This window comes from Mesorhizobium sp. P3_A2 (assembly GCF_056403115.1).
The window spans coordinates 333,378-441,800 of record NZ_JBFUGC010000002.1 but is presented as its reverse complement, the minus strand read 5'-3'; the positions used below and the strand labels follow the sequence as shown (position 1 = coordinate 441,800).

Annotated in this window: 117 protein-coding genes and 1 tRNA gene (2 of these 118 running past the window's edge); 55 read left to right on the top strand and 63 right to left on the bottom strand. The window is 63.8% G+C overall.

What is annotated here, in order from left to right; genetic code table 11:
- Together AC1DXM_RS06730 and tauA are read right to left on the bottom strand one after the other, a co-directional pair.
- Positions 1 to 393: the 5' portion of a taurine ABC transporter ATP-binding protein gene (locus AC1DXM_RS06730; RefSeq protein WP_477232340.1), read on the bottom strand. The gene continues 375 nt to the left of window position 1, outside the view; the window shows 393 of its 768 coding nt (coding positions 1-393); it begins with the start codon at positions 391 to 393; its stop codon lies beyond the left edge, outside the window.
- Between the two features lie 165 nt (positions 394 to 558).
- Entirely contained in the window at positions 559 to 1,572 is a 1,014-nt protein-coding gene (gene tauA, locus AC1DXM_RS06725) for a taurine ABC transporter substrate-binding protein (RefSeq protein ID WP_477232339.1), read from the bottom strand.
- A 217-nt stretch (positions 1,573 to 1,789) separates the two neighbouring features.
- On the opposite strand from tauA, the gene AC1DXM_RS06720 reads away from it, so the two are divergent.
- The 7 genes from AC1DXM_RS06720 to AC1DXM_RS06690 all read left to right on the top strand — a co-directional run bounded on the left by AC1DXM_RS06720 (position 1,790) and on the right by AC1DXM_RS06690 (position 8,291).
- Positions 1,790 to 2,398 (top strand): histidine phosphatase family protein, encoded by a 609-nt coding sequence (locus AC1DXM_RS06720; protein ID WP_477232338.1) that lies wholly within the window; start codon positions 1,790 to 1,792, stop codon positions 2,396 to 2,398.
- Positions 2,399 to 2,836: 438 nt separating this feature from the next.
- Positions 2,837 to 3,313: an RrF2 family transcriptional regulator gene (locus AC1DXM_RS06715; protein WP_477232337.1), complete on the top strand. Its 477-nt coding sequence runs from the start codon at positions 2,837 to 2,839 to the stop codon at positions 3,311 to 3,313.
- Positions 3,314 to 3,329: 16 nt separating this feature from the next.
- On the top strand, positions 3,330 to 4,682 hold the full coding sequence (locus tag AC1DXM_RS06710; RefSeq protein WP_477232336.1) for an FAD/NAD(P)-binding protein: 1,353 nt from the start codon (positions 3,330 to 3,332) through the stop codon (positions 4,680 to 4,682).
- Positions 4,683 to 4,848: 166 nt separating this feature from the next.
- Positions 4,849 to 5,229 carry a hypothetical protein gene (locus AC1DXM_RS06705; protein WP_477232335.1) on the top strand — a complete coding sequence of 127 codons (381 nt, stop codon included), beginning with the start codon at positions 4,849 to 4,851 and terminating at the stop codon, positions 5,227 to 5,229.
- A 94-nt stretch (positions 5,230 to 5,323) separates the two neighbouring features.
- On the top strand, positions 5,324 to 6,757 hold the full coding sequence (locus AC1DXM_RS06700; RefSeq protein WP_477232334.1) for a pyridoxal-phosphate dependent enzyme: 1,434 nt from the start codon (positions 5,324 to 5,326) through the stop codon (positions 6,755 to 6,757).
- A complete protein-coding gene (locus tag AC1DXM_RS06695; RefSeq protein ID WP_477232333.1) occupies positions 6,754 to 7,932 on the top strand; it encodes a trans-sulfuration enzyme family protein in 1,179 nt (392 codons plus the stop codon). Before AC1DXM_RS06700 ends, AC1DXM_RS06695 begins: the two co-directional genes overlap by 4 nt.
- 176 nt (positions 7,933 to 8,108) lie before the next feature.
- Positions 8,109 to 8,291, top strand: a complete 183-nt coding sequence (locus AC1DXM_RS06690; protein WP_477232478.1) for a hypothetical protein — start codon at positions 8,109 to 8,111, stop codon at positions 8,289 to 8,291.
- A 34-nt stretch (positions 8,292 to 8,325) separates the two neighbouring features.
- Here AC1DXM_RS06690 and AC1DXM_RS06685 read toward each other — a convergent pair whose 3' ends face one another.
- From AC1DXM_RS06685 to AC1DXM_RS06675, 3 genes are all read right to left on the bottom strand, one after another.
- Positions 8,326 to 8,634, bottom strand: coding sequence for a UBP-type zinc finger domain-containing protein (locus tag AC1DXM_RS06685; RefSeq protein WP_162711954.1), 309 nt, complete (start codon positions 8,632 to 8,634; stop codon positions 8,326 to 8,328).
- On the bottom strand, positions 8,631 to 10,304 hold the full coding sequence (locus AC1DXM_RS06680) for an FAD-dependent oxidoreductase (RefSeq protein WP_477232332.1): 1,674 nt from the start codon (positions 10,302 to 10,304) through the stop codon (positions 8,631 to 8,633). The genes AC1DXM_RS06685 and AC1DXM_RS06680 overlap by 4 nt, the downstream gene beginning before the upstream one ends.
- A gap of 134 nt (positions 10,305 to 10,438) precedes the next feature.
- On the bottom strand, positions 10,439 to 10,663 hold the full coding sequence (locus AC1DXM_RS06675; protein ID WP_477232331.1) for a hypothetical protein: 225 nt from the start codon (positions 10,661 to 10,663) through the stop codon (positions 10,439 to 10,441).
- A 471-nt stretch (positions 10,664 to 11,134) separates the two neighbouring features.
- Here AC1DXM_RS06675 and AC1DXM_RS06670 point away from each other — a divergent pair, with 471 nt between their 5' ends.
- Complete coding sequence (locus AC1DXM_RS06670) at positions 11,135 to 11,416, top strand: hypothetical protein (protein ID WP_477232330.1); 282 nt, start codon at positions 11,135 to 11,137, stop codon at positions 11,414 to 11,416.
- Between the two features lie 208 nt (positions 11,417 to 11,624).
- On the opposite strand, the gene AC1DXM_RS06665 is transcribed toward AC1DXM_RS06670, so the two are convergent.
- The gene (locus tag AC1DXM_RS06665) at positions 11,625 to 12,764 is read right to left on the bottom strand and encodes an MFS transporter (protein ID WP_477232472.1); all 1,140 of its coding nucleotides are present in this window, start codon (positions 12,762 to 12,764) and stop codon (positions 11,625 to 11,627) included.
- Positions 12,765 to 12,926: 162 nt separating this feature from the next.
- On the opposite strand from AC1DXM_RS06665, the gene AC1DXM_RS06660 reads away from it, so the two are divergent.
- Positions 12,927 to 13,445 (top strand): N-acetyltransferase family protein, encoded by a 519-nt coding sequence (locus AC1DXM_RS06660; RefSeq protein WP_477232329.1) that lies wholly within the window; start codon positions 12,927 to 12,929, stop codon positions 13,443 to 13,445.
- A gap of 35 nt (positions 13,446 to 13,480) precedes the next feature.
- Here the strand turns inward: AC1DXM_RS06660 and AC1DXM_RS06655 are convergent, their stop codons facing one another.
- From AC1DXM_RS06655 to AC1DXM_RS06585, 15 genes are all read right to left on the bottom strand, one after another.
- Positions 13,481 to 14,869 carry an NAD(P)-binding protein gene (locus AC1DXM_RS06655; protein WP_477232328.1) on the bottom strand — a complete coding sequence of 463 codons (1,389 nt, stop codon included), beginning with the start codon at positions 14,867 to 14,869 and terminating at the stop codon, positions 13,481 to 13,483.
- A gap of 48 nt (positions 14,870 to 14,917) precedes the next feature.
- Complete coding sequence (locus tag AC1DXM_RS06650; RefSeq protein WP_477232327.1) at positions 14,918 to 15,238, bottom strand: ArsR/SmtB family transcription factor; 321 nt, start codon at positions 15,236 to 15,238, stop codon at positions 14,918 to 14,920.
- 69 nt (positions 15,239 to 15,307) lie between these two features.
- On the bottom strand, positions 15,308 to 15,730 hold the full coding sequence (arsC, locus tag AC1DXM_RS06645) for an arsenate reductase (glutaredoxin) (RefSeq protein ID WP_477232326.1): 423 nt from the start codon (positions 15,728 to 15,730) through the stop codon (positions 15,308 to 15,310).
- Between the two features lie 10 nt (positions 15,731 to 15,740).
- Positions 15,741 to 16,415 (bottom strand): aquaporin, encoded by a 675-nt coding sequence (locus AC1DXM_RS06640; protein ID WP_477232325.1) that lies wholly within the window; start codon positions 16,413 to 16,415, stop codon positions 15,741 to 15,743.
- A 4-nt stretch (positions 16,416 to 16,419) separates the two neighbouring features.
- Positions 16,420 to 16,929 carry an arsenate reductase ArsC gene (locus AC1DXM_RS06635; protein ID WP_477232324.1) on the bottom strand — a complete coding sequence of 170 codons (510 nt, stop codon included), beginning with the start codon at positions 16,927 to 16,929 and terminating at the stop codon, positions 16,420 to 16,422.
- Between the two features lie 26 nt (positions 16,930 to 16,955).
- Positions 16,956 to 17,288: an ArsR/SmtB family transcription factor gene (locus AC1DXM_RS06630; protein WP_477232323.1), complete on the bottom strand. Its 333-nt coding sequence runs from the start codon at positions 17,286 to 17,288 to the stop codon at positions 16,956 to 16,958.
- Positions 17,289 to 17,517: 229 nt separating this feature from the next.
- Positions 17,518 to 17,602, bottom strand: a tRNA-Leu gene (locus AC1DXM_RS06625).
- A 76-nt stretch (positions 17,603 to 17,678) separates the two neighbouring features.
- Positions 17,679 to 18,299: a 2,3-bisphosphoglycerate-dependent phosphoglycerate mutase gene (locus tag AC1DXM_RS06620; protein WP_352583075.1), complete on the bottom strand. Its 621-nt coding sequence runs from the start codon at positions 18,297 to 18,299 to the stop codon at positions 17,679 to 17,681.
- Between the two features lie 94 nt (positions 18,300 to 18,393).
- Positions 18,394 to 19,215, bottom strand: coding sequence for a 4-hydroxy-tetrahydrodipicolinate reductase (dapB, locus tag AC1DXM_RS06615; RefSeq protein WP_477232322.1), 822 nt, complete (start codon positions 19,213 to 19,215; stop codon positions 18,394 to 18,396).
- A complete protein-coding gene (locus AC1DXM_RS06610; RefSeq protein WP_477232321.1) occupies positions 19,212 to 21,071 on the bottom strand; it encodes an ABC transporter ATP-binding protein in 1,860 nt (619 codons plus the stop codon). Before AC1DXM_RS06610 ends, dapB begins: the two co-directional genes overlap by 4 nt.
- A 143-nt stretch (positions 21,072 to 21,214) precedes the next feature.
- Positions 21,215 to 22,243 carry a glucokinase gene (locus AC1DXM_RS06605; protein ID WP_477232471.1) on the bottom strand — a complete coding sequence of 343 codons (1,029 nt, stop codon included), beginning with the start codon at positions 22,241 to 22,243 and terminating at the stop codon, positions 21,215 to 21,217.
- Between the two features lie 82 nt (positions 22,244 to 22,325).
- Complete coding sequence (gene mepA, locus AC1DXM_RS06600; RefSeq protein WP_477232320.1) at positions 22,326 to 23,423, bottom strand: penicillin-insensitive murein endopeptidase; 1,098 nt, start codon at positions 23,421 to 23,423, stop codon at positions 22,326 to 22,328.
- A gap of 64 nt (positions 23,424 to 23,487) precedes the next feature.
- Positions 23,488 to 24,393 (bottom strand): SDR family oxidoreductase, encoded by a 906-nt coding sequence (locus tag AC1DXM_RS06595; protein WP_477232319.1) that lies wholly within the window; start codon positions 24,391 to 24,393, stop codon positions 23,488 to 23,490.
- A complete protein-coding gene (gene queG, locus AC1DXM_RS06590; protein ID WP_477232318.1) occupies positions 24,390 to 25,544 on the bottom strand; it encodes a tRNA epoxyqueuosine(34) reductase QueG in 1,155 nt (384 codons plus the stop codon). The genes AC1DXM_RS06595 and queG overlap by 4 nt, the downstream gene beginning before the upstream one ends.
- A complete protein-coding gene (locus tag AC1DXM_RS06585) occupies positions 25,525 to 26,217 on the bottom strand; it encodes a glutathione S-transferase family protein (RefSeq protein ID WP_192258695.1) in 693 nt (230 codons plus the stop codon). Before AC1DXM_RS06585 ends, queG begins: the two co-directional genes overlap by 20 nt.
- Positions 26,218 to 26,385: 168 nt before the next feature.
- On the opposite strand from AC1DXM_RS06585, the gene AC1DXM_RS06580 reads away from it, so the two are divergent.
- Positions 26,386 to 27,192 carry an undecaprenyl-diphosphate phosphatase gene (locus AC1DXM_RS06580; RefSeq protein ID WP_477232317.1) on the top strand — a complete coding sequence of 269 codons (807 nt, stop codon included), beginning with the start codon at positions 26,386 to 26,388 and terminating at the stop codon, positions 27,190 to 27,192.
- Positions 27,193 to 27,335: 143 nt separating this feature from the next.
- On the opposite strand, the gene AC1DXM_RS06575 is transcribed toward AC1DXM_RS06580, so the two are convergent.
- On the bottom strand, positions 27,336 to 27,713 hold the full coding sequence (locus tag AC1DXM_RS06575; protein WP_477232316.1) for a YraN family protein: 378 nt from the start codon (positions 27,711 to 27,713) through the stop codon (positions 27,336 to 27,338).
- Positions 27,706 to 28,611 (bottom strand): 16S rRNA (cytidine(1402)-2'-O)-methyltransferase, encoded by a 906-nt coding sequence (rsmI, locus tag AC1DXM_RS06570; RefSeq protein WP_477232315.1) that lies wholly within the window; start codon positions 28,609 to 28,611, stop codon positions 27,706 to 27,708. Before rsmI ends, AC1DXM_RS06575 begins: the two co-directional genes overlap by 8 nt.
- Before the next feature lie 185 nt (positions 28,612 to 28,796).
- Between rsmI and AC1DXM_RS06565 the strand changes: the two genes are divergently transcribed.
- On the top strand, positions 28,797 to 28,994 hold the full coding sequence (locus tag AC1DXM_RS06565) for a hypothetical protein (protein ID WP_477232314.1): 198 nt from the start codon (positions 28,797 to 28,799) through the stop codon (positions 28,992 to 28,994).
- A 7-nt stretch (positions 28,995 to 29,001) separates the two neighbouring features.
- A complete protein-coding gene (locus AC1DXM_RS06560) occupies positions 29,002 to 29,190 on the top strand; it encodes a hypothetical protein (protein WP_192258691.1) in 189 nt (62 codons plus the stop codon).
- Positions 29,191 to 29,388: 198 nt separating this feature from the next.
- Here AC1DXM_RS06560 and AC1DXM_RS06555 read toward each other — a convergent pair whose 3' ends face one another.
- From AC1DXM_RS06555 to rph, 6 genes are all read right to left on the bottom strand, one after another.
- Positions 29,389 to 29,712: a low molecular weight protein tyrosine phosphatase family protein gene (locus AC1DXM_RS06555; RefSeq protein WP_477232313.1), complete on the bottom strand. Its 324-nt coding sequence runs from the start codon at positions 29,710 to 29,712 to the stop codon at positions 29,389 to 29,391.
- A gap of 68 nt (positions 29,713 to 29,780) precedes the next feature.
- A complete protein-coding gene (locus tag AC1DXM_RS06550; protein WP_477232312.1) occupies positions 29,781 to 30,104 on the bottom strand; it encodes a hypothetical protein in 324 nt (107 codons plus the stop codon).
- A gap of 114 nt (positions 30,105 to 30,218) precedes the next feature.
- A complete protein-coding gene (hemW, locus tag AC1DXM_RS06545; RefSeq protein WP_477232311.1) occupies positions 30,219 to 31,376 on the bottom strand; it encodes a radical SAM family heme chaperone HemW in 1,158 nt (385 codons plus the stop codon).
- Positions 31,376 to 32,023: an RdgB/HAM1 family non-canonical purine NTP pyrophosphatase gene (gene rdgB, locus AC1DXM_RS06540; protein ID WP_477232310.1), complete on the bottom strand. Its 648-nt coding sequence runs from the start codon at positions 32,021 to 32,023 to the stop codon at positions 31,376 to 31,378. Before rdgB ends, hemW begins: the two co-directional genes overlap by 1 nt.
- Complete coding sequence (locus tag AC1DXM_RS06535; RefSeq protein ID WP_477232309.1) at positions 32,023 to 32,433, bottom strand: VOC family protein; 411 nt, start codon at positions 32,431 to 32,433, stop codon at positions 32,023 to 32,025. The genes rdgB and AC1DXM_RS06535 overlap by 1 nt, the downstream gene beginning before the upstream one ends.
- Positions 32,434 to 32,618: 185 nt before the next feature.
- Entirely contained in the window at positions 32,619 to 33,335 is a 717-nt protein-coding gene (rph, locus tag AC1DXM_RS06530; protein ID WP_477232308.1) for a ribonuclease PH, read from the bottom strand.
- A gap of 232 nt (positions 33,336 to 33,567) precedes the next feature.
- On the opposite strand from rph, the gene hrcA reads away from it, so the two are divergent.
- The 3 genes from hrcA (at position 33,568) to AC1DXM_RS06515 (ending at position 36,346) form a co-directional block, all read left to right on the top strand.
- On the top strand, positions 33,568 to 34,653 hold the full coding sequence (gene hrcA / locus AC1DXM_RS06525) for a heat-inducible transcriptional repressor HrcA (protein WP_112559112.1): 1,086 nt from the start codon (positions 33,568 to 33,570) through the stop codon (positions 34,651 to 34,653).
- 36 nt (positions 34,654 to 34,689) lie between these two features.
- Positions 34,690 to 34,893 (top strand): hypothetical protein, encoded by a 204-nt coding sequence (locus AC1DXM_RS06520; RefSeq protein ID WP_192258685.1) that lies wholly within the window; start codon positions 34,690 to 34,692, stop codon positions 34,891 to 34,893.
- 103 nt (positions 34,894 to 34,996) lie between these two features.
- Positions 34,997 to 36,346 carry a PQQ-dependent sugar dehydrogenase gene (locus AC1DXM_RS06515; RefSeq protein WP_477232307.1) on the top strand — a complete coding sequence of 450 codons (1,350 nt, stop codon included), beginning with the start codon at positions 34,997 to 34,999 and terminating at the stop codon, positions 36,344 to 36,346.
- Here the strand turns inward: AC1DXM_RS06515 and AC1DXM_RS06510 are convergent.
- Positions 36,325 to 37,257, bottom strand: a complete 933-nt coding sequence (locus AC1DXM_RS06510) for a hypothetical protein (protein WP_477232306.1) — start codon at positions 37,255 to 37,257, stop codon at positions 36,325 to 36,327. The genes AC1DXM_RS06515 and AC1DXM_RS06510 overlap by 22 nt on opposite strands.
- 215 nt (positions 37,258 to 37,472) lie before the next feature.
- Here AC1DXM_RS06510 and AC1DXM_RS06505 point away from each other — a divergent pair, with 215 nt between their 5' ends.
- The 3 genes from AC1DXM_RS06505 to AC1DXM_RS06495 all read left to right on the top strand — a co-directional run bounded on the left by AC1DXM_RS06505 (position 37,473) and on the right by AC1DXM_RS06495 (position 40,004).
- Positions 37,473 to 38,090, top strand: coding sequence for a LysE family translocator (locus AC1DXM_RS06505; RefSeq protein WP_477232305.1), 618 nt, complete (start codon positions 37,473 to 37,475; stop codon positions 38,088 to 38,090).
- Positions 38,091 to 38,276: 186 nt separating this feature from the next.
- Positions 38,277 to 39,257, top strand: a complete 981-nt coding sequence (cysK, locus tag AC1DXM_RS06500) for a cysteine synthase A (RefSeq protein ID WP_477232304.1) — start codon at positions 38,277 to 38,279, stop codon at positions 39,255 to 39,257.
- A gap of 120 nt (positions 39,258 to 39,377) precedes the next feature.
- A complete protein-coding gene (locus AC1DXM_RS06495; protein ID WP_477232303.1) occupies positions 39,378 to 40,004 on the top strand; it encodes a glutathione S-transferase family protein in 627 nt (208 codons plus the stop codon).
- A 7-nt stretch (positions 40,005 to 40,011) separates the two neighbouring features.
- Here the strand turns inward: AC1DXM_RS06495 and AC1DXM_RS06490 are convergent, their stop codons facing one another.
- Positions 40,012 to 41,256 carry an RNA polymerase sigma factor gene (locus tag AC1DXM_RS06490; RefSeq protein WP_477232302.1) on the bottom strand — a complete coding sequence of 415 codons (1,245 nt, stop codon included), beginning with the start codon at positions 41,254 to 41,256 and terminating at the stop codon, positions 40,012 to 40,014.
- A 7-nt stretch (positions 41,257 to 41,263) separates the two neighbouring features.
- On the bottom strand, positions 41,264 to 41,632 hold the full coding sequence (locus tag AC1DXM_RS06485) for a YciI family protein (protein WP_112559104.1): 369 nt from the start codon (positions 41,630 to 41,632) through the stop codon (positions 41,264 to 41,266).
- Positions 41,633 to 41,858: 226 nt separating this feature from the next.
- On the opposite strand from AC1DXM_RS06485, the gene AC1DXM_RS06480 reads away from it, so the two are divergent.
- Complete coding sequence (locus AC1DXM_RS06480; RefSeq protein ID WP_477232301.1) at positions 41,859 to 42,320, top strand: RidA family protein; 462 nt, start codon at positions 41,859 to 41,861, stop codon at positions 42,318 to 42,320.
- Between the two features lie 91 nt (positions 42,321 to 42,411).
- Here the strand turns inward: AC1DXM_RS06480 and AC1DXM_RS06475 are convergent, their stop codons facing one another.
- Both AC1DXM_RS06475 and AC1DXM_RS06470 read right to left on the bottom strand, forming a co-directional pair.
- Positions 42,412 to 42,837, bottom strand: a complete 426-nt coding sequence (locus AC1DXM_RS06475) for a thiol-disulfide oxidoreductase DCC family protein (RefSeq protein WP_477232300.1) — start codon at positions 42,835 to 42,837, stop codon at positions 42,412 to 42,414.
- 179 nt (positions 42,838 to 43,016) lie between these two features.
- The gene (locus AC1DXM_RS06470) at positions 43,017 to 43,157 is read right to left on the bottom strand and encodes a hypothetical protein (RefSeq protein ID WP_023672040.1); all 141 of its coding nucleotides are present in this window, start codon (positions 43,155 to 43,157) and stop codon (positions 43,017 to 43,019) included.
- 353 nt (positions 43,158 to 43,510) lie between these two features.
- On the opposite strand from AC1DXM_RS06470, the gene ku reads away from it, so the two are divergent.
- Together ku and ligD are read left to right on the top strand one after the other, a co-directional pair.
- Complete coding sequence (ku, locus tag AC1DXM_RS06465) at positions 43,511 to 44,377, top strand: non-homologous end joining protein Ku (protein ID WP_477232299.1); 867 nt, start codon at positions 43,511 to 43,513, stop codon at positions 44,375 to 44,377.
- Between the two features lie 11 nt (positions 44,378 to 44,388).
- Entirely contained in the window at positions 44,389 to 46,896 is a 2,508-nt protein-coding gene (gene ligD / locus AC1DXM_RS06460; RefSeq protein ID WP_477232298.1) for a DNA ligase D, read from the top strand.
- A 228-nt stretch (positions 46,897 to 47,124) separates the two neighbouring features.
- On the opposite strand, the gene AC1DXM_RS06455 is transcribed toward ligD, so the two are convergent.
- Positions 47,125 to 47,799, bottom strand: coding sequence for an ArsR/SmtB family transcription factor (locus AC1DXM_RS06455; protein ID WP_203277409.1), 675 nt, complete (start codon positions 47,797 to 47,799; stop codon positions 47,125 to 47,127).
- 69 nt (positions 47,800 to 47,868) lie between these two features.
- Here AC1DXM_RS06455 and AC1DXM_RS06450 point away from each other — a divergent pair, with 69 nt between their 5' ends.
- From AC1DXM_RS06450 to AC1DXM_RS06440, 3 genes are all read left to right on the top strand, one after another.
- On the top strand, positions 47,869 to 48,072 hold the full coding sequence (locus AC1DXM_RS06450; RefSeq protein ID WP_477232297.1) for a DUF1127 domain-containing protein: 204 nt from the start codon (positions 47,869 to 47,871) through the stop codon (positions 48,070 to 48,072).
- Between the two features lie 84 nt (positions 48,073 to 48,156).
- Positions 48,157 to 48,513: an NIPSNAP family protein gene (locus AC1DXM_RS06445; RefSeq protein WP_477232296.1), complete on the top strand. Its 357-nt coding sequence runs from the start codon at positions 48,157 to 48,159 to the stop codon at positions 48,511 to 48,513.
- On the top strand, positions 48,510 to 48,854 hold the full coding sequence (locus tag AC1DXM_RS06440; protein WP_112559097.1) for an antibiotic biosynthesis monooxygenase family protein: 345 nt from the start codon (positions 48,510 to 48,512) through the stop codon (positions 48,852 to 48,854). Before AC1DXM_RS06445 ends, AC1DXM_RS06440 begins: the two co-directional genes overlap by 4 nt.
- Positions 48,855 to 49,210: 356 nt before the next feature.
- On the opposite strand, the gene mbfA is transcribed toward AC1DXM_RS06440, so the two are convergent.
- On the bottom strand, positions 49,211 to 50,194 hold the full coding sequence (mbfA, locus tag AC1DXM_RS06435; RefSeq protein ID WP_477232295.1) for an iron exporter MbfA: 984 nt from the start codon (positions 50,192 to 50,194) through the stop codon (positions 49,211 to 49,213).
- Positions 50,195 to 50,360: 166 nt separating this feature from the next.
- Between mbfA and AC1DXM_RS06430 the strand changes: the two genes are divergently transcribed.
- The gene (locus tag AC1DXM_RS06430; protein ID WP_477232294.1) at positions 50,361 to 50,681 is read left to right on the top strand and encodes a hypothetical protein; all 321 of its coding nucleotides are present in this window, start codon (positions 50,361 to 50,363) and stop codon (positions 50,679 to 50,681) included.
- A gap of 245 nt (positions 50,682 to 50,926) precedes the next feature.
- Here the strand turns inward: AC1DXM_RS06430 and AC1DXM_RS06425 are convergent, their stop codons facing one another.
- The 5 genes from AC1DXM_RS06425 to AC1DXM_RS06405 all read right to left on the bottom strand — a co-directional run bounded on the left by AC1DXM_RS06425 (position 50,927) and on the right by AC1DXM_RS06405 (position 54,223).
- The gene (locus AC1DXM_RS06425) at positions 50,927 to 51,298 is read right to left on the bottom strand and encodes a hypothetical protein (protein ID WP_477232293.1); all 372 of its coding nucleotides are present in this window, start codon (positions 51,296 to 51,298) and stop codon (positions 50,927 to 50,929) included.
- A gap of 286 nt (positions 51,299 to 51,584) precedes the next feature.
- The gene (locus AC1DXM_RS06420) at positions 51,585 to 52,214 is read right to left on the bottom strand and encodes a CDGSH iron-sulfur domain-containing protein (protein ID WP_477232292.1); all 630 of its coding nucleotides are present in this window, start codon (positions 52,212 to 52,214) and stop codon (positions 51,585 to 51,587) included.
- A gap of 364 nt (positions 52,215 to 52,578) precedes the next feature.
- Entirely contained in the window at positions 52,579 to 52,926 is a 348-nt protein-coding gene (locus AC1DXM_RS06415) for a hypothetical protein (RefSeq protein ID WP_352583014.1), read from the bottom strand.
- A 270-nt stretch (positions 52,927 to 53,196) separates the two neighbouring features.
- On the bottom strand, positions 53,197 to 53,706 hold the full coding sequence (locus AC1DXM_RS06410; RefSeq protein ID WP_477232291.1) for a hypothetical protein: 510 nt from the start codon (positions 53,704 to 53,706) through the stop codon (positions 53,197 to 53,199).
- A 10-nt stretch (positions 53,707 to 53,716) separates the two neighbouring features.
- A complete protein-coding gene (locus AC1DXM_RS06405; RefSeq protein ID WP_477232290.1) occupies positions 53,717 to 54,223 on the bottom strand; it encodes a hypothetical protein in 507 nt (168 codons plus the stop codon).
- A 502-nt stretch (positions 54,224 to 54,725) separates the two neighbouring features.
- On the opposite strand from AC1DXM_RS06405, the gene AC1DXM_RS06400 reads away from it, so the two are divergent.
- Positions 54,726 to 54,935 carry a YegP family protein gene (locus AC1DXM_RS06400; protein WP_352520685.1) on the top strand — a complete coding sequence of 70 codons (210 nt, stop codon included), beginning with the start codon at positions 54,726 to 54,728 and terminating at the stop codon, positions 54,933 to 54,935.
- A gap of 267 nt (positions 54,936 to 55,202) precedes the next feature.
- On the top strand, positions 55,203 to 56,396 hold the full coding sequence (locus AC1DXM_RS06395) for a hypothetical protein (RefSeq protein ID WP_477232289.1): 1,194 nt from the start codon (positions 55,203 to 55,205) through the stop codon (positions 56,394 to 56,396).
- Positions 56,397 to 56,526: 130 nt separating this feature from the next.
- Here AC1DXM_RS06395 and lepA read toward each other — a convergent pair whose 3' ends face one another.
- Entirely contained in the window at positions 56,527 to 58,332 is a 1,806-nt protein-coding gene (lepA, locus tag AC1DXM_RS06390; RefSeq protein ID WP_477232288.1) for a translation elongation factor 4, read from the bottom strand.
- 403 nt (positions 58,333 to 58,735) lie between these two features.
- On the opposite strand from lepA, the gene AC1DXM_RS06385 reads away from it, so the two are divergent.
- The 3 genes from AC1DXM_RS06385 (at position 58,736) to msrA (ending at position 60,631) form a co-directional block, all read left to right on the top strand.
- Positions 58,736 to 59,428, top strand: a complete 693-nt coding sequence (locus AC1DXM_RS06385; protein WP_477232287.1) for a DUF1223 domain-containing protein — start codon at positions 58,736 to 58,738, stop codon at positions 59,426 to 59,428.
- Positions 59,429 to 59,507: 79 nt separating this feature from the next.
- Positions 59,508 to 59,795, top strand: a complete 288-nt coding sequence (locus tag AC1DXM_RS06380; RefSeq protein ID WP_477232286.1) for a hypothetical protein — start codon at positions 59,508 to 59,510, stop codon at positions 59,793 to 59,795.
- Between the two features lie 110 nt (positions 59,796 to 59,905).
- Complete coding sequence (gene msrA, locus AC1DXM_RS06375; RefSeq protein WP_477232285.1) at positions 59,906 to 60,631, top strand: peptide-methionine (S)-S-oxide reductase MsrA; 726 nt, start codon at positions 59,906 to 59,908, stop codon at positions 60,629 to 60,631.
- A 187-nt stretch (positions 60,632 to 60,818) separates the two neighbouring features.
- Here the strand turns inward: msrA and AC1DXM_RS06370 are convergent, their stop codons facing one another.
- Both AC1DXM_RS06370 and AC1DXM_RS06365 read right to left on the bottom strand, forming a co-directional pair.
- Positions 60,819 to 61,823, bottom strand: coding sequence for a cytochrome d ubiquinol oxidase subunit II (locus AC1DXM_RS06370; RefSeq protein WP_477232284.1), 1,005 nt, complete (start codon positions 61,821 to 61,823; stop codon positions 60,819 to 60,821).
- 241 nt (positions 61,824 to 62,064) lie between these two features.
- Positions 62,065 to 63,426 (bottom strand): cytochrome ubiquinol oxidase subunit I, encoded by a 1,362-nt coding sequence (locus AC1DXM_RS06365; protein WP_477232283.1) that lies wholly within the window; start codon positions 63,424 to 63,426, stop codon positions 62,065 to 62,067.
- Positions 63,427 to 63,880: 454 nt separating this feature from the next.
- On the opposite strand from AC1DXM_RS06365, the gene AC1DXM_RS06360 reads away from it, so the two are divergent.
- Entirely contained in the window at positions 63,881 to 64,822 is a 942-nt protein-coding gene (locus AC1DXM_RS06360; RefSeq protein WP_477232282.1) for an ABC transporter ATP-binding protein, read from the top strand.
- A complete protein-coding gene (locus AC1DXM_RS06355; RefSeq protein ID WP_477232281.1) occupies positions 64,819 to 65,580 on the top strand; it encodes an ABC transporter permease in 762 nt (253 codons plus the stop codon). The genes AC1DXM_RS06360 and AC1DXM_RS06355 overlap by 4 nt, the downstream gene beginning before the upstream one ends.
- 23 nt (positions 65,581 to 65,603) lie before the next feature.
- Here AC1DXM_RS06355 and AC1DXM_RS06350 read toward each other — a convergent pair whose 3' ends face one another.
- Positions 65,604 to 66,635, bottom strand: a complete 1,032-nt coding sequence (locus AC1DXM_RS06350) for a phosphatidylglycerol lysyltransferase domain-containing protein (RefSeq protein ID WP_477232280.1) — start codon at positions 66,633 to 66,635, stop codon at positions 65,604 to 65,606.
- A 187-nt stretch (positions 66,636 to 66,822) separates the two neighbouring features.
- Between AC1DXM_RS06350 and AC1DXM_RS06345 the strand changes: the two genes are divergently transcribed.
- The 3 genes from AC1DXM_RS06345 (at position 66,823) to AC1DXM_RS06335 (ending at position 69,231) form a co-directional block, all read left to right on the top strand.
- Positions 66,823 to 67,968, top strand: a complete 1,146-nt coding sequence (locus tag AC1DXM_RS06345) for a flavin-containing monooxygenase (protein WP_477232279.1) — start codon at positions 66,823 to 66,825, stop codon at positions 67,966 to 67,968.
- Positions 67,969 to 68,068: 100 nt separating this feature from the next.
- Positions 68,069 to 68,554 (top strand): MarR family winged helix-turn-helix transcriptional regulator, encoded by a 486-nt coding sequence (locus AC1DXM_RS06340; RefSeq protein ID WP_477232278.1) that lies wholly within the window; start codon positions 68,069 to 68,071, stop codon positions 68,552 to 68,554.
- Positions 68,551 to 69,231 carry a GNAT family N-acetyltransferase gene (locus AC1DXM_RS06335; protein WP_477232277.1) on the top strand — a complete coding sequence of 227 codons (681 nt, stop codon included), beginning with the start codon at positions 68,551 to 68,553 and terminating at the stop codon, positions 69,229 to 69,231. Before AC1DXM_RS06340 ends, AC1DXM_RS06335 begins: the two co-directional genes overlap by 4 nt.
- Positions 69,232 to 69,253: 22 nt before the next feature.
- Here AC1DXM_RS06335 and AC1DXM_RS06330 read toward each other — a convergent pair whose 3' ends face one another.
- Positions 69,254 to 69,478, bottom strand: coding sequence for a hypothetical protein (locus AC1DXM_RS06330; protein WP_142867420.1), 225 nt, complete (start codon positions 69,476 to 69,478; stop codon positions 69,254 to 69,256).
- A 242-nt stretch (positions 69,479 to 69,720) separates the two neighbouring features.
- On the opposite strand from AC1DXM_RS06330, the gene AC1DXM_RS06325 reads away from it, so the two are divergent.
- Positions 69,721 to 70,062, top strand: a complete 342-nt coding sequence (locus AC1DXM_RS06325; protein ID WP_192257146.1) for a hypothetical protein — start codon at positions 69,721 to 69,723, stop codon at positions 70,060 to 70,062.
- 4 nt (positions 70,063 to 70,066) lie between these two features.
- Entirely contained in the window at positions 70,067 to 70,786 is a 720-nt protein-coding gene (locus tag AC1DXM_RS06320) for a phosphatase PAP2 family protein (RefSeq protein ID WP_477232276.1), read from the top strand.
- Between the two features lie 217 nt (positions 70,787 to 71,003).
- On the opposite strand, the gene AC1DXM_RS06315 is transcribed toward AC1DXM_RS06320, so the two are convergent.
- Positions 71,004 to 71,822 (bottom strand): SMP-30/gluconolactonase/LRE family protein, encoded by an 819-nt coding sequence (locus tag AC1DXM_RS06315; RefSeq protein ID WP_477232275.1) that lies wholly within the window; start codon positions 71,820 to 71,822, stop codon positions 71,004 to 71,006.
- Between the two features lie 113 nt (positions 71,823 to 71,935).
- On the opposite strand from AC1DXM_RS06315, the gene AC1DXM_RS06310 reads away from it, so the two are divergent.
- Complete coding sequence (locus AC1DXM_RS06310) at positions 71,936 to 72,736, top strand: helix-turn-helix domain-containing protein (protein ID WP_352557824.1); 801 nt, start codon at positions 71,936 to 71,938, stop codon at positions 72,734 to 72,736.
- A gap of 189 nt (positions 72,737 to 72,925) precedes the next feature.
- Positions 72,926 to 74,302 (top strand): adenylate/guanylate cyclase domain-containing protein, encoded by a 1,377-nt coding sequence (locus AC1DXM_RS06305; protein WP_477232274.1) that lies wholly within the window; start codon positions 72,926 to 72,928, stop codon positions 74,300 to 74,302.
- A gap of 19 nt (positions 74,303 to 74,321) precedes the next feature.
- On the opposite strand, the gene AC1DXM_RS06300 is transcribed toward AC1DXM_RS06305, so the two are convergent.
- The 3 genes from AC1DXM_RS06300 to AC1DXM_RS06290 are packed head-to-tail and all read right to left on the bottom strand — an operon-like array spanning position 74,322 to position 76,611.
- Positions 74,322 to 75,149, bottom strand: coding sequence for a C40 family peptidase (locus AC1DXM_RS06300; protein WP_477232273.1), 828 nt, complete (start codon positions 75,147 to 75,149; stop codon positions 74,322 to 74,324).
- 47 nt (positions 75,150 to 75,196) lie between these two features.
- Entirely contained in the window at positions 75,197 to 76,141 is a 945-nt protein-coding gene (locus tag AC1DXM_RS06295) for a CHAD domain-containing protein (protein ID WP_477232272.1), read from the bottom strand.
- Entirely contained in the window at positions 76,138 to 76,611 is a 474-nt protein-coding gene (locus AC1DXM_RS06290) for a CYTH domain-containing protein (protein WP_477232271.1), read from the bottom strand. The genes AC1DXM_RS06295 and AC1DXM_RS06290 overlap by 4 nt, the downstream gene beginning before the upstream one ends.
- 91 nt (positions 76,612 to 76,702) lie before the next feature.
- Between AC1DXM_RS06290 and AC1DXM_RS06285 the strand changes: the two genes are divergently transcribed.
- Genes AC1DXM_RS06285 through AC1DXM_RS06270 form a run of 4 tightly spaced genes read left to right on the top strand, consistent with a single transcriptional unit; the run spans position 76,703 to position 80,401 of the window.
- Positions 76,703 to 77,401: a CerR family C-terminal domain-containing protein gene (locus tag AC1DXM_RS06285; protein WP_477232270.1), complete on the top strand. Its 699-nt coding sequence runs from the start codon at positions 76,703 to 76,705 to the stop codon at positions 77,399 to 77,401.
- Positions 77,398 to 78,351 (top strand): HlyD family secretion protein, encoded by a 954-nt coding sequence (locus AC1DXM_RS06280; RefSeq protein ID WP_477232269.1) that lies wholly within the window; start codon positions 77,398 to 77,400, stop codon positions 78,349 to 78,351. Before AC1DXM_RS06285 ends, AC1DXM_RS06280 begins: the two co-directional genes overlap by 4 nt.
- Positions 78,348 to 79,268 (top strand): ABC transporter ATP-binding protein, encoded by a 921-nt coding sequence (locus AC1DXM_RS06275; protein ID WP_477232268.1) that lies wholly within the window; start codon positions 78,348 to 78,350, stop codon positions 79,266 to 79,268. Before AC1DXM_RS06280 ends, AC1DXM_RS06275 begins: the two co-directional genes overlap by 4 nt.
- Positions 79,265 to 80,401 (top strand): ABC transporter permease, encoded by a 1,137-nt coding sequence (locus AC1DXM_RS06270; RefSeq protein WP_477232267.1) that lies wholly within the window; start codon positions 79,265 to 79,267, stop codon positions 80,399 to 80,401. The genes AC1DXM_RS06275 and AC1DXM_RS06270 overlap by 4 nt, the downstream gene beginning before the upstream one ends.
- A 4-nt stretch (positions 80,402 to 80,405) precedes the next feature.
- Here AC1DXM_RS06270 and AC1DXM_RS06265 read toward each other — a convergent pair whose 3' ends face one another.
- From AC1DXM_RS06265 to AC1DXM_RS06255, 3 genes are all read right to left on the bottom strand, one after another.
- Positions 80,406 to 81,005, bottom strand: coding sequence for a DNA-3-methyladenine glycosylase (locus tag AC1DXM_RS06265; protein ID WP_477232266.1), 600 nt, complete (start codon positions 81,003 to 81,005; stop codon positions 80,406 to 80,408).
- Positions 81,006 to 81,023: 18 nt separating this feature from the next.
- Positions 81,024 to 81,404, bottom strand: a complete 381-nt coding sequence (locus tag AC1DXM_RS06260; RefSeq protein ID WP_477232265.1) for a nuclear transport factor 2 family protein — start codon at positions 81,402 to 81,404, stop codon at positions 81,024 to 81,026.
- A gap of 383 nt (positions 81,405 to 81,787) precedes the next feature.
- The gene (locus AC1DXM_RS06255) at positions 81,788 to 82,765 is read right to left on the bottom strand and encodes a threonine/serine dehydratase (RefSeq protein WP_477232264.1); all 978 of its coding nucleotides are present in this window, start codon (positions 82,763 to 82,765) and stop codon (positions 81,788 to 81,790) included.
- Between the two features lie 199 nt (positions 82,766 to 82,964).
- Between AC1DXM_RS06255 and AC1DXM_RS06250 the strand changes: the two genes are divergently transcribed.
- Both AC1DXM_RS06250 and AC1DXM_RS06245 read left to right on the top strand, forming a co-directional pair.
- Positions 82,965 to 84,986 (top strand): hydantoinase/oxoprolinase N-terminal domain-containing protein, encoded by a 2,022-nt coding sequence (locus AC1DXM_RS06250; protein WP_477232263.1) that lies wholly within the window; start codon positions 82,965 to 82,967, stop codon positions 84,984 to 84,986.
- A gap of 256 nt (positions 84,987 to 85,242) precedes the next feature.
- Positions 85,243 to 87,408 (top strand): malate synthase G, encoded by a 2,166-nt coding sequence (locus AC1DXM_RS06245; protein ID WP_477232262.1) that lies wholly within the window; start codon positions 85,243 to 85,245, stop codon positions 87,406 to 87,408.
- 34 nt (positions 87,409 to 87,442) lie between these two features.
- Here AC1DXM_RS06245 and AC1DXM_RS06240 read toward each other — a convergent pair whose 3' ends face one another.
- The gene (locus AC1DXM_RS06240) at positions 87,443 to 88,975 is read right to left on the bottom strand and encodes a YifB family Mg chelatase-like AAA ATPase (protein ID WP_477232261.1); all 1,533 of its coding nucleotides are present in this window, start codon (positions 88,973 to 88,975) and stop codon (positions 87,443 to 87,445) included.
- Positions 88,976 to 89,265: 290 nt separating this feature from the next.
- Between AC1DXM_RS06240 and AC1DXM_RS06235 the strand changes: the two genes are divergently transcribed.
- Positions 89,266 to 90,771, top strand: a complete 1,506-nt coding sequence (locus tag AC1DXM_RS06235; protein WP_477232260.1) for an Ig-like domain-containing protein — start codon at positions 89,266 to 89,268, stop codon at positions 90,769 to 90,771.
- Positions 90,772 to 90,877: 106 nt separating this feature from the next.
- Here the strand turns inward: AC1DXM_RS06235 and gshB are convergent, their stop codons facing one another.
- Entirely contained in the window at positions 90,878 to 91,819 is a 942-nt protein-coding gene (gshB, locus tag AC1DXM_RS06230) for a glutathione synthase (RefSeq protein ID WP_477232259.1), read from the bottom strand.
- 284 nt (positions 91,820 to 92,103) lie between these two features.
- Here gshB and AC1DXM_RS06225 point away from each other — a divergent pair, with 284 nt between their 5' ends.
- Positions 92,104 to 92,694, top strand: coding sequence for an NAD(P)H-dependent oxidoreductase (locus AC1DXM_RS06225; protein WP_477232258.1), 591 nt, complete (start codon positions 92,104 to 92,106; stop codon positions 92,692 to 92,694).
- Between the two features lie 30 nt (positions 92,695 to 92,724).
- Positions 92,725 to 93,489: a GNAT family N-acetyltransferase gene (locus tag AC1DXM_RS06220; RefSeq protein ID WP_477232257.1), complete on the top strand. Its 765-nt coding sequence runs from the start codon at positions 92,725 to 92,727 to the stop codon at positions 93,487 to 93,489.
- Positions 93,490 to 93,550: 61 nt separating this feature from the next.
- Here AC1DXM_RS06220 and AC1DXM_RS06215 read toward each other — a convergent pair whose 3' ends face one another.
- Complete coding sequence (locus tag AC1DXM_RS06215) at positions 93,551 to 93,925, bottom strand: GtrA family protein (RefSeq protein WP_477232256.1); 375 nt, start codon at positions 93,923 to 93,925, stop codon at positions 93,551 to 93,553.
- Between the two features lie 4 nt (positions 93,926 to 93,929).
- Entirely contained in the window at positions 93,930 to 94,934 is a 1,005-nt protein-coding gene (locus tag AC1DXM_RS06210) for a glycosyltransferase (protein ID WP_477232255.1), read from the bottom strand.
- Between the two features lie 130 nt (positions 94,935 to 95,064).
- Here AC1DXM_RS06210 and AC1DXM_RS06205 point away from each other — a divergent pair, with 130 nt between their 5' ends.
- From AC1DXM_RS06205 to AC1DXM_RS06175, 7 genes are all read left to right on the top strand, one after another.
- The gene (locus AC1DXM_RS06205) at positions 95,065 to 96,852 is read left to right on the top strand and encodes a GtrA family protein (protein ID WP_477232254.1); all 1,788 of its coding nucleotides are present in this window, start codon (positions 95,065 to 95,067) and stop codon (positions 96,850 to 96,852) included.
- Between the two features lie 100 nt (positions 96,853 to 96,952).
- A complete protein-coding gene (locus AC1DXM_RS06200; RefSeq protein WP_181059875.1) occupies positions 96,953 to 98,302 on the top strand; it encodes a putative bifunctional diguanylate cyclase/phosphodiesterase in 1,350 nt (449 codons plus the stop codon).
- A 146-nt stretch (positions 98,303 to 98,448) separates the two neighbouring features.
- Positions 98,449 to 99,216, top strand: coding sequence for an SDR family NAD(P)-dependent oxidoreductase (locus tag AC1DXM_RS06195; RefSeq protein ID WP_477232253.1), 768 nt, complete (start codon positions 98,449 to 98,451; stop codon positions 99,214 to 99,216).
- Positions 99,213 to 100,181: a 2-dehydro-3-deoxygalactonokinase gene (locus AC1DXM_RS06190; RefSeq protein ID WP_477232252.1), complete on the top strand. Its 969-nt coding sequence runs from the start codon at positions 99,213 to 99,215 to the stop codon at positions 100,179 to 100,181. The genes AC1DXM_RS06195 and AC1DXM_RS06190 overlap by 4 nt, the downstream gene beginning before the upstream one ends.
- Positions 100,178 to 100,819, top strand: coding sequence for a 2-dehydro-3-deoxy-6-phosphogalactonate aldolase (locus tag AC1DXM_RS06185; RefSeq protein ID WP_477232251.1), 642 nt, complete (start codon positions 100,178 to 100,180; stop codon positions 100,817 to 100,819). The genes AC1DXM_RS06190 and AC1DXM_RS06185 overlap by 4 nt, the downstream gene beginning before the upstream one ends.
- The gene (locus AC1DXM_RS06180) at positions 100,819 to 101,694 is read left to right on the top strand and encodes an SMP-30/gluconolactonase/LRE family protein (protein ID WP_477232250.1); all 876 of its coding nucleotides are present in this window, start codon (positions 100,819 to 100,821) and stop codon (positions 101,692 to 101,694) included. Before AC1DXM_RS06185 ends, AC1DXM_RS06180 begins: the two co-directional genes overlap by 1 nt.
- Before the next feature lie 120 nt (positions 101,695 to 101,814).
- Positions 101,815 to 102,873, top strand: a complete 1,059-nt coding sequence (locus AC1DXM_RS06175) for a D-alanine--D-alanine ligase family protein (protein ID WP_477232249.1) — start codon at positions 101,815 to 101,817, stop codon at positions 102,871 to 102,873.
- On the opposite strand, the gene AC1DXM_RS06170 is transcribed toward AC1DXM_RS06175, so the two are convergent.
- The 6 genes from AC1DXM_RS06170 to dnaK form a co-directional block, all read right to left on the bottom strand.
- Positions 102,870 to 103,157, bottom strand: coding sequence for a DUF1330 domain-containing protein (locus AC1DXM_RS06170; RefSeq protein ID WP_477232248.1), 288 nt, complete (start codon positions 103,155 to 103,157; stop codon positions 102,870 to 102,872). The two genes, AC1DXM_RS06175 and AC1DXM_RS06170, sit on opposite strands and share 4 nt — an antisense overlap.
- A 25-nt stretch (positions 103,158 to 103,182) precedes the next feature.
- Entirely contained in the window at positions 103,183 to 103,899 is a 717-nt protein-coding gene (gene pyrF, locus AC1DXM_RS06165; RefSeq protein WP_477232247.1) for an orotidine-5'-phosphate decarboxylase, read from the bottom strand.
- The gene (locus tag AC1DXM_RS06160) at positions 103,896 to 104,486 is read right to left on the bottom strand and encodes an NADPH-dependent FMN reductase (RefSeq protein ID WP_477232246.1); all 591 of its coding nucleotides are present in this window, start codon (positions 104,484 to 104,486) and stop codon (positions 103,896 to 103,898) included. Before AC1DXM_RS06160 ends, pyrF begins: the two co-directional genes overlap by 4 nt.
- A 45-nt stretch (positions 104,487 to 104,531) precedes the next feature.
- A complete protein-coding gene (gene pmtA / locus AC1DXM_RS06155) occupies positions 104,532 to 105,137 on the bottom strand; it encodes a phospholipid N-methyltransferase PmtA (RefSeq protein WP_477232245.1) in 606 nt (201 codons plus the stop codon).
- Between the two features lie 138 nt (positions 105,138 to 105,275).
- Entirely contained in the window at positions 105,276 to 106,406 is a 1,131-nt protein-coding gene (gene dnaJ / locus AC1DXM_RS06150) for a molecular chaperone DnaJ (RefSeq protein WP_477232244.1), read from the bottom strand.
- A gap of 222 nt (positions 106,407 to 106,628) precedes the next feature.
- Positions 106,629 to 108,423, bottom strand: partial view of a molecular chaperone DnaK gene (gene dnaK / locus AC1DXM_RS06145; RefSeq protein ID WP_477232243.1) — the 3' portion only. 122 nt of this gene lie beyond the right edge of the window; the window shows 1,795 of its 1,917 coding nt (coding positions 123-1,917); its start codon lies beyond the right edge, outside the window — the gene reads right to left on this strand; the stop codon is at positions 106,629 to 106,631.

The following is a 108,423-nucleotide window of genomic DNA, read 5'->3' as shown; positions in this document are numbered from 1 at the left end:
CAATTCCCAGATGTGCTTGTCGCCGACGCCCTCGAGTTTCACCAGTCTGAGCAGCTCATCGGCGCGCCGTGCCCGTTCAGCCAGCGGCACGCCGCGCAGTCGGAGCGCAAAGGCGACGTTTTCGCGTGCCGTCAGCCAGGGAAACAAGGCATCATTCTGGAACACCACGGCGCGGTCCGGGCCTGGGCCGGTGATCGGTGAGCCGCCGATGGTGGCTACACCACGCGCGGGCTCGACCAGGCCGGCGGCGACATTGAGCAGCGAGGTCTTGCCGCAACCGGAGCGGCCGACCAGCACGACGAAATCGCCCTTGGCGACATCAATCGACACCCGCTCGACGGCCGGCTGGCCGTCATAGTGAACCGAGACCTTGTCTAGGACGAGATGGGACATGGAACAGGCTCCGAAAGAGATCAGCCTGCCCCGAAACCGCTCCTCGTTTAGCGGCTCCGGGACAGGCAACACGCGGCGTCAGGGAAGAAGAAACCGCGCGTGTTCAGAGCAATTCCAGGAAAAGTGTGAAGCGGTTTTCCGTCCGGAATTGCGTGAAAACGAAAATCAGTTCGAAGCCAAGGCTTCGGTGACGTATTTCGACGACACGTATTTCGAATAGTCCGGCAGCACGGCATCAATCTTGCCCTGCTCCTTGAGGAAGGCCGACGCCGCCTCGATCGCCTTCACGGTGCCGCCGCCGAGGAATTTGTCGGAGGCCTGCTCTTCCAGCGTCGGGAAGACGTAGCCCTTGAGCAGTTGCGGTACTTCTTCCAGCTTGGCCCCGGTGATCTTGGCGATCTTCGCCGCTTCCGGCGACGACACCGACCAGGCGTCCGGCTTGGCCAGGAACGCGGCATAGGATTCGCCGGTCACCTTGACGAAGTCGCGCACGGCTTCCGGGTTCTTGTCGGCGAAGTCGGTGCGCACGATCCAGGCGTCGAAGGTCGGCGCGCCCCAGGCGGCAACCTGCGAGGAATCCAGCACCACCTTGCCGGAGGTCTTGATCTGGCCGAGCGCCGGATCCCAGACATAGGCCGCGTCGATGTCGCCGCGGGCGAAGGCGGCGGCGATTTCCGGCGGCCTGAGGTTGAGGATCTCGACCGATTTCGGATCGACATTCTCGTGCTTCAGCGCCGCAAGCAGGCTGTAATGCGTGGTCGACACGAACGGCACCGCCACCTTCTTGCCGGCGAGGTCGGCGATCTTCTCGATGCCGGACCCGTTGCGGGCAACCAGCGCCTCGGATTCGCCGATCAGGCCGACGACGAAGATGGTTTGGATCGGCAGTTCCCGGCTGGCGGCTGCCGCCAGCGGGCTTGAGCCGACATAGCCGATATCGACCGAACCGGAGGCAACGGCGGCGATGACCTCGGCGCCGGAATCGAATTTGCGCCAGTCGATCGTGGCCTTGGTCGCCTTTTCATAGGCGCCGTCGGCCTGCGCCACTTTCGAAGGTTCGACCACCGTCTGGTAGCCGATGGTGATCTTGAGGTCCTGCGCCTGGGCCGGGCCGAGAAAGGCCGCACCCGCCAAGGCTGCCGACGACAGGAGGACAATGCGTCGCGAAATGCTGGACATGAAAAGGCTCCATGAAAGAGAGAAAAACCGGATACCTGTTCATAGTCAGCTAATTCTATCGTCCTTGTAGAGTTAAATCCTTCCAAGCAAAGCGGGCTTGTTAGAAAAAAGCCCCCGGCCGATACCCGTCAACGAACCGCGATCCTCTACGCGCGATCGTGTAGAGCTGGCGCAAACGCACACCCGGTCGTCTCGGCCGACCCAAAGAGAGCCTGTCATGCTGGTACGCCTGACCATGATCCGCAGCGGCGCAACGCCCGCCACGCGCAATGGGTCGTTCCCTCTCGATGAGGCGCTGGAGCCGCGATCTTTGGCGCTGGCGGCAACGATGACCCTGCGCCGTGCCGACCGGGTCTGGACCAGCCCGGCGCTGCGCGCCCGCCAGACCGCCGAGGCGATGGGGCTCAAACCGTCGGTCGAGCCGCTGCTGGCCGAGCAGGATTTTGGCCGCTGGGCCGGCAAGGGTTTCGCGGAGGTGCAGGCGCTTGATGCCAACGGCGTCGCCGCCTGGCTCGGCGATGCCGAGGCCGCTCCGCATGGCGGCGAGTCGCTGGCCGATGTGGCGCGTCGCACCGCGAGCTTCATGGACGGCCTGATTCGGACGAGCGGCCACACCATCGCCGTGACGCATGCCAGCGTCATCCGTGCGGCGATCGTCCATGTCCTCGGCGCGCCGCTTGCGGCCTGCCGCAGGATCGATGTCGAGCCGCTCAGCCTCACTGATTTGCGCAGCGACGGTCACCGCTGGATGCTGCGCTCGAGCGGCATACCGGTGGCCAAACCCGCCAAGTCTGACCAGTTGCAAGGCGACGGCGCCCAGTCCTGAGCGGAGGATTGGGCATTCGTCCTCGCCCATACCGATCTTGGTCCCCGACAGCGAACGAGATTGCGCGCAGCACGTTGGCCGAGCAAATCCATGCTGCAAACAGCCGCTGATTTGAAAACACGTTCCGCCGGTTCGAGGGTAAGTATAGTAATCTTATCGACATTGAGGAATGGAGGAGACGACGCGCGGCCACTCTGCCACCATGATCGCTCGCGGCATCCGACTGCCTTTGCGGCCCAGCCTGTGACCTTAACGGCACAAAGCCCTGCTAAAGTGGCCTCCGCGGCGTGAAAACACAGCAAAATCAAGGTTTCTCTGCTTGTATATCATGTCACTAGAATTTATCTGTCGAAGCAGCTTGCACGCGGCGGGGAGGCACGTCAGGCGTTTCGCAACCGATGGTTTCGAGCCATCGCCTGACAGGGAAGCGTTCGGTTTATGCTCACCAAAAAAGGCAAGTACGGCCTCAAGGCGCTGGTCCATCTGGCGCAACTGCCGGCCGGTCAGCTCGCCTTCGTCGGCGACATCGCCAGCGGCAACAACATCCCGAAGAAATTCCTCGACGCCATTCTCGGCGAATTGCGCAATGCCGGCTTCGTCCAGAGCCGCAAGGGCAAGGAAGGCGGCTATCGCCTGGCGCGCCCGGCTGACGAGATCAAGGTCGGCCATGTCGTGCGCGTGCTCGACGGACCGCTGGCACCCATCCCGTGCGCCAGCCGCACCCAGTATCAGCGCTGTGAAGACTGCAATGAGGCGACATGCCAAGTCCGACATCTGATGCTCGAGGTCCGGCAGGCCATCGCCGAGGTGCTCGACCAGCGCACGCTGGCCGAGATGCGCGACATCGTCCTCGACGACCTTACGGTCGCGAGCGACATCAACGGCCTGCCGTTGACGCAGAAGGTCCTCGCCTGATCCTGAGCGTGCGCACATGAGTGTCGGGCGCACCAATTCGATCATTGTTGTCGGCGGCGGCGCCAGCGGCGTCGTGCTTGCCGCGCATCTCCTCAAATCGCCCCACCCCGATCTGCGCGTGACGCTGATCGAAAAGCGTCCGCATTTCGGCCAGGGCATCGCCTATTCGACCCTCTTGTCGGCACATGTGCTCAATGTCAGCGCGGCAGGCATGAGCGCCTATGCCGACGATCCCGGCAATTTCTGGCGCTGGCTGCAGGCGCGCGGCCTGGTGAGCCAGGAGCAGACGCCGCAGACACCCTTCTACGCGCCGCGCAGCGTCTATGCCCGCTATCTCAAGGAACTTTTGGACGAACTCGAAGAGCGGGAAAAGGAAACCGGCCGTCTCAGGCTGATCCGCGAGGAGAGCCTGTCGATCTCGCCGACCTCTTCCGGGGTCGAGGTGACGCTCGCCAACGGCACCAGCGTGGTCGCGCATCTGGCGGTGCTTGCCACCGGCCATGACGAACAGCCCGGCGCCGGCCAGGGCCACGCCATCCGCATGGGCACCGAGGCCGACACCGCGCTCGATCCTGATGCCCGCGTGCTGGTGCTGGGCACGGGGCTCAGCATGGTCGACGCGTTTCTTTCGCTCGAGCAGCGTGGCCACAAGGGCGAGATCGTCGCCGTGTCGCGGCGCGGCCTGCTGCCGTCACCGCACCGCAAGGGCAACCCGATCAAGCTCGACGTCGCCGACATTCCGCTCGGCACGCAGCTGTCCTATTTCGTCAGCTGGTTCCGCGACCTGATCCGAGAAAACCAGAAAGCCGGCATCGACTGGCGCGACGTCGTCGATGGTCTGCGGCCCTTCAACCAGAAGATCTGGCAGAACTGGCCATCCTCGGCCAAGCGCCGCTTCGTCGAGCACACCAAGGCCTGGTGGGATATCCACCGCCACCGCCTGGCGCCCGAGGTGCATGCCCGCGTCACCGAAGCGGTGCGCACCGGCCGCATCCGCCCGGTCGCCGGCCGTGTCGTCGGCATCGAGGCGGGCGATGGCTTCGCCGTCGACATCCAGTCGCGCCACACCCAGGCGCTCGAGACGCTCCAGGTCGCCCGCATCTATGACTGCACGGGCATCGCCAGGGACATCTCGACGACGTCGAACAGCGTCGTGCGTTCGCTTGTCGATCGCGGCCTGGCGCGGCCCGACCCGCTGCGGCTCGGCCTCGATGTCTCAGCCAAATGCGAAATCATCGCCGGCGACGGTACGGCCTCCGCCAAGATACTAGCCGTCGGCCCGCTGACCCGCGGCACCTTCTTCGAGATCGACGCCATCCCGGATATTCGCGTGCAATGCGCGCGGCTGAGCAAGCAATTGCTGGGCTGAAGCAATTCCCGGAAAGACTATGAATCTGACAGATCCCGTATTCGGCTCGACTCGAGAGTGCTTTCCGCCATCGCCCTATGGGCTACCCGGCGGCAGGCAAAAGAATGGCCGGTGTGGAGGATGCTTGGGTTGAAAGCGTGCCGCACCGGCCATCGCGGGATTAGGCTTGGATTTTGGGATCGTCGCCCCGCACTGGCAAAGCTACATATATATTAGCTTCATCTCAATTAAGACTGAAGTCCCTGCCGTAATGGGACATCTGGACACCATTTCTGGGAAAAGTGTGAGCGCTTTCCCCGGCCAAAGCGCGTTAGCGCTTACCCAGGGAAGTGCGTCAAAAATCAAAGAGGGAGCGCGCGTTCAGCCGCCCAATGCCTCGCACACCAGGCGTGCCCTGACTGTTTCCCGGTTCTCGCAAGTCGACCGCGACGCCGGGCAACCGCTCGTGGAATTCCATTCCCCCTCTGGCCAGTTGATTGGCACGATCTACCTTCTTTCCGCCTGCAAACGGCTGGAAAAGAAGCTACGCTGCCGCTCTGCCGGCTGAATCAAAGAAGTAGAGCATGATGTCGTCCGAAAACCGCTCCGCACTTTTCGGCATCATGCTCTTGGCGGTCGCTTGATCAAGGGAGCACATCGATATGAGCGAGCACAGAAAAGCTGCGCCAGGCAGTTCGGACGGCGCGTTGTCGCGCCTGCGTCCGCCCTATGCCTCGGTCCTCGACCTCATCGGCCAGACGCCGGTGGTCGAGCTGACCAAATTCGACACCGGAAAATGCCGGCTGTTCATCAAGCTTGAAAGCCAGAATCCCGGCGGCTCGATCAAGGACCGCATCGCGCTGTCGATGATCGCCGCGGCCGAGAAACAGGGCAAGCTGAAGCGCGGTGGCACCATCGTCGAGGCGACCGCGGGGAATACCGGCCTCGGCCTCGCCCAGGTCGGCATCCCCAAGGGCTACCGCATCATCCTCGTCGTGCCCGACAAGATGTCGCGCGAAAAGATCCAGCATCTGCGCGCGCTCGGCGCCGAAGTGCGCATGACGCGCTCCGATGTCGGCAAGGGCCATCCCGAATATTATCAGGACATGGCCGAGAAGATCGCGGCGGAAACGCCTGGCGCCTTCTACGCCAACCAGTTCGCCAACCCGGCCAACCCTCTTGCGCATGAGACCACCACCGGCCCGGAAATCTTTGCCCAGCTCGACGGCAATCTCGATGCCGTGGTCGTCGGCGTCGGCTCCGGCGGCACGCTGACCGGGCTTGGCCGCTACTTCGCGAAAGTCTCGCCGAAGACCGAGATGGTGCTGGCCGACCCGGTCGGATCGGTGCTGGCGCCGCTGATCAAGACCGGCAAGATGGAAGAGGCCGGCAGCTGGACCGTTGAAGGCATAGGCGAGGATTTCGTGCCGCCCAACGCCGACCTGTCGCTGGTCAAAAAAGCCTATTCCATCCCGGACAAGCAGAGCATGCTCGCCGTGCGCGATCTCTTGTCCAAGGAAGGCATTCTGGCCGGCTCGTCCTCCGGCACGCTTTTGTCGGCGGCGCTCCGCTATTGCCGCGAGCAGACTGTTGCAAAACGTGTCGTCACCTTCGTCTGCGACAGCGGCAACAAATATCTGTCGAAGGTCTTCGACGATTTCTGGCTGGCCGAGCAGGGTCTCGCCGAACAGGAGCAGCATGGCGATCTGCGCGACCTCGTCATGCGCTCGCACCGCACCGGTGACACTGTGTTCGTCGGCCCCGACGAGAGCCTGCTCAACGCCTATGGCCGCATGCGCCGCTCCGATGTCTCGCAGCTGCCAGTGCTGGACAATGGCAAGCTGGTCGGCATCGTCGACGAGAGCGACATCCTGGCCAAGGTCGACGGCCCCTATGACGGCCGTTGGGACCGCTTCAACGCTCCCGTCCGCACCGCCATGACCTCCAATCTGCACACGCTGCAGGCCAGCCAGACGCTGGATGCGCTTTTGCCGGTGTTCGACCGCAACGAGGTCGCCATCATCTTCGATGGCGACGAGTTCGTCGGCCTGATAACCCGTATCGACCTGATCAACCATTTGAGGCGCGCGCGATGACCGCACACACCCCGACGGGCAAGAACCGCCTGGCCTTTTCGACCCGCACCATCCATGGCGGCCAGAGCCACGACCCGCTGACCGGCGCGGTGATGGTGCCGATCTATGCGACCTCGACCTATGGCCAGCAGTCGCCCGGCGTGCACAAGGGTTTTGAATATGCCCGCAGCCAGAACCCGACGCGCTTTGCCTTCGAGCGCGGGGTCGCCGATCTCGAAAGCGGCTCGGCCGCCTTTGCCTTCGCCTCCGGCCTGGCGGCGATCTCGACCGTGCTCGAACTGCTCGACAGCGGCGCCCATATCGTCGCCACCGACGACATCTATGGCGGCTCGTTCCGGCTGATGGAGCGGGTGCGCAAGCGCTCGGCCAATCTGCAGGTGAGCTTCGTCGACTTCACCGACCTGGCCGCCGTCGAAGCCGCCATCCGTCCGGAGACGAAACTGCTCTGGGTCGAGACGCCGACCAACCCGCTGTTGCGCATCGTCGACCTCGAAGGCGTTGCAGCACTCGCCAAGCGCAAGGGCGTTTTGACGGTCGCCGACAACACCTTCTGCAGCCCCTATATCCAGCGGCCGCTGGAACTCGGCATCGACATCGTCGTCCATTCGACGACCAAATATCTCAACGGCCATTCCGACATGGTTGGCGGCGTTGCGGTCGTCGGCGACAACAAGGATCTCGCCGCCCAGTTGAAATTCCTGCAGAACGCCATCGGCGCCATCTCGGGCCCGTTCGACAGTTTTCTGGCGCTGCGCGGCATCAAGACGCTGGCGCTCAGGATGGAGCGGCACTCGGCCAACGGCCTTAAGATCGCCAAGTGGCTGGAAGCCCGCAAGGACGTCCGCCGCGTCGTCTACCCCGGCCTGCCCAGCCATCCTCAGCACGCCATTGCCAAAAAGCAGATGCACGCCTTCGGTGGCATGATCTCGGTCGACCTCGACCGCGACCTCGCCGGCACCAAACGCTTCCTCGAACGCACGCAGCTGTTCACCCTGGCCGAAAGCCTCGGCGGCGTCGAAAGCCTGATCGAGCACCCGGCGCTGATGACGCATGGCTCGATTCCCGCGGAAAAGCGGGCCGCGATCGGCATCTCCGATTCGCTGGTGCGGTTGTCCGCCGGCATCGAGGATGGCGATGATCTGATCGCGGATCTGGATCAGGCTTTGCGGGGATAAACGAGCAGGATGCGCACCGATGTCTGACGTCGGAGGCGCTAGCCGGCGAGATTGATTTTGCCGATATGCTGGTTTCAGCGCGACGCGCCTAAAACCCAGACTCGCCCCCGTTAACACAATCGGAAGCCTTTGCTTAACCCTTCGCCGCTATGTCCCCTCCGGGGAGGCGTGACAGAGTGAGTGTGATGGACAACAGCCCCGAAAAGCGCAGCGAATGGCGCGCCATTTTTTATGTGCAGGCCCGCGTGGCCATCCTGTTCGTCCCGGTCGTCGCCAGCCTTCTGGTCATCGCCGCGCTTGCCGGCAACCAGCGCAATCCCGACGCCATCGACCGCACCGTCACCGGCTCGGTGAAATAACGGGGCAGTCGTTAGCTGACAGCGCAGCCCCGCCTCAGAAAAACTTCGGGATCGGGCCGTTCTGCGGCGTCACGTCGCCGTCGAGGTCGATGAACACCTCGTCGACAAAGCACCAGGCCCAACCCTCAGGCGGGTCGTAGCCTTCGATGACCGGATGCTTGGTGGCGTGGAAATGCTTGGTGGCGTGGCGGTTGGGCGAGTCGTCGCAGCAGCCGACATGGCCGCAGGTGCGGCAGAGCCTGAGATGCACCCACATCGAGCCGCTCTTCAGGCATTCTTCGCAGCCGAGCGCGCTCGGCGTCACTGTCTTGATGCCTGTCGTGTGTCTGCATTCATCCATCATGCTCTCCTGGCCAGTTCGGGCGCTGCTGCGCTGGTTCGCGCGAGATAGGCATGCAAGGCCGCCACCACCTGAGCGCCTTCGCCAACGGCGGCCGCCACCCGCTTGACCGAGCCGGAGCGCACGTCGCCGATGGCGAACACGCCGCTGCGGCTTGTCTCCATCAACCCCGCCGCGACGTCCGCGCCGGTGCGCACGAAACCCTTGGCGTCCAACGCCACATTGCAGTCGGCCAGCCAGTCGGTGTTCGGGTCGGCGCCGATGAACAGGAACAGATGCTGGATCGGGCGCGTCGTCTCGATGCCGGTCACCTGGTTGCGCCAGCTGAGCGCGGTGAGATTGCCGCCTTCGCCTTCCAGCGCCACGATCTCGGTCTCGCCCAGCACCTCGATGTTGGGCTGCGCCTCGATGCGCTCGACCAGGTAGCGCGACATGGTTTCCCTGAGGCCGCCACGGCGCGCCAGCATCGTTACCTTGCGCACCTGGCTGGCGAGATAGACCGCCGCCTGGCCCGCCGAATTGCCGGCGCCGACCAGCGCCACTTCCTGCCCGGCGCACAGCCGCGCCTCAATCGGCGAGGCCCAGTAATGCACCGACGTGCCCTCGAACTCGGCCAGATTGGCGATGTCGAGGCGGCGGTAGCGCGCGCCGCTGGCGATCACCACGGTGCGCGCGCGCAGGTTCTCGCCGTCGCCGACGGCGAGCGTGTAGCCCTCGCTCGCTGCGCCGAGCAGCTTCGCCTCGTCGGGGATGACCATTTCGACGCCGAATTTCTGCGCCTGGTTGTAGGCGCGCGCCATCAGCGCCATGCCGGTAATGCCTGTGGGGAAGCCGAGATAGTTTTCGATGCGCGCGGAGGCGCCGGCCTGGCCGCCGAAGGCGCGGCAATCGAGCACGATGGTCGACAGCCCTTCCGAGGCCGCATAGACCGCCGCCGCCAGCCCCGCCGGCCCGGCGCCGACAATGGCCACGTCATAGACGATGTCTGAGTCGATGGGCCGCAGCAGGCCAATGCAACGGGCAAGTTCGGTTTCCCCGGGATTGTGCATCAGCTTGCCGTTGGGACAGAGCACGATCGGCAGATGGTGCGGGTCGACATGAAAATGCTCGATCAGTGTTTTGGCGCACGGATCGCTGTCGGAATCGAGCGCGCGGTGCGGCTGGCCGCTGCGGCGCAGAAAGCCTTGCAGCCGCAGCGTGTCGCCATTGCCGGCCGGGCCGATGACGATCGGCCCGCTGCTGCCGCTTTCCAGCAGCCCGACGCGGCGCAGGATCAGCGCCCGCATGATCCGTTCGCCGAGGCTGGCCTCCTGCACCATCAGGTCGCGCAGCCGCTGCGAGGGAATGACGAAAGCCTCGACCGGCTCTTTGGCCTCGGCATTGACCAGCGACGGCCGGCTCGAAAGCTGCGCCAGTTCGCCGATGAAGTTACCGGGACCATGGGTGACGATGGTCTCGCGCCGGCCAGGCCCGACATCCTGGGTGATGTCGACCGCGCCCGACAGGATGACGATCAGCCCCGGCGCCACACTGCCGGCGGTGACGATATGCTCGCCCGCTTCATAGGAACTCGCCTCGCCGAACCGGCGCATGCGTTCGATATCGGCCTCGGCCAGGATGGGAAACATCTGGTCGCGGCGGGTGACGGTGATGGGCTGAGCGGGTGGGGCCATGGGTGAGAGCGTAGCGTCATGGGCGCCGGGTTTGAAGCGGTTTATTGGCAGCCTGACCGGAAGGGCAGGTTTGGCCGCGCGACTTCGTCTGCATCAGGAGAAACGCTCCTTCTAAGGCCAACTAGACCGGCCACCTAGGCAGCGTTGGCAGCTGAAGCGTCTACGGCAAGCTCGTCGACTTTCTGGGCGTGCTCGGCAGCTATGTTGACCAAAGCGGCAGCTGTTTCCTGGGGTGTCCACCCTTGAGCCAATGCCGCCGCCACCAGCTCTCCAAATGCGGCCTCCAATGCGACTTCACAATTGATCTCCCGATCTTGGCTGGTCTCGGACAGGATCGGCGCTTGAACGGATTGCGTCATAACTTTGCACCTCAAGTACCGGTCTTACCGGAGTCCAAAAAAGCTCAATATGGCGATGACGATAACAACAGCCCCAACGGCCCATATGATCCTGTTCACGACGGCTCTCCCTGTTCGCACCAAAACCTAAATCGCAGGCAAGCTCCGGCTTCGAACCGCGATCTCAAACAACAGTCAGACGTGCTCCGTGTTCCCAAAAAGCCCTGCCCATAGGACCATTGCTCGTTTTATCGGACTTACGTCCTATGCGGACGAAACACGCTCTGGGCTGCCGAACAGGACTCGGAACGTCTGGTGATCGGCAAATGCGAGTGGCGCGTGCTTCCTTGGCTGACCGGACACGGGAGACCCGGGCGTCTCGAAGCCGCTCCGGTTCGGACTGAAGTCTTAACGCTCTACGACTGAATACCCTGAGCAGGAACAAAGGCTTACAGCCGCCGTTGCCTCTGGAGATACCTCAGGGAGGAAGAAATGGCTGACGGACCAACTGTTGTGAATTCTGGAGGAGGCGCAGGAACGGCGGTAGCGATTGTTGTTGCAATCGTCGCCATCCTTGCCCTGCTTTTCGTCACCGGCGTCATCAATCTCAATGGCGGCGGTGGAGGACAAGACATCAACGTGAAAGTCGACGTGCCCAAGGTCGAGGCGCCCGCCCCTGCTCCCAAGGCCGAGGCGCCTGCCTCTGCGCCCAAGGTTGAGGCACCTGCGCCCGCGCCGGCGGCTCCAGCCCCGGCTCCTGCCTCCGGCGGTTGAGCCGATCGGCTGCGGCTCCAGCGCGGGAGGAGCGCTGGAGCCAGCTTCCACCAGGGAACAAGACAATGGATGATCCGCACAACAGCGTATTGGAAGCTCGGTGGCTTCTTGCCGTGCCGGCTTCGGTGCTCTTCGCGGTCTTGTTGGCCGGCCTGATCCTGACCTGAAACAACTTTTCAACGCTGACTGGCGCGCTGGGAACTTGCCGTTAGCTGGTGCGAACAGGCCGCATGGCCCCGCGCTGCAAGGCAAACAATGCGACGACGAGCGCGACGTTTACCAGCGCGAGGCCGAGCAGAACGGTCAGCAATCCGCGCTCACCGGTATGTTGCAAGAGCAGCGCGCCGGCGGAGGGCGCCGCGGCTTGAGCGATCAAGCTCGGCATGGCGAGCCGGCCCATCAGCTTGGCGTAACCGCTGGCGCCAAACAGGGCGAGCGGCAACGTGCCGCGCGCGATCGATTCCAGGCCGATGCCGGCGCCGTAGAACACCAGGGCCACCGGCAGAACCGGCAGCCCGGTCCAGAGCGTCGCCACGCCGATAACCACAAAGGTCACCGAGGCGAGTTTGGTCCAGACCGGATGATGATAGCGGGCGATCGCCATTTCGATGGCGCGGGCGCCGACCTGGGAAGGACCGACCAGTGCGCCAAGACCGACCGCCGCGCCCAGCGCCAGGCCGGTGGATTGCAGCACGGTCAGCAGATGCACCGACAAGGTCGATGATATGACCGCCGACAGCGTGATGGCTGCCGCCAGCGTGGCCATCAGGGGCAGGCTGCGCGGCGCCAGTCCCGTTTCCGGCGCGGCAGCCGTGTGGGCAGACGCTTCGGCGGGAACGCCGCGCGGCAGGATAAGCAGATAGGCCGGCAATGCCACCACCAGCTGGATCGCCGCATAGACCAGGCACACGCCGCGCCAGCCGAACGTATCGAGCAGAAAGGCCGAAATCGGCCAGCACACCGTGCTGGCGAAGCCGCCAAACAGCGTCAGGCTGGTGATGGTCGAGCGGGCGCTGCGCCCATACAGCCGTCCGAGCGTGCTGAAGGCGGCGTCATAAAGGCCGGCGCCCATGCCGAAACCCATGATCAGCCAGCCGGCGACGAAGACGGAAAGGGTGGGCGACGCGGCCACCACTGCCTGGCCGATGCCGAGACAAACGGCGCTGAAGGCGAGCGTCATGCGGCCACCGTGGCGTTCGATCGCGGCACCGACATGCGGCGATATCAGGCCTGCGACAAGCAGCCCGAGCGACAGGCTGCCGATCACCCAGGCAAACGGCCAGCCGGTCTGCGCCGACACGGCAGGGCCGATGACGGCCGGCAGATAATAGGAGGAGCCCCATGCCATGATCTGCGTGAGGCCGAGCGTCGTGACGATGACAGGACGACTTGGGATTCCAGGCGATTCCACTCAGGCATGCTCCCAGGAAGCGAGCAAAGCGGCTATCGTCGGTGCCTTCACGAGCCCGTCAAAGCCCGCTATTTCTGACCACTCAAGAGGAAAGACCTGATGCGCATCGCGGTGTTTGATGAGAATGAGGCAAGGCTTCATGTGCAGGCCCTTGCCGAGATGCTGACCCAGAGCGTCGAAGACGGCGCGCTCGTTGGCTTCGTGCTTCCTTTCGACGAGCCTCAGGCGCTGGCACATTGGGAGGATGTTTTCCGTTCGGTGAGGGAAGGCGAACGGCTCCTCATCTGCGCCGATATAGACGGCCGTGTCGTCGGCACGGTTCAACTTTATCTCTCGCCGGAGCCGAACGCGCCGCACCGCGCCGAAGTCTACAAACTCCTCGTTCATCGCGACTTCCAGCGGCAAGGCATCGGTCTCGCTCTCATGGAGGCTGTCGAGCGTGAGGCCATCAGCAGAAAACGGTCCTTGCTCCTCCTCGATACGGTCGAGGGCGGGGCCAGCGAGCGACTTTACAGGCGGCTCAACTGGCACGAGGTCGGCTCTGTCCCGCATCACTTTGTCGACCCGCATGGCCAGCCGAAAGTCTCTATCTATTTCATGAAGCATCTGCCGCTTTAGGCTGCGCATGCCGGCCGTCGATGGTGGCAGCGAGCTCACGCGGCAACGCCGCAACCGCACCCAACCTTGCCGACAGCTTTTGCCTCGGCATCGGCGACACAGCAGGCATCCGCTTCCTTTGCTGCCGGGCCGCCGCAACAGCCTTTTGAGGCATCGTCAAGTGCAGAAGACGGCACCGTACAGACGCCGGTTTCCGGCAGCACCAGTTGCACTGCATCGGCGGAAACCATGTCGCCGGCAAGAGCGGCGGCGACGGAGCGGACCTGCTCATAACCCGTCAGCAGCAGGAAGGTTGGCGCCCTGCCATAGCTCTTGATGCCGACCGTGTAGAAGTCGGGCTCGGGATGGCTGAGCTCACGGTGGCCATGCGGCGGCACATCTCCGCAGGAATGCTCGTTGGGATCGATGAGCGGCCCCAGTGCCTTGACGCCTTCAAGCCACGGATCGAGGTCGAGGCGAAGCTCCCTGGTCAGCGAAAGATCGGGCCGCTGCCCGGTTGCGGCGATGATGCGGTCGACAGGGCCGACCTGGCGCAAACCGCCTGCGGTCTCGCCTTCGACGATCAGACGATTCTCCTGCGCGCGGATGGCGACGGTCGCAAATCCTGTTACCAGCGAGACGCGGCCACTTTCCGCCAGTTCGCGAACATCGGCGCCAAGCTCGCCGCGCGCCGGCAAAGCATCGGCATCGCCGCCGCCATAGATGCGCACGAGGTCGGTGCCGCGCGTCACCCAGATGGACGCGGTGCCGGGCTCGGCCTCGGCCAGTCTGGCGAGGTCGAGCAACGCATTGGCGGCCGAGTGCCCCGAACCGGCAACCAGCGTCGTGCGTCCGGCGTAAAGAGCGCGGTCACGGCCGAGAATATCAGGGATGCCATAGGCGATACGGCCGGCATTCTCTGCCTCGCCTTCGGCCGCGATTCCGCCGGCACCGAGCGGATTGGGCATCTGCCAGGTGCCGGAGGCATCGATGACGGCGCGGGCGCTGTCTCTCCTTGTGCCATTGGCCGTTTCGACCACCAGCATGAAGGGCCGCGTGCCGCGTGCGTTGCTCAGCACCTTGTCGGCGCCCCAGCGCGAGATGCCAACGACGCGAGCGCCGGTTTCGATCATCGGCGCCAGTTCTGGCAGCCCGGCAAGCGGTTCCAGGTAATGCTCGACAAGCTCGCCGGCGGTGGGGAATGCCTCGGGCTCAGGCATGTGCCAGCCATTGGCCTCGAGCAATTTTCTCGCCGCGTGAGCGATGCAATAGCGCCAGGGCGTGAACACTCTGACATGGCCCCAATCCCTGAGGTTGGACGCAACGCCGCTACCGGACTCATAGACCTTCACCGGCAGGCCCTGTTCCAAAAGATGGACCGCTGCCGCCAACCCAACCGGACCGGCGCCGATGACGGCAATGGCTAGATCGCTTTGCGGGGTCATTTCTATACCTTCCATCATTCCGGGATTATCGAAATAACAAGCAAAAAATTACGCGGCCACGTCTCCGGTGGCGGGAGTGCAGGCGGCATCGGCACAGCATTCGTCGGCGAGGAAACCGATCAGATCCTGCATGATGGGATAGTTGGCGCGACAGATCAGCGTCGTCGCCTGCCGTTCCTGAGTCACTAGGCCAGTGAGGATCAGCCGGTGCAGGTGATGCGACAAGGTCGAGGCAGCGATGCCGAGACTCTCCTGCAAATAACCGACCGGCCTGCCGGCTGCCCCGGCCCTGACCAGCGTGCGATAGAGGTTCAGCCGCGTCGGATTGCCGAGCGCTTCGAGCTGTTTTGCTGCTTGTTCGAGTTTCATGGAAATACAATACGCCCGTGACCGAGGCCGTCAAGTGTTATTTCGACTGCCATCGAAATAACACGCTGCTCAGATGACGCGCTTGCCCTCGGCATCGATGACGACCTCACCGTCCTCCTTTGTGAAGGCGCCGATCTGCGGATTTGGAAGGATATCGAGGACGGCTTCCGACGGCCGCGCCAGCACGACGCCGAGCGGTGTCACCACGATCGGCCGGTTGATCAGGATCGGATGAGCCAGCATGAAATCGAGAATTTCGTCGTCGCTCCATTTGGGATCGCCGAGGTTGAGCTCGGCATAGGGGGTACCCTTCTCGCGCAGCAAGTCGCGCGGTGTCATCCCCATCGCCGCAATCAACTCGACGAGCTTTTGGCGCGACGGCGGCGTCTTGCGATATTCGATCACCTCCGGTTCTTCGCCGGACTGACGGATGATCGCCAGGGTGTTGCGTGACGTGCCGCAATCGGGATTGTGATAGATGGTGATGGTCATTGCGCAGCTTTCATCTTGGCTCGGGTTTGGGTTCTGAAAGCAGCCAGCCGGCCAGCGCCATGGCGAGCAGCGCGCCCAGCAGTTCGGCGACGATGAAGGCCGGGACATCGAGCGGCCGGATGCCAGCAAAAGTGTTGGATAAGGCACGCGCGATGGCGACGGCCGGATTGGCAAACGAGGTCGAGGCCGTGAACCAATAGGCCGATGTGATGTAGAGCCCGACCAGCCACGGAATGGCGTCGCTTCGAAAACGCAGGCCGGCAAGAATAGTGAAGACAAGGCCAAAGGCGGCCGCGATCTCCGCGAACCACTGGCCGCTTCCGGCCCTCACGGTCTGGGAGATTTGCAGGATCGGCAGGTCGAACATGGCGTGCGCCAGGAACGTACCTGCGATGCCGCCCGTGATTTGGGCGATGACGTAGGCGATAGCCGCCTTTGTCTGGATTTCCCGTCGCAAGGCAAAGACCAGCGTCACCGCCGGATTGAAATGCGCCCCGGAAATCGGCCCAAGAATGGTGATCAGCACCACCAGCATAGCGCCCGTCGGGATCGTGTTGCCGAGGAGCGAAAGTGCCACGTCGTCGGTCAAGCGATCGGCCATGATGCCCGAACCGACAACGGCGGCAACCAGCATGGCGGTCCCGAGTGCTTCGGCGACAAGGCGTCGTGACAGGTCAACGGCCATGTTGCTAGCCAGCCTTGGGAAGAGTGCGGCCGATCTCGTCCAGTCGCTTCTGCAAAGCGAGCTTGTCGACCATATCCATCGGTAGGCTGACAAAGATCGAGATACGATTGTTGAGCATGCGGTAGGCGTCGGCGAATGCCAGGTGCTTTTCAGCATCCGTGCCCTCGACGGCTGCGGGATCGGGCACTCCCCAATGCGCCGTCATCGGCTGGCCGGGCCATACAGGACAGGATTCGTTGGCTGCGTTGTCGCAGACAGTGAAAACGAAATTCATCTCCGGTGCGCCCGGCACCGCAAATTCCTCCCAGTCCTTCGAACGGGCAAAGGAGGTATTGTGGTTGAGGGTCTTCAGAAGCTGCAGCGTATAGGGATGGACCGCACCCTTCGGATGGGAACCGGCGGAAAAGGCCTTGAACCTGCCGGCACCGACACGGTTCAGGATCGCCTCCGCGAGGATCGACCGCGCCGAATTACCGGTGCACAGAAACAACACGTTGTAGATCTGATCGCTCATGGCTTCCTCCCCTGCCATTTGCCGGCCTAACACTTGCAAGTCACTGCCTGGATTGCCGGCTGGCAAAGTTCCGGGGCACCGTTGCAGCAATCCTCCATGAGGTAAGCAAGCAAGTCGCGAAAACCGGTCATGTCGGCGACATAGCGAATGGTGCGCCCCTCGCGCTCGGCGCGGACCAGCCCGGCATGGCCAAGTATCTTCAGATGCGCCGACATGGTGTTCTGGACGATGCCTAGGCGCGATGCGACCTCGCCGGCGGGCACGCCTTCAGCGCCGGCCCGAACCAGCAGCCGGAAAACCTCCAGCCTTGTGTCTTGGCCAAGCGCCGCAAGCGCGAGAAGGGCGGTCTCTTTGTCCACGTATCCATAAATCCAGATTTATCGTCATGTAGCCAAGGCGTATGACATTTGGATGACATTCAGCAAATCGGATCGATCGTCGGCTAGACAGCTCTTGGCGAGGACAGACTACATCTGCGACGGCAAGATTGCGCCTGCAAGCTGGATCACCAAAGCAACAAAAAAGCCCGGACGAACCGGGCTTTTTGTCAGGCGTCTCAACCACGCTAGGCGGTTCGAAACGGGAATTTGGTGCCCAGAAGAGGACTCGAACCTCCACTCCTTGCGGAACACGGACCTGAACCGTGCGCGTCTACCAATTCCGCCATCTGGGCTGGTGCGGGCTCATGTAAGCGGGCAAGCGACGGGTGTCAACGCGCTTTTTTCAAACCCGCCTGGCGACGCGCCGGCTCAGTTTTCCAGCACGTCCTTCGACGCCACGGTGGAATCGGCGTTGAGCTTGTAGATCACCGGCACGCCGGTGCCGAGTTCCAGCTTGACGATCTCCTCGCCGCTCTTGCCGTCCAGCGCCATGATCAGCGCCCTGAGCGAATTGCCGTGCGCTGCGACCAGCACCGTGCCGCCCCTCAGCACATGCGACTGCATGTCGTGCAGATAGTACGGCCAGACGCGGGCGCCGGTGTCCTTCAGGCTTTCGCCGCCGGGCGGCGGCACGTCGTAGGAGCGGCGCCAGATATGCACCTGCTCTTCGCCCCACTTCTTGCGCGCGTCGTCCTTGTTGAGGCCGGAGAGGTCGCCATAGTCGCGCTCGTTCAGCGCCTGGTCGCGGATCGTCTTCAGATCGCTCTGGCCGACGGCGTCGAGAATGTGCTGGCAGGTCTTCTGCGCCCGGATCAGCGCCGAGGTGAAGGCGATGTCGAATTTCAGCCCGCGCGCCTTGAGCTTCGCGCCGGCTTCCTTGGCCTCCTTGTGGCCCTGCTCGGTCAGGTCGACATCGCGCCAGCCGGTGAACAGGTTCTTCAGGTTCCATTCGCTCTGGCCGTGTCGCACGAGCACGAGAGTTCCCGACATGTTTGCTCCTTCGAGTTGTGGGGTGGGTTTGAGCAATTCCAGGAAAAGTGTGTAGCGGTTTTCCGTCCGGAATTGCGTAAGAAAAATAGATGCCTCAGCTCAGGCCGAGCACGTCCCGCATCGAATACAGTCCAGGCTTCTTCGCGCGAGCCCAAAGCGCCGCCTTCACAGCACCGCGGGCAAAGATGGCGCGGTCCTCGGCGTGATGCGACAGCGTGATGCGCTCGCCGGTGCCGGCCAGGATCACGCTGTGGTCGCCGACCACCGAGCCGCCGCGCAAGCTGGCGAAACCGATCGTTCCAGGTTTGCGCACGCCGGTATGGCCGTCCCGCGCGCGCACAGCGTTGCCGGCAAGCGCAATACCGCGTCCGGCCGCTGCCGCTTCGCCGAGCAGCAAGGCGGTGCCCGACGGCGCGTCGACCTTGTGCTTGTGGTGCATTTCGAGGATCTCGATGTCGAAATCGTCGGCGTCGAGCGCGCGCGCGGCTTGTTCCACCAGCACCGCCAGCAGATTGACGCCGAGGCTCATATTGCCGGATTTGACGATCGTCGCGTGGCGCGCCGCGGCTTCGATCTTGGCGTTGTCTTCCGCCGAACAGCCGGTTGTGCCGATGACATGGGCAATGCGCGCCTGCGCGGCGTAGCCGGCGAATTCGACGGTAGCGGCCGGAGCGGTGAAATCGAGCACGCCGTCGGCCTTGGCGAACACCGGCAGCGGGTCGTCTGAGATCGTCACATTGATGGTGCCGATGCCGGCAAGTTCGCCTGCATCCTTGCCGAGATAGGGCGACCCAGCGCGTTCGACCGCGCCGACCACGAGCGCGCCGGGGATCGAATGGATGGCGCGGATCAGCGTCTGGCCCATGCGGCCGGCCGCCCCCACCACAACCAGGCCCATATCGCCGGATTCGCTCATACAGTCCTCCCCAACACCTTCTTTCCACGCGAACGCGGCAGCGGAGTTTGGATTGGCTTGGCGTCGTCGACAAGCCCCAGCCCCTTCTTGCCCTGCACGCGGTGGAAGCGGGCATAGACGCTGTGCGGATCGGCCATCAGCGAGGCATGCGTGCCTTCCTCGACCAGCCGGCCCTGCTCCATGACGATGATGTGGTCGGCATTGACCACGGTCGACAGGCGGTGCGCGATCACGATGGTGGTGCGGCCGGCCATGACGTGGGTGAGCGCTTCCTGGACGCGGGCTTCGGCCTCGTTGTCGAGCGCCGAGGTCGCCTCGTCGAGCAGCAGTATCGGCGCGTTGCGCACGATGGCCCGCGCAATCGAGACGCGCTGGCGCTGGCCGCCCGACAGCGTCGCGCCGCTTTCGCCGACCGGCGTGTCGTAGCCTTGCGGCTGCTGGCGGATGAAGTCGTCGGCCGCGGCCTGGATCGCCGCCTGCTCGATCTCGGCATCGGTGGCCGAAAGCCGGCCATACCTGATGTTGTCGCGGATGGTGCCTTCGAACAGATAAGGCGACTGCGAGACATAGGCGATCGAACTTCGCAGCGAGTGTTTGGTGACTTTGGAAATGTCCTGACCGTCGATCTCGATCGTGCCTGCATCGACATCGTAAAAACGCTGCAGCAGCGCCACCAGCGTCGTCTTGCCGGCGCCCGAGGCGCCGACGATGGCCGTCATCTTGCCGGCGGCGGCGGTAAAGCTCAGATCCTGCAGCACCGGCACTTCCTCGACATAGCGGAACGACACGTTGTTGAACCGCACCGCGCCGGTGGTGAAATGCGCCTCTGTGGCGCCTGGCGCGTCGCCCTGCTTCGGCTCGCGGTCGAGCAGCTCGTAGATCATGCGCGCATTGACCAGCGCCCGCTCCATCGAGACCTGCATGCGCGCCAGCCGTCGCGCCGGGTCATAGGCCAGGATCAGCGCGGTGATGAACGAAAACACCGCGCCCGGCGGCTGCCCGAGCACCAGTGCCCGATAGCCGGAATAACCGATGACCGCGGTCACCGCGAGGCCGGCCAGCATGTCGGAGATCGGCGACAGCCGTTCCGAGACGCGGGCGATCTTGTTGCTGCGCTGTTCGGCGCTGGCGGCGAGGTCGCCAATGCGGCGCGACAGCTCCTCCTCCATGGTGAAGGCTTTGACGATGGCGATGCCTTGCGTGGCCTCCTGCACGGCCCCGATCAGCCGGGAATTGATCAGCACCGATTCCCGGTTGATCTTGCGTACCCGGCGCGTGATGTAGACGACGGCCCAGATCAGCGGCGGTCCGATCAGCAGTGAACTCAGCGACAGCACCGGATCCTGGTAAATCATGACGCCGACAAGGCCGACCAGCGTGACGGCGTCGCGGGTGATCGAGACGATGGTCAACGACAAAAGGTCGCGAATACCGCCGACATTCTCATTGACCTGCGCCGCCAGCCGGCCCGAACGCGTGTCGTTGAAGAAGTCGACGCCGAGCTTCATCAGATGATCGAAGATGCGTCTCTGGTAGCGCGCCACCAGATTGTTGCCGATCGTGGCCAGCGCCACCGCCTGGCCGTAGCCGGCGAAGCCGCGGATCATGAAGGCGCCCATGAAACCGGCGCAGATCCACAAGACGGCGCCGCCCTGCCGTTCGTAGAAGATCTGGTTGACCATCGGCGCCATGATCCAGGCGCTGAAGGCCGTCGTGCCCGAAACCAGCAGCGAACAGATGATGGCGACGGCATAGTGCCAGTGATAGTCGCGGCTGTTTTCAGCCAGGATGCGGCGCAGCACCGCCGAGACCTCGGTCGGCCGCACCTTCAATCTGTTTGGGCTTTGAAGTGTCAAATCTGCAGCGCTTCGTCGGTTTCCTGGGTAGAGCGGGCCGGAATTCGGCCCCCTCTTAGCGCCCCGGCTACGGCTTGCCTATGGCGAAACTTCGTCGCGGCCGGGATCGCAGCCCGAAACAGCCCCAGGGGAAGGCAAGCGGATTACGCCCGCCAGCGCCGCCCCGCGGTCTGGACACCGAACAGCGACGGGTTGCGGGCATAGGCGGCGAGGCCGAGAAGGGCTGCCAGCGGGTGGGTGATGACATAGACCGGCATCGAGCGCATCAGCGCGCTGTGCGGCGCCTTGTCCTCGAAGGCGGAGCGGAAATTGCCCTCCTTCAACGCCGGCACGATCTTTTGCGCGATGCCGCCGGTCAAAAACACGCCGCCGCGGCTCATGAACACCAGCGCGAGATCGCCGGCGGTGCGGCCAAGGCACGTGACGAACAGCGCCAGCGCTTCCTCGGCGACCGCATCGGTCTTGGCCAGCGCCGCCCCGGTGATTTCGGCCGGCGTGGTGAAGGGAAAAGGCTTTCCGTCGGCCTTGGCCACCGCCCTATAGACATTGACCAGGCCGCGCCCGCACAGGATCTGTTCGCCCGAAATGCGGCCTTCGAGCTTCTCGATATGCGGGAACACCTCGAAATCACGGGGTGTGCGCGGCCCGATATCCATATGGCCGCCCTCGCCGGGCACCGGTATCCAATGGTTGAGCGCATGCACCAGCCCGGCGACGCCGAGCCCGGTGCCGGGGCCGAGCACGACGCGCCCGGCATTCTCCTCCGGCGTGCCGCCGCCGATCTTTTCCATATGCTCTTCGCCGAGCGCGACGACGGCCAGCGCCTGCGCCTCGAAATCGTTGAGCACGACGATGTCGCTCAGGCCCAGATTGGAAAACATCTGCTTCGGCTTCACCACCCAGGGACAGTTGGTGAGCGGGATCTCGTCGCCATCGACCGGCCCGGCGATCGCCAGCACCGCCGAATTCGGCCTCACCGACGAGCGGTCGAGCACCGCCGCCTGGATCGCCTCGTCGATGGTGTTGAAATTGGCCGTCTGCACGATCTGCGGCTCGCCGGCTTCCGAATTCGCGTCGAGCACGATCGAAAAGCGCGCATTGGTGCCGCCGATATCGCCGATCAGCACTGGAAACCGCAACGCTGCGTCGTCGTCGCCTGACATGCTCTTGATCGTCCCCTTTGCGACGCCGTTGCGCCCGTTTCAATCGATTGACTAGCGCATGGCCCTGGAAAGGGGAAGCGTCAGTTCGCCTTTACTGTCCGACGTTTGCCGGCGGCCGTCGCCTGGGCAGGGGAATGCCGATTTCCGGCGTCGCGGTGAAGGCGTTAGCGGCGCTTGGCAGGCCCGCCGCGTTGCCGTTGATGGGCGGCAAAGGCGCATCAGGTTCGGGCGCCCTGGCCGCGATCGGCACGCCGCCGCCGCGATAGGTGACGGCTTCCGCCGAGTCGGCATCGGGCTGGTCGAGCACGAACTGGCATTGTTTCGGCAGGTTCGCCATCGTCATCACGTCGCGTGCCTTGGGCGCGTCCGGGTTCTTGTTGGGCCTCCACGGCTCCTCGGTGAACCACCAGGCCAGCGGCTTGCCGCAGCCGTCATCGTCTGGCGTCGCTTCCTGTCCCTTGCAGTTGGGCGAGCCCGGCTGGCAGCCGATGCGGATGTGGAAGTGATAGTCATGGCCCCAGAACGGCCGGATCTTGCGCAGCCAGGAACGGTCGCCGGTGACGGTGTCGCAAAGCTTCTTCTTGATGCCGGGATTGACCAGGATGCGCTCGACCTCCGAATAGCTCGCCGCTCGCTTCAGAAGCTGCGTGTGCATCGGCTTCCACAGCCTGTCCTTCACCAGATGCGTCTTGTCGTCGACCATCAGCGTGGCGCTGATGTTTTCGCGCTCCTGGGTCGTGAGCTTGCGGTCGGGCATCGGTGTCAGCCAGATGTCGGCGTCGAGGCCGATCTGGTGCGAGGCGTGCCCGGTCAGCATCGGCCCGCCGCGCGGTTGCGAGATATCGCCGATCAACAGGCCGGGCCAGCCATCGGCGGCGGCATCGCGCGACAGTTTCTCGATCAGCGCGATCATCGTCGGATGGCCCCAGCGGCGGTTGCGCGAGGGACGCATCACCTCCCAGTTCTGCCCATCCATCGGAATGGCGACACCGCCGGTGAAGCAGCCCTTGGAGTAGAAGCCGAAGGATTGCGCTGCAGCCACCGCCGGCAGCTTCTTGGCGCCGAACAGGTCTTTTGCCCGCGGCTCGGCCGTGATTGCACCCGCAACCAGTCCGGCCAGTGCCACAATCGCCAGCGCCGCCGTCAGGAACGGCCGTCTGCCGGGCAAGGATCGCATCGAAATCGTCATAAGCCCCCTCTGCAACAGGCCGCGCAACTCGGCGAATCATACCACGCCCGGCGCCGCGTTTCGATTATCCACCCTTGATCGGGCTGCGCGGCTCGCCATCGCGCCAGCTCCCGTCGGCCCACATCCGGTCGAATGCCTGGCGGTAGTCCGGAAAGCGGAACCGATAGCCCACCGCCTTGATTGCCGTGTTGGCGACGCGCTTGTTCTCGCCATAGAAGGACCGCGCCATGGGCGAAAGTTGGGCGGTCTCGAAAGGAATTTCCGGCGGCGGCTCGATGCCCATCAGTGAAGCGGCATAGGTGACGACATCCTGCGGCGGCGCCGGCTCGTCATCGGTTACGTTGAAAATGCCACCTGTATTGCCGCCGATGAGGTGCCACAGCGCACCGGCAATGTCGTCGCAATGGATGCGGTTGAACACCTGGTCGGGCTTGACCAGCCGCCTGGCCGTGCCGTTTTCCAGATTGACCAGCGCATTGCGGCCCGGCCCGTAAATGCCGGAAAGCCGCAGGATAGCCACCGGCTTGCCGGTCTCGCGGCCAAGCTCCAGCCAGCCCTGCTCGGCCGCCACCCGCATTGCCGAGCGCTTCGACACCGGCCGGCAAGTGGCCGTCTCGTCGACCCAGGCGCCGCCATAGTCGCCATAGACGCCGACGGTCGAGAGATAGCCGATCCATTCTAGAGCCGGCATCTGCGCCACGATTGCGGCGCGGGCGGCTATCAATACCGGATCGCCGGCCTCTTCGGGGGCAACGGAGATGACCAGGTGGGTGGTTTTCTCCAGCGCGTCGCTGATCTCGGGTGTCAGCGCGCCGTCGAACAGCAGCGGCACGATGCCGGCCTGTTTGAGTGATTCGAATCTTTCCGGCGAACGCGTGGTTCCGAAAATCGTCGCCGCCTCCTCGTCGGCCCGGGCTAAGGCTTTCCCGGAATAGCCGGCGCCGAAGATGAAGACCTGCTTTTCGCTCATGCATGCGCCTCTGTTGGCAATGCGGACAGCCATTCGTCGCGCACTGTCGCGTCGGTTTCGGTTTTCGAGCTGGCAGCGGCCCTATCCCTGAATTCGGCCTCCGGCACCAGCCGCGCCAGCGCCCAGATGGCCGCGCCGCGCACCAGCGGAGACGGATCGCTCAGCAAAGCACGCACCGGGCCGGCCAGCGAAAAATCCCCGGAATTGCCGGCGGCGATCAGCACATTGCGGACAAAGCGGTCGCGGCCGATGCGCTTGATCGGCGAGCCGGAGAAGAAAGACCGGAACGTGGCATCTTCCAGCTGCAACAGCTCCGCCAGCGGCGGCTCGCGCAGTTCGTCGCGCGCAGCGAGTTTTGCCTCCGAGGCGGCTCGCGCAAACTTGTTCCACGGGCAGGCCGCCAGGCAATCGTCGCAACCGTAGATGCGGTTGCCGATCTTTTCGCGGAATTCGTGCGGGATCGGCCCCTTATTCTCGATGGTGAGGTAGGAAATGCAGCGCCGGGCATCGAGCCGGTAGGGCGCCGGAAAGGCATCGGTTGGGCAGGCATCGAGACAGGCGCGGCAGGAGCCGCAATGGTCCTCTCCGGCTGCGTCGGGCTCAAGCTCGGCGGTGGTGAAGATGGTGCCGAGGAACAGCCAGGAGCCATGCTCGCGGCTAACCAGATTGGTGTGCTTGCCCTGCCAGCCGAGCCCGGCGGCCTCGGCCAGCGGCTTTTCCATCACCGGCGCGGTGTCGACGAACACCTTCACGTCGCCGCCGGCCCGCGCCACGATCTTGCCGGCGATCTCCTTCAGCCTTCCCTTCATCACCTCGTGATAGTCGCGGTTCTGCGCATAGACCGAGATCGCGCCGCGATCGCGCCTTGCCTGCAGTGCACGCGGATCGTGATCCGGGCCGTAATTCATCGCCAGCACGATGATCGAGCGCACGTCGGGCCACAGCGTCGAGGGTTCGCTACGACGCTCGAGCGTCTCTGCGATCCATTCCATCGATCCATGAAAACCGTCGGCGACGAATTCGGCCAATCGGGCTGGCGCCAGCGGGATCGCGTCAGGCCTAGTGACCGCAACCGCATCGAAGCCGGCGCGCCGCGCCTCCGCGTCGATCAGCGCGCGCAGGGTTTCGCGTTTAGAAGTCGAGGTCCGCATAATGCGACACCGGCGACAGGCCGCGCACCCGGTCGGAGAGCAGCGGCCGGAACGACGGCCGCGATTTCACCCGCGTGTACCATTCGCGCGCCGCGGCATGCTCGCGCCAGTCGATCTCGCCGAGATAATCCAGCACCGACAGCGTCGCCGCGGCTGCCAGGTCGGCATAGGTGACCTTGCTGCCGGCCAGCCAGTGGCGGGTACCGGCCAGCCAGTTGGTATATTTCATATGCTGGCGGATGTTGGCGCGCGCCGCGCGGATCGCGCCCGAATCGGGCGAGCCGCCTCCCGCCGTTTCCGGCATGATAGGCTTCAGCACGCGTTCGCGCACCAGGTGCCGCGTTACCTCGCTCTCGGCCTTGTTGAGGTACCAGTCGGTCAGCCGGCGAATCTCGGCACGTTCCATCGGGTCTTCGGCGAACAGCCGCTTGTCGCGCTTCAGGACGCCCCGCGTCTCGTCAAGATATTCCGCGATCACCATCGCGCCGACGATCGGCACGTCGCCCTCGGCCAGCAGGATCGGCAAGGTGCCGGCCGGGTTCAGCGCCAGGAACTCCTTGCGCCGTGTCCACGGTTTTTCCTCGATCAGCGCCAGCTCCTCGCCATACTCGCCAAAGGCGAGGCGAACGAAGCGGCAGGTGGCGAACATCGGGTGATGGAAAAGCGTCAGCATGGTTCCGCGATAATTAAGCGCACTGGCGAATCGCAGGGCGCACCGGTAAGTCTTGGCGGCCCGTCATGCGGCCGTCACGGTGTTGCGACCTATAGGGGGACTTCCGCGCCGTGACAAGCAAGCCATTTGCAAGCCGTTTCCTTCCGTCACTTGAATGCCGAGGTTGCCATGGATAGCCACACCATTGTCGAAGCCCTGCTGCTCGGCCTGCTGGAGGGGCTGACAGAGTTCATACCGGTCTCTTCCACCGGCCATATCCTGCTCGCCGGCCATTTCCTCGGCTTCCATTCCACAGGCAAGGCGTTCGAGATCCTGATCCAGCTCGGCGCCATCCTGGCGATCCTCAGCGTCTATTTCCGCCGCCTGTGGCAAATGCTGCTCGACCTGCCGCATGACCGGCTGACGCGGCATTTCGTCCTCGGCATCCTGATTGCCTTCCTGCCGGCGGCCATCATCGGCGCGCTGGCGCATGATTTCATCAAGACCATCCTGTTCGAATCGCCGCGGCTGATCTGCATCATGCTGATCATCGGCGGCGTCGTGCTGCTGGCGGTCGACCGCATGAAGCTGCAACCGGTCTACCGCGACGTCGAACGCTTCCCGACAAGGCTTTATCTCCAGATCGGCCTGTTCCAGTGCCTGTCGCTGATCCCCGGCACGTCGCGCTCCGGTTCGACCATCGTCGGCGCCCTGCTTCTGGGCGTCGACAAGCGCGCGGCGGCGGAATTCTCCTTCTTCCTTGCCATCCCGACCATGGTCGGCGCCTTCGCCTTCGACCTGTTCAAGAACCGCAATGTGCTGACGACAGCCGACCTGCCGATCATCGCCATCGGCTTCGTCGCTGCCTTTGTCGCCGCGCTGATCGTCGTCCGCTTCCTGCTCGATTACGTCTCTCGCAACGGCTACGCGCTGTTCGGCTGGTGGCGCCTGGTGGTGGGGGCGGTTGGGCTGGTGGCGCTGATGGTGTGGGGCTGAGCGTTACCCTCCCCCTTGTGGGGAGGGTCGATCCGCAAAGCGGATCGGGGTGGGGGTCAGCGCCACACCCCCGCCCCGTTTCGTCAACGACGCTTCGCGTCGCTTGCTCACCGACCCTCCCCACAAGGGGGAGGGTAAGGCCGCTAATCCTTCCCATAAAACGCATTCTCCACATGCACCGGCCAGCGCCAGGGCAGCACGGCCACCATGTCGAAGCGCATCGACAATTTGCCGTAGTCCGGCTGGCGCGACAGCCAGATATCGGCGGCGCCTTCGATGCGGCGCTCGGATTCATGGCCGATCGCCTCCATCGCCTCCATCAGCGTGCGCCGCGCCTTGACCTCGACGAACAGCACGAGGTCACCGCGCCTGGCGATCAGGTCGATTTCACCGAAGCGCGTGCGATGGCGGCGCGCAAGAATGCGGTAGCCCTTCAGCATCAGCGCCGCTGCCGCCAGCCACTCGCCGCGATGTCCGCGCCGATAGGCCTTTTGGCGGCTGGCGCTCGGGCGCTCAACCACCGCTGCTTTCTCCGCCGTCCTTGAGCTCAAGCAGCCGCCGGTACAGCGCCTGTTTCTGCCCGCCGGTCATTTTCGCCGCTTCCGCCGCTGCCTTCGAAGCTGGCATTTCGGCGGCCAGCGACAGAAGAAGCCGGTCGATGTCGGCGGGTTGGTCGGCCTTAACCTCGGCGGGACCGACGCAGATGACGATCTCGCCCTTCGGCGTGTCGGTCGCCGCATAGTGGTCGGCCAGCGCGGCAAGCGTGCCCGTCCGCATCTCTTCAAAAGTTTTGGTCAGCTCGCGGCCGATGGCTGCCTTGCGCTCACCGCCCAGCGCTTCGACCATGGCGACCAGCGTCTCGGCCAGTCGGCGTGGCGATTCGAAGAAGATCAGTGTTGCCGGCACTGCCCTGAAGGTTTCGAGCTTGGTCAACCGCTGCCCGGTTTTTACCGGCAAAAAGCCGGCGAACAGGAAGGCGTCGGACGGCAGGCCCGACGCCGTCAGGGCTGCCAGCGGCGCCGATGGGCCGGGGATCGGCACGACGCGCAGGCCGCGCTCCAGCGCCTCGCCGACCAGCCGGTAGCCGGGATCTGAGATCAGCGGCGTGCCGGCGTCCGAGATCAACGCCACACTCTGCCCGGTCTCAAGCGCTGCAATCAGCTTCGGCCCGGCCTCTTGCGCATTGTGCTCGTGATAGGCGGTGGTGCGACGGCGGATGCCGTAGCGGTCGAGCAGCACGCGCGAGACGCGGGTGTCCTCGCAGGCGACAATGTCGGCGGCGGCCAGCGTTTCCAGCGCGCGCAGCGTGATGTCGGCGAGATTGCCGATCGGCGTCGCCACCAGATACAGCGCCGGCTCCAGCGGCCGGACCGGCATCTCGGTCTGGCCGATCACATAGCTGCGTTTTTCGCCGGTCACCGCTGACATCTCCGTTCAGCCCTGTTTGGCACGGCGCAGGCGCGGTTGCAAAAGCCCGGCGTCCCGCCTCAACCTGACCCCAAACCTGACGCCGATGTAATCCGGCCGCCATGTCTTTGCCATAGTGGGGAACGAAACCGTGGCCGGCGGATTGAATACCTGAGTCTCTTGAGGAGGAGGACAGGATGGACAGCCTGAAATTGCAGGACGTTTTCGAGCCCTACTATGCCGGGCGCAACCGCGTGCCCGCGCCAAAGGACAAGCGTCTGCTTGCCAAGAGCGCCACCAGCCTGACAAGGCGGGCCACCACCCCCTTGCCGACGAATGTCAGGTTTTCCGACAATCAGCCCGACAACCAGCAGAACAGCACGACGGAGCACTGACCGGACGATGCCCAATCGCTTCGATATCTTCATCACCCGTCTTGAAACCAAGAGCGCCAGAGAAGGCGTGCCGCCGCATCCGATGAACGACCAGCACAGCGTCCGCCGCGACAAGGCCGACGCCAAGCCGGCCCGACCTGGCGACGCGCATGCCGAAAAGGATCGTGGCAAGCGCCGCTTCAAGCACGACGCTTGATTTGTCGATCGGTGCGGTATCCCCGCCTTCGTCATCCTAGGGCGAAGCGACGCGGCGCAGACCCTAGGATCCATTCTGTGACGCCTACCGAAGGATGCAGCGGCGCAGAATTCTGAACCGTTGCAACGCCTTAACCTCGCGGCATGGATCCTCGGGTCAAGCCCGAGGATGACGAACGCGTGGTGGTGGCGCCGACGATCAGCCCAGGTATCGCGTCACCCTCACTTCCAGCAATCGCACCAGCTCCGGATCCATGAATTGATAATCATCCGGGATATCGAGGCAGATCACCCGCGCCTTTTTCAGGCTCGCCTTGAATTTCTTCTGCAATTTGGTGCGGTGCGCCTTTTCCATGACGAAGATGATGTCGGCCCAGGCCACCAGCTCATGCGTCAGCGGCGTGTCGGCGTCATGATTGGTGCCGGCTGAGGCGACCTCGATGTCCCTGCGCTTGGAAAACACATGCTCGGCAGTCGGGCTGCGCAAACGATTCTGGCTGCAGACAAAGAGGACGTTCTTCAAGAGTTTCCATCTTTAGTTTTTAGCTATTGCCCTGACTAGAAATCCAAACCGCGCTCCACCGCGTGCAATTACTCATCCCATATCTCTCGTATCGATTTGGTCAGAGGGATGTACTGATCCATAGTAAGTCCATACAGATCGAATTCTATAGAATCATCCTTGGCGATCGCTCTAAGCCTGATGCCGATGTAGGTGATAAAGCTGGTTACGACGCCGAATTCGCTCAGATTGGCTGTCTTTCTCTTGGTGAGAACTTTTCCGTTCTTGATAAAAATTACCTCTGCCTCATAGAAATCTTCGTCTTTCGACGGTTTAGAGATCTCGCCCAGTCCAAACTCGAACACATCATCAGTGTTCAATGTCCGCAGCGTCTCGTGGATCAGGAACTTCATCGCAGGACCATCTGGATATGGGCGGGCACGCCTTCGGTTCAACAAGCCGAACTTCTAGCATCCTTGTCCGAGTCGACAAATCGTCCACCATAGTCCGGTCATTTGGCCTCTGGGCTACCGCGCCAGATCCGCCACCACGGCATCGAGCACGATCATGCCGGCCGGCGTGGCGCGCAGCCTTGCATTGCCGATCGGCGCCACCAGCCCCTCGTCCTGCAGCACCGACAGCCGCGCGCTGGACAAGCCGCGCCCGGAAAACGCCTCGTAGCGGGTAAGGTCGATGCCTTCAGCGAGCCTGAGCCCCATCAGCAGGAACTCGTCGGCCTCTTCCGAGCGCGTCAACACCTCGCCGCCGGTGACGCCATGGCCCTTGGCCTCGACCAGATTGGCCCAGGTCTCCGGCATCCGCTCGGCGATGGTGACGGTGCGGCGGCCGTTCTCGATGAAGCGGCCATGCGCGCCCGGCCCGACGCCGACATATTCGCCATAGCGCCAGTAGGTCAGATTGTGCCGGCTCTCGGCGCCCGGCCTGGCGTGGTTGGAAATCTCGTAAGCCGGCAAACCATGCGCGGCGGTCACCTCCTGCGTCAGCGCATAGAGGTCGGCCGCCCGGTCATTGTCGGGAATGGTGAATTTGTGCGCCGCATGCAGTGCGTGAAACGGCGTGCCTTCCTCGATGGTCAGCTGGTAGAGCGACAGATGGTCGGCGGCGTGACCGATCGCCTGTTCGAGCTCCGCCTGCCAGGCGTCCAGCGTCTGGCCGGGACGGGCATAGATCAGATCGAAGGAGAGGCGCGGAAAAATCTCCCGCGCCAGGCCAATGGCATGCAGCGCCTCGTCGACATTGTGCAGCCGGCCGAGAAAACGCAAATCCTTGTCGTTCAGCGCCTGCACGCCGAGCGATACCCGGTTGACGCCGGCGGCGCGGTAGCCGCGAAAACGCTCGGCCTCGACCGAGGACGGGTTGGCTTCCAGGGTCACCTCGATGCCATCGGGCACCGTCCAGTTCTTCGCCACCGCATCAAGCACCGCCGCCACCGTCTGCGGCTGCATCAGCGAAGGCGTGCCGCCGCCGAGAAAAATGCTGGTCACTTCGCGCGGCCCGGTGCGCTCGCGCATATGCTTCAGCTCGGTCTCGAAGGCGCGGGCAAAGCGCTCCTGGTCGACCGGCTGGTGGCGGACATGGCTGTTGAAGTCGCAATACGGGCATTTGGCCGCGCAGAACGGCCAGTGGACATAGACGCCGAAGCCCGGGCTGCGGTCCAGCGGCATCAGGCTGAGCCTAACCTGGCGCGGGCGAATTTCTGGAAAGCTCGGGCGCGGTGCGACAGCGCCGTTGGCTGGCCGGGCTTCCAGCCATGCTTTTCCTCGGCATCCATCTCGCCGAACGTCTTGTCGAAACCGTCAGGCAGGAACACCGGGTCGTAGCCGAAGCCGAGCTCGCCGCGCGGCGGCCACACCAGCGTTCCCTCGGCCTCGCCGCGATAGTATTCGGCCTCGCCATCTGGGAAGGCGAGGCAGATGACGGCGACGAAGCGGCCCTTGCGCTGCGCCGGCTGGGCGGCGCCGACCTCCTGCAAGGCCACTTCGGTGCGCTGCATGGCCATGCCGAAGTCACGCGTGCCTTCCGGGGTTTCGGCCCAGTTGGCGGTGTAGACGCCCGGTGCGCCGTCGAGCGCGTCGACGCACAGGCCCGAATCGTCCGACAGCGCCGGCAGGCCGGTGGCTTTAGCCGCCGCAAAAGCCTTGATGTAGGCGTTTTCCTCGAAGGTGGTGCCGGTCTCGTCCGGTTCCGGCAGGCCATAGTCCTTGGCCGACTTCGCCTCGAAGCCGAACGGACCCATCAAATCGCCGAATTCGCGCAGCTTGCCCGCATTGTGGCTGGCGACGACGATCCTTTTTCCATCGAGAGAATGCATCAAAGGCCCCAGATCCGTGGCTCGGCGAATTCGATCGAATTGCCCGAGGGGTCGCGTATGTAGATCGAACGCCCGCCCTGCGGCCATTCGAATTCGCTTTCGATGGCGATGTTTTTCGCCTCAAGCTGCGCCTTCCAACGCCCGAGTTCATCCGCGCTTGCGGCGAAGCAGAGATGGCCCTCGCCGACCGTGCCATGTGGCGGCACTTTCAGCCGCGCATCCGGCGCCGGTGGGATTTTGGTCGCCTCGGCGTTGAAGATCAGCAAAACGCCGGCGCCGCAGCGGAAGAAGAGATGGCGGCCGTCGACCTTGCCGAGGACCTCGAGGCCGAGGATGTCACGGTAGAACGCTTCGGCGGCGGCGAGATCGGTGACGTAGAGAGCGGATTCCAAAATAGCAGAGGGAGTCACGAGGCACCCCCCTCTGCCCTGCCGGGCATCTCCCCCTCAAGGGGGGAGATCAGCAGCTTTGAGGCTGCCATCCACTTTGCAAGGTTGGAGATTGGCGAAAGCCATAGCGACACCCAATCTCCCTCCTTGAGGGGGAGATGGCCGGCAGGCCAGAGGGGGGTGTCCAGGCTCGGCATTTGAGAAACTTACGCCACAGCCATCTGCTGCAAACTCACCAACCTTTGGATGCCCTTCTTGGCCAGACCCATCAACTCCGCGAACTGCCCTTCGGAGAAAGGCTCGCCCTCGGCGGTGCCCTGGATCTCGACGATGCCGCCCTTGCCGGTCATGACGAAATTGGCGTCGGTGCCGGCCGACGAATCCTCGATATAGTCGAGATCGATGACCGGCTGACCGTCATGGATGCCGCAGGAAATCGCCGCGACATGGTCTTTCAGCACTTTGGCAACGCTGGCCATCTGCCGTGCTTCCATCCAGCGCAGGCAATCGTAGAGCGCCACCCAGCCGCCGGTGATCGAGGCCGTGCGGGTGCCGCCATCGGCCTGGAGGACATCGCAGTCGACAGTGATCTGCTGTTCGCCCAGCGCTTGCAGGTCGACGACCGCGCGCAGCGAGCGGCCGATCAACCGCTGGATCTCCAGCGTGCGGCCGCCTTGCTTGCCGGCAGAAGCTTCGCGGCGCATGCGTTCGCCGGTCGAGCGCGGCAGCATGCCGTATTCAGCCGTCACCCAGCCCTTGCCGGAATTGCGCATCCAGCCCGGCACCTTTTCCTCCAGGCTCGCCGTGCACAGGACATGCGTGTCGCCGAATTTCACCAGGCACGAGCCTTCGGCGTGTTTGGACACGCCGCGCTCGAAGGAGATGGCGCGCATTTCGTCGGCTTGGCGTTTGGAGGGGCGCATCGAGGCCTCTTTCTGTTCTTTTTGCGGTTGCGTCGGCGGCTTGTAGACGCATGCAGCCCATGGCGCAAAGGAAAATGGCCGCAAACCCGGTGCCGTGACCGCATACGGCATTGGGCGATCGCAAGAGCGACGCCGGGCGACCTGACACAGACGCCGCTGACCGCAAGTGCGGCAGCGGGTTGCGCAGGGGCGAAGGAAGTCTATATCCTTTAGGCGGAGGTTTTTGGCCCGAATGACCAAGGCAGTCACCGAACCCAGTCTGCTGGCACCCGCGCTGCAGTCGCTCGACATGCGCTCGCGCGACATTTTCCGGCGCATCGTCGATTCCTATCTGAAGGACGGTGAGCCTGTGGGATCGCGCAGCCTGTCGCGTATCCTGCCGTCGTCGCTGTCGCCGGCCACCATCCGCAATGTGATGAGCGACCTCGAACATCTCGGCCTCATCTATGCCCCGCACATCTCGGCCGGGCGCCTGCCGACGCAGACGGGCCTGCGCTTCTTTGTCGATGCCTTCATGGAACTCGGCGATCTTTCCGACGAGGAACGCCGCGTCATCGAGGCGCAGGTGCGCGCCTCCGGCTCGGGCGCGACGCTGGAACACATGCTGACCGAGGCCAGCCAGATGTTGTCGGGCATGTCGCGCGGCGCCGGCCTTGTGCTGGCCACCAAGAACGAGGTGGCGCTGAAGCACATCGAGTTCATCCAGCTTGAGCCGACCAAGGCGCTGGCCGTGATGGTGTCGCAGAACGGCGATGTCGAGAACCGCGTCGTCGATCTGCCGGCCGGCATCACCGTCTCGCAGCTGCATGAAGCCTCCAACTTCCTCAACGCCCATATCAGGGGCCGCACGCTCGCCGAGGCGCGCATCGAGATCGCCCGCATCAAGGACGAGACCAGGGCCGCCCTCGACACGCTGTCGCAGGATCTGGTCGAGAAGGGCCTGGCGGTGTGGGCGGGCGCCGACAGCGGCCTGCCGGCGCGTCTCATCGTGCGCGGCCGCGCCAATCTGCTCGAAAACGTCACCGCCCAGGCAGACATCGAATTGCTCAGGCACCTGTTCGAGGACCTGGAAACGCAGGACGGGCTGATCCAGCTGCTCGACCTCGCCGAGGACGGCCCCGGCGTGCGCATCTTCATCGGCTCGGAAAACAAGCTGTTTTCACTCTCCGGCTCGTCGCTGGTGGTGGCGCCCTACCGCGACAAGGACGCCCGGGTCGTCGGCGCGCTTGGCGTCATCGGCCCGACCAGGCTGAATTATGCCCGCATCGTGCCAATGGTCGACTACACTGCCCAATTGATTACCCGGATGTTGAGATAAGTCCAAAGCCGGTATCACCGCAAAGGAGGGCGCAGAATGGCGCTTGAATCGTTCAAGGCCCAGATCAGTCTGCTGCTCGAGGAAATGGTCAACCAGCCCGAGGACGAGCACGAAATCCAGGAGCAACTGCGCGAAAAACTCCGCGAAATGCGCGCCATGGGCCTGCCGCTGCCGGACGATCTCGTCGCGCTGGAAAAGCGGCTCGACGACGATCTCGATGTCGAGGAAGAAGACAGCTGACGGGGTTCCCCGTATCTGCGTGCGCGACCTTCATTTTTTGATGCGCCCGCCCAATATCTGCTGATGCAGCAGCCGGGCGCGGCGTGAATTCGAGGAGGACAGCATGATCCGGATTGCCGGCTTCGCGAGCCTTGCCCTGCTTATGGCCACCAGTGCCTACGCTCAGCAAGCCGATCAACCGCTGCTGACCGGCAAGGACGCTTTCGGCGACTGGAAGGCGGACAAACCGGGCGTGCGCCGGCTGATCAAGCCGCAGGACCTGCAGGCGCCCTTTGTCACCGAATCCGCATCCAATGGCCCCGGCGTGGCGGAGAGGCCCGAAGGCGCCAATCCAGTTGTGCTGCCGGGTTTTACAGCGGAGCTTATCGCCTCCGGTATCGCCAACCCGCGCGTCGTTCGCGTTGCTCCGAATGGCGACCTGTTTGTTGCCAACAGCAACGACGACGAGATACGCGTTTATCGTCTCGGAAAGGGTAGCGCAAAACCCGTCCAGAAAGCGATCTTTGCCAGCAACCTGAGCCGACCCTACGGCATTGCCTTCTATCCACCGGGCGACAAGCCGCAGTGGGTCTATGTCGCCAACAGCGACAGCGTGGTGCGCATCGCCTATCGCAACGGCGACCTGAAAGCCTCAGCCGAACCCGAGACGATTGTCTCCAACATTCCCTTGGGCGGCCACTGGACTCGCGACATCGCCTTCTCGCCGGACGGCAAGGCGTTTTATGTCTCGGTCGGCTCCGAATCGAATATCGCCGAGGGCATGGGGAAGGAACCGCGTGGCGGCCTCGACGCCTGGATCAAATCCATGCCGCTGGGTGCCGCATGGGGCGAGGAGGACGGCCGGGCCGATGTGCTGGCCTTCGACCCCGATGGCAAGAATGGCCGCATCGCTGCCACTGGCCTGCGCAATTGTTCTGGTATGACCGTGCAGCCGGCGACCGGCGCGCTGTGGTGCGTCGTCAACGAGCGCGACTCGCTCGGCGACAACATTCCGTTCGAATTCGCAACCACTGTAAAGGACGGCGCCTTCTACGGTTGGCCCTGGTACTACATCGGCAACAATGAGGATCCACGCCGCAAGGGTGAGCGCCCCGACCTTGCCGGCAAGGCAACCATCCCCGACGTGCTGATGCAGGCGCATTCTGCGCCGCTCAACATCGTCTTCTATGAGGGGAGCAATTTCCCGGCCGAGTACAAGGGCGATGCTTTCGTTGCCCTGCACGGGTCCTGGAACCGCGGCGTGCGCACGGGCTACAAGGTGGTGCGACTGAAATTCAAGGATGGCAAACCGACCGGTGAGTATGAGGATTTCATCACCGGCTTCGTCATTTCCAATGACTCCGTGTGGGGCCGGCCTGTCGGCGTCGCGGTGGCCAAAGACGGCGCGCTCATCCTCACCGAGGATGCCAACGGCACCATCTGGCGCATCACTCATGTCGACGGGCCTTCCTGAGCCCATTGGTTTGGCAAAGAGCTGCCCCAGTGCACGTCCCGATGTATCGCCTTTGGATAGGTATGGATCACCTCGGCCGATGAGACGCGGTCGTCGAAACCGGTATCCCTGAGATTGAAGAGGCCGACCGAGCCGAAGGACTTCTTCGCCCCTTGCGCGAAGCGGCTGTCGCTGAGATCGTGTTCGTAGAGCGTCACCGTGACGTGGCCGTCATTGAGCTTCGGCACGTAAACACTGCTGATCGTGTCGTTGGCGACGCCCAGCTGGTTGACGTTGAAGCGGTAGACGTCCTGCACCATGCGCCGGGCCGCATTGCCGTTGATCATCCAGTATTCGCGGCGCGATGCGCGGTTCTGGTCGTCAAGCTTGAGCGCTGCCTTGCGGCCAAGCCCGAGCCAGTGCTCGAACACCATCACATTGGCGCCCCAAGGGTAGGGATAATTGGACTTGTCGACGATGCGCCGCACGCCGGTGTCGGGGATCTCATTGGTGTCGACATAGTCCAGCCATTGCAGCTGGAATGAGGCTTCCACGTTGAGGTCGCTGTTGCGCGGATCGGATGCAACGATGCGCCAGTCCGAAACCGGCGGATATTTGGTGTCGAGGTCGATGTAGAATTCGCCCTTGGCAGTGTCGTCGGGGTCCGGGGAGTCGCGCTCCAACGCGACCAGCCGCACCGTGAAGCGGTTGTTGACGACCAGCGGATAGATCATCGGATGAACGGGATGAGCGCCGGGGTTCCGGCTGTCGGAAAAGTAGCCAGGCGCCGGGGCGATATCGCTTGCGCCCTTGTCGAACAGGCTGAAGGCCTGCCGCCCCTCGAACCACAGATACCATTCCAGCTCGTGCCCGCGCGCCTCGGAATAGGGCTTCCATTGCATAAGCTGGATGTGAAGTCGTTTCGCTAGCATGGGCAGCTCCTGTCGGTGTAGCAGCGCAAGAACGCAGGGATTGCAATGTGCGCTGGGGCGGCTGGGGGATAGCCGCTCTCCCACGGCGCGTAAGTGAACCATCTCTCGTTTTCGGCCGTGCCCTGACGACCGTCCGATCCTGCTGGCGCAATCGAATCCGTTTTACCCCTGCCGGCTTTCATGGCATCAGGGGCCGTTCAAGGGGTGCAACCGTCATGACCCTCACCGGCTTCCTTGCCTACAGCGCCGCACTCGGCATCGCCGCCGCCATTCCCGGCCCTGGCGTCACCGCGCTTGTGGCGCGGGCCTTGGGCTCCGGCTTCCGCTCGTCGCTGGCCATGTCCTTCGGACTGATGCTCGGCGACCTCATTTATCTCACCGCCGTGGTGCTCGGCCTTGCCTTTGTCGCGCAGACCTTCGGCATGGTCTTCCTCGCCATCAAATGGCTGGGCGTCGCCTATCTCGCCTTCCTTGGCTGGCGGTTCTGGACCGCCGGTATCACGCCCGAAACGGTCGAGGCCAGGAAAGGCAAGGGTGGTCTGGTATCGAGCTTCCTTGCCGGCCTCACCGTCACGCTCGGCAACCCGAAGACGATGATCTTCTATCTCGCAATCACGCCGACCATCGTCGACCTGAAGACCATCACCCTCGCCGACTACGGCATTCTGGCCGCACTCACCGTCATCGTGCTCTTCGTGGTGCTGGTGCCTTATCTGGCGCTGGCCGCCAAGGCGCGCTGGTTCCTGAAATCGCCACGCGCGCTGAAGGCGCTGAACCGCACCGCAGCCGGCTTCATGGTTGGCGCAGCCGCAGCCATTGCGGCCCGTCAGTAGACCGGTTTCAGCCAATCCATTCCGCCAATCCGGCCATCGGGGAAATGCGTTTCCGGGAGGTCAGCCTTTTCAGCAAGCGCCTCACTCGATATTTTCGGCCGGCAGCCTATCTTGCGCGATCGAAAGCCCTATTCTGTCCGCCGATGCCAATTGCCTGACCAATTGCCTGATCTGGGAGCGAAACCAATGAACAAGCCCGTCTCTTCGCCGCGCGTGCCCGGCCGCGGCCGCGTCTACAATTCGATCACCGAGACGATCGGCGACACGCCGTTGGTGCGGCTCGACAAATTCGCCAAGGAGAAAGGCGTCGTTGCCAACCTTCTGGCCAAGCTCGAATTCTTCAACCCGATCGCCTCGGTCAAGGATCGCATCGGCGTTTCGATGATAGAGGCGCTGGAAGCGTCGGGCCGCATCAGGCCCGGCAAGACGACGCTGATCGAGCCGACCTCCGGCAATACCGGCATTGCGCTCGCCTTCGCCGCCGCCGCCAAGGGCTACAAGCTGATCCTGACCATGCCTGAAACCATGTCGGTGGAGCGCCGCAAGATGCTGGCGCTGCTTGGCGCCGAGCTGGTGCTGACCGAAGGTCCCAAGGGTATGAAGGGTGCCATTGCCAAGGCCGATGAGCTGGCGGCGACCCTGCCCGATGCGGTCATTCCGCAGCAGTTCGAAAACCCGGCCAATCCGGAGATCCACCGTCGCACCACGGCCGAGGAGATCTGGAACGACACCGATGGCGGCGTCGACATCTTTGTCGCCGGCATCGGCACCGGCGGCACCATCACCGGCGTCGGCCAGGTGCTGAAGCAGCGCAAGCCTTCGGTGCATGTCGTCGCCGTCGAGCCGGAGGCCTCGCCCGTGCTGTCGGGCGGCCAGCCCGGCCCGCACAAGATCCAGGGCATCGGCGCCGGCTTCGCGCCAAAGATCCTCGACACCTCGATCTATGACGAGATCGTCAAGGTCTCCAATGAGGATTCGGTCGCCAATGCCCGCCTCGTCGCCCGCCTTGAGGGCGTGCCGGTCGGCATCTCGTCGGGCGCCGCACTCCAGGCGGCAATCGTCGTCGGCTCGCGGCCGGAGAACAAGGGCAAGAACCTGGTGGTGATCATCCCGTCCTTCGCCGAGCGCTATCTGTCGACCATCCTGTTCGACGGGCTGGGGGCTTAGTCCTTACGTCTTCGCTGGACCGCCGAAAAGCCGCTGGTGGCTTCAGCCGCCGGCTTGAGCGGAAGGCGGCTTCCGGGTCAAATCGCCCGGCCTGCTTCGTGCAGGTTGGGGAGGATTTGAATGTACAGACTCTACACACGCCCAGGCAGTGGCGGCTTCGTCGTCGAGGCCGCGTTGGCGCTGGCAAACGTGCAATTCGACCAGATCGATGTGCCGAAGAAAGACCCGCCGGACCCGACTTTCCTCGACATCAGCCCGTTGAACCAGGTTCCGGTCCTGACCTTGCCCAGCGGTCAGTCGATAACCGAATCGGCGGCGATCTGCATCCTGCTTGCCGAGCGCCACCCGCAGGCGGGTCTGGCGCCGGCCGCCGGATCGCCGGATCGCGCCGATTTCCTGCGCTGGATGGCGTTCATGTCGTCGGTGCTCTACCCAGCCATCCTGCGTCTATACTATGCCCATCGCTACACCACCGATGCCGAGGGCAAGAAAGCCGTCAAGCAGGCAGCCATTGCCGAGATGGACCGCGGCTTCGCCATTGTCGATGCAGCACTTGAGGGGCGAGATTGGATGGTCGGCGACGCGATGTCGCTGGCCGACATCTATCTCGTCATGCTGGTGGCCTGGCACCCTGATGTCGACAAGGCGCGGGCGGACTGGCCGAACATCGAACGCCTGTGGTCGACATTGCGCGCGCATCCGCTGATGAAACGGCTCAACGCATCGCATGAGATGTGGCCGAGTTGAGCGGCGCTCAATTTCGCAGGATCGCCCGTTTCGCCTGCAGGAAGCGGCGCACGGCCGGGTCGCGCTCGAGGCCGATCGCCCGGTCATAGGCTTCGACCGCTTGCGCTGCATTGCCGAGCCTGGCCAGCAGGCCGGCGCGGGCAGCCCAGTAGGGTTGATAGTCGTTAAGCCGCTTGTCGTCGCCGAGCACGTAAAGCGCCGCAAGTCCCGCCGCCGCCCCGTCGACCTCGGCGATCGCCACGGCGCGGTTGATCGCCACCACCGGCGACCCGGCAATGGCCGACAGCGCATCGTAAAAATTTCGGATCGCCGCCCAGTCGGTCTGGCCGGTCCGCCGCCGCGTCGCGTGCACCGACTGCACGGCCGCTTCGAGTTGGTAGCGGCCGATGACGCCCATGGTCGCAGCGTGGCCGAGCAGCGCTTCGGCCTCGTCGATCAGCGCGTGATCCCACAGAAGGCAATCCTGATCGGCAAGCGGAACATAGTCGCCGGCTTCATCGCGCCGCGCCGGGCGGCGCGCCTCGGCGAACAGCATCAGCGCCAGCAGACCGAGCGCTTCCGGCTCGTCGGGCATCAGCGACGCCACCAGCCGCCCGAGCCAGATGCCTTCCGTCGCCAGATTGCGGCGTTGCGTTTCAGTTCCGGCGGGGTCGGTCCAGCCCTCAGCGAAAGCGGCGTAGATCGCCTCCAGCACCGTATCCAGCCGCTCGCCGAGTTCGGCCCGCTCCGGTACGCGGAACGGAATGCCGATCTCGCGGATGCGGCTCTTGGCGCGCACCAGGCGCTGGCCCATCGTCGCCGGCGAGACCAGGAAGGCCGAGGCGATTGCTCCCGCGTCGAAACCCAGAACCGTCTGCAGGATCAGCGGCGCCCGCACGCTGGCCTCGATCGCCGGATGCGCACAGGCAAACATCAGCCTGAGACGCTCGTCGGGCAGGTCTTCGTCTTGCATGCTTGCCTCCATCTCCTCGGCCATCAGCTTGAGATGGTCGCGGCTCGCCTCGCTGGTCAGCCGACGGCGCACCGCATCGACACCACGGCGGCGCGCGACCGCCAGCAGCCAGGCCTCGGGCTTCTCAGGCACGCCGGCTTCCGGCCAGCGCTCAAGTGCTGCGGCAAAGGCATCCGCCAGCGCGTCCTCGGCGCCGGCGACATCGCGCGTGCGCGCCGCGAGCCAGGCGACGAGCTTGCCGTAGCTTTGCCGGGCGGCCGCCTCGGCCGCCGCGCGCGCGATCTCCGGTCGACTGTCCATCACTGGGTCATTTCTGAGAGGCGTACTCGGTCATTTCCCAGATCGGCCGCACCTCGATAGTGCCGGCGCTGGCGCCTGGACAGCGCGCTGCCCATGCGATCGCCGCGTCGGCGTCCTCGGCCTCGATCATGTAGAAACCGGCAAGCTGCTCCTTGGTGTCGGCGTAGGGGCCGTCGAGCACATTGGTCTTGCCGTTGGCCGTCCGCACCGCGGTGGCAAGCTGGGTCGGCTTCAGTCGGTCGCCGGCGAGCCACGCTCCGGATTTCTTCAACGCTTCGGTGTAGGCGCCGTAGGCGGCGCTGATCTCGTAGGTCTTGTCGCTCGGCGCGGCCGCCATCGCGGCTTCGTTCGCGTATATCAAAAGCATGTATCGCATGGTCTTCTCCCGTTCTTAGGAAGGCCGCGTCATTGCGTGCCGGACGTATGTCGCGCGGCCCTGCCCGATTTCGACAGGCTTCAGAAAAACTTTCATCTTCACAAGGCGATTTCGCAAGGACCAGATCTTTCCTGGCTGGACGGTGGCAGCACCGGAGTGGCAGCGGTCGCGCCCAGCACTATCCTCTGTCGTGGCGGGCACGTCACGCGAGGCATGGGAGGAGAGAATGGAACTCGTGACCCACAAGAAATTCAAGAACGGCCGGTTGATGCCATGGGCAAAGGGCACGGTCGTCAGCGGCGCGAAAGGAACCGTCTATCTCTGCGGCAACACCGCGACATCGGCCGACTATGATCCAGCCGGCAAGAAAGGCGGCGGCTTCGCCGGCGATGCGGCGGAGCAGTGGCGTGAAGTTCTCGGCAACATCAAATCGGATCTGGAGGAACTGGGCAGCGGCCTCGACCATCTCATCAGGCTGACCTTCTTCGTCAGAGGGCCGTTTCCCGATGGCGGCGTGCTCAGCTCGCCCAATTTTCGTCTCGACGTACTGGACGCGTTCTTCGCCGAGCATTGTCCGAAGCATTGCAGCTACAACAATCCGCCGCCTTCGGAAGTGATCGGTGTCGTAGCGCTTGCCCAGGCCGACATCGTCATCGAGATCGTCGCCGTCGCGGCGCTGCCCGACTGAGGTCGGATCAGGCCTTCGGCTTGAGCCAGCCGCGATAGCGCACGATCAGCCCCGGCGAGCGAGTGCGAGGTCACTTTTTGGCGACATGGGATCAGCCGATCATGCGCGCACGCAGCGCGGCGGACGGGATCCCGCAACTGTCCTTGCGGCCGAAGATGGCGTAGCGGTTTTTGGCGATGCGTTCGTAAAGCCAGCCGCGCAAGGGGCGCGGCAACAGCAGCAGGGCTTTCGCCGCTCGCCACGGCCAGCCGAGTTCGGCCATCACGGCAACAAAACTGTCCAGCCGCATGAAAGGAGCGCCGCCGATGAGGACCAGATTGGTCTCATAGCTGTCGGTGCGCAGTCCATGTTTGTGGAACAGCGCCTCGCCGAAGGGCGACTGCGCCGTGGCGAAGCGGAAGCGGTTTTTGCGGTCGAGCCTGACCACCGTGCGCACGAAGCCCGAGCACAGCACGCAGACGCCATCGAAAACGATCAAAGGCTGGCTGGCATCGAAGGGTTCAGGAGAAGAAGTCACGGGACATCCGGCAGCTTGTGTCAGGCGACACTAAGCCTGCCGGCTAGGGGATCAAAGCCGCGGCGTTGTCGCACGGCTTCTCGCGGCCAGCGCGGGGCGCTCGGCGCGATAGGTGGTTGCGCGGTGGTCGGCGCCCGGTCTGCAGATCCGGCTGTCGTGACGCGTTTCGAACGTCATGATCAGTGCGCGCCGAGCGAGCTGCCGCGACGGGCGCAGGCCGGGCCCGGTCCGCGCATGTAATAGCGCTCCGGCCGATAGGTCGGCGCGATGAATTCGCGGATGGCGGCGGCATAGCCGGCGATGTGGCCCCAGAATTTCATTTTACCCAGTCCCTGTCCCGATTTTCGGATGTCCCGTCCGATTGCGGGGATCATAGCGTCGAGGCGTGAATAGTCGGTGAACACGATGTTAATCTTCGGTCGAAAACCAGTCGCTTCGTGGCCGGAATGCGGCGGTTTCGGGGTCTTTCAGAGCCTTTTGAGCCCTTTCCGGCCAATGTGACTTTTGCATCACATATGTTTCGTCTGGATGTCGCTTGGGCGCGGTTCTGTTTCAATTTCGGCGAGCCCCGCGAAATTTCCGTGCGCATGGCTGCAAAGCCGCCAGGCAGCAATCGGAACCGGAACCGGCTTTACCCGTTCTCGGTTGAACCGCATCGCGCAGGAGTTTCGCCATGGCACCGCGCCCCGCCTGGAAGGGCTATCTGAAACTGTCGCTGGTCACCTGCGCCGTCGAACTGACCAACGTCGTCACCCACACCGAAAAGGTCTCGTTTAGGGTGCTGAACCGCAAGACCGGCAACACGGTCAAGCGCATCTATGTCGATGCCGAAACTGGCGAGCCGCTGGACGAAGGCAATGAGATCAAGGGCTACGAACTCGATGACGGCGACTTCGTCCATATCGAGGAAGACGAGATCGCCGCGGTGCAGATCGAGTCGTCGCACACCATGGCGCTGGACGGCTTCGTCGACAAAGCCTCTATCCAGCAGATCTATCTCGACACGCCCTATTATGTCGCGCCGGCCGACAAGGTGTCGGAGGAAGCCTTTGCCGTCATCCGCGACGCCATGGCCGGCAAGAAGATGGCCGGGCTGGCGCGCATCGTGCTCTATCAGCGGGAACGTCCCGTCGTTATCGAGCCGCTCGGCAAAGGCATGGTGCTGACCACTTTGCGCTACGACAACACAGTGCGGCAGCCCGACAGCGTCTTCGGCGACATTGAGGCGGTGAAGACCGACCAGGAGATGACCGATCTCGCCGAACTCATCATCGACAAGAAGAAGGCGAAGTTCGATCCGTCGAAATTCGAGGACAAATATGAGGACGCGCTGCTCGAGCTGATCCGCGCCAAGAAGGCCGGCAAGAAGGCGCCGAAGCCACAGGCCGCGCCCAAGCCGTCCAACGTGGTCAATCTGTTCGACGCGCTGAAGAAGAGCCTGTCGGATGGCGGCACGGCGAAAGGCTCGGCCAAGAAGGCCAGGCCGGCGGCCAAAAGCGGCAAGGCGAAAGCCGCCGCGCCCAAACGCAAATCGGCGTGAGGCCCAGCACCATGGCCAGCCTTGAACAATATCAGTCCAAGCGCGATTTCAAGAAAACCGCCGAGCCTGCCGGCAAGGTCACGCGCGGCAAGACATCCGGCGGCATCTTCGTCATCCAGAAACACGACGCCACCAGGCTGCATTACGATTTCCGCCTCGAGCATGACGGCGTCTTGTGGAGCTGGGCGGTGACGCGCGGCCCGAGCCTCGATCCGCACGAAAAGCGGCTGGCCGTGCATGTCGAGGACCACCCGCTCGACTATGCGTCCTTCGAAGGCACCATCCCCAAGGGCGAATATGGCGGCGGCACCGTCATCGTCTGGGACGAAGGCACATGGACGCCCGAGATCGACCCCGCCAAGGCGATGAAGAAGGGCCACATCTCATTCGAGCTCAAAGGAAAGAAGCTGAACGGCCTGTGGCATCTGGTCAGGCTGAAGCCACGCGCGGGTGAAAAGCGTGACAACTGGCTGCTGATCAAATCCGACGATGCCGCTGCCCGCCCGGGCGAAGACATTCTGAAGGACGCACCGGAATCGGTGAAATCCGGCCTCACCATCGAGCAGGTCGCGGAGGGCAAGACCGTCGACGGCAAGAAGCCGAAGGTCTGGCATTCCAACAAGCCTGCCGCCTCCAGCAAGGCGAAGGCCGGCAAGCGTCTCGATTTCATCGAGCCGCAGCTGGCGACGCTGGAGCGCGAGGCGCCGCCCGGCAAGGACTGGCTGCACGAAGTCAAATTCGACGGCTACCGCATGCAGGCGCAGATCGCCGGCACCGAGGTGCGGCTTCTGACCCGCACCGGCCTCGACTGGACGGAGAAATTCGGCTCCGAGATCGTTGCCGAACTCGCCCAGCTGAAATGCAGCGACGCCATCATCGATGGCGAGATCGTCGTGCTGGCCGACAGCGGCGTTTCGTCCTTCGCGCTGCTGCAACAGGATCTCTCGGCCAATCGCACCAGCCGCTTCACCTACTACGTCTTCGACCTGATGCGGCTCGACGGCAAGGATCTGCGCGCCGAGCCGCTGGTCGAGCGCAAGCAGGCGCTGCAGGAGCTGCTTGGTGAGCCGTCCGAAAATGCCGCCGTCCGCTTCAGCGATCATTTCGCCGAGCCTGGCAAGATCATGCTGCAGCATGCCTGCCGCATGGGGCTGGAAGGCATCGTTTCCAAGCGCGCCGACGCGCCCTATCGCAGCGGCCGCGGCCCAAGCTGGGTAAAGTCCAAATGCACGGAGCGCCAGGAATTCGTCATTGGCGGCTATCTGCCCTCGGAAAAGACCGGCCGCGGCCTGCGCTCGCTGCTGGTCGGCTATTTCGAAGGCGGCAAGCTCAATTATGCCGGCCGCGTCGGCACCGGCTTTTCGGTCAAGGGCGCGACGGACCTGAAGAAGAAGCTCGATGCGCTGAAGGCAGAATCATCGCCTTTCGCCGCCGCCGTGCCGAAGGGCAAAGGCCTGGTCTGGGTCAAGCCTGAACTGGTCGGCGAAGTGGAGTTCCGCAGCTGGACCTCGGACCGTATAATACGCCACGCGTCGTTCCAGGGACTGCGCGAGGACAAGCCGGCGGAGGAAGTCGTGCAGGAAAAGCCATCGAAACCGTCGAGCAAGGCAAAGCCTGCGGCAAGCAGCGCCGGCAAGGCTTCCGGGACGAAAGCTGGGGCAATGACCACCAGCGTAAAAATCTCCCATCCCGAAAAACTGCTGTGGCCCGACGAAAAAATATCCAAGCAGGCTTTGCTCGAGCACTACGCGCTGGTCTGGCCGCGCATGGAGCAGTTCATCATCAACCGGCCGCTCAGCCTGGTCAGGGCGCCGGACGGCATAGGCGGGCCGCGCTTCTTCCAGAAACACGCCTCGGCCGGCATGAGCGACAAGATCGCTCGGATGAAGGATCCGACCGACGGCGAGGAAATCCTGTTCATCCGCGATTTCGACGGCCTTGCCGCTCTGGTCCAGTACGGTGTGGTCGAGGTCCACATCTGGGGCTGCACGACCGACGAGCTGGAAAAGCCCGACCAGATCATCTTCGATCTCGATCCCGACGAGGGCGTCGACGTCAAGGCGGTGCGCGAGGCAGCGCTCGACATCCGAGGCAAGCTCGACGATCTGTCGCTGCCCAATTTCGTCAAGCCGTCGGGCGGCAAGGGCTATCACGTGCTGGTGCCTCTAAAACCGTCAGCGGATTGGGAGGCGGTCAAAACCTTCTCGCATGATTTCGCCAAGGCGCTGGAGCAGGCCGCGCCCGACCGCTACACGGCAACGCTGTCGAAGAAGGCGCGCACCGGAAAAATCTTCGTCGACTATCTGCGCAACGGCAGGGGTTCGACCACGGTCGCGCCCTACTCCTCACGCGCCAAGAAGGGCGCGACGGTGTCCATTCCGGTGACATGGGCGGAGGTGGAAGCGGGGCTGGCGCCGAATGCATTTCCGATCGGCGACAAGACGACGCTGAAGCAATTGGAGAAGGCTGATCCGTGGGCGGATTTCTTCAAGCAGGCGAAGGTGCTGAAGCGGGGGTGAGGCGCACGCTTCTCGCCTACGCTGGAGATCCGTCACACCCCCCTCTGTCCTGCCGGACATCTCCCCCTCAAGGGGGGAGATTGGATGTCACCTCAGCTTTCGCCAATCACCGACGCCGTAAGACTGGCGATGCCGCGCAGCTGCCAATCTCCCCCCTTGTGGGGGAGATGTCCGGCAGGACAGAGGGGGGCGCTGTCCYGCCAGCATCGCGAAATCGGCACCGGCAAACTAAGCCAAAAACACCCGCTCAAACGCCTGTTTCCCCGGCGGTGAAAACACCACGGCGCGACTATCCTTCTCCCGCCTTGCCCATTTCTCCGCCAGGATCTTGTCGAGGATCGCCGCGCCCAGCGTGCCGGCGAGGTGCGAGCGGCGCACGCTCCAGTCGAGGCAGGCGCGGCAGACCGGCCGGCGCGGCTTGGCGCCGACATCGATGCCGATGGCCGAAAAATGCGATGCCGCCGACGGCCCGAGCCTGATCTCCTGGTCGTCGCGCAAAAGAATGTCGCGCGCGACGAGCCGGTCCAGCATCGCCACCGCCTGTTCGCCGGCGAGGTGGTCGTAGCAGACGCGGGCGACGCGCATGGCGCCGTCGCGCGGACCCGGCCGCACGCGTTTGGGGCCAACGGCTTCCGCCACGCCGGTGATGGCTTCGATCATGCCCGCCACCTGCGGTCCGGCGAGGCCGTAATAGCGGTGCCGGCCCTGGCTGGCCAAAGTCAGCAGCCCGCCCTCCATCAGTTTGGACAAATGCGAGGACGCGGTCGGCAGCGACACGCCGGCCTCCAGCGCCAGTTCGCTTGCCGTCAAAGCCGTGCCGCCCATCAGCGCATTCAGCATGTTTGCCCGCGCCGGATCGCCGACCAGGCTGGCGATGCGGGCGATGTCGGGTCCTTCACGCATAGTTAGGTATCCATCGAAGCATTCTTGCGAGATAATCACTAATGTCGGGCGAGATCAAGGAGAACGCCGATGCCAACCGCTTCCGCCCCACTCGCCAGCCGCCAGACATTTCCGGTCGTCACCTGGCTGCACCGGCGGCTGCTCGCCCGCTGGTATGACCGCCACCTGCAGCGGCTCGACCTCGCCGAGATCGACGACCATTTGCTGCGCGATCTCGGCCTGACCCGGGAGGATGTGCGCCGCGAATGCGCGAAATCCTTCTGGCAGGCCTGACCGCCAGACTTTTGCTTAGCAGGCCCGGCGGCACAACGTTTCGACGCCGCTCGAACCATTCACGCGAAACCCAAGGAGACCGACATGACCATCACCTGCTTCATCCGCTACGAGATCGACCCGTTCGGCAAGGCGGCGTTCGAGCAATATGCCAAGGCCTGGGGCCAGGCGATCCCGCGCTGCGGCGCCGATTTGATCGGCTACTACGCCCCGCATGAGGGCTCGGCCACCACGGCCTACGCCGCCTACAACATCGACAGTCTGGCCGCCTACGAAGCCTATCGCGCCCGGCTCGCTGCCGATCCCGCCGGCAAGGCCAATTACGAATTCGCCCGCCGGGAAAAGTTCATCTTGAAAGAAGACCGCATCTTCCTGAAGCTGGTGTCGGGGCCGCATGGACCGCAGCAGCTGTTCCAGACCGCGGTCAAGGAGGAAGCATGATCGCTGTCATCTTCGAGGTGCAACCGGCTGAGGGAAAGCGCGATGCCTATCTCGGCATCGCCGCCGAGCTGCGACCGCTGCTCGACGGTATCGATGGCTTCATCTCCATCGAGCGCTTCCAGAGCCTGGTCGACCCGAACCGCATCCTGTCGCTGTCCTTCTGGCGCGACGAGGAAGCGGTCAAGGCCTGGCGCAATACGGAAGAGCACCGGCAGGCGCAAAAAGCCGGCCGCGGCGGGATCTTTGCCGGCTACCGGTTGCGCATCGCGCATGTGGTGCGCGATTATGGGCTGACGGAGCGGGACGAGGCGCCGGCGGATAGTCGGGCGGTGAATGGGTGAAGCTGGCGGATGTGCGGCAGGGTTCATAACCGTCGACCATCGCGCCGCCCCTCATTGTCCTGCCGGACATTTCTCCCCGTATAGTGACGGGGAGAAAGACGCTGTTGCTGATGGTTTCGCCAATCGCCAGCGTTGCAGAACAAGCTGCGAAATTCGCGATAGCCCCCTTCTCCCCGTTTACGGCAGGGCAATCGCATATGGACTCTTTCGAGGAATCGAACGGCGAACAAATCGGAATCGGGTCGAGAACAAACGTCGCGAGATTCCATCTTTGTTCCGCATATGCGATTCCCCTGCCGTTTACGGGGAGAAGATGCCGGCAGGCAGATGAGGGGCAGCGCCGACCTTTGCCTTACCTAAGCATTCCCGATCAGCACCCCGGCCGCGAACACCAGCGCCCCGCCCAGCACCACCTGGAACGCTGCGCGCAGGAACGGTGTCTGCATGTAGCGGTTCTGGACGAAGGCGATCGTCCACAGTTCGAAGAACACCACCACCGCCGCCACCGCCGTCGCCGTCCAGAAATGCGGGATGAGATAGGGCAGCGCGTGGCCGAGGCCGCCCAGCGTCGTCATGATGCCGACGGTCAGCCCCCGCTTGATCGGCGAGCCGCGGCCCGACAGTTTGCCGTCGTCGGAGGCGACTTCGGTGAAGCCCATCGAAATGCCGGCGCCGATCGAGGCGGCAAGGCCGACCAGCAGCGTCTGCCAGGTGTCGTGGGTGGCGAAGGCGGCGGCAAAGATCGGCGCCAGCGTCGACACCGAGCCGTCCATCAGCCCGGCCAGCCCCGGCTGCACATAGGTCAGGATGAACTGGCGCTGCTCGGCGCTTGCCTCTTCGTCCCTGACGGCGCCCGGCACAAGTGTCTGCTCCAGCCGATGCGCCGAATTCTCATGGCTTTGCTCCGCCGCCGCGAGGTCGTTGAGCAGTTTTCTGGTCGAAGCGTCGCTGGTGCGCTTGGCTGCTTCGACATAGAAGCGATAGGCCTGCCGCTCCATCTCTTCGGCCTGGCGCCGCACATGCTCGATGCCCAGCGGCCGCACCAGCCAGTCGGGCTTGCGCTCGTAATACCCTCTTACATGCTCGCGGCGCAGCAGCGGAATGCGCTCGCCGAAACGCTTGCGGTAAAGCTCGATAAGGGAATCGCGATGGCCGTCCTCCTCCTCCGCCATCGCCTCGAACACTTTTGCCGATTGCGGAAAGTCTTCCGCCAGCCCGTCGGCATAGGCGCGGTAGATGCGCCCGTCATCCTCCTCGGAGGAAATTGCCAGCGCCAGGATCTCCTGTTCCGACAGCGTTTCGAAGGGACGGCGGCCGAAACCGAAGACATGGGAAAGCATGACAAATTCACCCTAGTTTAGAATAGTTCTAAACTAGGCGCTGGCGCTTCTCCGGTCAATCGCCGGTCAACAAGTGTTGAAGCGCCGGGGCTGCGGCGTACCCTTCATTATCAGCGAATGTTCACCTATATTGACGGCGACACGCAAAGCGAAAGGTATCCTGGAGATGACGACAAAGCCGCACGACCACTTCGACCCGAAACCCGTCCTCGATCTCATCGCCAGCATCGAGGCCGACCTGCAGCGGCTGAAAGGCCTGGTCGAACAGCAGGTCGAAAAGTTCGACCCCGCCAATCCGCACAACAAGGCGCCCGACGGCAAGCTGACCGAGGAAGGCGTCGAATGCTGCTACCGCATGTTCGACGAAGGCAAGTCGCGCTATTCGGTCGCCCAGCAAATGAAGATCTCCTTCGCCGCCGCCACGCACAGGTTCAATGCCTGGCGCAAGGCGGGTGGCGCGAAGCGGCAGAGGGCGCTGTTAGGGTGATTGGCGAAAGCCGAAGCGACATCTGATCTCCCCCCTTGAGGGGGCTGAGGAGTGGTCCGCGCAGCGGACGGAAAGCCAACTGCTTGGCTTTCCGAGCGACGAAGGGCTGGCAAGGCAGAGGGGGTCGGTCTGACCGGGCTCGACGTCCTGCGCGGCAGATGGAGGGCTAGCGCTTTACGCGCGGCGACCCCCTCTGTCGCCTTCGGCGACATCTCCCCCACGAGGGGGGAGATTAGCTGTATCACCTACGGCACCAGATCGATCTCTTCCGTCTCGCCGCCTTCGCAGGTGTAGCAGCAGTCTTCGCATTTTTCCTGGTTGTTGGGGCCGACGCCCCAATAGGTTTCCTCGTCGCCGTCGACCCAGGCGCCGTAGCAGATCGACTCGCCTTCGTTGCACGAGATCGGGATCTGCTTGGTCTCGCCATCGTCGAGATAGAAGTCCTTGTCGTTGCCCGGCCAGACATAGTCGCGGTCCTGGCTGTAGAGCTCGAGGCGCATGGCGTTGGGATGGCTGTTCTTGACGGCAAAGGTGATGTCGGCGGCATAGGCCGATGGCGCCAGCAGAGCGGACAGCGAAAGCGCTGCGACGATGCGGCGCGTGATGGTGAGAGACATGGCATTCCCCGGATGAGAATCGGCCCCCCGGCCGAGAGCGCCAGCATCGCATGATGGCGGCCGACATTGAAGGGCAGTCGCTGACTGAATTTGGGGGGATTGGCGGGCGAGTGTAATCTCCCCCCTTGAGGGGGAGATGTCGCCAAAGGCGACAGAGGGGGTCGCCTCGCGTAGAGCGCCAACCTCATTTGCGAAATCAGGCCGAGCCCGGTCGGACCGACGCCCTCTGGCCGCTACGCGGCCATCTCCCCCTCAAGGGGGGAGATCAGCAGCTTCGGCGCCTCACTCACCCCACAAACCCAACCCGTTTATGCGATCCATCGCAAAACGGCTTGTTGGCCGAATGGCCGCAGCGGCAGAGAAACGTGCGGGTGGTGCGGTCGATCGTGTGGCCGGTGCCGGTGACGATCTCGGCATTGCCTTCGACCTTCAACGGCCCGTTGGTGGTGGGCGTTATGGTCAGCGGGCCGTTTCGCGCCTCCAGCGTCGCCGGCGCCTCCTTCAGCGGCGGCTCGCCGGTGGCTGTGAAGCCGGCCTTGATGTGGCCGTTGTCGCAGAACGGCTTGTTCTGCGAGGCGCCGCAGCGGCAGAGCGTGGCGCGAAACAAGGTCTCGCCGCCCAGCACGATCTCGGCATGAACGGCCAGCGGCCCGTTCTCGCGCAGCCGCACGGTGTTGACCACTGGCGGCTTCTCCTGCGGCCCGCCATCCTTCCTGAAGTAGCCGATGGCGCCGGACGGACAGTTTTCGGCCAGCGTCACCACCTGCTCGACGCTTGCCGCCTCGGGGTGGATCCATTCGCCCGGCGCATTGGGCACGAAGACATGCGGATTGCCGAGCACGCAATTGCGCGAGTGGATGCAGCGCTTGCCGTTGAAGGAAACGTCGATCTTCTCGCCTTCGACCGTGCCTGCCATGGAGCTCTCCTCGTGGTGGGTGGCAAGAGGCTAGGGCGGCGGTGGGAACGGCGTCAAGCTGGCTTGGGGGCTGATCTCCCCCTTGAGGGGGAGATGTCGCCGAAGGCGACAGAGGGGGTGGGTCCGACTGGGCTCGGCTTCCTGCGCGACAGATGGAGGTCAGCGCTCCACGCGAGACGACCCCCTCTGGCCTGCCGGCTTTCGTCACTCGGAAAGCCAAGCAATTGGCTTTCCGTCCGCTACGCGGACCGCTCCTCAACCCCCTCAAGGGGGGAGAGGCGCCTGCCCTCCGCTATGGCTTCGGGCGTTCGTCGCTTCAATCGACAAATCGTTGTCGATTGATCGGCCTGCGGCCGACCGCTCCTCACTCCACCAGATCGATCGTCTCGGTCGTCTTCTCCACGCAGATGAAGCAGCAGGTGTCGCATGGCTGGTCATTGTCCGGCCCGACCCCGGCCGAAATCGCGTCATTGCCGTTCACCCAGGCGCCGTAGCAGATGTTTTCGCCCTGAGAGCACGAGATCGGCACCGATTTCTGTGAGTTCGGCTCGATCAGAAACACCTGGTCGCCGCCCGGCCACGACATCTTGCGGTCACGGCTGAACAGCTCCACCGCCACCGCCTGGCTGCGCAGGTTCTTGACGAAGAACGCCATGTCGGCGGCATGCGCCGGGGTGGCGAGGAGCAGGGCGGCAAGGGTGAGGCGGAGCATGGCGGCGGTTTCCGAATCGGAGAGGGGAACTAGAGCATGAGCGGAGAAGCGGCGGTAGAGCGGGTAATCTCCCCCCTCGAGGGGGAGATGTCGCCAAAGGCGACAGAGGGGGTCGGTCCGACCGGACTCGACCTGATTGACGCAGAGGAAGGCTAGCGCTCGACGCGATGCGACCCCCTCTGGCCTGCCGGCTTTCGTCGCTCGGAAAGCCAAGCAATTGGCTTCCCGTCCGCTACGCGGACCACTCCTCAACCCCCTCAAGGGGGGAGATCAGCGCCTCACCGCCACGTGCGGCGCGAATGTCTTTATGGCTTCGACCATGTCCTGACCGCGCACATCCAGCGACGACACTTCCATGTGCACGATGTTCTTGCCGAAGGGCAGCATCCGGTCGAGCGCATTGGCGGGCGCATATTTGATTTCGTCGGGTGGCTCGCGCGTAAGCTCGAAATTGAGCATTGCCGCGCCCTTGCCGGAGGTCAGATGCACGCTCTTCACCATCGCCCATGGCACCAGGACATCGCCGGCGCGAGCATCGCGGAAGCCTTGGCTGTCCAGGGTGACCTGGACCGAACGGTCGAAGGCGCCGCGCGCGATGACATAGCCGAGCCCAAGGCAGCCGAGCGCCACCAGCGCGATGACAAGCACATGCCCGCCATCGGCGCCCGCCGCCAGTCCGCGCAGCGCGCCGAAACCGAACATCGCGCCGATCAGCAACGGCCCGATTGCCGGGAAGATCTTTCCCGTGGCGCTGTTGCGGAGTTCAAGCGGCGCGGACATTTTCGCCAGCCTAGCGCTTCAGCAAGGTCCAGATCCAGCCGGCGAAGGTCAGCACCAAGAACGGATAGCCGGCGGCGGGCAGCGGCGCCGAGGTCGGCAGCAAGGGCGCGCCCCACAGCACCATGGCCACCGTCACGACAAACAGGATGGCAGCGATGAGGCCGGTGATCCGCATCCAGAGCGCAAAAGTGTTAGCCGCGCTGATCAGGACCAGCGCTGCCGCCCACAGCGAAATGCCGCCGACATAGGAGGGCACACTGGCCTCCAGCCCCGCCGCATTGCCGGCCAGCAGCAGGCTTTCACCGGCGAGGAAGGTGAGGAACCCGGCAGCTATGCAATCATTGCCCAACCGCTGGTATTTCATGGTGAGCAGCGCTGCGGCCACCACGAGTGCCACGCCGTCGATGGCCCACAGCGTTTCGCGCAGCGGGGCGCTGGCGACGAAGGTGCCGGCCAGGCCGAAGGCGCCGCCTATGGCGAGACCGAGAGAGGCGGCGGTGTCGAGGGTGGTGCGCATGTGATGGCTCCCCAAGCGGGGAGAGGATACCGCAGGGTGGGGTGATCGCAAAACTTGGCGATGGCCGCCTTACAATAAAAACGTCAGTAATGTGGACCTATGTTGCATTGCAATAGAATCATACCCCCTCGATGATGTTTGCTTTTTAGCAAACAAGAAGTATTGTTCGCCGAAGCGGGATCGCTTTGCGCTGAGTTATCCCCGCTGGGAGGAGTTGCGTAAGCGTTTGTATTTATTGTGGAAATCCCGAAACCATTAGCTTCCGTTGATGGTTTATTAGCCATGCCTTGACTCTCGGCATAGCTTAACCTCATCTTGAAGTCGTCCAGAATCAAGAAACCGCCGCAAAGCTGGCGAGCCGCGACGGTTTCAGAGTTCTAACCCGCACAAGATTGGACGTCAGGCGCGGGGTATGGCGTATTTGGTACACTGATGTTGAATCAGAATAATCCGCCATGGTCAAGCCTGACGTTCGCTCACGCCAAACTAAGGAGCGACTCGAATGGCGCAACGTACTTACCCCTCGTACTGGTTGTACAAGGACAATCGTGGTGAATGGCGTTGGACATATGAAGCTGCGAACGGCGAGACTATCTCCGTAAGCAGCGAAGGCTACAAGCGCCGGGTCGATGCCGAGCGCGGTATCGACATCATGAAAGCGTCGACCAACAGCCTAGTTTGGTACCCGGCGAATCTCGAGAACGCCGCTTGAAGGCTCGGGGAGAGGCTGACCAACGCTTCTCCCCGCACCAAAGCATCCCTGGGAAGAACGTGCATGCCGAAATCTTCGATAGCGTCTGTTGGATTTGAGTGCGCAAGCTCGTCCGTTGAATATATCCCTTTTGGGAGCAGCGCATCCCTTCTAGACTTCGACATAACTATGTTTAGACCTCAGATTGACTCGCACATTAGTTACCGTGAAACCTACAACGGAAAACCTTGCCTTGACGACGATAGGTCATTTGCACTTCGGCGATACATGGATCATTGGCGTCGCGAGATTCTGGATTCGGTCAACGGCGGGAAGACGGTCATCGTTTTTATGACCGACCTTATCTATTTATCCATTGCCACAGGAGAGAAGACCTATTCGGGATCAGGACGTAATTCCCGAGTTACGAGGATTGTAACTGACTACGACAACTACCGATTCTTGCCTTATTCACTCAAACTTACACCGAGCATCGGTCGTGGCATGGCGCTTTCGGTTGAGAAATCGGAGCCGCTTGTTGAGTATTGGAATGAGTTTGGCGAAGCCTCAACGTACAAAATCATCATAAATGACGCTGGGTCTCCAGGACACATCTTAACGCGAAATGGCAACAAGCCAGTGGGCCTATTACTTAGGTCGAAAGTTAGCAATGGCGCACTCGTGCTATTGCCGGATTTGGATGTTGACGCCGAAGAATTTACGACCGCAGGGAAAGGCAATCAAACGCTATGGTCTAAAGAGGGTCAAAGATTTTTTTCTGCATTGGTGAGCGCGGCTGTCTCAATCGACAAGGCGATCAAAAGCTCCGGAGAGGTTACGCCGGAGCCGAGTTGGTCTGCGACCGCAAGGTTCAAGCTGAAGGCTGAAATTGAGATTGAAGGCAGGCTTTCGGCTCTGAATGCCGAGCTTGACCGTATCAATGGAGAGACTAGTGACCTGAAGGCACGCCTTTCGGATGTCTCCTTGCTCAGAGGTTTGCTGTATGAGAAAGGTCCTCAGTTGGAGAAAGCCATAATCAAGTCCTTGCGTCTTCTTGGCTATTCGGCAGAGCACTCAAACATAGACAATATCGAACTTGACGTTGTTTTTGCTTCTGACGATGGCCGTTTGATTGGGGAAGCAGAAGGCAAGGATAGCAAACCCATCAACATCACTAAACTGCGGCAGTTGGCTCTGAATGTTCAGGAAGATTTCGAGAGGGAAGACGTCAAAAAGATCGCAAAGGGAGTCCTGTTCGGCAATGGTTATCGACTGTTGCCGATCGAGGAGAGAGAGGAGCCGTTCACTGACAAATGCTTGAGCGCTTCGACAGCTAGTTCAACAGCGTTGGTTAGCACACCAGACTTATTTTTGGTTGCACAGTATCTGAGCGACAATGCAGATTCGGATTTTGCCAAGAAGTGCAGGCTAGCAATTAGCTCAACCGTGGGCCGTGTATGTTTCCCGCCTGTCCCCAAATAGCGGACGCCAACCGAATCACCGCACTGCCGCAACCCCCGGGGTGGGACCCGCTGCCTCCGGCAGCTCCCACCCGGACTTGCGCTCGCATCGACCCACCGGGTCGATGCGTCCGGCCTGAAGGCCGGACCGCTTAGTCCCCCATCTTCAAGGCCTGAATAAACGCCTCCTGCGGGATATCCACCTTGCCGAACTGGCGCATCCGCTTCTTGCCCTCTTTCTGCTTGTCCAGCAGTTTGCGCTTGCGGCTCACGTCGCCGCCGTAGCACTTGGCGGTGACATCCTTGCGCAACGCCGAGATGGTTTCGCGGGCGATGACCTTGCCGCCGATCGCGGCCTGGATCGGGATCTTGAAGAGGTGGTGCGGGATCAGCTCCTTCAGCTTCTCGCACATTTGCCGGCCGCGCTTTTCCGCCGCCGTGCGGTGGACCAGCATGGACAGCGCGTCGACCGGCTCCTCATTGACCAGGATCGACATCTTCACCAGGTCGCCTTCCCTATAGTCGGTCAAATGATAGTCGAAGGAGGCGTAGCCCTTGGAGATTGATTTCAGCCGATCATAGAAATCGAAGACGACTTCGTTGAGCGGCAGATCGTAGGTCAGCATGGCGCGCTTGCCGACATAGGACAGGTCGGCCTGGATGCCGCGCCGGTCCTGGCAGAGCTTCAGGATACCGCCGAGATACTCGTCGGGCGTCAGGATGGTGGCGCGGATCCACGGCTCCTCGATGGCCGAGATCTTCACCACGTCGGGCATGTCGGCCGGGTTGTGCAGCTCTTTCATCGAGCCGTCGGTGAGCAGCAGCCGGTAGACGACGCTGGGTGCTGTGGCGATCAGGTCGAGGTTGAACTCGCGCTCCAACCGCTCCTGGATGATTTCCAGATGTAAAAGGCCAAGGAAGCCGCAGCGATAGCCGAAGCCGAGCGCGGCGGAAGTTTCCATTTCATAGGAGAAGCTCGCGTCGTTGAGGCGCAATTTGCCGACGGCGGCGCGCAGATCCTCGAAATCGGCGGCGTCGACCGGGAACAGGCCGCAAAACACCACCGGCTGCGCCGGCTTGAAACCGGGCAAGGCATGCGCGGTGGCTCGCTTGTCCTCGGTGATGGTGTCGCCGACGCGGGTGTCGGCCACTTCCTTGATCGAGCCGGTGAAGAAGCCGAACTCGCCGGGGCCGAGCTCGTCGACATTGATGCGGGCGGGCGTGAACACGCCGGTGCGCTCGACCAGGTATTTGGCGCCGGTGCCCATCATGCGGATGGTCTGGCCCTTTTTCAGCACGCCGTCGATGATGCGCACCAGAACGATGACGCCGAGATAGGCGTCGTACCAGCTGTCGACCAGCATGGCCTTCAACGGCGCGGTCGCGTCGCCTTCGCGCGGTGGCGGCAATTGGTGGACGATGGCCTCCAGCACATCGGGAATGCCCAGGCCGGTCTTGGCCGAGATCAGCACGGCGTTGGAGGCGTCGATGCCGATGACCTCCTCGACCTGCTCGCGGATGCGCTCGGGCTCGGCGGCCGGCAGGTCGACCTTGTTCAGCACCACGACGATCTCGTGGTTGTTGTCGATGGCCTGGTAGACGTTGGCCAGGGTCTGCGCCTCGACGCCCTGCGAGGCGTCGACGACCAGCAGCGAACCCTCGCAGGCGGCCAGCGACCGCGACACTTCATAGGCGAAGTCGACATGTCCGGGCGTGTCGATAAGGTTGAGGATATAGTCCTCGCTATTGTTGGCGCGGTATTTCAGCCGCACCGTCTGCGCCTTGATGGTGATGCCGCGCTCGCGCTCGATGTCCATCGAGTCCAGCACCTGCTCCTTCATGTCGCGCAGCTCCAGCCCGCCGGTGGACTGGATCAGCCGGTCGGCAAGCGTGGATTTGCCATGGTCGATATGGGCGACGATGGAGAAATTGCGGATGTGGTCGAGAGGCGTGCTCATGTCGCGCGCTTTAGCAGGGGCAGGGTTGAGGGGCAAGCGGGGTGCTCTTCCAGGGCAACGCTGCCGGGAATGAGGCCGCAATGACCAATGTCTGCGCTGCCCCTCATTGTCCTGCCGGACATTTCTCCCCGTATAGTGACGGGGAGAAAGGGCCTGACCGCAGCCGCGGCGCTCTTCTTGTTGCAACATTGGCGATTGGCGAAACCGGCGATGACAGCGTCCCTCTCCCCGTCACTCTACGGGGAGAGATGCCGGCAGGCAGGTGAGGGGCAGCGCCAACGCCCGGAACATGTGTCGTCCTGCATGGCACACATCACAAACCGGTGAGCGCTGTAACGAAGCCTCGGGCGGCTGCGAAGTGGGTGATGACCGGCGCATCCCAGCGCCCCACGGAGCAAGCCCAATGTCCACAAAACTTATCGCCTTGTCCGGCCTCCTCGCAGCATCGCTGTTGTCGTCGATCGGCACAGCCTTCGCCCAGCCGCTCACCGTGGTCGAATTGTTCACCAGCCAGGGCTGTTCGTCCTGCCCGCCGGCCAATGCCAATCTGATCAAGGTCAAGGACCAGCCCGGCGTTCTGGCGCTGTCGTTCAACGTCACCTATTGGGACTATCTCGGCTGGAAGGACACGTTCGGCCGCGAGGAATTCACGCAGCGCCAGGTGCGCTATGAGCCGTCGCTCGGCCGCTCCGGCCCGTTCACGCCGCAGGTCGTGGTCAATGGCGGCGCCGATGCTGTAGGCGCGGCGCCCGGCGAGATCGAGCAGCTGATTACCTCGAGCACGCATGCCGCAGGCCCGTCTCTGTCGCTCGACGGCGGCAAGATCAGCATCGGCGCCGGTTCCGCACCAGGCGGCAAGGCCGATGTCTGGCTGGTTCGTTACAACAAGGGCGTCATCGAGGTGCCGGTGGCGCGCGGCGAAAACACCGGCCGCACCCTGCCGCACGCCAATGTCGTGCATTCGCTGGAGAAACTCGGCAGCTGGAGCGGTAACGCCGCCACGTTGCCGTTGCCGGCGGCCTCCGGCGGCTTGAGCACCGCGGTGCTGGTGCAGACGCCCGGCGGCGGGCCGATCCTGGCGGCAGTCGCCGACTGATTTTCTTTTTCTACGCAACGCCGCTAGCGCGGCATAACCGGGCTCGCATCCGCGCGCCCTCATCAGAGAGGAAATACCCATGACCAAGACCCTGACCGCGCTCGCCTTTGCGCTTTCGATGACGGCCTTCGCCGCCGGCGCCCGCGCCGAAGACAACGCCATGAAGCCGGCCGATCCCATGGCCACCGAGGCGATGAAGCCGGCAACGGACGCCATGAAGCCGGCGACCGATGCCATGAAGCCAGTCGACCCGATGGCGACGAATGCGATGAAGCCCGCCACCGACGCCATGAAGCCGGCCACCGATGCCATGAAGCCCGCGACGGATGCGATGAAGCCGGCGGACGCGATGGCGCCCGCGAACTAAGGCTTGAACCCGTGGCCCGGCCGTATGGCGGCCGGGCGGCGCACGGCAATTTGAGAAACCAGACGGGACGATCTGTCGTATAGTCGTCGCCACCTTCAAGGAGATCAGACATGACCGGCATTGCAAAGACGAGAACGCCGATCTTCAAGAGCGCGCTTGCCGCGCTCATTGTCGCCGCGGCGGCGGCGGCCTTCTGGCAGAGCCCGGCGCGTTCGGCCGAGGACGCGGTGGTGATCCCGCCGCCGGCGATGGACGAAAAGGCCGCCAGCGGCAGCGAGAAGGCGATCTTCGCCGGCGGCTGCTTCTGGGGCGTGCAGGGCGTGTTCCAGCACGTCAAGGGCGTGACCAAGGCCGTCTCCGGCTACACCGGCGGCGCCAAGGATGACGCCGTCTACGAGACGGTCGGCAGCGGCCGCACCGGCCATGCCGAATCGGTCGAGATCACCTACGACCCGTCCAAGGTGACCTACGGCCAGCTGCTGCAGGTGTATTTCTCGGTCGCCCACAACCCGACGCAGCTGAACTACCAGGGCCCGGACTCGGGCACCCAGTACCGCTCAACGATCTTTGCCGAGAACAGTGAGCAGCAGAAGATAGCCCAGAGCTACATCGCCCAGCTCGACAAGGCCAAGGTGTTTCCCAAGCCGATCGTCACCACGCTGGAAACGGGCAAAACCTTCTATCCGGCCGAGGAATATCACCAGGACTTCCTGACGCTGAACCCGACCTACCCCTACATCGTCTACAACGACCTGCCCAAGGTGGCGAATTTGAAGTCGCTGTTCCCGGCGCTGTACAGCGAAAAGCCGGTGCTGGTGCTGGCGGGCAAGAGCTGATGGGTTCTGGGCCTTCTCCCCGTCACTATTACGGGGAGAAGGTGCCGGCAGGCGGATGAGGGGCGGCACTGACATCGAGATGTGACGGGCCACACGTTTCTGCTTGATAGGGTTGCGCCGCCCCTCATTGCCCTGCCGGGCATTTCTCCCCGTATAGTGACGGGGAGAAAGACGCTCTCATCGACCCTCAATCATACGTCAAATCGGTCGCCTTCCCGCCGAACACCCGATACGCATAGAACGAATAGAAAATAATCACCGGCAGCACGACCACCGTGCCGGCGAGGATGATCGCCAGGCTTTCCGTCGCTGACGCCGCCTGCCAGATGGTCAGCTTGTCGGGCACCACGAAGGGGTAGAACGACCACGCCAGCCCGGCAAAGCCGAGCGCGAAGATGGTGGCGAGCGTCAGGAACGGCCGGAGCGCATGGCGGTCGTCGGGCTTCGGCAGATGGAAGGTCTGCCGCCACAGCCACAGGAAGAGCAGCGCCGACAGGATCGGCAGCGGCGACAGATAGAGCATTTCGGGCCAGACGAACCATTTGGCGAAAATGCGCGGGCTGGCGAAGGGGGTGGCCAGCGACACCGCCGCCATGCCGAGCGCGGTCAGCACGAGGGTTGTGCGCAGCCAGGCCACCGCCTTCTTCTGCAATTCGCCCTCGGTCTTGTAGATCACCCAGGCGGCGCCCATCGCGGCATAGGCGGCCGACAGGCAAAGCGCCACCAGCGCGCCGAAGGCGATGCCGCCAAGGCCGACATCGAGGCCCAGCACATAGACGCCCAGCATATAGCCCTGCGCCAGCGAGGCGATGATGGAGCCGAGGAAGAAGATGCGGTTCCAGCGATGCTTCTTGCCAGACGGCACTTTGGCGCGGAAGTCGAAGGCGACGCCGCGCAGGATGAGGCCGATCAGCAGCACGAAGACCGGCAGATAGAGTGCGGTCAGGATGACGCCATGCGCCATCGGGAAGGCGACCAGAAGCAGGCCGACGGCCAGCACCAGCCAGGTCTCGTTGGCGTCCCAGAACGGGCCTATTGCAGCAATCATCGTGTCCTGCTCGGCATCCTCGGCGACCGAGAACAGGATGCCGATGCCGAGATCGAAACCGTCGAGAATGACGTAGATCAGGATGGCCAGGCCCATCAGGCCGGCGAAGATGAGGGGGAGCGCGGTTGGCCAGTCGAAGGTCATCGATGTCTCCTCACGCCCTGGTCTTGATTTGCGAGGCCGGCGCCGCCCCTCATCCCCCTGCCGGGACCTTCTCCCCGTATAGTGACGGGGAGAAGGCGGCTGGCCGCGACATCGGCGTACTTCCTGCAACGCCGGCGATTGGCGAAACCGGCGACGACAGCGCCCCTCTCCCCGTCCCTATACGGGGAGAGGATGCCGGCAGGCAGGTGAGGGGCAGCGCTGACCATGAAAGTGTACATCCTCACTCCCCCGCAGCCGGTTGCGACATGGCCGTCTTCATCACGCCCGGCAGCGGCGAGGTATCGCCATCCTTGGCCGCCTTCAGCGCCAGGTGCACCAGCACGCCGAGATAGGCGATCAACAGCAGCACATAGAGGATGAGATAGATCGCCAGCGTCAGCGCGACATGGCTGCCGGCGACCGGGCCGACGGCGTCCGCCGTTTTCAACACGCCTGTGACCAGCCAGGGCTGGCGGCCGATCTCGGTGGTGTACCAGCCGGCCAGCGTTGCCAGCCAGCCTGACAGCGCCATCGGCACCATCAGCATGGCGAGCGGCCGAGGCAGGCTGTGCCGGCGCTTGAGGAAGAAGGTCGCCGACCACGAGACGACAAGCATCAAAATGCCGGTGCCGACCATGATGCGAAAGCCCCAGAACAACGGAAGGACCGGCGGGTGGAGGCCGGGATAGTCGTTCAGCCCCGGCACGATGCCGGTGGTCGAGTGCCGCAGCACGACACTGGCGCCATCGGGGATGGCGACCTCGAACCTGTTTTCCTTCGCCGCCTCATCCGGCCAGGCGAACAGCACCAGCGGCACGTTGGGCCCGGTGTTCCAGTTGGCTTCCATGGCGGCGATCTTCTGCGGCTGGTGCTCCAGCGTGTTCAGGCCGTGCTGGTCGCCGGCAAAGATCTGGATCGGGATCAGGATGGCGGCGGTGAAGACGCCGGTGCGCAGCGCCTTCCACATCGATTCCGAACGGTCGCCGGTGAGATAGCGCAGCGCCGACAGGCCAGCGATCAGGAACGAGACGGTGAGCCCTGAGGCGAGCAGCATGTGCGTCAGGCGGTAAGGCATGGACGGGTTGAAGACGATCGCCCACCAGTCGACCGGATGCGCCTTGCCGTCGATGATCTCGAAGCCGGCCGGCGTCTGCATCCAGGAGTTCAGCGCGATGATCCAGAAGGCGGACAGCGTGGTGCCGCCGGCGACCAGCACGGTGGCCAGCGTATGGACGCGGTTCGACACACGGCGGAAGCCGAACAGCATGATGCCGAGGAAGGCCGCTTCGAGGAAGAAAGCGGTGAGGATCTCGTAGGCGAGCAGCGGCCCGGCAATGTTGCCGACCTTTTCCATATAACCCGGCCAGTTGGTGCCGAACTGGAAGCTCATGGTGACGCCCGACACCACGCCCATGGCGAAGGACAGCGCGAACACCTTCACCCAGGTGAAATAGGCGCGCATCCAGGCGGAATCATTGGTGGCGTTGTAACGCAGCTTGAAGAACAGCAGCACCCAGCCAAGCGCGATGGTGATCGTCGGAAACAGGATGTGGAACGAAATGTTCGCCCCGAACTGCATTCGCGACAGGATGAGCGGGTCCATGGCGGGCTCCGGCTGCTGTTTCTTGCCGCAGGATAGGCGCTGTACACGGTCCGGTCAAAGCGGCGTGGCGCCACGCGGGGCGCGTTGTCGCAGCAGATCAGGCCAAACCGTCAGTGCCCCACCGTCCGGAGCAATCGCATATGACGGCACCCTACGAATACCCCCACCCCTAACCCCTCCCCACAAGGGGGAGGGAGACTTGCGTCGGCGCTGACAGCGGCCAATTTGTCGGGGTTATGACGTCAGATGAGGGAGGCGGGCGGCAGCGTTCCCTCCCCCTTGTGGGGAGGGTTAGGGTGGGGGTCCTCTTCACAAAGCCGTCTGCAGCAACGCACGGCGAAAGGGCAATAAGGGAACATTTGTCCACAATTGTCAGCAGCGGCATTGACTTCCGGCCGTGCGCACCGACATTCAGCGCAATAATAATCCCTTTCAAGCAGTCGTTTCCCGCCTCATGTCTTCCACTATTTCGCCCTCCATCATTGCGATTTCCGGGGTCACCAAGACCTATGCCACCGGCTTCAAGGCGCTGAAGGAAATCAACCTCGACATCGAACGCGGCGAGATCTTCGCGCTGCTGGGGCCGAACGGCGCCGGCAAGACGACGCTGATCTCGATCGTCTGCGGCATCGTCAACCGCTCGTCGGGCACGGTCACGGTCGACGGCCATGACATCAACCGCGATTACCGCGCCGCGCGCAGCCTGATCGGCCTGGTGCCCCAGGAGCTGACCATCGACGCTTTCGAGACGGTGTGGACGACGGTCAATTACAGCCGCGGCCTGTTCGGCAAGGCGCCCAACCCCGGCTTTGTCGAGAAGGTGCTGCGCGACCTGTCGCTGTGGGACAAGAAGGACGCCAAGGCGATCACGCTGTCGGGCGGCATGAAGCGCCGGCTGATGATCGCCAAGGCGCTGTCGCACGAGCCGCGCGTGCTGTTCCTCGATGAGCCGACCGCCGGCGTCGATGTCGAGCTGCGCCAGGACATGTGGGCGATGGTGCGCCGGCTGCGCGACGATGGCGTCACCATCATCCTCACCACGCATTACATCGAAGAGGCCGAGGCGATGGCCGACCGCGTCGGCGTCATTAACAAGGGCGAGATCATCCTGGTCGAAGGCAAGGCCGAGCTGATGCACAAGCTTGGACGCAAGCGGCTGCTGCTGGAGCTGCGCACGCCGCTGACCGTCGTTCCCGATGCTTTCTCGCGCTATAGACTGGAGCTGTCGCCGGATGGCACACAACTGACCTACACCTATGACAATCAGAGCGAACGCCCCGGCGTCGCCTCGCTGCTGCGCGAGCTCGAGGCGGCCGGCATCCAGTTCCGCGACATGGACACGCAAAACAGCTCGCTCGAGGAGATATTCGTCAATCTGTTGAGGCAAGACGCATGAATTGGCGCGCAGTCTGGGCGATCTATCGGGTCGAGATGGCGCGTGCATTGCGCACCGTGCTGCAGAGCATCGTCTCGCCGGTGATCTCGACATCGCTCTATTTCGTCGTCTTCGGCTCGGCCATCGGCTCGCGCATCACCGAGATCGACGGCATCAGCTACGGCGCCTTCATCGTACCCGGCTTGATCATGCTGTCGCTGTTGACGCAGTCGATCTCCAACGCCTCCTTCGCCATCTATTTCCCGAAATTCGTCGGCTCGATCTACGAGCTTTTGTCGGCGCCGGTGTCCTATCTGGAGATCGTCATCGCCTATGTCGGCGGTGCGGCAACCAAGTCGATCATTCTCGGCCTGATCATCCTGGCTACGGCCTCGCTGTTCGTGCCGCTGCATATCCAGCACCCGTTCTGGATGCTCGCCTTCCTGGTGCTGACGGCGGTGACCTTCAGCCTGTTCGGCTTCATCATCGGCATCTGGGCGAAAAGTTTTGAGCAGCTGCAGCTGGTGCCGCTTTTGATCATCACGCCGCTGACCTTCCTTGGCGGCAGCTTCTATTCGATCAACATGCTGCCCGAGGTCTGGCGCACGGTGACGCTGTTCAACCCCGTCGTCTATCTGATCAGCGGTTTCCGCTGGAGCTTTTATGGCAAGTCGGACGTCTCGGTCGGCATCAGCCTCGGCATGACGGTGGTCTTCCTGGCGGTCTGCATCGCCATCGTCGCCTGGATATTCAGGACCGGCTACCGGCTCAGGAACTGACGAGCCGTGGCTTCGGCCAAGGGCTAGATCGCCTTGATCAGGCGCAGCAGGCCCAGCATCTCGACCAGCGTCCCCTTGCGAAAGGCGATGTAGGTAGGCTCCTCGATGCCGTGGAAGCGGCGCTTGAACGCCGCCTGGCCCTTGAGGTTGAACTTGCTGCGGTTGACCCAGGGAGATTCATAGGCGCGCTCGAAAGCGTTGCGCCAGAAGCTCGATTCGGCAAATTCATTGGCGCCGACGTCGAGCATCGGCGACAGGCCGAGCGTGACGACCGAAATGCCCTCGCCGCGAAAGCGGTCGACGGCGAATTTGGTCAGGCCGATTTCGGCATGCGGCGAGGCATCGATGTGCTTGCGCTTGAACGAGGTGGTATAGCCAATCACCTTGCCGTCTCGGAACAGCGGATCGAAATCGAGCAAGGCGACGAGTTCGCCTTCCGGGCTGTAGAGCACGAAACGGCGCATATCGATGCCGAGATGATCGGCGAAGGGGCGGTTGAGGAAGGCCATCTCCCAGCGCTTGACGATGCGGTCGGCCCGCCAGTTCTGCGACAGGCGCTGGACCTCGTCGAGGTAGACCGCTCCCTCGCCAAAGGAAAACCCCTTCTTCAACAGCCAGCGTTCGGAATAGCGCACGGTTTCGTTGCGCTTGCCGGAAAAGTCGTGCGCGGGAAGCTCCAGCCGCGTGTCGACGCCGAGACGGTTGACCTGGTAGCCGAGCCCGGACAGCACGCGCGCCGTCGGTTCGCCGATCTGCACGAACCACGGGCTGTCGGCGGCTTCGACGAAGCGTCTTATGTAGTCGGGCCGATCAGGCGGGTGGGCCACCGGGTCACCGAGCGCGAAATGGTGCTTCATCTTGGTGCCGAAGGCGATATAGCCCTCAGTGTCGCCGAAATAGGACAGTTTTTGCTGCACGGCGGTCGAATAGGCCAGAGAGAAGTCGCCGTGCTGGCGAACCAGCGCCAGCCGCTCGACATGCGACAAATCCTGGCGCAGCACCTTGGCTGCAGCGCCCTCCAGCAGTCTGTCGAGAAAGATACGCAAGGAGGGCATGGTCGAGCTTCCGCGTGCCGATGATAAACAGAGGCCTGCCCCCAAGGCCTCGAATCAGTCGCATTGACGCGACCTCATTATCGATCATATCGCCCATGTGCCATACAGGACGGGCCATATAGGACGGGTCTCCATGGCGCAGCTAAAAGGGAATCTCGACCGAATGGCGGCAACGACAGGCGAAACGATGCCCATCGTCCCGGGGCCGAAAGGCTCTGACGAGACGGTGATCGTCATCGGCGCCGGGGCGGCAGGTTTGGCCGCTGCCGACGCGCTTGGCCGGCGCGGCATGGCGGCGGTTGTGCTGGACAAGGAACAGCGGATCGCCGAACCGTGGCGGCGACGACACGAGAGGCTGACCCTCAATACGCATCGCGCGCTGTCGGCCCTGCCCGGCCTTGCCTATCCGTCGCGCACCGCCGCCTTTCCGAACAAGGATGTCATCGTCGGCTATCTCAATGATTTTGCCCGCACCCGCGGCATAAGGGTCGAATTCGGCACCGCCGTCGAACGGGTCGAGCGCAACGGCGGCCACTGGCTCGTCCATACCAGCCAAGGAGTGCTGAGCGCACGTCACGTCATCGTTGCCACCGGCCGTGACCGCTTGCCGTGGACACCGGATTGGCCGGGCAAGGCGACGTTCGCCGGCAAGTTCGTCCACGCCGCCGATTTCGGCACAGCGGAGGACTATGCCGGCAAAAAAGTGCTGGTGGTCGGAGCCGGCAATTCCGGCTTCGACGTGCTCAACCACCTTGCCCGCGCCGACACGGATGCCGTGTGGCTGTCGGCCAGGCAAGGTCCTTCGCTGATGCCGAAGCGGATCGGCAAGGTTGCCGTGGCGCGCTTCGGCGGCTTCATGGCGATGCTGCCGACGTGGATTGCCGACGCCATGATCGCGGCGACGCAACGCCTGGTGTTTGGCGACCTTACCCGCTTCGGCCTGCCGCCGGCGCCGAAAGGCGGCGCCAGCCGGCTCGGCGTCGAGCAGATTGCGATTGCCGTCGACGACGGCGCCGTCGCCGCGCTGAAGGCCAGACGGATTTCGGTGGTGGCGCCCGTCGCGGCCTTCGAAGGCCCGGGCGTGCGGTTGAACGACGATACGGTGATTGAGCCGGATGTGGTGATCGCAGCGACCGGCTATCGCACCGGCTTGGAGTCCATGCTGGGCGACCTCGGCGTGCTCGACGCCAAGGGCGTGCCAAAAGCCAATGGCGGCACGCCGAGCGGCCAGCCCGGTCTGTGGTTCATCGGCATGCGGCCGAGCCTGACCAGCTATTTCCACAGCGCCGGCCTGCAGGCCGAAGCGATTGCAAGGCAGATCGCCCGTGGATGACTAAGCTTGGAGGCGTCCGGCAAATCGCCGTGGCGTGCTCTTGATTCCACTTCTTGCCTTGTTATATAACATGTTATGGTTGCAATGAGCGGACCCACCAATGGAAGACATCATTCGATCTCTTGGCTACCTCACCCTCGGCAGCAGGCTGAAGCGCATCGGCGAGCAGCTGCAGGCCGATACGCAGCGCATGCTCGATGGCCTGGAGGTTCCGGTCCAGTCGAGCCAGTACCCTCTGCTGGCCGCGCTTGATCGGCTCGGGCCGCTGCCGGTCGGCGAGCTGGCGCAGTCGCTCGGCATCACCCAGCCGGGCGTGACGCGCAGCGTGGCGCTGCTGGCCGAGCTGGACCTAGTCGAGGCCATTCAGTCGGACGGCGACCAGCGACGGCGAATGGTCTCGCTGACCAAGAATGGTCAACGTCTGGTCGACAGAGCGAAGCGGGACGTCTGGCCGCGCATCGAGAATGCCGTCGCCGACCTGTGCAAAGGCCTTGCAGGGCCACTTCTAGAACAACTCTCGGCCATCGAGGACGGCCTGGCGGCGGCTCCGCTCGATCGTCGCGTAAAGCAGGGTGTCGCGCCATGAGCCATATCCTCGACCGACCCGTCTGGAGCGCGCTCGACACGCGGCATCGAATCTTTGCCTATGGCGACAAGCTCGCCAGGCGTTATCCCTCCTCGATCGTTCCCTTCGCCGCCACCGCGACCGACGACGCCGAAAGCCTGCAGGCGCTCACAAGACTCGTTCCCGCAGGTGAAAGCGTGTTCATGCTTCAGGCGGATCCTATTGCCCTGCCGTCTGAACTGACCGCGACCGTGACCGCCTTCGGTGTTCAGATGGTCGCCGAGGCGCCGTTGCCCGCCGTGTCGGATGAGCGCGTCCAGCAACTGACGCTGGACGATGCGGCCGAGATGCTCGCTCTGGCGACGCTGACCAAGCCCGGGCCGTTCACGCTCAAGGCGCTCAGTCTCGGCGATTTCTGGGGCGTGAAGATCAATGGCAGGCTGGCGGCGATGGCCGACGAGCGCATGAAGCAGCCCGGATACAGCGAACTCAGCGGCGTATGCTCGCATCCGGACTTTCGCGGCGGCGGCCTTGGCCGGCTGCTGTCGCTGTTCGTGTCGAACCGGATCATGGCGCGCGGCGAGGTGCCCTACCTGCACGCCTATGCCAACAATGCCAACGCGATTCGGTTATACGAATCCATCGGCTTCAAGCTAAGGTCGGAGATGAACGTGGCCGTCGTGCAGCGCGCCGGCTAGGCCAAGGGCCATCCTCACGGCTTCACGCCGATTTCGGCTCCAACCGGCGGAACCCGACGGTTTCCATAAGCATGTCCTCCTCGACCATGCCGGCATTGTGGAGCGCGAGCACGTTCAGCGCGATCTCCCGTGCCTCGGCCGAATCGGGATGCACGTCGCGCCTGCGGCAGGCCTCGTCGAACACACGTTGCAGCTTGGCGATGTCATCGGGCCTGAGCAGGCCACGGTCATAAACAGACTTCGGCATGGCAGCCTCCTCTAGAAGACCTAGGGCGCCATGATTAAATGTCCAATCTTTCCCGAGGCTTGAGTGGAACAGTCGCCTGGATTTGGGTGAATCCGGCCCGCGCGTTGGCAATCAGGCCGCGATCTTGCTGCCACCCACCGGCTGCCTCTCGTCACCGGTCGGGCTTGTTCCGCTGCAGTCTGCTTGACGAGCCGGCGCGCTTGCGAAACAAGGGCTGCCAAGAACGGCAGCGAGGCACAAAAGTGAGTTTCTGGGGACTGGCGCAGCTCGTCATTTCGACGGTCATTTTCCTTTTGGCGGCAATCGCGGCCAAGCAATGGGGGCTGGCGCCGAGCCTCGGCAAGATCCTGCTGACGCTGGCGCTCTATACGGCGGGCAATCTGATGATGCTGCGGCTGGTCCGCGAGTTCGGCATGTCGGTCTCGTTCAGCCTGTCGGCGGTGATCCAGCTGGTAGCGGTCAACGCCGTAGCGCTGGTGTTCTTCGGCGAGCGCGTCAATGCCTTGCAGGCAACCGGCATTGTGCTGGCCATCGCCGCCGTGGCGCTGATCACACTCGGGCCCTATCTGCAGGGGCGGTTATAGTCCGATGAAGGCCGCCATCCGTACCCTCGCCAACAGGATCGAATTTCCGGTGCTGCTCGCCGGACTGATCATCGCCGGCGGACTGTGGGGGTTCGAGGAGCTGATGGAAGTGGCGCGCGACACCACCCCGCATGCTTTCGATACCGAGATCCTGCTCGCCTTCCGCCAGGCCGGCCATCCCGAGGTTCCGCTCGGCCCGCTCTGGCTGCAGGGAGCGATGCGCGACATCACCAGCCTCGGCAGCTCCGCGGTGCTGGTGCTGATCGTGGCGGCGGTGATTGTCTATCTGCTGCTGATCCGCAAGGCAGGAACGGCGCTGTTCATCCTGGTGGCGGTGGCTGGCGGCCAGGCGCTGTCCAGCCTGCTGAAAGCCGGCGTCGACCGGCCGCGCCCGGACCTCGTCTCTCACCTGGCCAACGAGACCTCGCTCTCGTTTCCAAGCGGCCATGCCATGGTTTCGGCGGTGACTTATCTGACGCTCGGCTCGTTGGCGGCGCGCTTCCTGCCGGGACGCACGACCAAGATCTTCGTGCTCTGCCTGGCGGTTTTGACGACGCTGCTGGTCGGCGTCAGCCGCGTCTATCTCGGCGTCCACTGGCCTTCCGACGTGCTCGCCGGCTGGTGCGCTGGCTTCGCCTGGGCAATGCTGTGCTGGCTGGCAGCGCGGCTGCTGCAGCGGCGGCATGCGGTGGCAGATAGTGACAGCGAGCTTGAAGAAAACTAACGGTCCGGAGCGGAAATCAGATCAGCCGGTTGATCAGCCCGTGCCCGCAGCCTGCCAGCAGAAAAACCGCCGACACCCACGGCGTCAAGCGGCCGCTGGTGACTTTTGCTGCCTCGATCAACGATGCGCGGGCGCAACTCAAAGCCGTACCCGCTGACTGAGCAGGCAAGTGTGCGTTGTCAGTCCAGGCTCAGCACCGCGATCTCGCCTTCGTTCATCAGCGGCACGAAGATCCGCGTGCCGTCCGTGCCGATGTCGGCGCTGCCCGGCTTGAACTGCGCCACAACCTGTGGGGCGCCGCCACCTTGTAGCGATAGAGCGTGCCGGTCATGTAGGCGGTGGCGTAGATGCTGTCGCCGATGGCGACGGCGCCGTCGAGGTCAGCGAAATTTTGCGCGCCGGGCAATGGCGTGACGGCTTTGCTGGCGATATCCACCGACAACAGGCCGCCGGGCTCGGCGGTGCTGAAATCGGGCCTGATGCCCTTGCCCCAGGACGCCACGATCAGCCGATGGCCATCGGCAAAGACACCGTTGGGTGACGCCAGCATCGCGTCCTTGACGAACAACTCGGGCTTGTCGCCGTCGATGCGGTAGATGGCGTCGGCCAGCATATCGGTGACATAAATTTTGCCCGAACTGTCCGATGTCACGTCGTTGAGGAAGACGGCGCCAGGCACATCGATGGTCGACACGAGCTTGCCGCTGGCGAGATCGACGACGCGCACCTTGGTTATGTCGGCGACGTAGAGCTTGCCGCCGGTGATCGCCGAGCCCTTCGGCGCATCCATGCCGTCGGCCCAGTGTTGCGTTATCGTCTTGCCGTCCGGCGACAGCACCGAGAGATAACCGTTACCGTCGGCTTCGCCGGGATTGCCGACGATGTTGGAGACGATGATGCGGTTGTTGGCGGCGTCGAACAGCGCCGATTCCGGCTGCTGGAAGCCGGAGGCGCGCCAGACTTCGCCGGCCTCGGCGACCGGTACAAGCGCGATGCCGAAGGCGGCGAAACAAATCGAGGCGATGAGGGTTTTCATGGCCAGGTCTCCTGATGACGAGCGGAGAGCTAGAGATTTCGATACTTTTCGGAAAGTCCGATTGCCGCTAGTATCGAAACTCGATACCAAATGGCGTAAAAGAGGTGCATCCCATGAATGGCCTGATCTTCGAGGCGCTGAAGCGGACGTTGAAGGCCAAGGGCGTCACCTATCGCGACCTTGCCGAGCGCATGGGCGTTTCCGAGCCGACGGTGAAGCGCATCTTCCATGAGCGCAATTGCAAGCTCGACCGGTTGGTGGAGATTTGCGCGGCCGCCGGCGTCGAGCTGGAAAATGTGCTGGGGTCGATGAACAGGGGACCAGGACCGGTCAACCGCATCGCACCGGAGATTGAGCGCAAGCTCGCCGGGCGGCCGGCGCTGCTGTTCATCTTCGTCATGCTGTCGGAGAAATTCACGCCCGAGGGCGTCATGCGCTCGCAAGGCCTGAGCGAAGCCTCGATGTTCCTCTATCTGCGCGATCTCGAAGCGCTCGGGCTGATCGCGCTGGGCAGCGGGCTGTCGGCACGGCTGCTGGTCGACACGCCGATCCAGTGGAATTTCGAAGGGCCGCTCAGGCCATTGTTCGAGATGACCAACAAGAATTTCATCGGCTGGGCGATCACCCATCTGGAGCGGGAAGCGACCTTTGTCTCCTTCTCGCGGCGGATGCGGCCGGAAACGGCCGAGATGGTGAAGCGCGAGGCCGAGGAACTGGCCGAGCGCGTCAAGCTGCTCGCCCATCACGACCAGCACACAACGCCCGAGGATGGGCTGACCGGCTACAAATGGACGTTTGCTTTCGGTGCGACGCCGTTTCCGGCGATCATGCCGATCGGCCCGCACCCCAGGGATGCCGGAGCGTTCGACCGGCCCGCGGCTCCTGCAAAGGGACGCCGTCCTTTGCCGGCCTGACATGGCCAAGCCTCCGCCTGTCCTGCTGCGGTTTTCACCATGATCCTTTGTCTGGACGGTTTTGCTCTTTGCAGCCGCATTTCAAAAATGAAACCACATTCATGATAGAGTTCGCGCACTGATTTGCCAGACTGTAGAGGTCGGGTTTGCCGAGTGCGTGACACGTCCCCGTGAAATCGAAGTGATCCCATGCCGACCGCGCCAACACTTGAACTTCGCCGCTATTCGCGCCTGAAAAATTTGCGGGCGCGCGCAGAACGCCAGGGTGCTGCATTGCAGTTCTGGGCGCGTACGGCATCGCTCGCCGTGATCTCCTGCTTCTTTTCATTGATCAGCCGCTGGGATGCCTCGCTGCTCTTCGTGCTGGCGGGCCTGTTGCTGTTCCAGCTCGTCGGCCTGATCCAGTTTCGCTTTGCGCGCCGTCGCACGGCGCGATGGTGGATCGGTTACCTCGTCGGTACGCTGGACATCATTCTGTTGACCGTTCTGCTGGTAACGCCCAACCCGTTTTCCCAGGAGGTCGCGCCGGCCGCGATGCAACTGCGCGAGGGCAGTTTCAAATTCCTGCTGATTTTCGTATGCCTTGGCGCGCTGACCCTTTCGACACGATTGGCGCTCTATCTCGGCGCGCTCGCGGCCTTGACGTGGACGATTGGCGTGGGATGGGTGATTTTTCGTCCGGGAACCGTCATTCCGGCGACGAACCTCTATTCGATGCCGGTGACAGAGCGACTGAACCTCTATCTCAACCCCAATTTCGTCGATACATTCGCGCAGGCGACCAACGTGTTGGTCGTGCTGATTATCGGCGCAATCATGGCGCTGGTCGTCTCTCGTTCCCGACATCTGTCGGAAGACTATGTCAAGGCAGAGCGTGCCCGCGCCAATCTCGCCCGGCATTTTTCGCCCAATGTCGTCGACCAGCTCGCCACGGATGACGAGCCCTTCGGCCCGGTCCGCCGGCAGGATATCGCGGTGCTGTTCGCCGACATCGTCGGCTTCACACATTATTCCGAGGATCATCCCGCCGAAGCAGTGTTCGAACTTCTGCGTCAGTTCCACCGTCGCATGGAGCAGGTCGTTTTCGACCACCATGGCACCGTCGATAACTATATCGGCGATTGCATCATGGCGACATTCGGCGTTCCGCAAGCCAGCCATGACGACGCGACTCGGGCCATTCAATGCGCTGAAGCGATGATCGCCGCTCTCGAAGACTGGAATGTGCAACGGGTGTCCAGGGGATACCCGCCGCTGGACGTTCGGATCGGTGCACAATATGGCGCTGTCGTCATCGGCGCGGTCGGCAGCGAGCGCAATCTGTCCTTCGCGGTGGTGGGCGACACCGTCAACGTCGCCAGCCGTTTGCAGTCGCTCTGCCGTGAGCTTCAGGCGAATATTTGCTTTGGGTCACGACTGATTGAGGCCGCGAAGGCGGAATCGCCCACGACACAGTTGAATGCGCGCGATCATGGACCGGTGAGCATCCGCGGCCGGGACGAACCGGTCCATGTCTGGGTCGAACACAGAGCCGAAAACCGGGGCGCTATCGCGGTTTCGGCATGATGCGAGCCGCGCCAAGCCATCACGTGTCTGAGGCGATTGCGCCAGCCTTCGCGGCTGCGACGTCTGTGCTTGCCTTGTCGTCCCAGGTCACCGCCCGGTAGTCGAAGCCATATTCCAGCGTCGGCTTGACGATGCGGAAAAAGGGCGACAGGTCGAAATCGCGCGGCGTGTAGAGCGAATGGTGGCGGATGTGCAGGATTTCCCGGCGTGAATAGCTCGACTGCGCCGAGGCGCGGCCGGGCGCGCGGGTGATCTCGGGCAGGATCGGATAGCGGATCTCGCCATAGGCCTCGGCAATCAGCGTCGAGCAGATGGCGCGCGTCGGATCGCCGGAGCCGAAAGCCAGCATGCGGCGGCGCCAGCGCACCGGCACCGGCGGTGCCGGCAGGAAAAAGCGCAGCATGTCGAAGATGTTCTTGAGGTCGTATTTCAGGCCGAGCTTGCCGATCATGAAGGCGACGACCTTGTCGCGGTCTTCCGGCGTCAGGCCGCTCGCGCGGCAGATGCGCGTGTTGTAGGTGCGGTAGCGCGACAGCGGCACGGCGACACAGCCTTCGCCGAGCGTAACCTCGATCAGGCGCGGCCGCTCCGATCCATCAGCGGGTTCGGGCAAGGCATCGCCAACATAGAAGGCGGCGTGCGACCATGTCGACTGGGTCAGGTATTTGATGGCCGCGGAGATCTTCTGGTTGCCCTCGATGAGCAGGATGTCGCCGGGTTCGAGCGCGCGACGCAGCGTCTCGGCGTCGGACGGCGTGTAGGGCTCATAGCCGGAGGATTCGTCCTGCAGCCGGCCGGCAAGCCAGCGGCCAAGTCGGTCGAGAAGCGTTTCGGCGGGCGCGGTCATCGTAGAGCGTGACTAGCACGGGGTGGTGGGCGAGGGCCAGCGGGCCGTCAGCCGACCGTCGCGTTCGCGTCTTCCTGGGTCGCCGGGCCGGCGAGATCGTCGCGCGCATTGCGGGCAAGTTTCTTCGTCGAGCGCTTCGGGTTGTCGCCGAACAGCCCGGCAGCCCCGGCGAGACAGGCCTTCTTCAGGCTCTTTTCCGAGCGCTTCAAAAGCTTGCCCAGAAGCTTTGTGTCCTGCGCATCGCCGAGCGGCTCGCCGTCGGCTTCGAGCAGGGCGCGCATGACGAAGACATCGTGCAGTTCGCCGAGCTTTTCGCCCAGTTCGTCGACCGCCTTGCGCCGCACCTTGATCGGCGTCGGCCACAGCCGGCCGAGCAACGACAGATGCATCGAGTGGGTCTTTGCCGCCTTGCGCAGGTCGTGGAAATCCTCTGCCGCGCCGCGCGATCCCGCTCTGTCCAGCGCCTTCCTGGCGCGGCGCAAGGTCTTGCGGGCGCCGTCGGCGAGCACGTCGGCGGCGTGTTCGGGCAGATCCGGGAGCAGCAGCCGCTCTATCCGGACAAGGCCTTCCTCGCAGGCAGACGTCGCAGCACCTATGGCGGCGTCGAGGCCGGCGCCGGCATGGATTTCATGCTGGCGCGCAACCAGCCGGTCGCGCACGCTGTCGAGGCCGCCGCCGGCAACATGCTCTGGAAAGGCGGCCGCCAGCCGGTCGATGGTCTCGACCAGCGCGGTTGCCTCACGCGGACCCGCCAGCAGGGCCGCCACCTGGCGGTAGCACTGGTTTTCAGTTTGGCAAAACGTTTCGTTACCGGAATGGACCAGGCGTAGCAAGGCGCGCGCGCTCTTCAGCCGCTTGCGGCATTTGTGCAGCGCCTGCTCCGGCCGGTCATGCGCCGCGGCCAGATGCGCAAGCGCCTTGCCGATTTCCTCGCCAAGGATGCGTCTGACCTCGCCGGTCAGCGGCAGGCGCGGATCGATGCGAAAACTCATGCGGCGATCTCCGGAATCCCCCCAAGGGCGAGCGACGCGTTGTAAAACCTTTGCTCGCCGGTCACTTCGCGGCCGAGCCAATCAGGCAGCATTTCGTCAGGTACATCCTCCGGCGTCTCGAGCTCGGCCACCACCAGGCCAGCAAGAATCCCGCCGAAAACATCGACTTCGTAGAGATAGCCGCGATGCCTAACATGGTGGCGTGTCTTCTCGATGACATGTCCGATAGCGAAGGCCAGCATCTCCTCGGCATCGGCCAGCGGGATCGGATATTCGTATTCGTCGCGCTCGCGGGCGCGGCTGCCGAATTTGAGCGTCAGCTTCGCCGAGCTGCCGTCGCTGATGCGCACCCGCACGGTGCGGCCGGGGGCTGCGGCAAGGTAGAACTGGCGAATGCGGATATCCGCCTCGGCCAGATTGCGCCATTCGGCGCTGGAGACCAGGAACTTGCGTTCGACTTCCTTGCCCATGGCTGCGCACTAAAGCGTCTGCGGCTCGACATGGCAAGCCGGCACAGAGAATCAATTTGACTTTAATCAATCGATTGATTAAATAGCTGGCATGATCAAACCAGCACCCGACAAAATGCCCCGCCAGGAGACATCGCCCGCCGAGCAGACGCGCGCCGCACTCGTGCTGGCCGCGCTCAAACTGTTCGGACGGCAGGGCTTCGACGGCACCTCGACGCGCGAGATCGCGGCGGAGGCCAAGGCTAATATCGGCTCCATCGCTTATCATTTCGGCAGCAAGGAAGGGCTGCGCGCGGCCGCCGCCGACCACATTGTCGAGACCATCCAGGCAATCGCGGGACAAGCGATCGGAACTGCGCCGGCTCAATCCACCCCCGAGGTTGCCAGGGCGCAGCTGTTCGCGGCGCTGGAGCGCATGGTGGGGTTCATCGTCGCGAGTCCCGAGGCCGGCGAGATCGTACAATTCGTACTCCGAGAGCTCTCGCATCCCACGGCGGCGCTCGACCGCATCTATGCCGGCGTGTTCGAGCCGACGCATCGGCGGCTCTGCCAGGTCTGGGAACAGGCGACCGGCGAGCCGGCAGAGAGCGAGGCCACCAAGCTCACGGTTTTCACGCTGATCGGCCAGGTCATCTATTTCCGCATCGGCCGCGAGGCGGTGCTGCGCCGAATGGGCTGGCGCGAGATCGGCGTCGCGGAAGCCGCCAAGGTGGTGGCGGTCGCCACCAACAACCTCGAGGCCATGCTGGGCGCGCGAAAGCCGGCCGCCCGCAAGGAGGGCAAGCGATGAGTTTTCTCTGTTCCCTGCCGCTCGCGGCCCAGCTGTTCAGCGCCTGCGCGCCGGCGGCACCCCTGGCCGTCGGCTATGTCGAGGGCGAGTATGTCTTGTTGGCGCCGATCGAGGTGGCGCAGGTCGAGACCGTCAAGGTCAAGCGCGGCGACCGTGTCGAGCCCAACACGCCGGTGGTGACGCTGGAAAGCGCCGACGCCAAGATTGCCGTGGCGCAAGCCGAAGCGGCGCTCGCCCAGGCGCAGGCGCAGCTTGCCGACCTGCAGGTTGGCAAAAGACCGGAAGAGATTGCCGTGCTGAAGGCCGAGGTCGACATGGCCCGCGCGCAAGCCACCGACGCCAGGCGCCGCTATGACCGCGCCAGCGATCTGTTCAAGCGCGGCACCGGCACGCAGGCCGACTACGACACCGCGTCCGCAACGCTGGAGACGGCCAATGCGCAGGTCGGCCAGGCGGAAGCCAATCTCGCGGTCGGCGGCCTGCCGGCGCGGCCCGAAACGATCAAGGCGGCCGACAACCAGGTCAAGCAGGCGCAGTCGGCGCTGGAACAGGCTGAGTGGCGGCTGTCGAAGCGGGTGCTGGCGGCGCCCTCGCCCGGCCGCGTCAACGACGTCATCCGCAACCCCGGCGATACCGCCGGCCCGACCGCGCCCGTCATCTCGATGCTGCCCGATGGCGCCGTGAAACTCAGCGTCTATATCCCGGAAAGAGCCTTTTCATCGATCAAGGTCGGCACGCTGCTTTCCGTCCATTGCGACGGCTGCGGCGAGGGCGTGAAGGCGCGCGTCAGCTATGTCTCGCCCGATCCGGAATTCACCCCGCCGGTGATCTACTCGCTCGAGAACCGGCAGAAGCTGGTCTACCTCGTCGAGGCGCGGCCGGAGGGCGATGCACAAGCGCTGCAGCCGGGGCAGATCGTCGATGTCGAGCTGGCGGCCTCGGCAAAATGAACGCCATCGACGTTCATGGCCTGGTCAAGCGCTTCGGCGACAAGACCGTCGTCGACCATGTGACGATGGCGGTGGCCGAAGGCGAGATCGTCGGCTTTCTCGGCCCGAACGGTTCCGGCAAGACGACGACCATCCGCATCATGTGCGGCCTGCTGACGCCCGACGAGGGCGAAGGCACGGTGCTGGGTTTCAACATCCGAACCGACTCGCTCCGGATCAAGCGCGAAGTCGGCTATATGACGCAGAAATTCTCGTTCTACGAGGATCTGACCATCGGCGAGAACCTCGAATTCGTGGCGCGGCTCTACCGGCTGAAGCCGGTCGAGGAGCATGTGGCGCGCACGCTGGAAGAACTTGGCCTGACGACGCGCCGCAACCAGCTCGCCGGCACGCTGTCGGGCGGCTGGAAGCAGCGCCTGGCGCTCGCCGCCTGCATTATGCACAAGCCGAAGCTGCTCTTGCTCGACGAGCCGACCGCCGGCGTCGACCCGAAGGCGCGGCGCGAGTTTTGGGACGAGATCCATCGTCTCGCCAGCGGCGGCCTGACCGTGCTGGTCTCCACCCACTATATGGACGAGGCCGAGCGCTGCCACCGCATCAGCTACATCTCCTACGGCAAGATGCTGGCCACCGGCACGGTGGACGAAGTGGTGAAGAATGCCGGGCTGACTACCTTCGTGCTGCAGGGGCCGCACCTCGACCAGGTCGCCGATGCCCTGAAGGAACGGCCGGGCGTCGACCAGGTTGCGCCGTTCGGCGCCACGCTGCATGTCGTTGGCTCCGACAAGGCAGCACTCGAGAAGGCGCTTGCCGATGTCGAGAAGGAGCATAAAGGCGTCACCGTAAAACCCGGTGAGACCAGCCTCGAGGATGTGTTCATCCAGTTCATGTCCGGCTCGAAGGACAATATGGCATGAACAGCGTCTTCTCCTTCGCCAGGCTCGGTGCGCTGCTGATCAAGGAATTCATCCAGATGCGGCGCGACCGCATCACCTTCGCCATGATGCTGGGCGTGCCGCTTTTACAGTTGGTGCTGTTCGGCTATGCCATCAACAACGATCCCAAAAGCCTGCCGGCCGCACTCGTGGCGACCAGCAACGACCCCTACACCCGCGCCATTGTCGCGGCCCTGCAGACGACCGGCTACTACCGCTTCGACCATGTCGCGCAAAGTGCCGAGCAAGCCGAATTCCTGATGGCGCGCGGCGACGTTTCCTTCGTCGTCACCATCCCCGCCGATTTCGGCCGCCGGGTCGAACGCGGCGACAATCCGCAGATCCTGATCGAGGCCGACGCCACCGATCCGGCCGCCGCCAGCGGCGCAATCTCGACTCTAAGCACCGTCGCCAGCCAGGCGCTGCTTCGAGCGCAAGGCATGCAGGAGGCGGCGGCCGAGAACGCCAGGGGCCAGCTCGACGTGGTGGTGCACCGGCGCTACAACCCGGAAGGCATCTCGCAATACAACATCGTTCCCGGGCTGCTCGGCGTCATCCTGCAGATGACCATGGTGATGATGACCTCGATCGCGCTGACACGCGAGACCGAGCGCGGCACGATGGAGAACCTGCTGGCGATGCCGTCCAGTCCGCTCGAGATCATGCTGGGCAAGGTGCTGCCCTATCTGGCGGTCGGCGCGGTGCAGGTGGTGGTGGTCCTGGCGGCGTCGAAGCTCCTGTTTGCCATCCCCTTCACCGGTTCGATGTCGCTGCTGCTCACTGCCGTTCTTGTGTTCGTGCTGGCGCTGGTGCTGCTCGGCTACACCATCTCGACCATTGCCCGCACGCAAATGCAGGCACTGCAGCTGACCTTCTTCTTCTTCCTGCCGTCGATCCTGCTGTCGGGCTTCATGTTCCCCTATCGCGGCATGCCGGGCTGGGCGCAGACCTTCGGCGAGATTTTCCCGCTGACGCATTTTTTGCGCATCACCCGGGCGGTGATGCTGAAAGGCGCCGAGCTGCCGGCGGTGGCGAGCGAGATCACCTGGCTGGTTGCGTTCGTGGCCTTGTTTGCCGGCGTAGCACTCGTGCGATTCAGGCGGACACTGGACTAGGCTCTCAAGGGTTGAGCGATCTCGGACCGCTGACGAAGGGGCTGCCCCTGACATAAAACCGCAGCGGGCGGTCCGCATCCTTGGTAATGCCGATCCGGATGCCTTGGCCGATGTTGCCGGACTTATGTTCGTCTTCGGCCAGCCATAGCGGGCCTTGCCGGCACAGATCGAGGCCATCGAGCGAACGATCGATCCGCAACGCCTGGGCGAGCCGTCCCGGCCCTCGCGCCAGGTCACGCAGGCGCTCGACGCCTCGGCTCTGCCGCATAAGCGGAATGCCTTCGAGCGGTTCGAGCGCCCGGATCAGCACGCCGGTGCCGGTCCCCGCCCCTTCGCTTGAAACATTGAGCATCCAGGAGACGCCATAGGCGAGATAGACATAGGCGTGGCCGGCCTCGAGGAACAACGAGCGATTGCGCGGCGTCATCCCGCGATAGCCATGGCCGGCGGCGTCGCCGGTGACATAGGCTTCGGTTTCGACGATGCGGCCGCTGACGATGCCTTCCGGCAGCTCCCGCACCACCAGTCTGCCGATGAGGTAGCGGGCGAGAGCAGCCGTATCTTCCGGCAGTTCGGCGCGGTCGAGCGGGCGGAGGCCGGTCATGCTATCGCCGCCTGGTTTTCAAGATATCCGCTCGACCCATTGCGCACGCGAAGGTCCCGGATCGAACGGATCGCCGAAATACTGGGTCTCGCGGGCCACCTTGCCATCGAGGAACTCCATGATGCTCACCGTATAGGAGGGAATCCCGTCATAGGTCAGGACATATTCGGTGATCCAGAGGTCGCCTGAGCCGGTGATCCGCCGCACCGCGAAGCGCTTCTGGTTCGGCTGCGCGGCGCGCGACGACTGGATGTTTTGCCGACCTCGAATGCGCTCGCCCGATTGCGGATAATCGAGCACCGCGTCGTCGCGATAGATCTGATGCTCCGCCTCGAAATCATTGGCATCGGAGGCCGCCCAATGGCGATCCAGCGCCGCTCTTATGTCAGCGTCTGCCATGCCAGCTTTCCTCGGCCATCGGCGTCGATGTTGGCCCAACGGCCATGCGTTGGGCCGCTAGGTCCAAACTTCCGTTCCAGCAGGAAGATCATCTCGCTCGAAACCCTCAAGCAGACAACCCCACCGAGGCTGCTTTGGCGGGGGCGTCTTACGAATGTCCTCAAGCGTCAATGTCGCTCGTTTTTCTTCGCCGCTGGGGAGTACCAGCCTGACGGGTAGTCGAACAGGGCCGGTATATTCCGAAAGCAGTGGCCCGGGAATCACCAAAAATCCGCGTCCGGGGATTGCAAAGACGTCCTCGATAGTCAGCAGGTGCTTCGCCATCGCGCTACTTTATCCAGCGGATGAGAGACTGCAACGGCTCAAGCCGCCCGCACGCCTGCCTAGGCCGCGGCCATGATCTCGGCATAGGTGCTGAAATCGACATTGCCGCCCGATAGCACCACGGCCACGCATTTGCCCGACAGCTCGATCTCGCCCGATGACAATGCTGCCAGCGCCACGCAGCCACCAGGCTCGACCACCAGCTTGAGATGGGCCATGGCGTCGCGCATCGCCTGTGCCGCCGCCTTGTCTGAGACGGCGATCGCGCCGGCGAGGTTCTTGCGGTTGATCTCGAAGGTCATCTCGCCCGGCTCGGCAACCAGGATGGCATCGCAGATCGAGCTGTGGCCGGGTTCGTTCGAAACCCTTTTTCCCTCGATCAGCGAACGGCGGGTGTCGTCGAAATGCTCGGGCTCCACCGCCCAGACCGCCGTATCTGGCGAGGCGTCTTTGACCGCAATCGAAATGCCGCTCGACAGGCCGCCACCACCGCAAGGGATGAGAACCGCGTCGAGGCTGACGCCGAGCGCCTTGGCCTGGCGCATCAGTTCGAGGCCGATCGTGCCCTGGCCTGAGATGATGGCCGGATCGTCGAAGGGCGGCACCAGCACCATGCCCTTGTCCATATAGGGGCGCACCACGGTCATGCGGTCGTCGCGAAAACGATCGAACGGCACCACCTCGGCGCCCATCTTGCGGACGTTGGCGATCTTCATCGCGGGCGCGTCGGCGGGCATGGCGATGACTGCCTTGACGCCGAACATGGCGGCGGAAGCGGCGACGCCTTGTGCGTGGTTGCCCGACGAGAAAGCGACCACGCCGCGGCCGCGCTCTTCCTCGCTTAGCGTCGACAATTTGTTGTAGGCGCCGCGGAACTTGAACGAGCCGGTGCGCTGCAGCGTCTCAGGCTTGAACAGGATGCGGCCGCCGAAGCGCTTGTTGAGTTCCGACGATTCGATCAGCGGGGTTTCGACGATCAGGCCGGAGAGCCGCGCGGCGGCGGCGTGGATGTCGGCAATGCCGGGAAGCGTGGTCATGACGAAGTCCTGAGAGGGATGAGATCGGCGCATGGTGCACGCAAAGGCAGGCCGCGCACCAATGAAAAAATGTGACCGTTACAAAGTTTGGCGGGCATGCGAGGCGAGGAGGAGGGTCAAAACTGGCCCACCTCTCCCGCCTTTATCCGCGAGGCCGTATCGGCTATGGGCGGGGGAACAGAATTCCGGACCGCCAGAAATGACCACCAAGCCCAAACCCCTGTTCCTCGGCATCGACACCGGCGGCACCTATACCGATGCCGTGCTGTGGTCGGAACAAGGTGGTCCCAAAGGCAAGGTGCTGGCCAAGGCCAAGGCGCTGACCACGCGGCACGACCTTGCCGTCGGCATTTCCGGCGCGGTCGACGCGGTGCTGGAGAAATCCGCCACCGACCCGGCGGCGATCAAACTGGTGTCGATGTCGACGACGCTCGCCACCAACGCGTTGGTCGAGGGCCAGGGCGGTCGCGTTGCGCTGATCATGATCGGCTTTACCGAAGCCGACCTTGCCCGCGACGGGTTGAAGACCGCGCTCGGCACCGACCCGGTGGTGTTTTGTCCGGGCGGCCATGATGTCCACGGCAATGCGGCCAAGCTCGACCTTGCAGGCCTCGAGGCGGCGCTGCCCGAACTCGGCGCATCGGTGTCGGGCTTTGCCGTCTGTGCCTATTTCGCCACCCGTAATCCCGCGCATGAGCTTGCCGCGCGCGACCTGATCCGCGAAAAGACCGGCCTGCCCGTCACCGCCAGCCACGAATTGTCGGCCAAGCTCGGCGGCCCGCGCCGCGCGCTCACCACTTTGCTCAACGCCCGGCTGATCTCGATGATCGACCGGCTGGTGGCGGCGACCGAAGGCTTTCTCGAAGCGCGCAAGATCGTGGCGCCGCTGATGGTGGTACGCGGCGACGGCGCGCTGGTTTCGGCCGCCTTTGCCCGCCAGCGGCCGATCGAGACGATTTTGTCCGGCCCGGCCGCCAGCCTGGTCGGCGCCCGCCATATGACCGGCTTGGACAACGCCATGGTTTCCGACATTGGCGGCACCACAACGGATGTCGCCGTGCTCGATGGCGGCCGCCCGCGCCTCGATCCGGAAGGAGCCACGGTCGGCGGTTTCCGCACCATGGTCGAGGCGGTGGCCATGCGCACCTTCGGTCTCGGCGGCGATTCCGAAGTGGCGCTGGAAGACGGCGCGCTCAACCCGAAAATCCTGCTCGGGCCGCGCCGCCTGGTGCCCTTGGCGTTGGCCGGCATGATGCATGGTGTTTCCGTGACATCCGAGCTCGAACGCCAGCTGCGCGCACCGAACCCCGGCCGCATGGACGGCCGCTTTGCGCTGCGCACCGGCGTGCCGGACAGGCTTGCCGCCGGTCTGACCGCGCCCGAGGCAAAACTCTACGACCAGATCGGCACTGTACCGCTGGCCATCGACAGGCTGCTGGCCTCGAACGCCCAGAACGCCACGCTGAACCGGCTGGTCTCGCGCGGCCTGGTGCATATCTCGGGCTTCACCCCCTCGGATGCCGCCCATGTGCTGGGCAAGCAGGCCAACTGGGATGCGGCCACCGCACGCCTCGGCGCCGAACTCTTCGCCCGCAAGCGCGACGGCCGCGGCCAGAACATCGCCGCCTCCCCCGAGGTGATCTCCGAACGCGTGCTGCTGACCCTGACGCGCTGGTCGGCCGAATACATTTTGGAAACCGCTTTTGCCGAAGACGGGCTGGATGGCGCCGCTACCGTCGCGCACGCGCTGGTGCAGCGCGCCGTCGATGCCCATCCGGGCATCGCCAGGCTCTCGGTCGCGCTCGACCGTCCGGTCATCGGCCTCGGCGCCTCGGCGCCGTTGCACTATGCCGGCTTGGCCGAGCTGGTCGGCAATGAATGCGTGGTGCCGGAAGACACCGACGTCGCCAATGCCCTCGGCGCCGTCGTCGGCCAGGTCCGCGTCTCCGCCGAAGCCCGCGTCAGCCAGCCCAAGGAAGGCCTGTTTCGACTCGCCTCGGGGCAAACGGTGCGCGATTTCACCGACGAGGCCAAGGCGATCGCGGCGGCGGAAGCCGATGTGCGGGCGATCGTTGCCGAGCGGGCAAAGGATGCCGGCACGGACAATGCCGAGATCGATGTTTCGACTGAGTTCAAGGTTTCCACCGTCGAAGCCCAGCGTATGTTCATCGAAGCCCATGTGGTGGCGGTGGCGTCGGGAAGGCCGAGGATTGCGGTGTAGCGCGGGTAATCTCCCCCCTTGAGGGGGAGATGTCGCCGTAGGCGACAGAGGGGGTTCTAGCGCGTGGAGCGCTAACCTCCATCTGTCGCAGGAGGGCGAGCCCGGTCGCACCGACCCCCTCTGGCCGCTTCGCGGCCATCTCCCCCTCAAGGGGGGAGATTTGGCGGCGATTCCCGCCACCTTCACCCTAAGCTGAATTGACCCTTCACCCCTGACATGCCAAAGGCCGCAAAGCCTTTCATCTGGAGAAGCCCTGATGACCGATCGCGTCGAGATCGCCGGATTGCGGATTGCCCGCGAATTGCACGACTTCGTAGGCAACGAAGCGCTGCCGGGCACCGGCATTGCGGCCGACGCTTTCTGGACCGGGTTTTCGGCCATCGTCCATGATCTCGCACCGAAGAACCGGACGTTGCTGGCAAAACGCGACGCCATGCAGGAGCAGATCGACGCCTGGTATCGCGCCAATGGCGCGCCCATCGACATGGAGGCCTACAAGAATTTCCTCAAGCAGATCGGCTATCTCGTTCCGGAAGGTCCGGCCTTCAGCGTCTCGACCGACAATGTCGACCCGGAGATCGCCATCGTCGCGGGGCCGCAGCTGGTGGTGCCGGTGATGAATGCGCGCTATGCGCTCAACGCCGCCAATGCCCGCTGGGGGTCGCTCTACGATGCGCTCTACGGTACCGATGCCATTCCCGAGACCGGCGGCGCCGAGAAGGGCAAAAGCTTCAACCCTGTGCGTGGCGCCAAGGTGGTTGCCTGGGCGAAAAACGTCCTCGACGAGTCCGTGCCGCTCACTTCGGGCAAATGGGCAGGCGTGAACGGGCTTACAGTCCAGGGCAACATCTTGCGGCTCAGCGCCGGCGCCGGCGGCACCACGCTGGCCAACCCGAAACAGTTTGCCGGCTATCGTGGCGACCCCGCCAACCCTGAAGCCATTTTGCTCGCCCAGAACGGGCTGCACATCGAAATCCTGATCGACCGCGCCAACCAGATCGGCCGCACCGACCCTGCCGGCATTGCCGACGTCATCCTGGAATCGGCGCTGACCACCATCCAGGACTGTGAGGATTCGGTCGCGGCGGTGGATGCCGAAGACAAGGTCGTCGTCTATCGCAACTGGCTCGGCCTGATGAAGGGCGATCTCGCCGAGGAAATCACCAAGGGCGGCAAGAGTTTTGTCCGCAAGCTCAACCCGGACCGCGCCTGGACGGCGCCGAATGGCGGCGCGCTGAGCCTGCCTGGTCGCTCGCTGATGCTGGTGCGCAATGTCGGCCACCTGATGACCAATCCCGCCATCCTCGACCGCGACGGCAACGAGGTGCCGGAAGGCATCATGGATGCGGCGATGACGACGCTGATCGCGCTGCACGATGTCGGCGCCAACGGGCGGCGGATGAATTCCCGGGCCGGCTCGATGTATGTGGTGAAGCCCAAGATGCACGGGCCGGAGGAAGTTGCTTTCGCTGTCGAGATTTTCGACCGCGTCGAAGCACTGCTCGGCATGGCCAAAAACACCATCAAGATGGGCATTATGGACGAGGAGCGGCGCACCACCGTCAACCTCAAGGAGGCAATCCGCGCGGCAAGAGAGCGCGTCGTGTTCATCAACACCGGCTTCCTCGACCGCACCGGCGATGAGATCCACACCTCCATGGAAGCCGGGCCGATGATCCGCAAGGGCGACATGAAGCAGGCCGCCTGGATTTCCGCCTATGAGGCGTGGAATGTCGACACCGGGCTCGAATGCGGTCTGGCCGGCCACGCCCAGATCGGCAAGGGCATGTGGGCGATGCCCGACCTTATGGCGGCGATGCTGGAACAGAAGATCGCCCATCCCAAGGCCGGCGCCAACACCGCCTGGGTGCCGTCGCCGACCGCTGCCACGCTGCACGCCACCCATTACCACAAGGTCGATGTTCATGCTGTCCAGGCTGCGCTGAAGAGCCGACCCAAGGCGAAGCTCGACGACATATTGTCGGTGCCGGTCGCCGTGCGGCCGAACTGGACGCCGGACGAGATCCAGCGCGAGCTCGACAACAATGCGCAAGGCATTCTGGGCTATGTCGTGCGCTGGATCGACCAGGGCGTCGGCTGCTCCAAGGTGCCGGACATCAACGATGTCGGCCTGATGGAAGACCGCGCCACGCTGCGCATCTCCTCGCAGCACATTGCCAATTGGCTGCACCACAAGGTCTGCTCGCAGATTCAGGTGATGGATTCGCTGCGCCGCATGGCGGCAATCGTCGATCTGCAGAATGTCGGCGATCCCCTCTACCGGCCGATGGCCGCCGACTTCGACAATTCCATCGCCTTCCAGGCCGCCTGCGACCTGGTGTTTAGGGGCCGCGAACAGCCGAATGGATATACCGAGCCGGTGCTGCACGCGCGGCGGCTGGAGCTGAAGGCGAAGGCTTGAGCGCCAGCGTCCCCTCCTCTCAAGGGAGAGGGATCTACGCCGCCTGCGCCACCCGCTCCGACATCATGCGGTAGGAAATCGCCTCGGCCAGATGGATGCGGCCGACGGTTTCGCTGGCGTCGAGGTCGGCCAGCGTGCGCGCCACTTTCAGCACGCGGTGGTAGGCGCGCGCCGAAAAGCCGAGCTTTTCGCTGGCGTCTCTGAGCAGCGAAAGGCCGGCTGCATCCGGCACGGCGATGTCTTCGATGATCGAGGGCGAGCAATGCGCATTGGTGGTCGCGCTGGTGACGCCGAGCCGTTCGAAGCGCTCGCGCTGGATGGTGCGCGCACGGGCCACGCGCTGGGCTACGGCGGCACTTTTCTCCGCGCGGTCAGGGCGAATCAGATCGGCGGCCGAGACCGCCGGCACCTCGATCCTGAGGTCGATGCGGTCGAGCAGTGGGCCGGAAATGCGCGCCTGGTAGTCGGTGCGGCAGCGCTCGCCACGCAGGCAGCGATAGCCGGGTTCGCCGGCCATGCCGCATCGGCACGGGTTCATCGCCGCCACCAGCTGGATGCGCGCCGGATAGGTGACGCGGTGGTTGGCGCGCGCGATCATGCAGTCGCCGGTCTCCAGCGGCTGGCGCAGCGCATCCAGCGTCTGCGGCGAGAATTCGGGGAATTCGTCGAGGAACAGCACGCCGTGATGGGCGAGCGAGACCTCGCCCGGCCGCACCCGCAAGCCGCCGCCGACCATCGCCGCCATCGAGGCCGAATGGTGCGGGGCGCGGAACGGCCGCCGGTCGGTCAGCTTGCCTTCGCCGAGCTCGCCCGCCACCGAGGCGATCATCGAGACTTCGAGCAACTCCTTCGGCGCCAGCGGCGGCAGGATCGACGGCAGCCTTTGCGCCAGCATCGATTTTCCCGAGCCTGGCGGGCCGGCCATCAGCAGATTGTGGCCGCCGGCGGCCGCCACTTCCAGCGCCCGCTTGGCGCTCTCCTGGCCCTTGATGTCGCAGAGGTCAGGCAGGTCGCGCGCCGAGACATGGATGCCGGGCTCGGGCCGCGACAGCACCTGCGTGCCGCGAAAATGATTGGCAATCGCAATCAGGCTGCGCGGCGCCAATATGTCGAAATCCTTGCCGGCCCATGCTGCTTCTGGCCCACAGCCGAACGGGCAGATCAGGCCCTTTCCCTCGGCATTGGCGCCGATCGCCGCCGGCAGCGCGCCGGCCACCGCGGCAATGGTGCCGTCGAGCGACAATTCGCCGAGCACGACATAGGAGGCCAGCATGTCGCCCGGAATGGCGCCGAGTGCGGCCATCAGGCCGAGCGCGATCGGCAGGTCGTAATGGCTGCCTTCCTTGGGCAGATCGGCCGGGGCTAGATTGATCGTGACCTTTTTCGACGGCATCGACAGGCCCGACGCATGCAGTGCCGCCTGCACCCGCTCGCGGCTCTCGGCCACCGCCTTGTCGGGCAGGCCGACAATGTGCATGCCGACCTTGCCCGGCGCGATCATCACCTGGACATCGACCGGCACGGCCTCAATGCCCTGGAAAGCAACCGTGCGAACCCGCGCCACCATTTGTTCAAGCCCCCGGATACCGGTTCGCTCGGGTCTTTCTGATCAGACTGCGAGCGATGTCGGCCCAAGACAACCATAGATTTCAGCCCAAGGCAAGAACATTACAGGAACATGCAAGTGTCGCCGTCCTTCCGGCAGCATACGATGCCGACGCCTGCCTTCGCCCGAGACAGAATTAACCACAAAGGCGCGTCGCGGTTGGGTGTCACCGATCCGACTCGCATACTATGGTATGGTTGGGATCGGGGGACATCCGCAGCGCGTCCAGGCGCCAAAGCGAGGAAAACAGGATGCCGACCTTAAGCAATGGCAGTCAGCTCACCGTATGGGAAGAACCCGACTATCCCAATCCGAGCCCCGATGCGGTGCTTTTCAGCATCACGGAACCCGATGGCGACGTGATCGGGCTGATAGGGGCAAAGCCCGATTTCCCGTTCGGCGGCATCGACGTGGCTTCGGTCGATGTCTTCGACGGCTTCTTCACCATCACCAGCTTCACCAACGAAGGCAGGACCGAGACCTGGACGTCGGTCGAAACGCAGGTCTTCGACAATGACGGCAATCTTCTCCGCACTTTGTCCGACCAGGCAGCCTACCTGTCGGCCCGGATCGTCTCGGTCAACGCCGACAGCCCCGACACCATCACCGTCACCTGGATCGGGGCGAACGAGTATTTCGGCGGCGAAAACACCCAATACGGCCAGCACCAGATCATCCTGGAGGGAGGCACGCTGCAGCCCGACACGTTCGTCAATCATGCGCCCACGGTTGCCAATCTGAACGTGTCGGTTTCGCAGGGGGAATTTCTCGACGACATCAAATTCAGCGCCGCCGATGCCGACTATGATCTCCTGAGCTTTGTCGTAGTCGATGGGCCGGACCACGGCACCTTTGAGCAAAGCACGCGTTTCGACGGCAACCACTATCCGTTTCACCAGGGCCACTATGGCAACAGCTTGCACTATCATGCCGACTTTCTGAACGGCAATCTGTTCGACTACACACCCGAGGCGGGCTTCGTCGGCACTGACAGCTTCACGGTTTACGCCACGGACGGCCAGGGCAACAGCAATCTGGCGACGATTACGATCTCGGTTGCTCCACCGGCCGAATCCATCGCGCTGACCCACGCCGCGAACACAGTGAACTATGGAGCCCATGATCGTGCCGCGCTCGTCACCGCGCTGGGCGGCGGCGACCGCGTCATCGGCACGTCGTTCAATGACACGCTCGACGGCGGCGCCGGCAATGACCAGCTGTTCGGCGGCACCGGCGCCGACACCCTGATCGGCGGCGCGGGCACGGATTGGCTGAAGGGCGGCGCCGGCAATGACGTCATAAGCGGCGGCGCGGGCACGGACGGCATCCGTGGCGATGAGGGCGACGATGCCCTTGATGGCGGTACCGGCTCCGACGACCTGCGCGGCGGCCTTGGCGATGACATCCTCAATGGCGGCGCCGGCGGCGACCGGCTGGCCGGCGGCGAAGGCAGGGATGTCTTCGTGTTCGACGCGCTTGGACCGGCGAATTGCGACAGGATCGAAGACTTCGATGCGCAAGACGATATGATCCGCCTGGACAGCTCCGTGTTTGTCGGACTGCAGGCCGGACCGCTTTTCGCGGCAGTCTTCGCGGTTGGTCACCAAGCCATCGATGACAGCGACCACATCCTTTACAACGACGTGACCGGCGACCTTTTGTTCGATGTGGACGGGGTGGGCGGCGCGGCAGCTGTCAAGTTTGCCGCCGTCGACCCGGGCACCTGGGTCACCGCAGACGATTTCCTGGTGTTCTAGGGCGTTTCACCGTTTCACGGAAACGGCGAGCCGCTCTATCTCTTTGTTTTTACGTGAATGCTCGGGAAAAGCGCTGCGCGCTTTTCCCCCTTTCCGGGCATTGCAGCTAGTGCCGCTTGCCTTCCACCGCGTCCCAGAACAGGCTCGCAATGTCGGCGCCGCCAAAACGTTGCACTTCGCGCACGCCGGTCGGCGAGGTCACGTTGATCTCGGTCATGTAGTCGCCGATCACGTCGATGCCGACGAGGATGAAGCCGCGTTCCTTCAGCGACGGTCCGATGCGGGCGCAGATCTCGCGCTCGCGCTCCGTCAGCTCGGCCTTTTCGGCGCGGCCGCCGACATGCATGTTGGAGCGTGAATCATGGTCGGCCGGCACACGGTTGATGGCGCCGACTGCCTCGCCGTCGACCAGGATGATGCGCTTGTCGCCTTTGCGCACATCCTTCAGATAGCGCTGCACGATATAGGGCTCGCGCGACAGCTGGGCGAACATCTCGAGCAGCGAGGCGAGGTTGCGGTCGTCCTCCCTGAGATGGAAGATGCCTGCGCCGCCATTGCCGTAGAGCGGCTTGACGATGATGTCGCCGAATTCCTTGCGGAAGGCGGCGACTTCCTGGGGATCCTTGGTGATCAACGTTTCCGGCATCAGGTCGGGGAATTCGGTGACGAAGATTTTTTCCGGGCTGTTGCGCACCCAGGCCGGGTCGTTGACGACCAATGTCTTCGGGTGGATGCGCTCCAGAATGTGCGTGGTGGTGATGTAGTTCATGTCGAAGGGCGGGTCCTGGCGCAGCAGGATCACGTCCATCTCCGACAGGTCGGTGCGCACTTTGTCGCCCAGCGTGTAGTGATCGCCCTTCTCGTCGCGGAGCTTCATCTCTTCGATGCGGGCAAACACCTTGCCGCCCAGCATCGACAGCCGGTCGGGCGTGTAGTGGAACAGTTGGTGGCCGCGCCGCTGCGCCTCCAGCGACAGCGCAAACGACGTGTCGCCGGCGATCGAGACAGTGGAGACATGGTCCATCTGGACGGCGATTTTCAGCTTCATGGCGGTCTCCGGCGCGATTGGAGCGACGTTCGGGTCGATGCGTCGACGACAGCGATATACGGAACTCGGCGCCGTCTGCCAATCACGCTTGCTTGGCTCAGGCTGAATGCGTGTCGTCTGCGGCAAATCGGCCGGGGCGGCGTAGCCGATCGCTCATGCCCTTTGTTCGAGTTCGACGTGCTGGCCCTCGGCCGACGGCTCCAAGGCAGCGCCGTTCGGCTCCCAGCCAATTTCCTTTGCTTGGGTATTGGCTAATATATGCTTACGCCCGGGGGGAGCCGTGAATGAAAGTCAATGTCGTCTACGCACACCCACTCGCCGACAGCTACCAGGCATCGCTTCACAAACGTGTCGTGCAGACACTCAAGGCCAGGGGCGACGAGGTTATCGACTTCGACCTCTACGAAATGAAGTTCAATCCGGTGATGCAACCGGAAGAACGGCGTGGCCACTTTGATCCTTCTAAAACACCGGAGGATTTGCGGGTCTATATCGACGCTTTGCAATGGGCCGAAGCGTGCGTGTTCTGCTTTCCAACATGGTGGTCAGGCATGCCCGCCATGCTGAAGGGCTATTTCGATCGCGTTTGGCGACCCGGCGTCGCGTATCACGTGCCGGCGGATGGCGGCGTCATCAGACCGGCACTACTGAACATCCGCCGAATGGGGGTGGTGACGACGTGCGGATCGCCCTGGTGGTATACGGAAATGTATATGCAAAATCCTGGAAGGAAGGTGCTGCTGCGGGGCCTGAAGACCATGTGTGGAGGCAACGTGAAACATCTGTACATGACGAGATATTCCGTCGAGGGCATATCCAACGAAAAGAGGGAAGTGTTCGCGCGCAAGGTGGAGCGGCGGTTCGAGAAATTCTGACCAGCCAAGCCCATGCCAGCGTAGCCAAGCTTGTCCGGTCGGGCGCTTCGACACGGGCAGATGCAAGTCGGACGAGGAGGGGAGATGGCCACGCAGGAAAGTTGGAATGCAATGGCGAATTTGGAAGGCGGGGCCACCTTGCCTTCGGCGACAACGCTGACCGGAAACCATGTCAACCTCGCCCCACTCTGCCTTGAAGATGCGGAGGATATCTTCCGGCTCACCCACGCCCGCGAGCGCGACGAAATCTGGTCTGAAATGAAGGTTGGACCATTCGACGGGGTCGAGTCTTTCCGGGCTCATGTCGGCGGCCTGCTCAACGACCAATCGCGCACATTCCTGACGCTGCGTACCAACGCGGCGGGGCCGGTCGGCTGGCTTTGTCTGATGGAGGCCAGACCGGCGCACAGGGTGATTGAGCTGGGCTATGTGCTCTTCTCGCCAGCGCTGCAGCGGACGATCGCGGCCAGCGAATCTGTCTTCCTGATCATGCGGCACATCTTCAAGGACCTCGGCTATCGACGGTTGGAGTGGACGTGCACCACGGACAATGCGAAATCGAGGCGTGCGGCCGACAGATTAGGCTTTGTCTTTGAGGGCATATTGCGCGACGGATTGGTGCTGAAGGGCCAGGCACGCGACATCTGCATGTATTCGATGCTGGCACGCGAATGGTCGGTCGCCGGCGCGGCATTCGATACCTGGCTGTCTTCGGCCAATTTCGTCAATGGCCGTCAGATCCGATCCTTGCAGGACGTGAGAGCGGCGGTCTCTTCGGGCTTTGCGCCAACATAGGCTCATGAGGTCAATGTGGCGCGCGGGCTCATGCGCTCCGCGGGTTCCTCGGGCCAGCGCTTCAGCGGTCGAAGACCAGCCGGGAGTAACCGAGGAAGGACAGCGCCATCGCCACCAGCGAGGCAATCGCAAGTGCCGCCAGCGGCGGCATTGCCGGAAGCGCGAACAGGATGGCGCAATAGACGACATAGTTGACGATGCTGGTGGCGATGCCGACGCCGCCATAGCGCGCACCCTCCTGCGTTACGCCGCGGCTCGACGGCGAAAACGTCAGGTGCCGGTTGATCTGCCAAGTGACGCAGAGCGCAAAGCCGATCGACAGCAAGCGCGCGACGAAGGGGCCGAGCGGCGTTACCGCCAAAAGCAGCCAGAGAGCCGCGGCATCGGCGACGAAGCCGACGGCGCCGGCAAAGACGAAGCGGGCGAGCCTGCCCACGGCCTCAGGCGGCCCGGGGCGTCTTGCCCGGCTCGGCTTTCGGGGTTTCGCTCGTGCGCTCGCGCCGTTCGACCCGGCCCGACGGGACCGAGAGATAAAAAATGCGCTTCTGTTCGGCGCGCCCGCGCGATACCGAATCCAGGATCAGTCCGGTCATCATCGCAAGCATCGACAACAGCAGCAGGCCGACCGACAGCACCCAGGTCGGCATGCGCGGCACCAGGCCGGTCTGGGCGAATTCGATCAGCACCGGCGTCATCAGGGTCAGGCTCGATACCAGGAAGAAAATGGCGAAGGCGCCGAAGAAGCGCAGCGGCTGCGTCTCCTTCATCAGCATGGCGAACATCCACAGGATCCTGGCACCGTCGCGATAGGTCGACAGCTTCGACGACGATCCCTCCGGCCGGCGGCCATAGTCGAGCGCGATCTCGCTGACAGGCAGCTTGAGCTGCGAGGCATGCACCGACATTTCGGTCTCGATCTCGAAGCCGCCGGAAACGGCAGGGAAACTCTTGACGAAACGCCTGGAGAAGGCGCGATAGCCGGAGAAGATGTCGGTGAAGTCGGTGCCGAACAGCCGTTTGTAGAGGCTGTTGAAGATGCGGTTGCCGAACGCATGGCCGGAACGGCCGGCATCGTCGGCGACGCCGCGCCTGGTGCCCACCACCATGTCGCAGCGCTCGGTCTGCAGGATGTTGATCAGCTGCGGTGCGTCTTCCGGCGCATAGGTGCCGTCGCCGTCGGCCATCAGATAGATATCGGCATCGATGTCGGCGAACATGCGCCGCACGACGTTGCCCTTGCCCTGGCGCGGCTCGCGGATGACGATGGCGCCGGCCGCGCGGGCCTTTAGTGCCGTCAGGTCGCGCGAATTGTTGTCATAGACATAGATCGCGGCCGACGGCAGCGTCTCGCGAAACCGCCGCACCACCTCGGCGATGGTGAGCTCCTCATTGTAGCAGGGCAGGAGCACGGCAATGGCCGGCTCGTGGCGAACTTCGTGCGGCATTTCCGTCTCCCGATGCCCGGCGGAGCCTCCGGCCGCGCTCAAATGCGGCCTCGCTCAGGCGACTTTACTATTTATTGAAGCTGTTAAGGCTAGGTTTAAGCCGAGCTTCTTTCCGACAAAGGCCGTGATGATGAACGCAGCCAAGGCGGGTGCTTCCTCCTGGAAGTCCGATATGACGCTGGCGCTGCTTGCCATGCTGGTGGCGCTGGCCGTCAATGCCGCCACGGGCTTTCGCGAACTGAGCAATGCCGGCGGCGACAATGACAGCCTGCTGCGGCTGGTCGAGGTTCGCGATATGCTGGCCGGCCAGGGCTGGTTCGACCTGCATCAGTACCGGATGGGGCCGGAAGGCGGCTTCGTCATGCACTGGTCGCGGCTGGTCGATGCGCCGCTCGCCGCCATCATCCTCGCCGCTTCGGCGCTGACCGGCAGCATGGCCATGGCCGAGGCGATCGCACAGGTGCTGTGGCCGGCGCTGCTGTTTTTCCTGGCGGTGTTCTTCCTCGCCCGCGCGGCGCGCAGCTTTGCCGGCGCTGGGGCCGTACTGCCCGCAATTGTCATCGGCGCGGCGGCGCTGCATTTCATCGGCATCTTCTTGCCGGGTGCGCTCGATCATCACAATGTCCAGCTGACGCTGACTATGGCCAGCCTCAGCCTGCTGCTCGAGGCGCCCACGCACCGCTGGGCGGCGCTGTTTTCGGGCCTGTGCGCTGCACTGACGCTGGCCGTCGGCATGGAAACCGCGCCCTATGTCGCCACCATCGGCGCCTGCATCGCCTTGCTGTTTGTCGCCGACCCCGACGGCGAGCACCGGATCGCAAGGGACTTCGGTCTCGGCTTTGCCGGGGTTTCGGCGTTCGTCTTCGTCATCACCATCCCGCCATCGGCCTGGGGCCAGGCGCAGTGCGATGCCTTTTCGGCCGTGCAATTCGTTGTTGCGGCAATCGCCGGACTGGGCCTTGCCGTCGTGACGTCGCTCAAGGCCTCCAGTGCCACAGCCAGCCGCCGCCTGATCTCGCTCGGTCTGCTCGCGCTTGTGCTGGGCGCCGTCGTCGTGGCGCTGTTCCCGCAGTGCCTTGCCGCGCCCTACGCAAACCTCGATCCGCGCCTCAAGGAATTGTGGCTCGACCACATCGATGAGGCACAGTCGCTGTTCCATATCGCCGTCAGCGACCCGGCCTCCGTGGCGGCGCGCTATGTCACGCCGCTGGTGGCGATCGCGCTGATGGCGCTTCGCCTGCGCGGGCCGTGGCGCCGCGAGGACAGCCTGGTCGGCGCCTTGCTGGCCGCCGCCTTCATCGTCAGCGCCTGGCAGGTCCGCGGCTCGACATTCTCGATCGCCTTTGCCGTCATCCCGCTTTCGGCCTGGATTGCAAGCTGGCGCGAACGGGCGAGCATCAGCCCTTCGCGCAGCGTGTCGCTGCGTATGGCGGCAGTCTGGCTGGTGTCGGTGAATGCCGTCTGGGCCGGCGCTGCCGCCGCCACCTCGAGCGCATTCGAGGCCGACAAGGTCTCCGCCGAGGCCAAGGACGCCGATCCGGCCTGCACGCGCAAGGCCTCCTTCGCGACGCTGGCCGGGCTGCCGGACACCACGGTGCTTGCCATTTCCAATCTCGGCTCGCCCATCCTGGCCTATTCCGGCCACCGTGTCTTTGCCGGCCCCTATCATCGCAACATCGCCGGCGACCTGCTTGCGCTCGATGCCTTCCTCGGATCGGCGGACCAGGCCAAAGCGATCGTGGCGCAGCACCATGTCGGCCTGGTGGCTCTCTGCCGCGGCAGCGCCGAAAGCAAGGTGCTCGCCGCCAAGGCGCCGCAAGGCTTCCTGGCCGGGCTGATGCAGGGAAGCGTCCCCGATTGGCTCGAACCGCTGGCCGAAACACGCGGAAACCCGGTCGAACTCTACCGCGTCCGCTAAAGCACCATTCGCCAGCGAAAAATCGATTTCGCGATACGGTTCCTAAACGCTTTGCTGCCAGTCTCAGCGTAAATTTCGGACGTCAAAAACAGGGATACCGATGCAAACGACGTTTGGCACCGGGCAGGCAAGCAGGGAAAACACGGATCTGGCGTTCACCGACACGCTGACCGGGCTTGGTAACCATCGCCGCTTCTTCGACAAGGTCGACCGCCTGATCAGCGACCGCGCCGACGATCCCGCGCCCTTCACCGTCGGCATTCTCGACCTCGACGGTTTCAAGCCGATCAACGACCTGTTCGGCCACAAGGCCGGCGACGACATATTGATCCAGGTGGCGATGCGGCTGCGCGCCTCGATGGACAGCCATTCCACCGTCTGCCGCATCGGCGCCGACGAATTCGCCTTCCTCTATCCGATGGTGTTCTCGGAGGAAGCCGCGGCAGAGAAGTCGCGCATGATGATCGAAATCCTGTCGGCGCCTTACGATGTCGGCGAACGCACCGCCAGGCTTTCGGCCTCGGTCGGCTGCTCGCTGTTCTATTCCGGCGACGAAACCACCGAAATCCTCGTCAACAAGGCCGAAACGGCGCTCTACCATGCCAAGCGCTCGGGCCGTGGCCGCGTCGTCGTCTATACCAGAGAGATGGAGGAGGCGGCCAAGCGCGTCACCCGCATCGAACAGGCGCTGCGCCGCGCCGTCTCGGCCGGCGAGGTGGAACCGCATTTCCAGCCCATCGTCGATCTCAACACCCGCCGCACCATCGGCTTCGAGACGCTGGCGCGCTGGACCGATCGTGACCTCGGCGTCGTCCCGCCGACCGTGTTCATCCCCATCGCCGAGGAGCGCGGCATCATTGGTCCGCTGTCGCAACTGGTGCTGCGCAAGGCGACCGAAGCGGCGCGCAGCTGGCCGAAGGACCTGTTCCTGTCCTTCAACCTGTCGCCCTCGCAGCTCGTCGACCAGAACACCGGCCTGCACATATTGTCGATCCTCGACCGAACCGGCTTCGATCCGCGCCGGCTCGAGATCGAGATCACCGAAACCGGCCTGATGAACGATCCGGCCTCGGCCGAGAAGATTGTCGAGGACCTGCGCCGCGTCGGCATCCGCGTCTCGCTCGACGATTTCGGCACCGGCCAGTCCTCTCTCGGCCGCTTGCGCGAATTCCACTTCGATAAGCTCAAGATCGACCGCGCCTTCGTCTCCTCGATCCTCGACGACCGTCCGTCGGAACACATCATCCGCGCTATTCTCGCCATGTGCGAAGGGCTCGGCATGGATGTCGTGGCCGAAGGCATTGAGGAGGAGGCGCAGGCCGACCGCCTCGTCCAGTTCGGCTGCGCCGGCGGCCAGGGCTATCTGTTCGGCAAGCCGGTCGATGCCGACGCCACGCTCGGCTATCTCCGCGATTCCTATCGCGGCGCCCTCTACGCCAAGGCCATCTGATCTCCGGTCTGCCGTGCGCCGAGCGGGTTTTGCCCATCGGCTTGCGTCTTTTTGTCTGACATAAGGCGAACAAATCGCCGGTTTCGCCCTTGCTCCCCGGACTTGGCTGGCTAGGATGCGCGCCGACCGGATCGGAGTAAGAAAATATGATGCCATCGGCGGATTTTGCCGACCTCAGGGACGCCTCGGTGCTGATCACCGGCGGCGGTTCCGGAATTGGTGCGGCGCTGACCGAGGGTTTTGTTCGCCAGGGCGCCAATGTCGCCTTCATCGACATCGCCGATGGCCCAAGCACGCTGCTTACCGACCGCGTCGAAAAGGAACTTGGCCGGCGGCCGCTCTACCTCAAGACCGATTTGCGCGATGTCGAGGCGTTGCGCGCCTCTGCTGCCCGGGCGGCAGAAGTGCATGGCGACGTCACCGTGCTGGTCAACAATGCGGCGTGGGACGAGCGCCACGATGTCGCTGAAGTCACCGTCGAATTCTGGGACAACAATCTCGCCGTCAATCTGCGCCCGCATTTTTTCACCGCGCAGGCGGTGGCGCCGGGCATGAAGCGGGCCGGCGGAGGCTCCATCATCAACTTCACCTCGACCTCCTATCTCATCAACCATCCTGACATGCCGGCCTACACCGCCGCCAAGGCCGGCATCCTCGGTCTCACCAAAGGCCTCGCCGGCAAGCTCGGCGTCGACGGCATCCGCGTCAACGCGATTGCGCCGGGCTGGGTGATCACCGAACGCCAGAAAGAACTCTGGGTCACCGAACAGGGGCTCGCCGCCCATGTCGCCAAGCAATGCATCAAGCAGGTCATGCAGCCCGACGATATTGTCGGCACCGTGCTGTTCCTGGCTTCCGACGCCTCGCGCATGCTGACGGCGCAAATGCTGATCGTCGACGGAGGTTTCCTGTGAGCCCGACAAGCCAGGCAGCAGCGGGCAAAGCCCCGGCCGTCGCCGCCGTCGACTGGGGCACGACCCGCATGCGGGTCTGGCTGATCGACGAGGCGGGTGGGGTGCTTGCCGAACGTCGCGGCGATGACGGCCTGATCACCGCGCAACAGAAGGGCTTTTCGACCGTCCTCGAAGGTCATCTGGCGGCGCTTGGCGCACCTGACACACTGCCGGTCATCATCTGCGGCATGGCCGGCTCGCGCCAGGGCTGGCTGGAGGCGCCCTACGTCACCGTGCCGGCGCCGATCGGCGCGATCCTCGCGGGCGCAGCACGCATCCCCGGCCAGAGCCGGGACATCCGCATCGTGCCTGGCCTGGCGCAGCGCCTGGAAGATGCGCCGGATGTGATGCGCGGCGAGGAAACCCAGCTTGCCGGCGCCGGTTTGCCGGCTAATGGGCGCCATCTCGTCTGCATGCCCGGCACCCATTCGAAATGGGTTCTGGTCGAGGACGGGGCGGTCGATGGCTTCTGCACCTGGCCGACCGGCGAACTGTTCTCGGTGCTGGCCACTCACTCGATCCTGCGCCATTCGCTGGGCGAGACCCCGAAGCCAGTGACCTCGGACAATCCATTCTTCCAGGACTGGTGCCGCAAGGCGCTGGCCGAGGGCGGCGATGTCACCTCGCGGCTGTTCTCGATCCGCGCCGCCGGCCTGCTGCAGGACCTCAAGGCAGATGACGCCGCCGCGTGCCTGTCCGGCCTGCTGATCGGCGGCGAGATCGCTTCAGCGGGTCGCCGTTATGGCGAAAGCGCCACCGCAATCGTGCTGGTCGCCTCGGGTTCGCTGGCGGCGCTCTACAGGCAGGCGCTCGACCTTGCCGGACTTGCCATACGGACGGTCGACGCCGACGAGGCGGTCCGAGCCGGCCTGATCGAGGCGGCGCGGGAAAATGGCATGATTGCCAGAAATGGAGTGAGCGCGTGAGCCAGACCGCACCTTTCCCGAAGCTCAAGCGGGGTCTCGTCGCCATTCTGCGCGGGCTGAAGCCCGGCGAGGCTGTCGCCATCGGCCAGGCGCTGTTTGATGCCGGCATCGAGGCCATCGAAGTGCCGCTCAATTCGCCGGAGCCGTTTATGTCGATCGCCAGTATTGTCGCGGCATTGCCCAGAACGGCGCTGGTCGGCGCCGGCACGGTGCTGACTTCAGCCGATGTCGACGCTTTGGCCAAGGCCGGCGGCAGGCTGCTGGTCAGCCCTAACATCGATGCCGAGGTCATGGCCCGCGCCATGCACCATGGCATGGTGACGATGCCCGGTGTGTTCACCCCCACCGAAGCGTTTCTGGCCATCCGGCTTGGCGCCTCGGCGCTGAAATTCTTCCCGGCAAGCGTGCTCGGCGCCGGCGGAATCTCGGCGATGCGCGCCGTGCTGCCGGCCGATACGGTGGTCGGCGCCGTTGGTGGCGTTTCGGAGAAAGACTTTGCCGGCTACAAGTCGGCTGGGGTGACCGCTTTCGGCCTCGGCTCCAGCCTGTTTAAGCCGGGCATGAGCGTCGACGAGGTGGCCACGCGCGCCCGGGCGGCGGTGACGGCCTGGGATGCGGCGTTCGGCGGAGGGGCATGATGGACAAGGTTTCGGTCTTCTCGGATCATATCTGCGAGTTGGGCGAGGGCCCGAGCTACGATCCCGCCACCGATACGCTGTTCTGGTTCGACATCGTCAACGGGCTGTTGCTGGAGCAGGGCGTCACGTCCGGGGCGCTGAAGGTCCATGACCTCGGCCAGATGGCCAGCGCGCTTGCCGTTATCGACGACAAACGCCAGCTGATCGCCACCGAGACCGGCCTGCATGTCCGTGATGTCTCGACCGGCAAGCTGACGCTGCACACGCCGATCGAAGCCGACAATGCGCTGACGCGCTCCAACGATTCGCGCGTCCACCCTTGCGGCGCCTTCTGGGTCGGCACCATGGCCAAAAACGAGGGCAAGGGCGCCGGCTCGATCTATTGGTTCTTCAAAGGCGAGCTGCGTACGCTTTACACCGGCATCACCGTGTCGAACTCGATTTGTTTCTCGCAGGATGGGACGATCGCCTACTACACCGACACCGCGACCGGCCTTTTGATGCGCGTCGCCTGCGATCCGGCGACCGGGCTACCGGCCGGCGAGTCGAAAGTGTTCGTCGACCATCGCTCCTCGAAGGGCTATGTCGACGGCTCGGTCGTCGACCGCGACGGCGTGCTGTGGAACGCCGTCTGGGGCGGCAAGGCGGTCAAGGCTTATGCGCCGGACGGCACGCTGCTGCGCGAAATCCCGATGCCGGCGACGCAGTCCTCTTGCCCGGCCTTTGTCGGTTTCAAGGCCGACCGGTTGGCGGTGACCTCGGCCTGGAAGGGCAAGGACGACAAGCAGCGCAAGCTCGACCCGCAGGCCGGCATGACCTTCCTGCTCGACATCCCCGTCAACGGCCGCTTCGAGCCACGCGTGCTGATCGCCTGAGAGGCGCCAGTGCTTCGTTGACGGTTGTCACGCAACCGCCCGGCCCGGTCGGTTTCACGCAAGCCGATGGTGCCTGCCGTGCGATGGTAATAGCCTCTATCGCCGGGAGCCGACCATCCGATGCCGCAAAACACGCCGACCCTGATCCTCGTCCATGAGCCGGAAAAGGCCTGTTTCGACCGGCTGGTCGCCGACGGGTTTCCGGCCGAACGTGCGCTCGAAATTTCGTCCTATCTGGCGCAGTCGACCGACCTTGCGCCCGAATTCGATGAGCTTGCCGCAGCTTGCGAGCGGCGCAGCCTCGCCTTCCTGCCGGTCGAACTCGACGATGCGGCAGCAGCGCTGGCGAAAGCCGATCCGAAAACGGCGCTGGTCTGGACGCTGACCGACGGCATAGCCTATTTCCGCGGCGCCGCTGCGCCCGCGCTTGCCCGTCTGAACGGGCTCAAAACCGTCGGCGCCGACGATGCGCTGTTCGCGCTCTGCCAGGACAAGTTCCGTTCCGGCGCCGTGCTCGGCGCGCTCGGCCTGCCGGTGCCGCAGGCCGGCCTCGCCCGCGACGGCCGCTGGCTGGCCGAGCCGCCGGCTTCGCAAGCCGGCTGGTTCGTCAAGCCGAACCGGCTCGGCTCCAAGGTCGGCATCTGGCCGGATTCGCACTGCCACGAGCTGGAGCACGCGCTGGAACTTAGCCGGCGTGTCTACGCTGCCTATCGCGACGATGTCGTCGTCCAGCCTTATGTCGCCGGCCGCAATGTCCGCGCCAGTTTTCTCGGCCTCGAGCCGGAGACCGGCGCGGAAGCACTCGGCATCGCCTTCGTCGATTCCGGCGGCGATTTCCAGACCATGGCTGACTCGATGGCGCTTTACGGCGACACCGGCGAGGCCGCCAAGGCAGCCGGGCTCTACAGCGAGCCGGTGCTGGAACCGGTCGCCGACACCCAGCCGGGCGCTGCCGCAACCATTCGCCGTATCGCCGAGCGGCTGGTGAGCGGGCTTGGCCTGCGCGACGTGTTTTCCATCGACTTCAGGGTCGAGGCCGACGATCACGTCCACCTCATCGAGTTCGAGGTCTGCCCCGGTCTGCCCTGCTTCGATTTCCGTGCCTATTGCCGGCAGCAATGGGGTAAGACGCTGGCCGATGCGATGGCCGAGACCGCCACTAACCGGTTCAAGCGCTAGACCCCCTCGACCAGCACTATCTCGCCGTCGGCCACTTTCTGACGGATCGCGACGGCGCGCTGGTATTCCGGCGAGTGGTAGCAATCATGTGCCACGCTGAGCGATTCGAATTCGATGATGACGTTGCGGGCACGGCCGGCGCCTTCAGCCTTTTCGTGTTCGCCGCCGCGCGCCAGGAATTTCGCGCCAAAGCGCTCGAAGGCGAGCTTCGACGCCGCGACATACTCCTTGTAGCCTTCAGCATCGCGCACATCGACGCGGGCGATCCAGTATCCCTTTGGCATCGTTCTTCTCCTGGTTCGAAAAATGTCAGGCGGCGCGCATCTCTTCCAGTATGGCCTCCGCCGCTGCACGCCTGTCGCTTGCAGCGACGATCGGGCGGCCCACAACAAGATGGCTGGAGCCGTTGCGGATTGCCTGGCCGGGCGTCACCACCCGCTTCTGGTCGCCATGGTCGCTGCCCTTGGGCCGGATGCCGGGTGTCACCACCGCCAGGTCGGGGCCGACGATGCGGCGCACCGCTTCCGCCTCCTCGGCCGAGCAGACGACGCCGCCCATGCCGGCATGCAGCGCCTGTTCGGCTCGCCTCAGCACCAGCGTGTGCGGATCGTATTCATAGCCGGCGTCGATCACGTCCTGCTCGTCCATCGAGGTCAGCACGCTGACCGCCAGCAGGCAGAGATCGCTGCCCTTGGCGGCTTCCACCGCGGCTCGCATCGCCTTGGGATAGGCATGGATGGTGAGCATGGTCATGCCCATGCGCACGATGTTCTCGACACCTTTGGCCACCGTGTGGTCGATGTCGAGCAACTTCATGTCGAGAAAGATCTTGGTGCCGCCGCTAGCCAGCTCCCGAGCAAAGTCTAGCCCGCCGGCGAAGGCCAGCTGATAGCCGATCTTGTAGAAGGAGACGACGCCGTCGAGTGCGCGCACAGCCTCTTCGGCCTCCTTCACCGTCGGCACATCGAGGCCGACGATCAGCCTTTCCTGCATGGATTGGGCATGCATGGTCGGTGCGTGGGTCATGCCCGGGTCGACAGCAAATGCGAGGTTTCGATCAGCGTGCGGCATAGATGCTCCATCGATTTGTTCAGTCTCTCATCCCTGAAATTGCCGTCGGCGTCGAAGGCACTGCCGCCATCGGCTACCGAGCATTCCGGCGTCACCACTTCCATCTGGCAGCGCACCAGCACGGCGCGCAGATGGTTGATGCAGCGTATCCCTGCGAAATGTCCGTTGGAAGACGAGCACAGGCCCGCGACCTTGCCGGCAAACGGCCTGAAATTGCGGCCACTATCCGTGCGCACCCGGCTTACCCAGTCGATCGTGTTCTTGAGCAGTGGCGGGATCGAGCCGTTATATTCGGGCGTCGCAATCAGCAGCCCGTCATGGGCGGCGATCAGCCGGCCGAGCTTCACGGCATTGTCGGGGACGCCTTTTTCCTTTTCGAGATCTTCGTCCAGGATCGGCAGCGTATAGTCGGCCAGCGAGATGCGCGTCACCTCGGCGCCCTGCATGGCCAGCTCCTTCTGCGCCACATCGGCGGTCCTGCCGCTGAAGGCGCCGCTGCGCAGCGAGCCGGCAAAGACGAGGATTTTCGGAATCACTGCCATTGGCCAACCTTGTCCCGGGACAGGTACAGCCAAGGATCACTCAAATCAATGCGCCTCGCGGCGGTAGATCCACAGCTGCGTCGGCGGGATGTTGCGGAAGATGAAGTCGAAATGCTTGACCGTGTAGTCGCCGCGGCCGGGCGGGATCGGCGACAGCGGCCCGTAGGTCAGCTGTACGATCGGCCGCCCCACCGGGATGCGGTCGAGCAGGCTTTCGATATAGGCGATTCGCTGTGCCACAGGGAAGTTGAGCAGCGGCACGCCGGAGACGACGGAATCGAACACCATGTCCCGCTTGTCGCCGAGCGTCGCATTGAGATTGAAGGCGTCGCCCTCGATGACGTTGACACCGGGATAGAGCTGGCGCAGGTGGCGCACGAACTCGGTGGAGTATTCCACCGCATAGAGATTTTCGGGCTTCACGCCCTGGGCGAGGATGGCGCGGGTGATGACGCCTGTGCCCGGGCCGACCTCAAGCACCGGCAGGCCGGACTTCGGATTGACGATCGAAGCCATCTTGCGGGCGGTGATGGAGCTTGTCGGCACGATCGAGCCGACCGTCTTCGGCTTGTCGATCCAGCCTTTGAAGAATTTCAGTTCGTCGTCGAACTTTTCCGCCAGCGCTTTCCGCAATCCCGGACCACGTGCCATGCAAGTTCTCCTCAACCACCCCCTGCACGCTACTTAGCAGCTAACAGGTCCAAGGCAAGGCACGATCTGGCATAAGATGTTGATGACGTTCGGGAAGCGCCTGGGCGCGGTCACCCGCGCCGGCTGCATACGAGGCACTCAGCGCTCGCTGAAGGATTCGAAAAAGTCCTTCATGCGGGCGAAGAAACCGCTCGACTGGGGCGAGTTTTCCTTTGACGACAGCTGTTCGAACTCTTCCAGCAGCTCCCGCTGGCGCCGCGACAGGTTCTGCGGCGTCTCGACCGCAGTCTGGATGTAGAGGTCGCCGACATTGGGCTGGCGCAGCACCGGCATGCCCTTGCCCTTGAGACGGAACTGGCGGCCGTTCTGGGTGCCCTCGGTCACTTTCACCTTGGTCTGGCTGCCGTCCAGCGTGGTCACCTCAAAGGAGCCGCCGAGCGCTGCCGTCGTCATCGAGATCGGCACCTTGCAGTAAAGGTCGGCGCCGTCGCGCTGGAAGAATTCGTGCGGCTTCACCGCCAGGAAAATATAGAGGTCGCCCGAGGGGCCGCCGCGCAGGCCGGCTTCGCCCTCATTGGCAAGCCGGATGCGGGTGCCGTCCTCGATGCCGGCCGGAATGTTGACCGACAGCGAGCGTTCCTCGGTGACACGGCCCTGGCCGGCGCATTTCGGGCACGGGTCCTTGATCGTCTGGCCGCGGCCCTGGCATTGCGGGCAGGTGCGCTCGATCGAAAAGAAACCCTGCGTGGCGCGGACCTTGCCGTGACCATGGCACATCGAGCAGGTGACCGGCTGGGTACCGGGCTTGGCGCCGGTCCCGGAACATTCCGTGCACGAGATCGAGGCCGGCACGCGGATCTGCGCGGTCTTGCCGGCGAAAGCCTCTTCCAGCGTGATTTCCATATTGTAGCGCAAATCGGCGCCGCGCTCGCGGCCGCCGGAAGAGCGGCGCTGGCGCCCGCCCATCATGTCGCCGAAAATGTCTTCGAAAATGTCGGCGAAGCCGCCGGCGCCAAAGCCTTGCGCCCCACCATTCATGCCGCCCTGCTCGAAGGCGGCGTGACCGAAACGATCATAGGCCGCGCGCTTCTGCGGGTCCTTCAGCGTCTCGTAGGCTTCGTTGATTTCCTTGAACTTGTGCTCGCAGGAATGATCGCCGGGGTTGCGATCGGGATGGAACTGCATGGCGAGCTTGCGGAAAGCGCTCTTGAGCTCCCTGTCGTCCGCGCCCTTTTGTACGCCCAGCGTTTCGTAGAAATCAGCTTTCATCTTTTCCCGCAGTCCGGATGCTCAACGTCTTGATGCATGTCGCGTCGTTTGCCGGCACGTTGTCTCGATTTAGGAGCGGTGCTGCCCGGATGCTAGGGCCGGCGCGGACTTGTCTGTGTTTTTCGGTGACTTTTTCGGCAGGACCCGCACTTTTTTCAGCGAGGGTTGCAAAAAAGCCCGGCTTTGCGCCGGGCTTTCAGCTTTATCTTGCCGTCAACCGGTTCAGGCCGACTTCTTCTTGTCGTCGTCTTCGTCGATTTCTTCGAAATCGGCGTCCACCACGTCGCTATCCTTGGCGGCGTCCGCCTTGGCGTCGGCTTCCGCCGCTTCCTTCTGCGAGGCCTCGTACATGGCCTGGCCAAGCTTCATCGAAGCTTCGGCAAGCGTCTGCGACTTGGCCTCGATATCGGCAGCGTCGTCGCCCTCGGCCGCGGTCTTCAGCGCGGCGATCGCATCCGATATCGCCGTGCGCTCGGTTTCCGAAACCTTGTCGCCATATTCCTTCAGCGACTTCTCGGACGAATGCACCAGCGCCTCGGCCTGGTTGCGGGCCTCGACCACGGCGCGACGCTTCTTGTCGGTCTCGGCATTGGCCTCGGCGTCCTTGACCATCTTCTCGATGTCGGCGTCCGAAAGACCACCCGATGCCTGGATGCGGATCTGGTGCTCCTTGCCGGTGCCCTTGTCCTTGGCGGAGACGTTGACGATGCCGTTGGCGTCGATGTCGAAGGTGACCTCGATCTGCGGCACGCCGCGCGGGGCCGGCGGGATGCCGACCAGGTCGAACTGGCCGAGAGCCTTGTTGTCGGCGGCCATCTCGCGCTCACCCTGGAAGACCCGGATGGTCACGGCCGACTGCGAATCCTCGGCCGTCGAGAACACCTGGCTTTTCTTGGTCGGGATCGTCGTGTTGCGCTCGATCAGCCGCGTGAACACGCCACCCAGCGTCTCGATGCCGAGCGACAGAGGCGTCACGTCGAGCAGAAGCACGTCCTTGACGTCGCCCTGCAGCACGCCGGCCTGGATTGCGGCGCCGAGTGCGACGACCTCATCCGGGTTGACGCCCTTGTGGGGCTCCTTGCCGAAGAACTGCTTCACGATCTCCTGGATCTTGGGCATGCGGGTCATGCCGCCGACCAGGACGACCTCGTCGATCTCGCCGGCCTTCAGGCCGGCATCCTTGAGCGCCGCCTTGCAGGGATCGATGGTGCGCTGGACGAGATCCTCGACCAGGCTTTCGAACTTGGCGCGGGTCAGCTTCAGCGTCAGGTGCTTGGGCCCGGTCGCGTCGGCGGTGATGAAGGGCAGGTTGATCTCGGTCTGCGTCGTCGACGACAGCTCGATCTTGGCCTTTTCAGCCGCCTCCTTGAGGCGCTGCAAGGCAAGCTTATCGTTCTTCAGGTCGATGCCCTGTTCCTTCTTGAACTCGGCCGCCAGATATTCGACCAGGCGCATGTCGAAATCCTCGCCGCCGAGGAAGGTGTCGCCATTGGTCGACTTCACCTCGAACACGCCGTCGCCGATCTCAAGCACCGAAATGTCGAACGTACCGCCGCCAAGGTCGTAGACGGCAATGGTCTTGCCATCCTTCTTGTCGAGGCCGTAGGCGAGCGCCGCTGCCGTCGGCTCGTTGATGATGCGCAGCACTTCCAGGCCGGCGATCTTGCCGGCGTCCTTGGTGGCCTGGCGCTGGGCGTCGTTGAAATAGGCCGGAACGGTGATGACCGCCTTCTCGACCTTCTCGCCGAGATAGGCTTCCGCCGTTTCCTTCATCTTCTGCAGGATCATGGCCGAGATCTGCGAGGGCGACTGCTTCTTGCCGCCGGCTTCGACCCAGGCATCGCCATTGTCGCCCTTGACGATCTTGTAGGGGACAAGCTTCTTGTCCTTCTCCGTCACCGGATCGTCATAGCGGCGGCCGATCAGGCGCTTGACCGCGAAGATGGTGTTTTCAGGATTGGTGACCGCCTGGCGCTTGGCCGGCTGGCCGACGAGACGTTCGCCGTCGCCCGAGATG

Coding starts and splice junctions, on each gene's coding strand:
- tauA (WP_477232339.1), bottom strand. CDS start 1,572: ATGTCCAGCATTTCGCGACGCATTGTCCTCCTGTCGTCGGCAGCCTTG.
- AC1DXM_RS06720 (WP_477232338.1), top strand. CDS start 1,790: ATGCTGGTACGCCTGACCATGATCCGCAGCGGCGCAACGCCCGCCACG.
- AC1DXM_RS06715 (WP_477232337.1), top strand. CDS start 2,837: ATGCTCACCAAAAAAGGCAAGTACGGCCTCAAGGCGCTGGTCCATCTG.
- AC1DXM_RS06710 (WP_477232336.1), top strand. CDS start 3,330: ATGAGTGTCGGGCGCACCAATTCGATCATTGTTGTCGGCGGCGGCGCC.
- AC1DXM_RS06700 (WP_477232334.1), top strand. CDS start 5,324: ATGAGCGAGCACAGAAAAGCTGCGCCAGGCAGTTCGGACGGCGCGTTG.
- AC1DXM_RS06695 (WP_477232333.1), top strand. CDS start 6,754: ATGACCGCACACACCCCGACGGGCAAGAACCGCCTGGCCTTTTCGACC.
- AC1DXM_RS06685 (WP_162711954.1), bottom strand. CDS start 8,634: ATGATGGATGAATGCAGACACACGACAGGCATCAAGACAGTGACGCCG.
- AC1DXM_RS06680 (WP_477232332.1), bottom strand. CDS start 10,304: ATGGCCCCACCCGCTCAGCCCATCACCGTCACCCGCCGCGACCAGATG.
- AC1DXM_RS06675 (WP_477232331.1), bottom strand. CDS start 10,663: ATGACGCAATCCGTTCAAGCGCCGATCCTGTCCGAGACCAGCCAAGAT.
- AC1DXM_RS06670 (WP_477232330.1), top strand. CDS start 11,135: ATGGCTGACGGACCAACTGTTGTGAATTCTGGAGGAGGCGCAGGAACG.
- AC1DXM_RS06665 (WP_477232472.1), bottom strand. CDS start 12,764: ATGGCATGGGGCTCCTCCTATTATCTGCCGGCCGTCATCGGCCCTGCC.
- AC1DXM_RS06660 (WP_477232329.1), top strand. CDS start 12,927: ATGCGCATCGCGGTGTTTGATGAGAATGAGGCAAGGCTTCATGTGCAG.
- AC1DXM_RS06655 (WP_477232328.1), bottom strand. CDS start 14,869: ATGACCCCGCAAAGCGATCTAGCCATTGCCGTCATCGGCGCCGGTCCG.
- AC1DXM_RS06650 (WP_477232327.1), bottom strand. CDS start 15,238: ATGAAACTCGAACAAGCAGCAAAACAGCTCGAAGCGCTCGGCAATCCG.
- arsC (WP_477232326.1), bottom strand. CDS start 15,730: ATGACCATCACCATCTATCACAATCCCGATTGCGGCACGTCACGCAAC.
- AC1DXM_RS06640 (WP_477232325.1), bottom strand. CDS start 16,415: ATGGCCGTTGACCTGTCACGACGCCTTGTCGCCGAAGCACTCGGGACC.
- AC1DXM_RS06635 (WP_477232324.1), bottom strand. CDS start 16,929: ATGAGCGATCAGATCTACAACGTGTTGTTTCTGTGCACCGGTAATTCG.
- AC1DXM_RS06620 (WP_352583075.1), bottom strand. CDS start 18,299: ATGTCGGGAACTCTCGTGCTCGTGCGACACGGCCAGAGCGAATGGAAC.
- dapB (WP_477232322.1), bottom strand. CDS start 19,215: ATGAGCGAATCCGGCGATATGGGCCTGGTTGTGGTGGGGGCGGCCGGC.
- mepA (WP_477232320.1), bottom strand. CDS start 23,423: ATGACGATTTCGATGCGATCCTTGCCCGGCAGACGGCCGTTCCTGACG.
- AC1DXM_RS06595 (WP_477232319.1), bottom strand. CDS start 24,393: ATGAGCGAAAAGCAGGTCTTCATCTTCGGCGCCGGCTATTCCGGGAAA.
- queG (WP_477232318.1), bottom strand. CDS start 25,544: ATGCGGACCTCGACTTCTAAACGCGAAACCCTGCGCGCGCTGATCGAC.
- AC1DXM_RS06585 (WP_192258695.1), bottom strand. CDS start 26,217: ATGCTGACGCTTTTCCATCACCCGATGTTCGCCACCTGCCGCTTCGTT.
- AC1DXM_RS06580 (WP_477232317.1), top strand. CDS start 26,386: ATGGATAGCCACACCATTGTCGAAGCCCTGCTGCTCGGCCTGCTGGAG.
- AC1DXM_RS06565 (WP_477232314.1), top strand. CDS start 28,797: ATGGACAGCCTGAAATTGCAGGACGTTTTCGAGCCCTACTATGCCGGG.
- AC1DXM_RS06560 (WP_192258691.1), top strand. CDS start 29,002: ATGCCCAATCGCTTCGATATCTTCATCACCCGTCTTGAAACCAAGAGC.
- AC1DXM_RS06550 (WP_477232312.1), bottom strand. CDS start 30,104: ATGAAGTTCCTGATCCACGAGACGCTGCGGACATTGAACACTGATGAT.
- hemW (WP_477232311.1), bottom strand. CDS start 31,376: ATGCCGCTGGACCGCAGCCCGGGCTTCGGCGTCTATGTCCACTGGCCG.
- rdgB (WP_477232310.1), bottom strand. CDS start 32,023: ATGCATTCTCTCGATGGAAAAAGGATCGTCGTCGCCAGCCACAATGCG.
- rph (WP_477232308.1), bottom strand. CDS start 33,335: ATGCGCCCCTCCAAACGCCAAGCCGACGAAATGCGCGCCATCTCCTTC.
- hrcA (WP_112559112.1), top strand. CDS start 33,568: ATGACCAAGGCAGTCACCGAACCCAGTCTGCTGGCACCCGCGCTGCAG.
- AC1DXM_RS06520 (WP_192258685.1), top strand. CDS start 34,690: ATGGCGCTTGAATCGTTCAAGGCCCAGATCAGTCTGCTGCTCGAGGAA.
- AC1DXM_RS06515 (WP_477232307.1), top strand. CDS start 34,997: ATGATCCGGATTGCCGGCTTCGCGAGCCTTGCCCTGCTTATGGCCACC.
- AC1DXM_RS06510 (WP_477232306.1), bottom strand. CDS start 37,257: ATGCTAGCGAAACGACTTCACATCCAGCTTATGCAATGGAAGCCCTAT.
- AC1DXM_RS06505 (WP_477232305.1), top strand. CDS start 37,473: ATGACCCTCACCGGCTTCCTTGCCTACAGCGCCGCACTCGGCATCGCC.
- cysK (WP_477232304.1), top strand. CDS start 38,277: ATGAACAAGCCCGTCTCTTCGCCGCGCGTGCCCGGCCGCGGCCGCGTC.
- AC1DXM_RS06495 (WP_477232303.1), top strand. CDS start 39,378: ATGTACAGACTCTACACACGCCCAGGCAGTGGCGGCTTCGTCGTCGAG.
- AC1DXM_RS06490 (WP_477232302.1), bottom strand. CDS start 41,256: ATGGACAGTCGACCGGAGATCGCGCGCGCGGCGGCCGAGGCGGCCGCC.
- AC1DXM_RS06485 (WP_112559104.1), bottom strand. CDS start 41,632: ATGCGATACATGCTTTTGATATACGCGAACGAAGCCGCGATGGCGGCC.
- AC1DXM_RS06480 (WP_477232301.1), top strand. CDS start 41,859: ATGGAACTCGTGACCCACAAGAAATTCAAGAACGGCCGGTTGATGCCA.
- AC1DXM_RS06470 (WP_023672040.1), bottom strand. CDS start 43,157: ATGAAATTCTGGGGCCACATCGCCGGCTATGCCGCCGCCATCCGCGAA.
- ku (WP_477232299.1), top strand. CDS start 43,511: ATGGCACCGCGCCCCGCCTGGAAGGGCTATCTGAAACTGTCGCTGGTC.
- ligD (WP_477232298.1), top strand. CDS start 44,389: ATGGCCAGCCTTGAACAATATCAGTCCAAGCGCGATTTCAAGAAAACC.
- AC1DXM_RS06455 (WP_203277409.1), bottom strand. CDS start 47,799: ATGCGTGAAGGACCCGACATCGCCCGCATCGCCAGCCTGGTCGGCGAT.
- AC1DXM_RS06450 (WP_477232297.1), top strand. CDS start 47,869: ATGCCAACCGCTTCCGCCCCACTCGCCAGCCGCCAGACATTTCCGGTC.
- AC1DXM_RS06445 (WP_477232296.1), top strand. CDS start 48,157: ATGACCATCACCTGCTTCATCCGCTACGAGATCGACCCGTTCGGCAAG.
- AC1DXM_RS06440 (WP_112559097.1), top strand. CDS start 48,510: ATGATCGCTGTCATCTTCGAGGTGCAACCGGCTGAGGGAAAGCGCGAT.
- mbfA (WP_477232295.1), bottom strand. CDS start 50,194: ATGCTTTCCCATGTCTTCGGTTTCGGCCGCCGTCCCTTCGAAACGCTG.
- AC1DXM_RS06430 (WP_477232294.1), top strand. CDS start 50,361: ATGACGACAAAGCCGCACGACCACTTCGACCCGAAACCCGTCCTCGAT.
- AC1DXM_RS06425 (WP_477232293.1), bottom strand. CDS start 51,298: ATGTCTCTCACCATCACGCGCCGCATCGTCGCAGCGCTTTCGCTGTCC.
- AC1DXM_RS06420 (WP_477232292.1), bottom strand. CDS start 52,214: ATGGCAGGCACGGTCGAAGGCGAGAAGATCGACGTTTCCTTCAACGGC.
- AC1DXM_RS06415 (WP_352583014.1), bottom strand. CDS start 52,926: ATGCTCCGCCTCACCCTTGCCGCCCTGCTCCTCGCCACCCCGGCGCAT.
- AC1DXM_RS06410 (WP_477232291.1), bottom strand. CDS start 53,706: ATGTCCGCGCCGCTTGAACTCCGCAACAGCGCCACGGGAAAGATCTTC.
- AC1DXM_RS06405 (WP_477232290.1), bottom strand. CDS start 54,223: ATGCGCACCACCCTCGACACCGCCGCCTCTCTCGGTCTCGCCATAGGC.
- AC1DXM_RS06400 (WP_352520685.1), top strand. CDS start 54,726: ATGGCGCAACGTACTTACCCCTCGTACTGGTTGTACAAGGACAATCGT.
- AC1DXM_RS06395 (WP_477232289.1), top strand. CDS start 55,203: ATGGATCATTGGCGTCGCGAGATTCTGGATTCGGTCAACGGCGGGAAG.
- lepA (WP_477232288.1), bottom strand. CDS start 58,332: ATGAGCACGCCTCTCGACCACATCCGCAATTTCTCCATCGTCGCCCAT.
- AC1DXM_RS06385 (WP_477232287.1), top strand. CDS start 58,736: ATGTCCACAAAACTTATCGCCTTGTCCGGCCTCCTCGCAGCATCGCTG.
- AC1DXM_RS06380 (WP_477232286.1), top strand. CDS start 59,508: ATGACCAAGACCCTGACCGCGCTCGCCTTTGCGCTTTCGATGACGGCC.
- msrA (WP_477232285.1), top strand. CDS start 59,906: ATGACCGGCATTGCAAAGACGAGAACGCCGATCTTCAAGAGCGCGCTT.
- AC1DXM_RS06370 (WP_477232284.1), bottom strand. CDS start 61,823: ATGACCTTCGACTGGCCAACCGCGCTCCCCCTCATCTTCGCCGGCCTG.
- AC1DXM_RS06365 (WP_477232283.1), bottom strand. CDS start 63,426: ATGGACCCGCTCATCCTGTCGCGAATGCAGTTCGGGGCGAACATTTCG.
- AC1DXM_RS06360 (WP_477232282.1), top strand. CDS start 63,881: ATGTCTTCCACTATTTCGCCCTCCATCATTGCGATTTCCGGGGTCACC.
- AC1DXM_RS06355 (WP_477232281.1), top strand. CDS start 64,819: ATGAATTGGCGCGCAGTCTGGGCGATCTATCGGGTCGAGATGGCGCGT.
- AC1DXM_RS06350 (WP_477232280.1), bottom strand. CDS start 66,635: ATGCCCTCCTTGCGTATCTTTCTCGACAGACTGCTGGAGGGCGCTGCA.
- AC1DXM_RS06345 (WP_477232279.1), top strand. CDS start 66,823: ATGCCCATCGTCCCGGGGCCGAAAGGCTCTGACGAGACGGTGATCGTC.
- AC1DXM_RS06340 (WP_477232278.1), top strand. CDS start 68,069: ATGGAAGACATCATTCGATCTCTTGGCTACCTCACCCTCGGCAGCAGG.
- AC1DXM_RS06335 (WP_477232277.1), top strand. CDS start 68,551: ATGAGCCATATCCTCGACCGACCCGTCTGGAGCGCGCTCGACACGCGG.
- AC1DXM_RS06330 (WP_142867420.1), bottom strand. CDS start 69,478: ATGCCGAAGTCTGTTTATGACCGTGGCCTGCTCAGGCCCGATGACATC.
- AC1DXM_RS06320 (WP_477232276.1), top strand. CDS start 70,067: ATGAAGGCCGCCATCCGTACCCTCGCCAACAGGATCGAATTTCCGGTG.
- AC1DXM_RS06315 (WP_477232275.1), bottom strand. CDS start 71,822: ATGAAAACCCTCATCGCCTCGATTTGTTTCGCCGCCTTCGGCATCGCG.
- AC1DXM_RS06310 (WP_352557824.1), top strand. CDS start 71,936: ATGAATGGCCTGATCTTCGAGGCGCTGAAGCGGACGTTGAAGGCCAAG.
- AC1DXM_RS06305 (WP_477232274.1), top strand. CDS start 72,926: ATGCCGACCGCGCCAACACTTGAACTTCGCCGCTATTCGCGCCTGAAA.
- AC1DXM_RS06300 (WP_477232273.1), bottom strand. CDS start 75,149: ATGACCGCGCCCGCCGAAACGCTTCTCGACCGACTTGGCCGCTGGCTT.
- AC1DXM_RS06295 (WP_477232272.1), bottom strand. CDS start 76,141: ATGAGTTTTCGCATCGATCCGCGCCTGCCGCTGACCGGCGAGGTCAGA.
- AC1DXM_RS06290 (WP_477232271.1), bottom strand. CDS start 76,611: ATGGGCAAGGAAGTCGAACGCAAGTTCCTGGTCTCCAGCGCCGAATGG.
- AC1DXM_RS06285 (WP_477232270.1), top strand. CDS start 76,703: ATGATCAAACCAGCACCCGACAAAATGCCCCGCCAGGAGACATCGCCC.
- AC1DXM_RS06280 (WP_477232269.1), top strand. CDS start 77,398: ATGAGTTTTCTCTGTTCCCTGCCGCTCGCGGCCCAGCTGTTCAGCGCC.
- AC1DXM_RS06275 (WP_477232268.1), top strand. CDS start 78,348: ATGAACGCCATCGACGTTCATGGCCTGGTCAAGCGCTTCGGCGACAAG.
- AC1DXM_RS06270 (WP_477232267.1), top strand. CDS start 79,265: ATGAACAGCGTCTTCTCCTTCGCCAGGCTCGGTGCGCTGCTGATCAAG.
- AC1DXM_RS06265 (WP_477232266.1), bottom strand. CDS start 81,005: ATGACCGGCCTCCGCCCGCTCGACCGCGCCGAACTGCCGGAAGATACG.
- AC1DXM_RS06260 (WP_477232265.1), bottom strand. CDS start 81,404: ATGGCAGACGCTGACATAAGAGCGGCGCTGGATCGCCATTGGGCGGCC.
- AC1DXM_RS06255 (WP_477232264.1), bottom strand. CDS start 82,765: ATGACCACGCTTCCCGGCATTGCCGACATCCACGCCGCCGCCGCGCGG.
- AC1DXM_RS06250 (WP_477232263.1), top strand. CDS start 82,965: ATGACCACCAAGCCCAAACCCCTGTTCCTCGGCATCGACACCGGCGGC.
- AC1DXM_RS06245 (WP_477232262.1), top strand. CDS start 85,243: ATGACCGATCGCGTCGAGATCGCCGGATTGCGGATTGCCCGCGAATTG.
- AC1DXM_RS06240 (WP_477232261.1), bottom strand. CDS start 88,975: ATGGTGGCGCGGGTTCGCACGGTTGCTTTCCAGGGCATTGAGGCCGTG.
- AC1DXM_RS06235 (WP_477232260.1), top strand. CDS start 89,266: ATGCCGACCTTAAGCAATGGCAGTCAGCTCACCGTATGGGAAGAACCC.
- gshB (WP_477232259.1), bottom strand. CDS start 91,819: ATGAAGCTGAAAATCGCCGTCCAGATGGACCATGTCTCCACTGTCTCG.
- AC1DXM_RS06225 (WP_477232258.1), top strand. CDS start 92,104: ATGAAAGTCAATGTCGTCTACGCACACCCACTCGCCGACAGCTACCAG.
- AC1DXM_RS06210 (WP_477232255.1), bottom strand. CDS start 94,934: ATGCCGCACGAAGTTCGCCACGAGCCGGCCATTGCCGTGCTCCTGCCC.
- AC1DXM_RS06205 (WP_477232254.1), top strand. CDS start 95,065: ATGAACGCAGCCAAGGCGGGTGCTTCCTCCTGGAAGTCCGATATGACG.
- AC1DXM_RS06200 (WP_181059875.1), top strand. CDS start 96,953: ATGCAAACGACGTTTGGCACCGGGCAGGCAAGCAGGGAAAACACGGAT.
- AC1DXM_RS06195 (WP_477232253.1), top strand. CDS start 98,449: ATGATGCCATCGGCGGATTTTGCCGACCTCAGGGACGCCTCGGTGCTG.
- AC1DXM_RS06180 (WP_477232250.1), top strand. CDS start 100,819: ATGGACAAGGTTTCGGTCTTCTCGGATCATATCTGCGAGTTGGGCGAG.
- AC1DXM_RS06175 (WP_477232249.1), top strand. CDS start 101,815: ATGCCGCAAAACACGCCGACCCTGATCCTCGTCCATGAGCCGGAAAAG.
- AC1DXM_RS06170 (WP_477232248.1), bottom strand. CDS start 103,157: ATGCCAAAGGGATACTGGATCGCCCGCGTCGATGTGCGCGATGCTGAA.
- pyrF (WP_477232247.1), bottom strand. CDS start 103,899: ATGACCCACGCACCGACCATGCATGCCCAATCCATGCAGGAAAGGCTG.
- AC1DXM_RS06160 (WP_477232246.1), bottom strand. CDS start 104,486: ATGGCAGTGATTCCGAAAATCCTCGTCTTTGCCGGCTCGCTGCGCAGC.
- pmtA (WP_477232245.1), bottom strand. CDS start 105,137: ATGGCACGTGGTCCGGGATTGCGGAAAGCGCTGGCGGAAAAGTTCGAC.
- dnaJ (WP_477232244.1), bottom strand. CDS start 106,406: ATGAAAGCTGATTTCTACGAAACGCTGGGCGTACAAAAGGGCGCGGAC.